Below are 114,162 nucleotides of genomic sequence, written 5' to 3'. Positions count from 1 at the left end.
ACGGCCAGGCGGGTGGCGCAGAGCCACGACCTGACCGAACGCATCGACTACACGGGCCCGCCCGATACCGTGCGCGAGCTCGCCGACATCTTCGACACGATGGTCGGGCGCCTGGCCCGTGCGTTCGACGGTCAGCGCCGCTTCGTCGCGAACGCCTCCCATGAACTGCGGACGCCCCTCGCCATCAACCGGACCCTGGTGGACGTGGCGGTCCGCCGCGCCGACGCGACCGAGGAGATGAAGCGGCTCGGCGAGTCACTGCTGGTGGTCAACACCCGGCACGAACGGCTGATCGACGGGCTGCTCGCCCTCGCCGAAGGCGAGCAGACGGTCCTCGACCGTCGTCCGCTCGACCTGACCGACGTGGTCGAACACGTCCTCGACCAGGTCGCCGACGAGGCCGAAGAGCAGACCGTGACGCTCCACCGGCTGATGGACACGGCGCCGACCGCGGGAGACGCGATACTGCTGGAACGGATCGCACAGAACCTCGTGGAGAACGCGATCCGGCACAACCACAGCGGCGGCGAGGTCTGGGTGACGACCCGGCAGCGCGGTGACCTGGCCGAGCTGGTGGTGGCCAACACCGGGCTGGCCGTGCCGCCGTACGAGATCGAGACGATCTTCGAACCGTTCCGGCGACTGCACGCGGACCGGCTGCGCTCCGATCGGGGCAGCGGCCTGGGCCTGTCGATCGTGCGGGCCATCGTGGACGCTCACAGCGGAACGATCATCGCCCGTCCACGTGAGGAGGGCGGACTGACGATCACCGTCGAACTCCCCGCGGCCTGAGCCACTCCCTATGATCACTGAAGTGGATTTCGACGGACTGATCAGCGACCTCGCGTCGCCGGACAAGGCGATCTGGAGACCGGCCCGGGACCGCTTCAAAGAGCTCGGTGACGCCGGGGTTCCCGCGCTGATGGCGGAGCTCCTCGATGAGGAGTCCCCGCTCGACTGGGCCCAGGCGGGCCTTCTGCTGAGAGAGCTGGGCGACGCGGCGTTCTGCGCGATCCGTGACGCGGTCGCCGCCGACCTGCCGCAAGAGCCGGCCCGGCGGGCTCGGTGGACGTTCGGCGGTTTCTTCGGCGAGCACTGGGACCGTCTCATCGAGTCGCTCGAGCATCCCTCGGCCGACGTGCGGGCGTGCGCGGCCCTCTGCCTGCAGAGAATGGAAGCGGAGGCGCTCCCGGCGACCGGCGCGCTGATCCGGCTGCTCGGCGACCCCGACCCGGACGTGCGGCAACGAGCGATCTGGGCACTGGAAGAGCTGGGCCCCGGGACGCTGGACGCGTTGCGGAAGGTGCGCGAGTCCGGACCGGGCGCCTGCCGCGCGAACGCCTTCAAAGCGATCATGAACATCGGCGGGCCCGAGGCCCTGTCCGAGAAGGACCGGGCACTGTGGCGACGCCACCTCGGGGCGAAGGCCGCCGCCGACCGTCCGCAGGAGATCTGGGAGAACAGCTGTATCGCGGTTCCGGGCGGTGACCAACAGGCCGTTCTGGAGCTCCTGGACTTCTCCGACCCGAGCCCGATGTACTTCGACCTGGGCCTGGCCGTCGCGAGTGGCTCGTGGTGGACGGTGCCGGAGGTCGAGCACGAGCAGCGGGCCGAGGCGTTCGTCACCCCGGAGGTCGACGGCTGGACTCTCATCGTCAGCGGCTGGTGCTACCCGGCGTGGGACGACGAGTGGTACGCCCGGACGCGCGACGTCATGCGACGGCTGAGCGAGCGGTTCGGCGTCGCGTGGGGGTTCGCCGGGCGCGGCTACGGCGGTACGGCGGCGTGGGCATGCGCGAAGAACGGCGACCTCATCTGGGAACGAGAGGTCACCGACGACGACGAATGGGGCGACGCCGACCCCACCGAGGGCATCGACACGGACGAGCCGCTCGGCATCGACCCGACCACACTGAGCGAGAAGACCCCCATGCGCGGCACGGGACTGCGCGCGCTCACCCCGTACGGCCGCGACGCCCCACGGAGCACCGATCAGTGTTGACGTACTACCGGTTCCCGTCCGCCGAGCGCCGCATCGATCCGCGGAGCAGCTTCTCGACGTGGCGGGGATCTGGACTCCGCCGACATCGAGGTCGAAGACGGAAAGGTCCGGCCCACCCAGGCGACGTTCTAGGGGTGACCGCCGAGGAGCCGCCACGGACCTCGCGAACAGCCGCTCAGCCCGTACACACGACGCAGCGGATCGGCCGTGCCGTCGCCGCACGCCGGGCCGCGTCAGGAGGACGGCCCCTCGGCGGACGGCTTTCCGGCGGACGAGCGGGAGGCGTCCGTGCTCTCCCCCGCCGCGCCGCCCGGCGCGGGCTCGCGGCGGCCGGTGACGGCGAGAGCCAGGCCGACGACGAGCAGGACGATGCCGAGGGCGCCGCCGCCGTACGGGAGCCAGGCCTTGACCAGCGCGACCTTGTACGCCTGGCCGCCGGAGACGTCGACGAGGTCCCGCTGGCTCTCCGGGACCATCTTCAGGTCCAGGTCCGCGACGGTGAGGCGGTCGACGCCGTCGCTGGTGCGCAGCGTCTGGGTGACCTTCTGTTCCTGGTTGACCGGGGCGCCCGTGCGCGGATCGACCCAGACCGTGGTGGTCGCCTGGTAGACGCGGTTCACCATGACCGCGTTGTTCTTCTTGTCATAGCCCGGCAGCCGCGCGACCTGCTTGGCCGGCAGGCCGAGCAGTGAGGCGGGCACGCCCGGCTTTATCGTGTCGGTGACGGTCGGCGGAATCTGCTGCACGAAGCGATACGTCGTGATGCCGTGGACCTTTTCCTCGCCCTCATAAGTCATCGGCCAGGTGCGCTTCGTGCTGATGTCGAAATACGGATAGGTTTTGCGCTTCACGCCAATCGGCCAGAAGAGGCCGACGCCCGACTGGCGCACGTTGGAGTCGCCGTTCACCGCGGCTCCCCGGCCGGTGCGCATCTCGGCGGTGCGGCGGTCGAACACGGCGCGCTGGGTCTGTGTCTCGATCTTCGCGTTGTTGGTCGGGTCCTCGATGGAGGTGAAGGAGTCCCAGACGGCGATCTTTCCGTCACCAGCGCGGACGTCGCCTCGCGTGGTGTTGGTCGCGGTGACGGTGGCGCCCTTCTGGACTCGCCATTTGGAGGTGTCCAGATACGTGGCGTTGTCGGCGCGGAGCGTGGTCTTCTCGTACACGTTCAGTGGCGCGGCGACGACCTGCCGCGCGACATAGAAGCGCACCAGCGGGGCGAGTGCGAGGAAGAACGCTCCGGCCCCGATCAAGATCAAGCCCACCTTGCGCCGCACCGCGCACCTCCCAAGGGGAAATGCCTGAATCATAGGGGAATGTGATATTTGTCGCCGGGTGGGGCGATCTTTGTGACGATCATGTTACCTATGCGTAGGCTTGCCTTTTCCCGGCCCGGAGGTGGTCCGTGACAGCTCCCGCACCGTCCGCGACCGGCGTGCGTGCGGCCGGCCGTCGCGGGCCGGAAGAGCACTACGACGCGCTGGACGGTGTACGCGCGGTCGCGGCGTTCGGGGTGCTCGTGCTGCACATCGGGGCCGACACCGGCGGCACGCTCAAGCACGACGCCAAGGCGTGGCTGCTGTCCGGCGGCGCGATCGCGGTCACGGTCTTCTTCACACTGTCCGGGCTGCTGCTCTACCGCCCGTGGGCGACGCGGACGCTGGCCGACGGCCGGGTCGACGTCGGCGGGTACTACCGGCGCCGGGCGCTGCGCATCCTGCCCGCGTACTGGGTGCTCGTGCTGTACGTGATGATCGTCTACCTGAGCGTCCACCTCGGCGACGCGTGGACCTGGCTGCGGCTGCTGACGCTCACCTATACCTACGACCCGCACCCGTGGTGGGGCAACAGCCTCGGGCCGGAGGGCCTGTGGCAGATCTGGAGCCTCACCGTCGAGGTCGCCTGGTACGTCCTGCTGCCGGTGACCGCCGCGATCCTCGGGTGGTACGCCCGGCTCCGCGAGCGCGGCGCGCCCGACACCGACCGGCGGGCCCGGCGCCTGCTCTGGGCGATCGCCGCGTACGCCGCGCTGTCGCTCGTCTATTCGATCTTCATGTTCCACCCGTCCTACCGGCCGCTGCTCGGTGCCTGGCTGCCGCGTTACTTCGCGTGGTTCGCGATCGGCATGGCCCTGTCGGTCGTGTCGGTCTGGGCCCGCACCGGCTCGGCGCGCGCGGCGCGGTTCGCCCGCACCGTCGCGCGGTCGTGGGGCACGTGCTGGCTCACCGCGGCGGTGCTGTACGGCATCGCCGCGTCACCGCTCTCCGGGCCGGCCGACCTCACCACCATCGACACCGTCTGGACGTCGGAGTTCCGGGTCGTCCTGTACGGGCTGGTCGCCGTCTTCGCCGTCGGCCCGGTCGCCCTCGCCCCCGCCGGCGAGCCCGTCATGCGCGCCGTTCTGGGCAACCGCGTCATGCGGTTCCTCGGCCGCGTCTCCTACGGCGTCTTCCTCTGGCAGGTGCCGGTCCTGATCGGCTGGAGCGAGCTCGTCGGGCACACGCCCTTCACCGGCCACTTCCTCACCGAGTTCCCGGTGGTCGCCCTGCTGACCGTCGGGATCGCGACGATCTCCTTCTACTACGTCGAGCGGCCGATCCTCCGGCTCGCCTCGCGGCGGTGGCGCGCCGACCGGCTCACCACTCCGGCCGGGCGAGCCGCTGAGCGCGACGGCCAGGCGGGCGAGGACGACCAGGCACAGTAGCCGGGGCACCAGCTCGGCGAACACCTGCGCGTGCGGGCCGTCCACGCGCGCCCCGGCCCGCGCGAACACACTAGCCGCGAGCAGCGCCCCGCCCGCCGTCCACGGCGACAGGAGCCAGGAGCGCTGCCGCCGGGGCGCCCAGGCGAACGCCGCCGCCGCGACCGCCGCCACGGCCACGCCCGCGATCCCGCCGGACCACAGGCCGACCGCTGCCGCGGCCGGCACCGCCGCCGCCTCGCCCGCGATCCCGGCCACCCGGCCGCGGCGCCGCCCCGCGACCGGTGCGGGCACCGTACGGGCCCGCAGAGGCGTGAGCCGGGCCGGCCACAGCGCGGCCGCGAGGAGCAGCGGCAACAGCCCGATCCCGGAGAACAGGGCGGCCCGGTAGACCCGGTCCGGCCCGTACGTCAGCCGGACGGTGCCGGTCGTGCCCGCGGGCACGATCCACCCCTGCCGCCAGCCGTCGAGCCGTACGGGGCGCAGCGTCCGCCCGCCGATCGTCGCCCGCCAGCCCGCGTTGTAGTTCTCCTCGACGGTCAGGTACGACTCCTGCTCGGCGTCGACCTCCACGCTCCGCGTCTGCGGCGTCCACCGCGTGACCCGCACGTACGACGGTCGCGCGGACGGCACGGACCCGATGCCGCCCGCCGGGTCCACGACCGCCGAGTCGACGCGGAAGGAGTCGAAGGCGACCGGGTCAAGAGTGTTCGCGCCCGCCCGGAGCCGTACGCTGCGGCAGGCGGTGAAGCGCAGGGGCCGCCCGGCGAGAACGTCGGCGAAGCTGCCGCTCGCCCGCGTCGGCACGGTCACCCCGTTCACCCGGAGCTTGGGTCCGAGCCCGCACCGCAGCGACAGGTTCGCCGCCGGGAGGCGCCGCAGGTTCGGCACGCGCCGGATGACGATGTCGGTGACCTGGGGCGTCTCCCCGGGGAACCGCAGGGTCAGCCGGGCCGTGCGCATCGGGGCGATGGTCAGCACGCCGTCGGCGCCGATCACGCCCTCGCGCCACCGGCCACGGTCGCCCTCGACGCGCACCCTCAGCAGGCCGCTCGCGCCCGGCGGTCGCTTGACGGTGATCTTCCGCACCACGGTCGCGCGCCGCCACCGCAGCGCCAGCGTCGGGTCGGTGTCGCCGTCGGCCGGGATCCAGGTCGTGGTCGCGTCTCCGTCGAACGCCGAGCGCGCCATGCCGGCCGGCTCGTTCGTCGACGCCGAACTCGCCGCGATGGAGACGCGGGGGTCGGTGCTCATGTACCGCTGGATCAGCGCGGTGTCGACGAGCGCCGCGGTGCCGGTCAGCCGCGCCCTGGTCGCCGCCGGTGCGGTGAAGACCCGGTCGAAGCCGTAGCCCTCCTCGTCCTGCCGCTGTAGCTGCGGCGAGCAGACCCACCGGATCGGGCCCGGCATGCAGGCGGGCAGCCGACCCGGGGCGCGGGTCATCACGGCCGTGCCGCCGCCGGACACCGCGGGCAGCCGATACTGCCGCAGCGCCTGGACGCCGTCGATGTGCAGCTCGGACAGGCCGACGCGCGCCCCGGACGGCACGAGTGGCTTCTCGGCGAGCGCGAGGACACGGACGCGCAGCCACCTCGTCGGGCCGGGCGCGACCGCCAGCGGCTGGGCGGCGGTGGTCCGCGCGACCTTCTGCTCGACCCGGCCGTTCTCGGTCAGGATCTCGATCCGGCTCGGCGGCGGCCCGAGCCAGGGGTCCTGGCTGAACGCCGCGGTGACGTTCCGCGGTGTCACCGGACGGCCGAAGTCGACCTTGAGCCACTGCCCGACCGGGCCGTGCCAGCCGCCGGTCTCCCACCGGGTCCAGGGGTTGCCGTCGATCGCGGCGTACGGAAGGGCGCCCGGGTCGTCGAGCTGGGCGATCGAGTCGATGTCGGAGGCGGAGGAGGACGCGGTGACGTCCTTGATGCCGGTGTAGCCGGCGACCGTCGAGTAGCGGTCCCAGGCGTTCTCCATGAAGTCGCGTTCGTCGCCCGGCCGGCCCGGTTTCTCGTCCGCGGTCATGGTCGGGGAGGTCTGCCCGCGCAGCTCCCCGAAGTTGCGCTGCACCCGGCGCAACGAGTCGGACACCGCCGCGCGGCCCGGCGCCTGCGGGTCGTCGTCGTCCAGCAGGACGGGCCGCCCGTCCAGCAGCCCGTTGTCGGCCAGGGTCAGCATGGCCTCCGGCGAGCCGTACAGCCGCAGCGCCTGGTCGGCGCCGGTCATGCTCACGACGCCGTCCGCACCCGCCACCTCGAAGACCTCCACGGCCGGGTACGGCTGGTCGACCGTGTTCACCGCGTCGCCGGGCAGGGTCGTGCCCACCGCGCCGCCGAACGACGCGACGCGGCTGATCCCCGGTGAGGAGTACAGCGCCTCGTGGACGCGGGCGGGCCAGGCCCCGCGCAGGTCGTCGCGCTTGAGGTCGTTGCGCACGAGGACGTACCGGACGCCCATCCGGCCGAGCACCTCGGTGAGCCCGGCCGACCCCTGGCCGCTGGTGAGCCGCTGGTCGATCGCGTCCATCAGGCGGGTCAGCCCGGCCGAGCCGGCCGGCACGATCTGCCGTTCGGCCCACCGCGCCGTCATCAGCGGCTCGGTGACCTCGTCGAGCGGGCGCCCCCACAGGTACTCGGCGAAGCGCGAGCCGGGGACCGTGATGACGCCCTGGTTCCCGGCGTGCGCGTTGAGCCAGGACGTGGCCTGGCGCCAGTACGGCGGTACGGACGTGAAGTCGCCGCTGACGGACAGGCCGGTGCCGAGGGTGGACAGGCCCACCCCGGCGAGGGCGGCAAGCGCCGCCGCCACCGGCCAGGTGCGGCGTCTTCGCGTGCCCGGCGGCGTCAGCAGGTGCATGAGGCCCAGGGCCAGCGGCAGCCGGACCAGGCCGTCGAACTTGTACAGGTTACGGAGCGGCGACAGCGGCCCGTCGATCCACTGCCGGACCTCGGTCGCGAACGGTCCGGCGTGGCCGGAGACGATGACGGTGACGCCGAGCAGCAGCGTGACCAGCAGGAACGCCCGCTCCGGCAGGCCGCGCCGCGCCAGGCCCGCGACGCCGAGCGCGGCCACCGCGGCGGTGGCGAGGACGGGCAGGGTGCGACTCAGGAACAGGTGGCCGAGCGGCAGCCACGGGCTCCCGTCGACCAGGAGGACGTTCGTCCAGCGTTCGGTGCCGCGCAGGATGTCGGCCAGGCTCGTGGAGGAGGTCGTCGTGACGGCCTTCTCGGTGTAGGTCAGCCAGGAGAAGGCGTACCGGCCGAGCAGGACCAGCGGCACGCTCCACCACGCCGTGGCGCACGCGACGGCGGCGGCCCACCAGGCGAGGAGCCGGATCCGCGCGGTGCCGCGCGGCCGGGTGAGCACGAACAGCGCGGGCACGACCACGACGGCGAGGACGGCCGTGGCGTTGATACCGCCGCAGCAGGCGACCGCCAGCCCCGACCGCGCCGCCGCCCTGATCCGCCCACTGCCGCGCCCGCCCGGGCGGTCGCGGCGGGTCACCGTGGCCAGCGGCAGGATGATCCACGGCAGCATCGCCAGGGGCAGGTACTCCGAGGAGTTGATGCCCATCACGGCCAGCGCGTGCGGGCTCAGCGCGTACGCCATCGCGCCCGCCAGGCGGGCGCCGGGCGAGCCGATGCCGAGCCGTTCGGCGAGCCGCCGCGTGCCGGCGAACGCCGCGCACAGCAACAGCGCCAGCCAGAACCGCTGGACGATCCAGGCGGGCAGCCCGATCAGGTGCCCGAGCACGTAGAACGGCCCCATCGGGAACAGGTAGCCGGCCGCCTGGTTCTGCAGCTGGCCGAACTGCTCGACGTCCCACAGGTGCAGCGCCCGGCCCAGGAACCGCGCCGGGGCGAGGGGCAGATCGATCTTGGTGTCCGGGATGATCCGGCCGGGCCGCGTGGCCGTGGCGAGGAGGCTCAGGCAGGCGCAGCACAGCAGGACGCGCAGCCGTTCCCGCAGCACCGGATCCGGCTCGCCGGCTACCTCCTCAGACGGCCGCTCCGCGACCGTCGGGGACGTCGTCACCGCGGCCATCCACCGGCCCGTCCGAGCAGGCGCTCCAGCTCCGTGGCCGTACGGACCGGCTCGGCCTCGCCCCGCTCCAGCAGCTCGTCGCGGACCGGGCCCTCCACGACCCGCTCTCCGTCCGCGCCGCGCACCACGACCGCCTCGGGCCGGGCGCTGTGCGCGGTACCCCGGCGGACGGCGGCGTCGACCAGCGCGGCCATGCGCGCGGCGCTGCGCGCCCAGTCGAACCGCCCGGCCCAGTCGCGGCAGGCGGCGGCCGTCTCCCGGCGCCGCCGCGGGTCGGCCAGCTCCTTCAGGGCGCGCTCGACCGTGTCCCCGGCGTCCTCCCCGGCGGGCACGAGCCAGCCGGTCACGCCGTCGCGGACCGCGTCGCGCAGGCCGTCCACGTCGTAGGCGACGGTCGGCACGCCGAGCGCCGCCGCCTCGGTGACGCTGAGGCCCCATCCCTCGCCGCGCGACGTGCTCAGGTGCAGACGGGAGCGGCCGACCAGCGCGTTCTTCGCGTCCTCCGGCAGGTAGCCGTGCAGGATCACCAGGTGATCCAGGCCGCGCGCGGTCACCTCCGCCCGCAGCCGGTCCTCGTCGGGGCCCCGGCCGACGAGGTGCACCGGCGTCTGGAGGCGTTCGGCCAGGTCGAGGAGGCGGTCGAGGCGCTTGTGCGGCACGAGCCGGCTGACGCACACCAGCCCGGCGCCGTCGCCGGGCGGCGACCCGGCCGGTGACACGGGTGGTGACACGGGCGGGACGACGCCGTTCGGCACGACGTACACCGGGCCGGTCCAGCCGAGGCGCTCGCGCATGGCCGCCACCGTGGACGGGGAGACGGCGACGCAGGCGTGACGCCGGTATGCGCGGCGGGCCACCGGCCCCTCCAGGAACCGCCCCACCCGGGCAAGCCAGGCGGGGAAGTGCATGCCGAACTGCTCGTCGTGCACGTGGTGGACCACGCAGAACACCGGAACGCCGCGCGGCAGCACCCACGGCGTGAAGAACGGGATCCCGTTCTGGCAGTCGAGCACGGCGTCCCAGGACCGGCGCCGGACCAACATCCAGGCGAGCACCAGCGGATAGATGGTGAACCGACCGCCAAGGCGTACGACCCGGACACCGTCGACCGTCTCCCGCCGACTCTGCCCGCGCGCCCGCCCCGTGACGTAGTCGACGCGCCTACCCTCCGCGACGAACCGGCGAGCGATCTCCCATGCGTACCGCTCAGCCCCGCCCGCCGCGGGATGAGAGAGATCCCGCCAGTTGACGACCGCAACCCGCGAGCCGCCCCGGGAGCCGACCCGGGTCCGGTGAGGGGTCCCCTCACCAGGCCCTGGCATGGTGAGGGGACCCCTCACAGCTCGCCTCGCAGCTCGCCTCGCAGCTCGCCTCACCTCGCGGGCTCGTCGGCGAGCGGCGCTCTCGCCGGGGGGGCCACCGGCTCTCTTGCCGCTGCGCGGATGCGGTACAGGTCGCGTACGCAGGCTGCTGCGTGGCGGGTGATTGAGAACGTCGAGCCGGGCATGTCGCGCCATGTCACCGGAACCTCGGTGATGGCGGCGCCGCGGCGGCGGCAGTGCACCAGCAGTTCCACGTCGAAGGCGAACCCGGCCGTGCGCAGGTCGGCGGCGGCGGCCCGGGCCAGCGGACCGGCGAAGAACTTGAAGCCGCACTGGGTGTCGGTGACGCCGCCGGTGATGTCGCGGCAGAGCCGGTTGAAGGCGAGGGCGCCGACGCGGCGGAATGGACGGCCGTAGACCTCCACGTCCGACTCCGGATGGCGGCGGGAGCCGATGATCACTTGGGCGCCGGTGCGGAGCATGGCGAGCACGTCCGGGAGGATATCCAGGCCGGTCGCCATGTCGGCGTCGCAGAAGCCGGCGTACGGTGCGGTGGTGGCGAGCAGCCCGGCCCGTACCGCCGCGCCCTTGCCGGGCCGGGGGCAGCGCAGGAGGCGCACCGGCACCGGGCCCGACCACCGGCGGGCGATCTCGGCGGTGGCATCGGTGCTGGCGCTGTCCACGACGGTGATGGTGGCGGACACGGGAAGTTCGGAGAGCCCGCCCGACAGGGTCGCCAGGCCGTGGGCGAGCCGCGCCGCCTCGTTCCTCGCCGGGATGACGACGTCCAGCGCTCCTTCAGTGAGCCGGCCGCGCGGACCCACCGGTCACCGCGTGCCGTAGTTGTACAGCGGCTTGGCGACCGGATCCTTCTCGGACGTCGTGACGACCCGTACGACGCCGAAAGAGGCCAGCAGGGCGAGGACGGCTCCGGCGAGCACGGCGGCGGCGATCCGCATCATGACTCCTTCGGAAGTGATCGTTTTTCGAGGTTACTAGTCGGTACTCGGCGGGACCAGATAAATGTCGCAAATGTAATAAACCACGCAATGTAGACCGGCAATCGCGGTATGTGCGGCGAATTCGCCGGAACGGCACCCGGGAGGCGGTACAGCGTGAGGTCCGGACCCGCGACGAGGCGTTCGGCACCGGCGAGCCGGCCGTCCGGCGCTCCGGCGTCGACGGCGACGTACTTCACGCCGCGCGCGGCGAGCGGCGCGGTCAGCGGGGCGCCGGAGCGTACGAGGGCGTCGAGCTCGCGGGCACGCGGCTCCTCGGCGGCCAGGCCGATGTCCCGCCCACCGGACACGGCGACGCGCACGCCGTCGTTGACGATCACCCGGGCGGGCAGGAACCGCGGCAGCGGGTCCAGCACGCGCCGCCCGCCGTTCCACGGATAACTCCGGTAGGCCGCCCAGGGCAGCACGAGCACGTCGCCGGGATCGGCGGCCACCGCCGTACGGGCCCGCGTCCAGTCCGCCGGGTAGTGCACCGCGCGCAGCCGCCCGCCCGCGCCCCAGGCCAGTCCGGGCAGCAGGAGCAGCGGGACCAGCAGCGCGGGCGCCGTCCAGCCGGGCAGGCGGTCGGCGGCCCGGCCCGCCCCGGCGGCGACCAGGACCGCCAGCGGCGCGACGAACTGCTGACCGTCCCGCAGGAACGCGAAGCCCGGCCACAGCCCGATCGCGCCGCGCAGCACGCCGGGCACGACCGCACCGAGTGCGGCGAGCGCGAACCCCACCACGGCGGCCACGGCGAGCCCGGGAACCCGCCCGCCGGGCGCGTACGAGATCGGCCCGGGGACTCCCTCGCCACGGGCGTGCGAGGTCAGCCCGAGGGCTCGCCCGCCACGGAGGTACGCGGTCAGCCCGGGGATCCTCCCGCCACCGGCGTACGCGGCGATCGAGGCGGCCACGACGAGGAGCCAGAGCGCGGCCGTGACGGGGCCGCCGTACCCGCCGGGCACGGTCTCGGCGTTCCAGGCGCCGCTGAGCAGCAGCAGGCTGCCGAGCGTGCCGAACGGGGTGTCGGCGCGTGCGGCGAACGCGGCCACCCCCGCCGGGTCGCCCGGCGCGCTCGCCGCGCGCAGCAGGCTCGGCACGAGCCAGGGCAGCGCGGCCAGCAGCAGGATCGCCGCCGTGACGAGCGCCGGCCGCAGGCCCCGGCGGCCCGCGACGACGAGCGCGGTAAGCCCCGACACGGCGAGCGCCGCGAAGCCGCCGACGGCGGCCGGGACCAGCACGAGCGCCAGCCGCCGGTGGTCCCCGCGCGCCGCCGCCGTCACGACGAGCGGCAGCGCCGCGTACCCGAGAAGCAGCGCCCACTGACCGAGCAGCAGGCGTTCGGCCACGTACGGGTTCCAGGCGTAGACGACGCCGGCGGCGAGCCGTGGCAGGAGCCGTTCGCCGGGCACCAGCGTGGACGCGGAGGCGCCGGCGAGCACGAAGATCGCGAGCAGGATCGCCTTCTGCACCAGCCCGGCCGGCGCCAGGTGGGACAGCGCGGCCACGACGGCGTCGCTGGGCACGTGCCGCGGCAACATGCCGGTCAGCCCGAACGTCGCCTCGGACAGGGCCGGATGCGGCACGAACACCATGTCGTACGCCAGCACGAACCCCGGGGCGAGCGCCGGCCCCAGCGCCAGCACGCCGAGCAGCAGCCCGACGCCGGCCGCGACCGCGGTGTGCCGGCCTCGCTTCGTGGCTCGCATAGGAGGACGAAACGCTACCTCACGGGTCGCGGGGCAGGCCGAGCAGGCGTTCGGCGATGACGTTGAGGTTGACCTCGGTGGTGCCGCCGCCGATGGTCATCGCGCGCGAGGCGAGCAGCAGGCGGGTCCAGTGCCGCCGCCGCCCGTCGGTGTCGCGGCCGGTGAGCGCGCCCTCCGCGCCGAGCAGCCCGAAGCCGTACTCCGTCACCCGCTGGCCGTGCTCCATGCCGACGAGCTTGCCGACGTTCGCGGTGGCCCCGGCGTCCACGCCGGAGAGTTGTTTCAGGATCGCCCGTTCGCCGAGCAGCGCGAACACGTGCGCGTCGGCGGCGAACCCGCCCAGGGCGTGGCGTACGACCGGGTCCTCCGCGAGGCCGAGCTCCCCGGCGAGCGCGAGCAGCCCCGGCACGTCGGCGCCGAGCTGCCAGCCGGTCGACAGGTTCACGCGCTCGGCGGTGAGGGTGCCGCGGGCGACCTGCCAGCCCGCGTTCACCTCGCCGACCACCATCGCGTCCGGCACGAACACCTCGTCGAGGAACACCTCGTTGAAGATCTGCTCGCCGGTCAGCTCCGCCAGCGGGCGTACCTCGATGCCGGGCGATGCCATGTCGACCAGGAAGTAGGTGATGCCCTGGTGCTTGGGCGCGTCCGGGTCGGTACGGGCGACGCAGATGCCCCACTGGGCGTACTGGGCGAGCGACGTCCAGATCTTCTGCCCGCTGATCCTCCACCCGCCCTCCACCCGTTCCGCGCGGGTGCGCAGCCCGGCCAGGTCCGAACCCGCGCCCGGCTCGCTGAACAGCTGGCACCAGATGATCTGGCCGCGCAGGGTCGGGGGCAGGAAGCGTTCCTGCTGCTCGGGCGTTCCGTGCGCGACGAGCGAGGGCACCACCCAGGCCCCGATCAGGAGTGCGGGCGGCTGTACTCCGGCGGCGCGCAGCTCCTGGTGGATGACGACCTGTTCGAGGGGCGAGGCCGCCCGGCCCCAGGGCCGGGACAGGTGCGGCTGGACCCAGCCGCCCGCGGCCAGCGCCTCGACCCGCTCGGCCTCGCCGAGCGCGGCCAGTGCGGCGACCTCCGTACGGATCTCGCGCCGCAGCGGCTCCGCCTCGGCGGGCAGGTCGAGCTCGCGCTCGCGGGTCACGCCGGACAGCGCGAGGGCGGCGACCGACGCCCGGTGCTCCGACGCGCGGCCGAGCAGCGCCCGCAGGGTCAGCGCCCGCCGGTAGTACAAATGCGCGTCGTGCTCGTAGGTGTAGCCGATGCCGCCGTGCACCTGGATGCAGTCCTGGGCGGTGGAGACGGCCGTGTCGGGGGACAGCGCGGCGGCGACCCCGGCCGCGTAGGCGACCTGGTCGCCGGAGTCGTGGGTCACCGCGTACGCGGCGTCCCAGACGGCGGCGCGGGCGCGTTCGAGCTCGACCAGCATGCGGGCGCACTTGTGCTTGATGCCCTGGAACTGCCCGATCGGGCGGCCGAACTGCTCCCGCGTCCGCGCGTACTCCGCCGCCATGTCGACCGCGCGACCGGCGACCCCGCAGGCCTCCGCACCGAGGACCACGGCGGCGGTAGCGAGCACGTCCGGCCGGGCGAGGCCGGTCAGCACCCGCGCGGACACGCCGTCCAACCGGACCCGCGCCACCCGGCGTACCGGGTCGAGGCTCTCCAGCGGCTCGGCCGTGACCTCGGCGGCGGGCACCACGACCCACTCCTCGCCGTCGCCGGTCGCGACCGGCAGCACGAACAGGTCGGCGGCCAGGCCGCCCAGCACCGGCTCGGTGACCCCGTGCACGACGAGCACCCCACCGTCGCGGCGCCCGGTCAGCCCGCCCGCCAGGGACACCGCTCCGCAGCGGGTGCCGTCGGCGAGGCCGGGCAGCAGATCCCCGGCGCCCGCCGCGAGCAGCACCGCGCTCGCCCACACGGTGGGGACGTACGGGCCGGGGGCGAGGGCACGGCCCATCTCCTCGACGGCGACCGCCAGCTCGACCAGGGAGAAGCCCTGCCCGCCGCGGTCCTCCGGCAGGTGCAGGCCGAGCAGGCCCTGGCCGGCGAGCGCGCCCCAGTGGTCCGGCCGATCGCCCGCGTCCGGGGCGAGGGCCGCGCGCACGGCCTCGCGCGGGATGTGACGCGCCGCGAAGGCGCGTACGGAGGCGGCGAGTTCCTCGTGCTCGGCGGTCAGTCCTATGCCCATGCGCCCACGATAGATCAAATCCGAACCCGATTCGGTAGGGCCGTCACCGCCGTGCCGGGCAGGTGCGGTACCAGCCGGGGGCGATCGAGGTGGGGCGCGCGGGCGGTGCGGAGTAGCCGCGGCGGAAGACGCCGAGCGGGGCGGAGACGAACCGCGGCCGGTAGACCGAGGCCTGCCGGAGGTTCTGCGGCACACACCGCCCGTCCACGAGCGAGCTGTTGACGTTGTAGGAGAACACGACGTGGCCACGGCCGCCCAGCTCGGGGTGCACGCGCGCCTGGTAGACGAACCAGCCCGAGGCGGCCTCCGGCGCCCGGTAGACGACCGCGCTGTCCGCGTCGCGGAACGGGCCCGCCGGCGAGCCGGCCAGGTAGGCGACCACAACGCCGTCGCCAAGGTCCGTTGACGGACGGCGCGTGACCAGCGCGTACCGGTCACCGACCCGGGCGATCCCGAACCCGCTGTCGACCCGCGTCGGCAGTTCGGCGGCGCGGGCCGGATCCGCGGTCCAGCCGGATCCGGTGTCGTACCGCCAGGAGGCCGGGTCGGCGAGCCGGCCGCGCGGGGCACGCGCGACGTACAGCCACTTGGGCCGGCCGGGCCGGTCGAGGTGCCCGCGGTAGCCGTACACGTAGGTCCACGGCCCGTCGTCGAACAGCGCGGCGCCCCACATGACCGGCGTACGCCCGGGCGGAGGCCAGGCGGCCGGCAGCTCGCGTACGCTCTCCAGCCGCAGGCCGGGCAGCGAGAACGTCGCGAGCGCCACGCCCTGTTCGGTGAAGTCCCAGGCCGCGCCGGAGCCGTTCAGCCGGTGGTAGAACTCCACGACCTTGCCGTTCTCCACGCGCCCGTCCCCGGCCCAGTACCAGCCCGGGACACCGGGCGGCGGGTTCACCGGGCTGTCTCCGGACACCGTGGTGAACCCGTCGCGGTCCTGCACGACGACGGAGTTGTGCACGAAGCGGGCGGCGGTCCGCGAGCCGTCGGGGTTCACCGGGCCGAGGTAGGTGTCGGAGAAGAACCAGGCGATCCGGCCGTCGGGGAGCCGTATCGAGCTGGTGCCGTCGGCGCCGCTCCACTGCCCCGGCCCCGCCGTGTCGCCGGCCCGCCGCCACTGGGCGTTCACCGCGGCGTCCGGCACCGCCGCGGGCGGCTCTCCGCGCGACGAGCACCCGGCCAGCACGACCGCGGCGCACACGAGGATCCAGGCGTCACGTGCTCGGGACATCGGCGACCGTCATCGAGAGAACGGCATGTACGAGGGAAATGCTATTCGATGAGGGTTTCGCCCTGTCCGGCCAGCCCGGCGGGGTCGCGCCCGAGGGTGGCCGCCGCCTCACCGCGTCCGGCTCGGGCGGTCAGCGTCGCATGGCGTTCGGCGCCGAGCTCCTCGGCCTCGCCGGCGAGGAGCACCGGGATGCCGTCCTCGACCCGGTAGCCGAGGCGCAGGCGCGGGTTGTAGAGCAGGCCGTCGCCGGCGAAGTACAGCAACGCCTCCTTGTCCACCGGGCACGCCAGCAGCGGGAGCAGCCGACCGTCGAGCGTGGCAGCCTCCTCGGGGCCGGGCTCGGCGATGGTCTCCTCGGGGCCGGGGCCGGTGGCCGTCATGACTCGCGCCGGAGGATGAGCAGGAGGTTCCACGTCAGCAGCTCGCGCAGTCCCGGCAGCCGGACGACGAAGCCGCACCAGCGCGGGTAGTAGCGGGGCCGCGCCTCCAGCACCGTGACGTCGTCGCGGGAGCGGACCAGGCGCAGCACCCGGCCCGCGCCGAGCGCGAACAGGCTCGTGCCGTACCGGTTCTTGGGCGGATGCCCGTGCCGCCGGGCGTAGCGGCGCGCCGCGTACGCCCCGCCGAGGAAGTGCCACGGTGAGGTCTCGTGGCCGCCCCAGGGAGAGAGCCAGAGCGTGTAGGCCAGGTAGACGATGCCGCCGGGCCGGGTGACGCGCACCAGCTCGTCGATGAAGGCGCCCGGATCCGGCACGTGCTCCAGCACGTTGGAGGAGAAGCTGACGTCGACGCCGGCATCGCGAAGCGGCAGCCGGCAGCCGTCGCCGACCAGGGACCCCGGCCGGGGGCCGCCCCGCCCGGACAGCTCGCCGAGGTCCGCCTCGACGAGGAGGCCGCGCGCGCCGCGGGCGTCGAAGGCGTCCGTGAAGTATCCGCTGCCGCCGCCGACGTCGAGGACCGTACGGCCCGCGAGGTCCACGTGCCGCTCGATCTGCCGTACCGCGTCACCGGCGAGCAGCGCGTAGAAGCCGTCCGGGTCGGACTGCTCGCCGAGGAAGCCGCGGAACAGCCGCAGCGAGCGGAAACGCCCTGGAACGGCGGGCTCCACCGGCCGGCGCGAAAGAGTCCGGGGTGCGGCCATGCGCTCTCTCCTGTCGGGGCCGGTGGGGGTGGAGGGACGGCGTTGACAGTGGATGATAACCGCCACAGAATGGCGCAAATCGGTCCACGGCTCGACCGATCCGCGCGGCGGCTGCGGCGACACCGCCGGGCTCGCGGAAGGGAGCGGTCAGAGTGACGACCGGAGGCGGCGCGCTCCAGCGGTTCTATGAGGACCCGAGCGTCCCGCTCAGCTCCGGCACCGGCCGGGCACGGCGGCAGCTCCGGATGGTCGAGGCCGTTCTCGCCGAGGCGGACCGGACCCAGGTGATCGTGGACGTCGGCTGCGGCGACGGCGCGGCGACCGGCCTCGTACAGCGGCTGGGGCACACGGTCGTCGGCGTCGACTGGTCGATGATGGCGCTGCGGAACGCCCGGCGCCACGACCTCCTCCTGATCCGCGGCGGGCTCGACGCGCCCGGCCTGCCTCTCGCGGACGGCAGCGTCGACCTGGTGATCTTCAGCGAGGTGATCGAGCACCTCGTCGACACCGACGCGGCCATCGACGAGCTCCACCGCGTGCTACGGCCCGGCGGCCGGCTTCTCGTGTCCACGCCGAACCTCGCCGCCTGGTACAACCGCGGCCTGCTCGCGCTCGGCATCCAGCCGATCTTCTCCGAGGTCAGCATGCGCGGCATCTACGGACGGCCGGGCCGCCAGGTGGCCGGTCACCTGCGGATGTTCACCAAGCGGGCGCTGACGGAGTTCCTCACCGCGCGGGGCTTCGTCTGCGAGCGCGTGGACGGCGCGCCGTCCCACGTCGTGCCCGGTGTCCTCCGGCCGCTGGACCTGCTGCTGTGCCGGTGGCCGTCGGCCGCGAGCATCCTGCTCGTCCAGGCGCGGCGGCCATGACGGCCGGGTCACGCCCGGGACGGCCGTGATCCTCGGTGTGGTGCTGGCGCTCGTCGCCACGCTCGCCTACAACGCCGGGTTCGTACTGGAGAAGGGCGCGCTGTCCGCGCTGCCGCCGCTGACCGTACGGCTGCCGCTGACCCTGGGTCCGGACGCTGGTGACCACCCCGCGCTGGCTGGCGGGGTTCGGGCTGATCCTCGCGGGGCTGGCCGGTCAGCTCGTGGTCCTGACGCGCATCCCGCTGACCGTGGCGCAGCCGGTGTTCGCCTCCGGGATCGTGTTCCTGCTCCTGCTGAGCATGACGGTGCTCGGCGAGCGGCTCACCGCACGCGAGTGGACCGGGCTGGCGGGGATCGCGGCCGGAGTCGTCTGCGTCCTCGCGTCGCTGGACCCGCGCACGGACGTCCCCGGCACGGGCGGCCACGCGGTGCGCGTGCTGCTGGTCGCCGCGCCGTCGACGCTGGCCGGGGTGGCGGTGTTCGTGACGGCCGCACGCGGACGGGTACGGCCCCGCCCGGCCGGCGACGTGCCGTACGGCCTGGCGGCCGGGATCGTGTACGGCGTCGCCGGCATGATCTCCAAGGGTCTGTCGGCGTCGATCGACTTTCACGGCCCGACGGCGATCGCCGCGTCGGTGCTGGCCTCGCCGTACCTGTATCTGCTGGTACCCGTGACCCTGACGGGCTTCGTGGTCTTCCAGACGGCGTTGCAGCGCGGACGCGCGTCGATCGTCGCCCCGGTGTCGACGGTGGTCTCCACGCTCTACACCGTGGTGGCGGGCACGCCGATGTTCGGCGAGCACCTCCCACCGGACGCGGCCGACCTGACCCTGCGCCTGACGGGCCTGGCGCTCATCGCGGCCGCCCTGTTCCGCCTCCCCCACGGCGACGACGCGTCGGGCTGATGAGGGCCGGGGACGCGGTCACGACCCGGTCCGGCGCTCAGTGCCGGCGAGCCTGGTGGAACGGGCCGGTGACGATCTGGCGGATGAAGGGGTGGTTGTAGCGGAGGGGCTCCGCGGAGACCTCGAAGGTGAAGTCCTGTCCGGGCTGCAACCATCGGCGGGCGATCACCACGGGGCGCTGGGCCCGGTAGATCGGCGCCCACGGCGGGGCGTAGTACATCGCGCCGGTGCGCGTGATGTCGTCGCGCCGGAGCGCGGTGTTGAGCTGCTCCTGGATCGCCAGGGTCGCCGCGGGGTCGGGATCGTTGCGCCACAGGTCATTGATCGCCTGGCGTGCCCGGGGATCACGTTGCCAGCGCCTGACGGCGTCGCGTTCGGTCAGGCACCACGGGTCGAAGTCGCCGCTTCCCGGCAGCGGCAGCCGGCCGGCCGTCGGCCCGGCCCCGCCGCGGCGGCCGTAGGTCTTCAGCAGGCTCGGCATCGCGATGAGCTGGCCGAGGTGGTAGTAGATCTCCAGCGCCCGCTGCAAACGTTTCTCGACGACTTCGTGCAACCGCCGGCCGGCGGCCGGGTCGAACGCCTGCATGGCGTAGTCGGACGACGTGCCCGCCTCCGCCGACAGCTGCCGAAGGCGGGCGATCTCGGCGTGACGGCCGTCGCGGGCGGCGGTGACCTCGAAGGTGCCGAGCGCGACTTCGGCGTGTTCCCGTACGGCGGAACAGGCGGCGATCATCGCCGCCAGGTGGGCGGCCGGACAGGGCTCGATCTCGATCCAGCCGGGCAGGTCGGCCGGCAGATACCTCGGGTCCTCCACCCGGTAGCCGGGGTTGGCCGCGGCCTGGCGGCTCAGCGACAGCCAGCGTTCGACCTGGCCGAAGAACGCCCACACCTGCTCGGCGGTGACCTTGGGCAGGTAGCCGACCGTACGGGAGTCGGAACGGTAGTCGGCGTCGATCATCTTGTCGCCCAGGGTCTGCAGGACGTAGGCGTTCCAGGCGTACAGCTGCTGGGCTGCCGCCGCGGCCGGCATGCGCCAGGCGCTGACCCCCTGGTCGGCCAGGTCACGGCGTACGGCCTCGGCGTCGTCGAGCGCGCGATAGACCCCGACGCCGGCCCGCTGGATCGACTCCAGTGTCCGGGCCGGCACCTCCTTGCGGAAGCCGGCGATCACACGCGTCAACATCCCCGGTCGACCGCCGTCCCTTCCCGCTCCACCGCCCTGCGCGACCGTTGATCCGACGCAGCCGGCCGACGTCCCGTTCCGGATCATGATACGAGCGACGGCCGGATTCCCCCGGCCTTCCCGTGTTACTTGCCGGGCTCGGGGTCGCGGGGCAGGCCGAGCATGCGCTCGGCGATGACGTTGAGCTGGACCTCCGTCGTTCCGCCGTAGATGGTCATCGAGCGGCTGAACAGCATGTAGCGCGCCCACAGGCCGGTCGGCCCGGTCATGTCCTCCAGGGCGGCGACGGCGCCCTGCGACTCCCAGATGAAGTCGGCGACCTGCTGGTTGAACTGCACGCCGAGCAGCTTGCGGACGCTCGCCTCCGCGCCCGGTTCGTGGCCGGAGATCTGCTTCAGCGTCAGGCGCAGGCCGAGCAGGTCGATCGCCTGGCCCTCGCAGAGGTACTCCCCCAGCTCAGCGCGCCTGACCGGGTCCAGGTCGCGGGCGCCGAAGAAGTTCAGCAGCTCCTTCACGCCGGCGCCGAGTCCCGAACCGCTGGACAGCTGCACCCGCTCGTTGCTCAGGGTGTTGCGGGCGACCTTCCAGCCCTGGCCGACCTCGCCCACCACCCGGTCGTCGGGGACGAACACGCCGTCGAGGAAGACCTCGTTGAACATCGCCTCGCCGGTCAGCTCCCGCAGCGGACGCACGTCGACGCCCTCGGACTTCATGTCGACGATGAAGTACGTGATGCCGTCGTGCTTCTTCGGCTCGTTCGAGCTGCGGGCGATGCAGATCGCCCACTCGGCCTGCCGGGCCACTGAGGTCCAGATCTTCTGGCCGGTCAGCTTCCAGCCGCCCTCGACCCGTTCGGCCTTCATCTGCAGGGACGCCAGGTCCGAGCCCGCGCCCGGCTCGCTGAACAGTTGGCACCACGCCATCTCGCCGCGCAGCGTCGGGGCCAGGAACCGCTCCTGCTGCTCGGGTGTGCCGTACGTGACCAGCGACGGGACCACCCACGCGCCGATCCCGAGCTGCGGGCCCTTGACCTTCGCGGCGCGCAGCTCCTGCAGGATCAGCACCTGCTCCATCGGCGAGGCGGCCTTGCCCCACGGCTTGGGCAGGTGCGGGAACACCCAGCCCTCGTCGCCCATCCGGGCGAAGCGCGTCTTGTTGTCCTCGATCGCGGCCAGCTCGGCGACCTCGGCGCGGATGCGGTTGCGCAGGGGCTCGGTGTCCTCGTCCAGCTCGACCTCGACCGCGCGGCGCACGCCGTCGAGGGCCAGCGTCGCGACGGAGCCGGCCCAGTCCTTCGCCGGGCCCAGCAGGACGCGCAGCGTCGAGGCGCGACGCAGGTAGAGACCGGATTCGTGCTCCCAGGTGAAGCCGATGCCGCCGAGTACCTGGATGCAGTCACGGGCGCAGCGCAGCGCGGCGTCCGGCGCGATCACCGCGGCGACGCCCGCCGCGAAGCCCGACTCGTCGGCGGGGTCGTCGGAGGCGCGGGCGGCGTCCCACACGACGGCGCGGGCCTTCTCCAGCTCGATCAGCATCCGCGCGCACTTGTGCTTGACGCCCTGGAACTGCCCGATCGGCCGGCCGAACTGCTCGCGCACCTTGGCGTACTCCGACGCGGTCTCGACGCACCACGCGGCGATGCCGGCCGCCTCGGCGCCGAGCAGCAGGGCGGCGAGGTCGAGCACCTCCTGGCCCTCCAGCCCGGTCAGGATCCGGTCGGCGGGTACGGCCACGTCGGCCGCCTCGACGCGGGCGACCCGGCGCGTACGGTCCAGGCTCGCCAGCGGGGTCACGGTCAGCGCGGAGGCGTCGATGGCGACCCAGCGTTCGCCGTCTTCGGTGCTCACCGGTGCCACGATCACGTCGGCCAGGGCGCCGCCGAGGACCGGCTCGGCCGTGCCGCTGACGGTCAGGCCAGCGTCGGTACGGTGGCCGGTCAGACCGGTGGCCAGGGTGAGGGCGCCGATCACGCTGCCGTCGGCGAGGCCGGGGAGCAGCTCGGCGCGGGCCTTGGCGGACTCGTCGGCCCGCAGGAGGGCCGCCCCGGCCAGCACGGTGGGCAGGAACGGTCCCGGCACCATCGCGCGCCCGAGGGTCTCCACGGCCACCGCGAGCTCCAGCAGCCCGGCGCCCTGCCCGCCGAACTCCTCCGGGACGTGCAGGCCGAGCAGGCCCTGTTCGGCGAGGCCGGCCCAGAAGCCGGGGCGGGTCTCCTCATCGGCGTCGAGCGTCGCCCGTACGACGCCGACGGGTGAGTAACGCTCCACCCAGCCACGCACCGCGTCGGCCAGCGCCTCGTGCTCCTCGGTCAGCCCGATCCCCATCTCAACACCCCATTCGCGACGTCCTCTCACGGCCTACCCTAGAGGCCGCCGAGCCGGTATTGGAATGGCATTCGGTATGATTCGAACCTGATTCGGGCGACAGGCCCCGTCGCCCACCGACGACCACGCACGCGAACGCCCCGGCGATCACACGCGTGACCGCCGGGGCGTCCCGGAGTTCAGAGGACCCGCAGCGAGCGGACCACGAAGTTGATGTCCGGCCAGAGCTTCTTGTTGGTGTTGGGCACCGTCATGAACACGATCCCGGGCGTCTTCTTGCCGGTGTCGACCAGGGCCACGGCGACGATGTCGCCGGTGGCCTTCACGCCCGGACGGCGGTACGTCAGGTAGTCGCTGACCAGCCATCCCTTGTGGCCGCCGATGGTCAGCGGCTGGTTGGCCAGGACGCGCTTCTTGTGCTGGAAGCCGAACATGCGCGCCTCGTACACCCGCGCGGCCTCCGCCGCGGCGGCGCGCTCGGTGCCGGGGCCGGTGTAGGCGTCCTTGGCCGTCCCGGAGAGCTCGGCGCTCATTAGCCGTGCCCAGTGCTTGGGCTGCCCGCCGGCCTTCTCCGTCACGGCGAACTGGCTCGTGCTGAAGCCCAGTTCGTTCATCGGGCTGTTCTTCGCCGCCGCCGCCCACGGCTTGGCGAACCGGGCGTACGACAGGCCGGACCGCCGGTCCGCGAGCCGGCCGAGGGCCTTGGTGTGCACGCCCTTGAACCTCGGGAGCGCCTTGCGTGCGGGCTCGTTCTGCTGAGCCGGCCGTGACGGGCTATGCGAGGGCGTGTTCGCCGTCGTGGGGGCCGCCGCGGGGGCGGCCTTGCTGTCTCCGTTGTTCTTGAGGAAGTAGACGCCCGCGACCGCGACGAGGCCGACCACCAGGATGCCGACGCCGATGAAGAGCGGGCGCCGGGAGCCGCCCTCCTCATCGTCGTAGGAGGCGATCGCGCCGCCCGCCTCTCCTCCACCGCCGGCGGCGCCCTCCTCCCGCATCCACTCCGGGAGCCGGAGGTTGCCGCTGCTCGGCTTGCCGGGCTTGGGCGGCGGGCCGGAGGGTGCGACCACCTTGTCCCACATGGGCGGGTGGTCGTCGGGGGCGAAGAAGTCGTTCTCGGCCGCCTCGTCCTCCGCGGTCGGGCGCTTCTCGGCCTGCGGAAGGGAGAAGGCGCCGGTGGTGGAGGAGACGCCCTCCGGCGGCGCTCCGGTGCCGGATGAGACGGCCGCGCCGGACTCGGCGGAGAAGGTCTCGCGCCCGTACGAGGACTCCGGCGCGGACTCGGTGGAAAAGGTCTCGCGGCCGTACGAGGACTCCGGCGCGGACTCTGCGGAGAAGGTCTCGCGCCCGTACGAGGACTCTGCGGAGAACGTCTCGCGGCCATATGAGGACCCGGGAGCGCCGGCCGGCTTGTCGTCGAAACCGTTCGAGCCGAACGGCTTGTCGTCGAAGCCCGTGGAGCCGAACGACCCGGACCCGAAGGAGCTCGGCGTCTCCGGCTCGGCCGGCTCGGGGGAGGAGTCGCCAAAGGACGACGTGCCGAAGGAGCCGCTGCCGGATGACGCGCCGCCGAAGGAGGCGTCACCGAACGAGGTGTTGCGGAAGGAAGAGTCCCCGAAAGACGTGTCGCTGAAGGAGGAGTCGTCGAACGACCCGAAGGACTGCTCGGCCGGGCGCGGGTTCTGCACCTCGGTGCCGAACTTCGGCGTCGCGCCGTTCGGCCCCGGATCCTCGACCTCGTCCGCGGGCTCGCGCGGGCTCTCCGACCGGTCGGCGGGCTCGAACGGCGAGCGCGACGAGGGCGACGCCGGAGCCTGCTGTTCCTCCGACGCGGAGACGGCCGGGAAGCCCCCGGTCGGCGCGTCGTCATCCGCCGGCCACGACGGGGCTGGGCCGTTGACGGACGACTGGCCCGTCACGGACGGGAAACCCTGGCCACCGGACTCTTCTTCGGAGATCTTCGGTAGCGGCCCGGTCGTGTCATCGGGTACGGAGTTCTGGTCGTTCTGGCTGGTGGCCGGGCGCCACGCCCCGGCGTCCCCCTGATCCGACATGCCGCACAGGGTACGTGAAGATCAACATTTCTCGCTTACGTCACTAATTACGCTCAGGCCACAGCTTCTTAGCCCAGGCGTGGCATCGAGGTTACAGCCACCTCACCCAAAGTCGACCGAAGAAGCGTCTTGACGTGCGGAAACATCCTGGCGAGCGAAGCGCTCACGGACGAGTAGCGTGCCCCCCGCCACGGCGCCCGGCATCGCCAGCACCGCACCCAGCGGAATGAGGAAGACCACAAAAACCGAGGCGCCGAAGCCGACGGACAGCGCGCGTTCGCGCCGCAGCAGCGCGAACTTCTCGCGTCGGCGCAGGCCACGGCGTTCGAGGGCGATCGAGGTCAGCTCCAGGGTGAGGAAGTAGCCCGACACCAGGGCCGCCACCACCGGCACGACCGTCTGCCCGACCACCGGCAGGAACCCCAGCGCGAAGAAGACCACCGCGAACAGGCCCGTGATCAGCCCGACGACGATCGCGTCCCCGATGCCGCGCAGGACCTGCCGCCACAGCGACACGCCCGCCTCGGGCGGCAGGCCGCCCGCCGACTCCTCGACCCGGCCGGAGATGCTCTCGTAGAACGGCTCGCCGACGACGAGCGTGAGTCCGGTGAACGTGACGATCGAGAGCATCACGGCGGCGGCGAAGATGAGGACGCCCATCAGCACGCGTACGGTGTCGCGCAGGCCGCTCGACCAGTGGTCGGCGAACGGGCTCGCCGCCTTCACCAGGTCGGAGAGGTAGATGCCGAGGAACGTCAGCGCGACGGCGTACAGCACCAGAACGACCAGCGCCGGAATCAGGCCGAACAGCCACTGCCCCGGTCGCCGCGCCACCCAGCCGAGACCGCGGGCGAAGTAGCGCACGCCGGCGAAGAAATCCCTCACGGCGCCAAGAGTAGGTGGAGATCGCCTACCGCGTCCGCCACGAACGCCACCATTCCCCTCGCCCGACGACGTTCTTAGGCGTGTTCGGCGGCGCGGCGGATGTTGCGCTGCATGCGCCCGAAGACGATCCCGTGGAATGGCCACACCGCCCACCAGTAGAGCTGGCCGGGCAGCCCGCGCGGGTGGAACAGCGCCCGCTGCCGGAACCACGTGCCGCCGTCCCGCTCGTCGATGGACAGGTCGAGCCAGGCGAGCCCGGGAAGCCGCATCTCCGCGCGCAGCCGCAGCAGCCGTCCCCGGTCGAGTTCCTCCACACGCCAGAAGTCCAGCGAGTCGCCGACGCGCAGACGGTACGGATCGCGCCGGCCGCGTCTCAGGCCGACGCCACCGGTCAGCCGGTCGAACAGGCCGCGCGCGGCCCAGGCGAGCGGCCAGGAGTACCAGCCGTTGTCCCCGCCGATGCCCTCGATCACCCGCCACAGCGCGTCGCGTGACGCGTCGACCGGCGACTCGCGGACGTCGGCGTACAACCTGCCGCCGGCCCAGTGCGGGTCGGTGGGCAGCGGGTCGCTCGGCGCGCCCGGCACGGACGCCGACGACCAGCGGGTGGCCACGTCGGACCTGCCGATGCGTTCGAGGGCGAGCCGGACCGCCCGGTCGAATCCGACCAGTCCCTCCGGCGGGTCCGGCACGTACGCGGCGATGTCGTGCTCGTGGCAGACGACCTCGTGGCGCAGCGACTCGGCGAGCGGCCGGGCGACGGTGCCGGGGATGGGCGTGACCAGGCCGATCCACAGGCTGGACAGCCACGGCGTGAGCGCCGCGACCGGGAGGATCCGGCGCGGGCGCAGGCCGGCGATGACGGCGTACCGCGCCATCATCTCCTCGTACGTGAGCACGTCCGGGCCGCCGATGTCGAACGACCGGCTGACCTCCGGCGGGAGCGCGGCGCACTCGGCGAGGTAGCGCAGCACGTCGCGGACCGCGATCGGCTGGATCCGGCACCGCACCCATCGCGGGGTGACCATGAGCGGCAGGCGTTCGGTGAGGTACCGCATCAGCTCGAAGGACAGCGAGCCGGACCCGATCACCACGGCGGCCCGCAGGACCGCGGTCGGTACGCCGGACGCGAGCAGGATCTCCCCCACCTCGCCGCGCGAGCGCAGGTGCTCCGACACGCGTTCGGGGCCGGACGGCGCGAGGCCGCCGAGGTAGACGACGCGGCCCACACCGGCCTCGCGGACGGCGGCGGCGAACGTACGGGCCATGCGGCGGTCGGTCGCGCCGAAGTCACGGCCGGTGCCGAGAGCGTGGATGAGGTAGTACGCGACGTCGACGCCGTCGAGCGCCCGGCGTACGGAGTCGGGGTCGGTCAGGTCGGCGCGGACGATCTCCACCCGCCCGCTCCACGGGTGGTCGCGCAGCCGTTCGGGCGACCGGACGGCGCAGCGCACCTCGTGACCGCGGGACAGCAGCTCGGGCACGAGACGGCCCCCGATGTAGCCGGTCGCCCCCGTGACGAGACACAGCGTCACGCGCCCCACCCCCTCGTCACGCGACCCGCCCCCTCGTCACTCCGCCCACCTCCTCGTCACGCCGCGCGGCCCGTACGGAAGCGGGCCAGCGCCTCGTCCAGGTCCACGATGGGATCCGGGTAGTCCAGGCGGCGGCGCAGGTCCCCGGGCAGCAGCCAGGGGCGGTGGACCGCCGATCCCTCGACCTCTCTCAGCTCGGGCACCCAGCGGCGCACGTAGTCACCCTTGGGATCGAAGCGTCTCGCCTGCAGCAGCGGGTTGAGGACGACGTTCGGGCGGGTGGCCGCACCGGTGCCGGCCACCCACTGCCAGTTGAGCTGGTTGTTGGCCACGTCACCGTCGACGAGCAGGTCGAGGAAGTGCCGTGCGCCCACACGCCAGTCGACGTACAGCGTCTTCGCGAGGAAGCTCGCGGTGATCAATCGGCCGCGATTGTGCATCCAGCCCTCCGTGACGAGCTGGCGCATCGCGGCGTCGACCAGGGGATAGCCGGTACGGCCCGCACGCCAGGCCTCGGCGTCCTCGCCGTCGGGCCGCCACCGGTCCTGCCGGCAGCGATAGTCGTCCCGCGCCGCGTCGGGGCGGTCGGCGAGCAGCTGCCGGTTGAAGTCGCGCCAGGCCAGCTGCCGGACGAACGCCTCCGCGCCGGCTCCGCCCCGCTGCCGCGCGCGGTGCACCACCTCGATCGGCGACAGGCAGCCGAAGTGAAGGTACGGCGACAGCCGGGAGGTGGCGTCGGCGGCCAGGTCGTCGTGCAGGTCCTCGTACCGGTCGACCGGGCCGCCCAGCCAGGCCTTCAGGCGCCGCCGCGCCTCGGTCTCCCCGCCCGGGGGCAGGCCGGACGACGGCCGGCCTCCGGCGAGCCCGACGGCCTCGGGCGGCGGTTCCGAATCGATATCGGGCACCGAGACCTTCCGCGGCGCCCCGAGCGGCCGGCGCGCTCCCGCGGCGCTCCACTTGCGGAAGAAGGGGGTGAAGACCGCCGAGTGCCCCTTGTCCGCAGGCGTGATCGCGCCGGGCGGGATCACCACGGCCGCGTCAGCGTGGACGCACAACTCGCGGCGCATCCCGGCCAGCGCGGCACGCAGGCGTTCCTCGCGGCGCTGGGCGAACGCACTGACGTCACCCGCCACGTGCACCTGGCCCGCGCCGGTCTCCTCGGCCACGCGGCAGACCTCACGTACGAGGTCGCCCGATCGGATCACGAGCCGCCCGCCGCGCTCCCGCAGCGCGGCGTCGAGGTCGGCGAGACAGCCGGCGAGGAACGCCCCGCGGTTGGGCGTGCGGAACCCGGCGGCGCGGATCCCCTCATCGAGCACGAACAGCGGAACGACCTGGTCGGCGGCGTCGAGCGCACCGCGCAGCACCGGGCTGTCGTGCGTCCGCAGATCGGCCGTGAACAGTGCGATCGCTACGGTCATCACCCAGGACCGTTTCCGTTCCGGGCCCAGATCACTCCGGTTCGCGGCTCGCCGGCGAGTAGGCCTTGCCGGGACCGCAGAGGTTGTCCCGCACGCGTTCGACCAACCCGATGCCGCTCTTGACGATCGTGTGCAGCAGGGGCGGCTGCGGTTCGCCGGACGTGCACCGGCTCGGCGCGCCCGCCTTGGCCTTCTTCGCCTTCTCCCCCAGCGAGACGAGCATCTCCCGGCTCAGGTGCGCGGCCAGCAGCGGAAAGATCCGCTCTTCCTCGTCGGCGATGTGCCGCCGCGCACTGATGATCGCCCAGGACAGGAGCAGAGAGAAGTGATCGTCGGGCAGGTCGGACCGTTCGAGCTGTTCGAGGATCTTCTCGACATGCTCGTGCTCGCCGCACGCGCCATCCGCGATCCGGTCCCCGTCGGGCAGGTACTCGCGGACGACCGGGTAGAAGTAGGCCTCCTCGGCCACGGAGTGCCGTACCGTCTCGATGATCATCTGGTCGGTCAGCGAGCGTTGCAGCGGTTCCCCGCCGGAGAGCACCTCCAGCTCGGTGAACAGCTGGTTCAGTTCTCGGTGATCTTCCGTCAGGACGGTGATCAGGTCCTCGGGCGGGTTCATGACGTGCGGTTCTCTCTGGCATGGCCGCTGACGGCGACCGGGTACGCGGCGGCCTGCGGTCGCGCGCTCGGTGCCGATTCGTCCCAGCCCTGCCCGCGTCGGCGTGCGACAAACGCCGCGGAGCACAAAACCGCAGGTGAGCCCCTGTCTTCGTCCAGATCGGACCCGGCGGCCGACCGGTGATCGATCACCGACCGTCCCTTGCGGTCGCCGACGATGTGGGCGATCCTCCGGATCGGGACACCATGCCGCGAGGAGTCAGATGACCATCTGGACGGATCGTCTCGACAGCATCCAGGCCGGTCAGGCCACCAAACCGACGGTCGTGGAGATTCTCCGGCTCCCCGACATCGTTTCGTGGGAGCCCGGCCAGGTCGTCACCAAGTGGGAGACCGACGAGGACTTCTTCACCACCGGCGGCCAGCTGTTCGGCGGATACCTCGGGGCCCTCGCCGACCAGGTCATGGGCCACACCGCGATGTCGGTGCTGGAGGATGAGAACGCGTTCCGCACCGCCCAGATGAACGTCACGTTCTACCGCCCGGTCCGTAAGGGCGTGCTGTGGATCACGGGCAAGGTGACCCACAAGACCCGGCAGGCCATTCACGTCCAGGTCGAGTTCACCGACGCCGACGGCACTCCGATGTGCTCGGTCTCGGGCATCCAGATCGTCTTCCCGAGGAGCCCCCGGTCGACCCCGCCGCGATGACCCGGCGCGGGCCCTGACGTCATGTCGTGGAACGGCCGCCCGCCCCGTCGGGGGTACGGTCCTCGCCCGCCGGTGACGTCGGCGCCCTGACGCTTCCCGGGGGCGGGATCGGCAGGGTGCGCATGCGCAGCAGCGGCGAGGGCAGCAGCCAGCCGGCTCCGGCGAGCGCGCCGGCGACGGCGATCACCAGGGTCGTACGCGGGCCGACCGCCGTGCCGAGGGCCCCGGCGGTCAGCGATCCGAGCGGACGCGCACCGTAGTTGACCGCGCGGTACGCGCCGGACACCCGCGCCCGCACCGGATCCGGGATGACCGCGGCGAAGATCGACCCAGCCGAGATGTCCAGCATCATGACGCCGATCCCGGAGCCGAACTCGGCGAGAAAGAGCAGCGTGAGCACGGTGTCCCGCCCGCCGCCCGCGGCCGGGACGAGGAACAGCGGGGCGGGGTACAGCACGCAGCCGGCGATGAACGCCGGTCCGATGCCGATCCGCGAGGCCACCCGGCCCGTGATCATCGATCCGAGCAGGCCCCCGGCCGCCCCGGCGCTGAGCACGGTCCCGAGCAGCCCCGGCGGCACGCGCAGCGTGGTGGTCGCGTACAGCACGAACAGCGCGGCGAACATGTAGGTGAAGAAGTTGATCGTCGCGGTCGCGCCGAGCGCGGCGCGGACCACCCGTGAGCCGGCGATGAACCGGAACCCGCCCGCCGGTGAGCTTCCCGGGGTCCGCGCGGTGGCCGGCTCCGGCGACCTGACGCGGAACAGGAAGAACGCCGACGCCAGGTACGACAGGCCGTCGGCCAGAAGCGCCGCGGGCGCGGACAGCGCCTGGACGAGGGCACCGCCGAGCCCGGGCCCGCCGGCGTCCGCCAGTGCGTAGCTGCTGTGCAGGAGGGAGTTGCCGGAGACGTAGCGCTCCGGCGGTACGAGCGAGACGAAGAGTGTGCTGTCGGCGACGGCGAACAGCACGCTGAGCGTGCCGACGGCGAACGCGACGGTGTACAGCTGGACGCTGGTCAGCACCCCGGCCGCGTACGCGATGGGGATGCTCGCCATCAGGGCGGCCCGGCCGAGATCCGCGGCGACCATGGCGCGACGGCGGTGACCGTACCGGTCGACGAGCACACCCGCCGGCACGGAGAACAGCAGGCTCGGCGCGAGCCAGGCCGTCATGAGGTACCCCATCTGCGCCGGCCCCGCGTGCACCACGAGTACGCCGGTCAGCGGCAGGGCGATCAGCGACACCTCGTCGCCGAGTAACGAGATCGTCTGGCCGGTCCAGTAACGCCGGAAGGGCGGCTCGGTGAGCAGTGGCGGGATCAGCCTCCCGACGCGCGATGCCAGGTTCGTGCGAAATCGTCGCCGTTGACCGGAATCGTGATGAAGGCCCCGTCTCGTCCCCATACCGACAACGTTCGTTCGCCGAAGACGCCTTTGTAAACGGGCGCGAGGCGAGGGCGCTCCCGTCCGGGTCAGCGTGCGAGGTCAAGACCGGAGTCCGACGGCGGGCCACCCACTCGGAAACAGCCCAGGTCAGGGTGTGGGGTGGCGGCAGGAGTTCGACGGCGGACCCATCCGGTCGGGAACGGGCCGGGTCAAGGTGTGGGGTCGAGACCGGAACTCGACGGCAGACCCACCCGGTCGGGGACGGCCCGGGTGAGGCCGCGGAGCCAGCCCTCCAGGTCCGACGGCCACCAGCGGCCGGACGAGAGCCGGCTCAACGCGTCCGTGACCGCGGCGGCCGAGGCGCGGGCCGGCACGACGCGCGACGGGGCGCTGCCCGCCAGGGCTCCGAGCCACCAGTGGCGTCGCGTGACCGGCATGTCGTCGGGGTCGAGCACGACGTAGTAGTCGGGCAGGGCCAGCCGGTCCGACCGCAGTCCGGCCAGGGCCGCCTCGATGGCGACCTCCAGGCCGCCGACCGGCGCCGCGCCGTCGAAGAGGCCGACCCACGCGTCGCCGACCGCCGCCAGCGGGTCCGCGTCGTGCACGACGTACGTCGCCGTGGACCGGTGCACCGCCTCCTCGATCTCGGCCGGCGAGCGCTCGCCACGGCTGATCGCCCGGACGTTGTGCAGCCCGTCCAGCCCGGAGACGACCTTCCCCGACTGCTCGCCCGCCACCACGACCACCGTGCTGCTGAGTCGCCTCATGTCTCGGAGTCTAGAAGCCGCCGTCGTCTCCCCGGCGGCCCGGATCAACCGATCGGTGGATCGGCTCGGCCGTCCGGCCGGTCCGCGGTTTCAGCCGCCGACCCGGGAGTACGGGCGATGTCCGCGCATGCCCGCTCTTGCGACGCTGACGGCACCTGACGAAGACAGGCAAGCCGGCAAGACAGAAAGGCATGACATGGACACCCGACCGGAGACCCGTACGGCCTTCCGCACCGTGAGGCTGCTCGTCGGCGGCTATCTCCTCCTCAGCGTGGTCACCTTCGCGGCCATCGTCCTGCTCCGCGGCCACCACTCCGTGGTGAACGACGCCGTCTGGGTACGGGGCACGATCGTCGCCCTCACCTCGCTGCTGATGTTCTCGTTCGCCGCCCGCGCGGCCCGCGGCTCCCGCGGCGCGTTCCTGCGGCTGCGGATCGCCTCGGCCGTCATGGTCGTGGCCATCATCGTGATCATCTCGCTGCCCGGGACGTTCCCGCTGTGGCTGCGGCTCGAACAGAGCGTCTGCGGGCTCCTCCTGCTCTGCGTGGTCGTGCTCGTCAACGGCCGGCACCTGCGATCGCTGTTCGCGGGCGCGTGACGAGCGCGAACAGCGATGGCGTACGGAACGGCCCCGGTTAGATTGTCCTGGGAACGGTGGCTGTCGCCAGGGAGGACGGACATGAGCGGTCCGGTGCCGCGGGCCCGGCTGGACACCCGGGAGCAGTGGCCGCCCGTGGTGTCCGTCGCGCCGTACCTCCTGCTGGCGATCCTGACCGCCATCACCGTGGCGGAGAAGCGCTCCTCGGGCGGCCTCACCGTCGACCTGGTCCTCTGCGGGCTCGCCGCCCTGTGGATGCTGTGCATGGTCACGCTGCGTCCCGCGTGGCGGGAGAGTCCCCCGGCCATGGCCGTGTTCTTCACCGTGCTCATGGCGATCATGACGGTCCTGGTGGTGCGCGACCCCTGGTGGGGGTTCTTCGCGCCCGCCGGATACCTGTACGCGTTCCGGCTCATCCTCTGGCCGTGGCGGCTGCTCGGCGTCGCCGTGGTGGCGGCGCTGGCGGGCACCGCGCAGGCCTCCGCGATCGGCAAGACGACGCTGCTCGGGTTCGTCGTCTACCTCGCCGTCGTGGCCGCGAACATCCTTCCGATGTGCGGGTTCGCCTGGTTCGCCCGGCGGAGCCGCGAGCGGAACGACCAGCGCGAGCAGGCCCTCCGCGAGGCGAGGGAGGCGAACCGCAGGCTCGAGGCGAGCCTGGCCGAGAACGCCGGCCTGCACGAGCGGCTCGTGGCCCAGGCGCGCGAGGCCGGGATCATGGACGAGCGCCAGCGGATGGCGCGGGAGATCCACGACACCCTCGCCCAGGGGCTGACCGGGATCATCACCCAGCTGCAGGCGGCCGAGCAGGCCGAGGATGACACCGCGGACTGGCGCCGCCACGTGACGGCGGCGACGCGGCTGGCCAGGGAGAGCCTGACCGAGGCGCGGCGGTCGGTGCACGCGTTGCGCCCCGAGCCCCTGGAGACGGCGCGGCTCAGCGAGGCGCTCACCGGCGTCGCCGGGCGCTGGTCGGCGCTGCACGGGCTCGCCGTCGAGGTCACCACGACCGGTACGGCACGGCCGATGGAGCGCGAGGTGGAGGTCGCACTGTTGCGCACCGCCCAGGAGGCGCTCGCCAACGTGGCCCGGCACGCGCGGGCGACCAGAGTCGGGGTGACCCTTTCCTACATGGAGAACGAGGTGGCGTTGGACGTGCGGGACGACGGGTGCGGGTTCGACCCGGCGAAGATGACCGGCGAGCGCACGGAGACGGGCGGCGGGTTCGGCCTCGTCGCGATGCGCCAGCGGATCGAGGGCCTGTCCGGGACGCTCCAGGTCGAGTCGGAACCGGGCGCGGGCACGGGCGTCTCCGCCTGCGTCCCGGCCGCGCCCGCGGAGGTGTCCGCGTGAGCCGCCCGGAAGGCCCGATCAGGCTGCTGATCGCCGACGATCACCCGGTGGTGAGAGACGGTCTGAGCAGCATGTTCGCGCGTGAGCCCGGGTTCGAGGTGGTCGGCGAGGCCGGCGACGGCGCCGAGGCCGTACGGCTCGCCGAGGAGCTGCGGCCCGACGTCATCCTGATGGACCTGCGGATGCCCGGAATGGACGGTGTGACGGCCATCGCCGAGCTGGCCCGCCAGGGCACGGCGGCGCGCGTCCTCGTGCTCACGACCTACGACACCGACAGCCACGTGCTACCGGCGATCGAGGCGGGCGCCACCGGCTACCTGCTCAAGGACGCCCCGCGTTCGGAACTGCTGCGGGCGGTGCGCGCCGCCGCCCACGGCGAGGCGGTCCTGTCCCCGTCGGTCGCGTCCCGGCTGATGAACCGGGTCCGTACTCCGGGCTCGGGGCCGCTCAGCCGGCGGGAGATCGAGGTGCTCGAACTCGTCGCGGCCGGATGCACCAACCGGCAGGCCGCGGCGCGGCTGTTCATCACCGAGGCCACGGTCAAGACGCACCTGCTGCACATCTACGACAAGCTGGACGTCGGCGACCGCGCCGCGGCCGTCGCCGAGGCGTACAACCGCGGCCTGCTCGTGCCCGGCGCGCCGGACCGGTGACGCCTAGAAAACGGGGGCGCCGTCGCGGACCAGCTTCCAGTTCTCCGCGTGGAAGGTGGCCGGGTCGATGGTCTTGGCCGCCGAGGCGTACGCGACGATCGCCTCGCGGATCGCGACCTGCGCGTTGTAGACGACCGGCGCGGTGGTGATGCCGGGGAAACCGCCGCCGCCGGACTGACGGTAGTTGTTGACCGCGACCACGAACTTCTGGTCGTCGGCCACCGGCGTGCCGTCGTAGGCGAGGCCGGTGATCCGCGAGCCCTCGGGCTTGGCGATGTCGACGTCGTACGTCACGCCGGACATCTGGTCGTAGTTGTAGTCGGGCAGGTCATGGGCGTTGGTCCACGACGCCGGGTCGACCGGGGCGTCCGCCGCGACCTGCTCGTAGTACCGCGCCGAGTACTCCAGGTAGGCCTTGATCTGAGCGCCGGTCAGGATGCTGGCCAGCAGCGTGTTGTCGTAGATGTAGAGCCCGGCGATGTCCTTGACCGTCACCTTCCCGGCCGGGAACGTCGCGGCGCGGTTGAACGGCGCGGCGATCGAGATCACCGGCAGCGATTCGTTGGCGGTGCCGGCGATGGCCTTCTTGACCGTCTCGGTCTGCACCAGGTTGACGTAGTCGAGGATCGCGGTGTCCTTCCAGCAGGACTCGGCCGCGGACATCGCCTCGGTGGAGGTCGCGACGTCCTGGTTGACGTACGCGACCACCGCGTCGTGCTGCTTCTTGACCAGCGCGACGAGCTTCGGGTCCTCCTGCACCGTGTTGGTGTTCACCGTGGTGGCGGACTTTCCGGCGACCTTCCAGCGGCCACGGTCGCGGGTCAGCGTGAGGTCGAAGACGGACAGTCGCTCACCCCAGCACATCGGCTCGCTCATCACGACGGTCTCGCCGGTGGCCTTGTTGGTGACGAACCGCTCGGAGACGTCGATGTGCGCGTGGCCGAAGAGGATGGCGTCGATGCCGGGCACCTCCTCGGCGACCATGGCCGCGGCGTTCTCCACCGGGATGTCGCCGGTGTAGGACGACAGGCCGCTGTCACCCGCGTGCGCGCTGACGACCATGACGTCGACGCCCTCGGCGCGGATCTTGGGAACCCACCGCTTGGCGGTCTCGACCAGGTCCAGGAAATCCAGCTTGCCGGAGACATTGGCCTTGTCCCAGATGGCGACGCCCGGGTTGGTCAGGCCGAGCAGCCCGACCCTGATCGGCGGATGCCCGTGGACGTGCATCTTCTTGATGATGTACGGGCGGTACGCCGGCCGGTCGGTGCCCGCGTGCACGGCGTTGGCCGCCAGCACCGGCGCGTGCATCTGCTCGATCCAGGCGTCCAGCAGCGGAAGGCCGTAGTTGAACTCGTGGTTGCCGAGCGCCACGGCGTCGAAGCCGATGGCGTTCATCTGCAGCGCCATCGGGTGGGTCTGGCCGGTCTCGGTGAACGGCTCCACCGTGGCGTAGTAGAAGCCTAGCGGCGTGCCCTGGATGGTGTCGCCCGCGTCGAACAGCAGGGTGTGGTCGCGCCCGCGGTCCTTGCGGATCTGGTTCACCAGGCTCGACACCCGGGCCAGGCCGACCACGTTGCCCGCGCTGTCGCTGTAGGCGGCGTCCTTGTAGTAGTCCCAGTCGACGGCGTGGCTGTGGATGTCGGAGGTGCCCATGATCGTGATGGTCACCGAGTCCTTGCCGCCCTTGCCGGCCGTGGCGGCCTCGGCCGCGCCGGGCCAGCCCGCGAGGGCGAGCGCGCTCGTCGCGGTCAGCCCGCCGAGCACCTGCCTGCGGCTGACTCCCCGCCGCTGCTCGGCGTCGTCCGGTATACGACAGGAACACCACCGAGGCGTGGGGCCGGGCCGACTTTTCTTCATGGCGGGCGCGTTTCCTTTCCGTGGGCAAGCGTCGCCACGATAGAGGTCGTACGCCGCTTTCGAACCGGTCAGATGTTCCCAGCCGCGCGCCCGAACGTTGGCACTCCCCGGCCTTGCCACCGTCCAGGCGAACGCCTTCGCGGTGCGAAGCGTCCTTTATTTCATGAATGTTGCCCGGAACGCCGGTCCTCTCGTCCTAGCCGCCGCCGTGGGGGCCTTACTCGGACTCGCGCAGGTCGCGGTGGCGGAGGCGGCCGGCATCCTCACGCTCGACGCGGACTTCGGAGCGGGTAACGACCGCGTCCAAGGCGTTCAGGTGACCCTGGTCGCCTGGTACTGCGCGATGGCGGTGCCGACGGCCGCCTGGCTCGCGGGCGCACGCCGCGACCGCGGAACCCGCGCGGCGGCCGTCCCCGCGGCGGCCGCCGGAGCGCTCGCGGCCCATCCGCTCGTCGCCCGGCTCGGCGGCGAGGCCGTCCGTGCCGACACCGGGACCGCCGTGCTGCTCGGCGTCCTGCTGGGCGTCGCGGGCGGGGCCGCCGTCGCGGCGGCCCCGGTCGTCGGCCGGGGCATCGCGGCGTACGCCGTGCTGCTGTGGGTGGCCGCGCTCGTGCTCACCGCGCTCGTCTCCCCGACGGTCGTGTACGCGGGCCTGGTGCAGCCGTTGGGCCTGGACCTCGCGAGGCCGTGGGGGTCGGCTCTGTCGAACCTGCCGTACAACCTGGGTTACCACCTGCCGACGATGCTTCCGGTCGCGGTGGTGACCCTCGTGCTGGCCTGCGTGGTGAGCGGCGTGACCGCCCGGCGTACGGGCGCCTGGGCGGCGGCGACGGCGGCGGGTGCGGCCGGCCCGGTGCTCGGCGCGGTCCTGTACCGGCTCCTGCCGGACCAGGTGTACCTGTGGAACGAGTCCGCGAGCGCGGTCGTGCTGCTCCTCGCCGGATGCTGCCTGCCGCTCGCCGCCGGCGCGGCGGCCGTCGGCCGGCGCCTCCACCGGCCGGACCCGGACGCGTGATCAGGGCTCGCGGATGACCGCGACGCAGTTCTGCCCGCCGAAGCCGAACGCGTTGACGAGCGCGGTGCGCACGCGCAGCGGACGTGCCGTGTTGGGCACGTAGTCCAGGTCGCATTCGGGGTCGGGCGTCTCCTGGTTGATCGTGGGCGGCACGACGCCGTCGCGGATCGCCAGCGCGCAGACCATCGCCGACAGCGACCCGGCCGCACCGATCATGTGGCCGACCATCGACTTCGGCGAGCTCACCGCGACGTGGTCGGCGTGCGTGCCGAGCGCGGCCCGGATCGCCTTGGTCTCGGTGACGTCGTTGGCCTTGGTCGAGGTGCCGTGCGCGCAGATGTAGTCGACGTCCGCGGGGGCGGTGCCGGTGCGCTCCAGGGCCTGGCGGATCGCCGCCGTGGCGTACGCGCCGTCCGGCTCCGGCGCGCTGACGTGGAACGCGTCGCTGGTCAGCGCCCCGCCCGCGACCTCGGCGTACGGCGTGGCGCCCCGGGCCCGCGCGTGGCGCTCGGACTCCAGGACCAGCAGCACCGCGCCCTCGCCGAACACGAACCCGTCGCGCTCGCCGTCGAACGGGCGGCTGGCGCGCTCCGGCTCGTCGTTGCGGCGCGACAGCGCGCCCATGTTGGTAAGGCCGGCGAATATCGCCGACGTGATGCCGGCGTCCGTACCGCCCGCGATCACGATGTCCGCCTCGCCCGCGAGGATCAGCCGCCGCGCGTCCAGCAGCGCGTACACGCCGCTGGCACAGGCGAGGGCACCCGCGGTGACCGGCCCGTGCACGCCGAGGTCCATGGCGACCTCGCACGCGGGCATGTTGGGGATGACGGAGGAGACGTAGTACGGGCTGACGCGCTGCTCCCCGCGCTCGTGCAGGGTCTCGACGCCGCTCTGGATCTCCGGGAAGCCGCTGACGGCGTTGTTGACGACCACGCCGACCCGCGAGGTGTCACCGTCCAGCACCAGCCCGGCGTCCTTCACGGCCTCCCGCGCCGCGGCGACCGCGAACTGGGAGAAGCGCGCCGAACGACGAAGCCGCTTGTGGTCGAGCACCTGCTGGGGGTCGAAGCCGGTGACCTCCCCCGCGATACGCACGCGGTCGTGGGACGCGTCGAACCGGGTGATCGGTTTGATGCCGGACCGGCCGTGCGTGAGCGCCTCCCACGTCGAGGCCACGTCGTTCCCCACCGGGGTCACCGCGCCGAGCCCGGTCACCAGCACCCGCTCTGCCACCTGCTGTCCATCTCCCTTACGCGACATGGCCACACCCGGCAGACACAGTACGCCTCTGTAAATCGGACACCGCACGCCGTACACCCACTAACAGGCACGAGCGAGGCGACTAACGTGACATGTCGTGCGACGGATAACGATCAACGGGCCGGGTTCGGTGCGTCTCGACACGACCGGTCCGCCGTCGCCGCCTCCGGGGTGGGCGCGCATCCGCGTCGTGGCGTGCGGGATCTGCGGCACCGACGCGCACTACCTGCGCGGCATGCCGTTGCCGCCGGGGGTCTCCTATCCGCTGGTGCCCGGCCACGAGGTCGCCGGAGTCGTCACGGAGCTGAACGAGCCGGCCGGCGACATCGCCGTCGGCGACCTCGTCCTGCCGCACCTGATCATCCCGTGCGGCGCCTGCGAGTCGTGCGCGTCCGGCCGGGAGCAGCGGTGCGCGACCGCACCGATCCTCGGCATCCACGAGCCGGGCGGGCTGGCCGACGAGCTGGTCTGGCCGGTGTCGCGGCTCGTGCGCGCGAACGGCCTGGATCCGGTGACGGCCGCGATCCTGCCCGACGCGGCGGCCACCGCGTACCACGCGCTGACCGTGGCCGGCGTGCCCGACGGCGGGGTGCTGTGCGTGTTCGGCGCGGGCGGTGTCGGCACCGCCCTCGTGCACCTCGCCCGCGTTCTGGTGCCGGAGGCGACGGTGGTCGCGGTCGTGCGCAGCGAGGCCACGCGGCGGCGCGTCGCCGAGCTGGGCGTCCCCGCGTTCACGGCCGGGCGGTTGAAGGAGCTGCGGCGCGAGGTCGGCCCGGCCGACGTGGCGATCGACTTCACCGGTTCGCCGGAGACGCCCGCACAGGCGGTACGGACGCTGCGCCCCGGCGGGCGGCTGGTGCTCGGTTCGGTCACCCCCGGCGACCTGAACCTCGGCTGGATCACCTCGTTCGTCACCCGCGAGATCAGCGTGTCCGGCACCTACACGTCCACCATCGACGACCTGCGGCAGGTGGTCGCACTGCTCCGCGACGGCCGCCTCGACCTGTCCGGCATGGTCAGCCACCGGCTGCCGCTGGACCGGGCGACCGAGGCGTTCGACCTGCTCGACCGGCGCCCCGACGGCCTGGTGCGGATCGTCGCCGAACCCTGAACCGGGCCCTGACCGAGGCCGAACCCGAGAAGAGAAGGCTCGAAAGAGAAGGAGAACTCCCCCGTGGCCGGCATCCCCGAGCTGAACGATTTCCGTGCCTTCTTCACCGGCGAGGTGGAGGCGGCGGCGCCGGAGATCGAGCGCACCGACCGGATCCCACCGACCGTCCTCGACGGGGCGGCCCGAATCGGTGCCTACCGGCTGACCCTGCCCGAGTCCCACGGCGGCTTCGGCCTGTCGACGGTGGAGCTGCTGCCCTACCTGGAGGCCGCGGCGATGGGACCGGGTGCCGGGCGCATGCTGGTGCACCTGTCCAACGGCATCTGGCGGCCGATCCTGCGGTACGGGAACGAGCGCCAGCGCGGCATCGTCTCGCGGATCGGCACCGGCGACGCCGTCGTGGCGTTCTGCCTGACCGAGGCCACCGCGGGGACCGGACGGGACCTGCGCTCACGTGCCGTGCGCGACGGCGACGGCTGGCTGCTGACCGGTGAGAAGCACCTCATCACGTTCGCCGACCGCGCCGACTGGTTCCTGCTCGTCGCCGCGTCCGACGAGCGGGCGGCGAAGGACTCGCTGACCGCGTTCCTGATCCCGCGGGACACTCCGGGGTTCGGCATCGACGCGACCCAGCGCACCATGGGCCTGCACGGCACCGGCCACGCCTGGCTGCGGTACGACGGCATGCGCCTGGATGACGCGCACCGGCTCGGCGCGGTGGGCGAGGGCCTGGACGTGGGCCTGTACTTCCTCGACTACAGCCGCATCTCGCTGTCCGCCTGCATGGTCGGGCTCGGGGAGCGCGCCCTCGACGAGGCCGCGCGGTTCGCGCTGCGGCGCGCCACCTTCGGCCGGCCGATCGCCGACCGCCAGGCGATCCAGGCGCACCTCGCCGACATGCGGGCCGACATCGACGCCGGGCGCGGTCTCGTACGGCGGGCCGCGGAGGCGTTCGACCGGGGCGAGGAGGTCACCGCCGCCGCGTCCACCGCCAAGCTGTTCTGCCTCAACATGATCGGCCGGGTGACCGACCTGGCGCTGCGAGTGCACGGCGGGTTCGGCTACAGCGTGGCCGCGCCGATCGAGCGCATCTACCGGGACGCCCGCGGCTTCTGGTTCGAGGAGGGCACGCAGGAGATCCAGCAGCTCGTCGTGGCCCGCAAGGTGCTGACGGACGCCGCGCAGAAGGAGGGCTCATGAAGGTCGTGCTGGTCACCGGCGCCGCGTCGGGCCTGGGTCGCGCGGTCGTACGCCTGATGGCCGCGCGGGGGTGGACGGTCGCGGCTCTGGACCGCGCCGAGGCGTCCGACGACGGAGCGGCGCTGACGGTCACCGCCGACGTCCGCGACGCGCGGGCGGTCGAGGACGCGGTGACGCGGACCGTGGACGAGCTGGGCGGCCTGCACGCGGTGGCGGGCTGCGCCGGGGTGTTCCACAACGACCTGACCCCGCTGCACCTGCTCACGGACGAGGCGTGGGCCACTCATCTGGACGTCAACCTGACCGGCGCCTTCCACGTCGTACGCGCCGCGCTGCCGCACCTGCTGGAGACGCAGGGCGCCGTCGCCCTCGTCGCGTCGGTCGCGAGCCGGTACCCACAGCCGGGCGGCGCCGCGTACGCCGTGTCCAAGGCGGGCGTGGCGTCGCTGGCCCGCGCGGTCGCCCTGGAGTACGGGCCGCGCGGCGTACGCGCGAACGCCGTCTCGCCCGGCTACATGGACACGCCGATGGCCGCGCCGCTGATGTCCCGCCCGCACCTGCGCACGGCCATCGAGCACGAGCTGCCGCTCCGCCGCGCCGCGCACCCGGACGAGATCGCCCCGGTCATCGAGTTCCTGCTGTCCGACGCGGGACGGTACGTCACCGGGGAGGAGGTCACCGTGGACGGGGCGGGGGCCCTCACCGCGTACACGAGCGGCGGCGACGTCGACCGCATGTGGCGCCGCAACGGCGTGACGGACGGCTGAGAGTCCCGTCGCGAGCGCTGCGCGGCGGGGCGGGGGAATCCGGGCCGCTCAGTCGAGCAGCTCGCGGACCTTCGCGTAGGCCTCGTACTGGGCAAGCGGGTCGGGGGCGGCCGGGTGCAGGGCGAACTCGGTGACCCCGGCCTCGCGGTAGGCCGCCAGACGCTCGGCGACCCGGACGGCCGGGCCGAACAGGGTGTAGCGCTCGACGGTGTCGAACCGCAGCCGGTACTGGCCCCAGAGCATGGCCGCGGCCTCCTCCCGTGCGGTGTCCTCCCGGTCGGCCACGTTGACGAAGACCAGCATCGTCGTGGACGGCTCCGGACGGCCCAGCTCCGCCGCGCGGGCGGCCAGCGCCCGGCGCCGCGCGGCGACCGTGTCCGGGCGGTGCCACATGGCCAGCCAGCCGTCCCCGTGGCGGGCGACGCGTTCCATCGCGGCGTCGCTGCGCCCGCCGACGTACAGGGGCGGCGGTGACGCGGGAGCGGGCTCCAGCCCCGGGCTGTGCACGGACAGCAGCGGGCCGCAGTGGTCGACCGGCTTGCCGGTGAGCAGGTCCGGCAGGATCTCCAGGGCCTCGTCGAGCCGGCGTCCGCGCTCACGGACCGGCACGCCGGCGGCGGCGAACTCCTCGGGGTTCTCCCCGCCGATGCCCACGCCCAGCGTGAGCCGGCCGGGCGCGAGCGCGTTCACCGTCGTGAGCTGCTTGGCCGCCCACACGACGTCGCGCAGCGGCAGCAGCAGCACGCCGACGCCGAGCCGGATGCGGGAGGTGACCGCCGCGGCGGCGGACAGCGCGCACATCGACTCCAGCAGCGGCGGGTGGAAGACGAGATGGTCGCCGGCCCAGGCGGTGTCGAAGTCCAGCTCCTCCGCCCGCCGCGCGGCCTCGACCAGTGGCGGCGTCCCCTGCCGGAACGCGTCCAGGGTCGGCAGGTACACGCCCCACCGCAGCCGCTCGTTCTCGGTTCCGGCCGGTGCGCGCATGTCCGCCTTCCTCCCGTTCTGTCCGACCCGCGTGACGGGCGGGGATTGATCGCGGTTTATCGTTTCACCCCGCAAGGAAGTCTCCACGCACCGGGTGTCCGCTCCCGGCGCCCGCGCGTGCCTGGAGTCGTTCCGGCCACGAAACGGATGACGACCGTCACGACACGGGAGGCCGACCCTCCGAGCCGACCGCCGGGCCGTGGGAAGGAGCCGCATGTCCACGCAAGCCGAGTACGACCCGTCCGCCTTCCGGGCGGTGCTCGAGCACGAGTTCACGTACCTGCACGGCTTCCAGCGCAACACCCACCGGTACGCGAACCGGGTGGCCCTGCACGACCCGGAGTCCGGCCGTTCGTGGACCTACGCCGAGCTGGGCTCGGACGTGGACCGGCTGGCGGCGGGCCTGGCCGCGGCGGGCGTGGGCCCGGGCGACGTGGTGGTCTACCAGCTCTACAACTGCCCCGAGTTCGCCATGGTGTACCTGGCCGCGCAGGCGTGCGGGGCGATCGGCGCGCCGATCAACTACCGGCTCGCCCCGGGCGAGACCGCCTACATCCTCGACGACAGCGCGCCGAAGGTCTTCGTTTACGACGCCGCGCTGGCCGGCCCGGCGCGCGACGCGCTCGCCCTGGCCGGGCACCGGCCGGACGTCGTCGCCGCACTCGGCGCGCCGGGGGACGGCGGGGCCGCACGCGAGGACGCGGTGGCGTTCGGCGACCTGTTCGCCCCGCCGGGCGCGGCCCGTCCGGAACCGGCGGCCACCGGATATGAGGAGACCACGCGGCTCTACACGTCCGGTACCACCGGCATGCCCAAGGGCGTCGCGCTGAACAGCCTCGTCGAGGTGCTCAGCGCGCACGACGTGATCATGCACTTCCCGCTCTCGCCGGAGGACATCACGCTGAACATGACGCCGTGGTTCCACCGTGGCGGCCTGTTCTCCGGCGGGCCGAACCCGGTGTTCTACGCGGGCGCGCAGGCGGTGCCGATGCGCGCCTTCGACCCCGACCTGGTGCTCGACCACGTCGAACGCCTCGGCGTCACGTTCCTGATCGGCGCGCCCACGAACCTGGAGATGCTCACGCGCGCCCAGCTCGAGCGCCGCCGCGACCTGTCCAGCCTGCGCGGCATCGTCACCATGGGGGCGCCGCTGACCCGGGACGCGTGCCTGCGCTACCAGGAGGTGCTGACGCCGCGGATCTTCAACGGGTACGGCACCACCGAGACGTTCTGGAACACCTTCCTACGCCCCTCCGACCTGCCCGAACACGCGGGCAGTGCCGGACGCGCCTGCACCGACGACGACGTCGCCGTGGTACGGCTGTTCGACGACCGGCGCGCCGAGCCGCACGAGACGGTCGCCCACGACGACGCGGAGATCGGCGAGGTCATCGTCCGCTCCCCCAAGTCCGGCTACCACTACACCAACTCCCCCGAGACGGACGCGAAGAAGTTCCACGACGGCTGGCTGTACACCGGCGACCTGGCGACGTGGGACGCGGACGAGTACATCACCATCGTGGGCCGGCGGGACGACATGATCGTGTCGGGTGGGGAGAACGTCCATCCCACCCAGGTGGAGGAGGCTCTGGGCGGCCACCCGGGCATCGCGGACTCCCTGGTCGTGGGCGTCCCGGACGAGCGCTGGGGCCAGCGGGTCGTCGCGTACGTGGTCCGCGCCGACGAGACGCTGACCGCCGCCGACTGCGAACGCCACTGCCGCACGCACCCGATGCTGAGCCCGTACAAGCGACCGCGCGCCTACCGTTTCGTCGACGCTCTCCCGATGAACGCGACCGGCAAGAAACTGCACTACAAGGCCACCGAACAGGCGGCCACCGAGTACACCGAAGGCCTCTTCGAGTCACCCTGAAGCGTGATGCCGCGTCTTGTTGAGCACGGCCTATCGCGGGAGTAGTCTGCGGTTTCGTCCGGCATTTCCTCGCACCGTGAATCTCCTCGGGAGTCGTCATGGCCGGCCGCGACGTGGGCGCGAATATGTTCTCGAAGCTGATGAAGGATTTCCTCAGAGGTCCCGGGACCAAGCCCGCAGGCGCGGATGCCGCGGATTTCGGCGCCACGGCGTTCTTGACGGCCGGCGGACGCGACGCGGAGCACTACACGCTGCAGCCGGAGGAAGTTGAGAACGCGCTATCCAATTTCAAGAGCGGCGACAACGAGGCCACGCTCGGCCGCTTCGGCGAGGGAGCGAGGTTCGCGGGCGTCTACAATCCCGCGAACGACCGTTTCCTCGCCTACCCGAGCGGCGACACGTTGCTGCTCGACGGAGGAGTTCCCGCCAACCGTGTTCCGCGCAACCTCGGGCATCTGAGGGTGAACAACGTGCTCTCGAAGACGCTGAACGTCGACCCAACGCGCAATTTGGGGTTCACCGCGACGTTGAAAGGCGACGGTTCCTTCGGAATGAAGTGGCTCTCTCGATCCGTCAACGAGCTCAATCCCACGTTCGAGGGGAACCAGGTCCCCTACCTGCCGATAGATCGGATTACGAACATTTTCGCCCAGGCGACCGGACGAGCGGTGAAGTCCGAGACATGAGCACCGCGGAGATCCGGACCGCCGTCTGCCGGTGCCGGGCGCGCGGCCATCGTCGTGGGCCCGCCGGACCGGTGCGGCCCGGGCAGGAGCAGGAATGACTCCATCAGACACGGAACCACCGGCCGCCGCGCGCCGGTCGCCGCGCGTTCTCGGCATCTCCTGGGGCCGCATGGAGGTCGAGGCCCTGGGTACCGGACGCGACTTCGTTCTCTATCCGGGCGGAGGACGCCGGTGGGACTGGAACGAGACGGGCACGCATCACGATCCCGGCATCCAGCCCGCCGACGTGACCGACCTCATCGAGCACGGAGCCGCGGTCGTCGTGCTGAGCCGCGGCATGGAGTGCCGGCTCGGCACGTGCCCGGAGACCCTCGACCTCCTCCGCGGCCGGAACATCGAGGTCCATGTCGAGGAGACCCGCAAGGCCGTCGAGCTCTACAACCACCTGGCCGCCTCCCGCCCGGTCGGCGGTCTCTTCCATTCGACCTGCTAGCTAGGCGGGGCGGTGGCGGTGGGCGCGGGACCACAGGGCCGGCCAGCCGCCCGTGCCGAGCCACGAGGCGGGCAGGCGCAGGCCGTGTTCGGCGATCGCGTCCCAGAGCCGGGTGGTGTCGGCGCCCATCTCGCGAGCGAGGGGGAACGCGCGCTGCCACGGGCCGCTCTCGTCCTCCAGGGATGTGGCCGGGTGGCCGGGAACGGCGACGGTGCGCGGCGGGGCGACGGGCGCGAGCTCGATCGCGGGAGCGCGGCAGGTGACCATGACCGTGAGCGCGCAGAGCAGCGGTTCGGACGGGCGGCCGGCGATGGCGCGGGCGACGACCGGGTCGTCGCGGTTCGCCAGCTCACCGATCGCCCGGCGCGTGCCGCGTGCGGCCAGGTCCAGCGCGTACGCGTCGGCCACGGCCGGCAGTTTGACCAGCTTGCGCAGTGACTTGGGCAGCGGAGACCCGTCCAGCAGCAGGGAGAGTGCCTCGAAGCGATCGCGTACGGCGGGGTCCAGGGCCTCGACCGCGGTCGTCAGCGGACGGATACCCCCGGCGGCCCACAGCTGGTCGAGGTCGACGGCGCCGGTGTCCAGCGCGCGCCGACAGGCGTCGGCGAAGCGCGCCGCGCCGAGGCGCCGCAGCCGGGTGAGGGCCGCCTCCGGCGGTGTGCCCGCGAGGCGGGCGAAGGTCCCGAGCACCTCCTCACCGGCCTCGTCCTTCCACGCGCGCCGCGCGAGAGCGTCCAGCGCCGGTCCGGCCTCCGCGGTCAGGCGGGACGCCGAATGCCTCCGGGCGGGCCGCACGGGCGGCGCCTCGTCCGGCGGAGCGGGTTCCGCCGCCGCGCTCGCGTCATCGGCGGTCGGGCCGGGGATCGTGTCGACCCAGTCCCAGATCCGCCTCTCCAGGACCGGGTCGGGCGTGTCGTTGAACCTCGCCGCGATCTCACCCACCCGCCAGCCCCGGCCGACGGGCCGGCGCGGAATCAGTTCGACGTTGAGGAGAAGGGTCCCCTCCTCGTCGTACAGCCCGGCGAGGCAGGACCGGCCAGCCCTGGCCTCCTCCAGGTAGTACGGCCCGGCGATGCAGTTGCCCATGTAGTCCGACCACTCGGCCAGCGTGCGGGCGCCCCGCGCCACCCGGAAGCGGACTCCCACGCCGGGCACCTCGGCACCGTCCAGCGCGGCCAGGGGCGCCGGTACGGGGAACTCTCCGGTGAGCGCCTCGGCGATCGCGGTGCCGGCCAGCAGACCCTCGGTGAGCCCCCGCCAGGTGCGGACGCCCTTGGGCGGAGTGCCGCCGAGCGCGACGAGTTGGGCGGCGCCCGAGACGGCCAGCGTGATGGAGTCCAGCCGCGGGGTCAGCGGCTCGTCCGGCGGCGGCGGGTCGTGGTCGAACCACGGGGCGCCGGTGCCCCGCGTCACCCCCGCGACGTCGTTTCCGTACAGCTCGGCCAGGGCATCGATGAGGTCGGCGTACCACAGCAGGTCGCCGACCATCTCCACCTCGGCGGGGGCGGCGTCCGGCGAGGCCGCGAGCCGCCGGGACAGCGGCTCCTCCTGCCCGAGGAGAGGGACGGTCCAGGGCGGGATGCCCTCCCACCCGGCGGGCGGCCGGGCGGGGCCGTACCCGGCTCCCGCGCGCCATTTCCGCAGGTCCGACCGGCCCCAGTTCCGCCGTACGTGCTCCGGGGCGCCCGGGTACGCGTAGAGGAGGGCCGCGGCCGTCTCCATGACGACCCGGGCGTAGTCGCGGGCGCACGCCAGCCGCTGCCGGATGTAGGCCGCGAACTTCGCGTCGTGGGGCGTGCCGCTGGTCAGTTTGCGGTGGATGTCGCGGACGTACGCGATGGGATGGGACGGCAGGCCGGTGAGACCCGGCACCGGGCGGGAGGAGCGCGTCGCGACCCAGGCGGTCTCGGCGTCGGCGGCGCGGATGAGCGCGGCGGAGCGCGCGAGGCCGTCCTCCAGACCGTGGTCGGCGACCGCGACCGCCGTACGGAGCAGGGCGGTCGTGGCGAGCGCGTCCTGCAGGAGCCCGGCCAGCGCCTGCGACCAGTACCCGTCGGGCGGGACCCACCGCGCGGCGTCGGCCAGCGACGGCTCCCGGCCCTCGTACGCCCTGAGCCAGCCCAGGATCACCTCGTCATCGTCGTGCCGGCGGCGCAGGCGCAGGTCGCCGATCCGGTCGCGGCGGCTCTGCGTCGCGAGCCGCCGCTCGCGACGCGCGAGGCCGGCGTGATGCTCCAGCACCTGGGCCCACAGGTCGAGGACCAGCTCCAGCCGGCGCGGCCGAGGCACGGGTTCGAGAACCTGCCGTAGGTGGTGGGCGAGGGCGGAGGGCGGGCCGTCCGGGGTGAGGTCGGCGCCTTCCGGCGCCCGCAGGGCGAGGACCTGCTCCACCTGTTCCGGCCCGAGTGTGTCGCTGGCCGCGACGGCGAGGTGCAGCGCCGCCCACCGGCCCTCGCCGATCGCGCGTGCCGCCGCTGCCCCGACCCGCCTGGTCACCGCGGGCCCGAACAACGCCACGAGGAACCCGGCGCGGTCACCCAGACGATGGGCGTCCTCCACCCCGAGGACCCGGAGGGCGGCCAGGACGGCGTCGCGCTGATCCCCGCGCGCCCCGGCCAGCCGCGCGGACCGGAAGCCCGCGCCGAGATCGACGTTGGCGCCCGCCGCGGCGACGCCGCCGGCCGCCACCAGCCGGCCGAGCTCGTCGACCGCGCCGCGGACCTGATCGTCAGTGGCCTCGGCCGGCCCGAGAGCGACGGCCGCTCCCGCGGGCGCGTCGGACCCGTCCACCGGGGCCGGCGACCCCGGAACCCAGGCGCACCGGCCGTCGGCCACCACGCCACCCGCGAGCCGGATCTTCATCCGGTCCATCATCGCGGACACCACCGGTCCCGCGAACGCGATTTTCCCGATAAGCCCTCTTCCCGGCGTTCCGCTTGGCCGTCATCGACCTCGTCGAGACGGCACTGGGCCACCACCGGCTCCTGGTCCGTCGCAACCGCACCACCGGTGAACTCGCCGAAAGCCGAGGGTTCATCGGTCGCTGGGAGTAGGCCCTGCGCCTGAGGCGCGCTTCGCGCCTGCTTGGCTAACGTCGGCCCTCATGGAGACCACGGGAATCGTTCGTCGCCGGACGGCGGAGCGGAGGCGCGACACTCTGGAGCGGCTCGTTACCGAGCGGGATGTATGGGTGTCGACGGCCCACCCTGATCATGGGCCGCACCAGGTGCCGCTGTGGTTCTTGTGGGACGGGCGAGCAGCGTGGATGTGCACCAGCGCCACTTCGGTGACCGCGCGGAACGTCCGCGAAGAGCCGCGCGTGCGCCTGTCGCTACCGGACACCTTCGACGTGGTGCTCCTCCAGGGTGAGGCGGAGTGCTTCCCGGACCAGGAGGTGCCCGGAGGCGCAGCGGAGGCGTTCGCCGGCAAGTTCGGGTGGGATCCACGCGTGGAAGAGGGGTCCTTTCTCTATGTACGCGTGGTCCCGAGGACCGTGCGCGCTTGGCGCGGCGAGCCGGAGCTACGCGGGAGAGTCATCATGCGCGACGGGAAGTGGCTGGAATAACGGCCGTCCCTCGCCGACGCGCCTCTCTCGGAACAGGATCTATGGAGAACCAGGCAACGAACGTGGGCCGGCATCATCCGCCGGTGGGGCTCGCCCACCGGCGGATGGCCAGGCGTTGGCCGTCGCGCCGGACCTCGGCCGCGCCGGCGCCGGCGAAGTGCGCGGGTACGACGAGCTCACGCGTGTCGGCGGCCCGCTCGAGGACGGCACGCCGGGTGGACGCCGCCTGCACGGGGTCCTCGCAGAAGCAGCTGCTGTACGCGGGCTCGAGGATCTGCACGGGGCTGTGCAGCAGGTCGCCGACGAACACGGCGCGGTCCGAGCCGGAGGACAGCCGGACGATCGAGGAGCCGGGCGTGTGGCCGGGCGCGGGCTCCAGCGAGAGGTTCCGGTCGATCCGGTACTCCCCCTCCCACAGCACGGCCCGGCCGAGCACGGGCGCGACGCTGTCGGCGTACACGATGAGGCTCCCCTCCCGGCGAAGCCGGTCGTGATCGTCGCGCACGGCGGGACGGCGGTGGGCGTTGCGAGGGTCGAAGTACTCCTGGTCGGCCTTGGGGATCAGGTACGTGGCGTTCGGGAACGCCGGAACCCACTCGTCGCCCTCCCGCCGGGTGTTCCAGCCGACGTGGTCGTAGTGGATGTGCGTGTTGACGACGACGTCCACGTCCTCCGGCCGGACTCCGGCCTCGGCGAGCCGGTCCAGGAAGGGGGTCCGCAGATGGTCGAAGAGCGGGATCTGCGGCCGGTGCCGGTCGTTGCCCACCCCGGTGTCGACGAGGACGACCTTGCCCTCGCTGCGCAGCAGCCAGGTCTGCACGGCGCCGCGGTACTCATCGGTCTCGGGGTTCCAGTGGTCCGGCGCGAGCCAGGACCGGTTGTCCTGCCAGATCGCCGGTGTGCTGTCCGGGACGATGAAGCGGGCGGGGGCGATCTCGCCCTGCCACTCGACGACCTTCGTGATCTCGACGTCGCCGAGCTGGAAACTCATGGAACCACTCATAAGCGCCACGCTAGGTTCCGCCGATGAGCATCTCAATGCTTGAGATGCGCTCACCGATGTTCGATCGTCTCATCGGTGACTAGGATGCGGGCTCATGGACGTGCTGAGCGACGTGATCACGGTCATGCGCACCGGGCGGCCGTCGTCCGACCGGCTGCGCCTGGGCTCCCGGTGGTGTTACCGCTTCGCGCCCTACGACGGGGCGGGTTTCCACGTGTTCCTGCGCGGCACCGGTTGGCTGATCACCGACCACGGCGACCCCACTCCGCTCGGCCCCGGTGACGTCGTGCTGGTGCCGCACGGCGGCGCGCACGTCCTCTCCGACTCGCCGCACGCCGAGCACGCCGTCGCGTTCGAGAACGCGGTCGGCGAGCCGGACGGGCCGACCGACGTGCTGTGCGGCAAGTACCGCCTCGACCGGACGCGGACGCACCCGGTGCTGGCGCGGCTGCCCGAGGTCGTGCACCTCTCCGCCCGGGCCGGGCGGCACGCCGGGCTCCGCGCGGCCATCGACCTGCTCGGCGGCGAGGTGGTCGATCGACGGCCCGGGCGCGACGCGGCGGTGTCCGGCCTGCTCGACCTCCTGTTCGTCTACATGGTGCGCGCCTGGCTCGAGGACAACGCCGCGACCGGCTGGCCCCAGGCGTTGCGCGACCCCCCGCTCGCCGCCGCGCTGGAGGCCCTCCACGCCGATCCGGCCCGGCCGTGGCGGCTCCAGGACCTGGCCGCCGCCGCCGGCCTGTCACGCGCGACCCTGGCCCGGCGGTTCACGTCGCTGACCGGGCAGTCGCCGATGGCGTACGTGGCGTGGTGGCGCATGGCCGTCGCGGCGCGCCTGCTGCGCGACTCCGACCTGTCGCTTCCGGAGATCGCCCGGCGGGTCGGCTACGGCTCGCCGTACGCCTTCGCCCACGCGTTCAAACGGCATTTCGGCGTCGCGCCGGGGCGCTACCGCGCGGCGGACCAGACCGCCGCCACCGCCTGACCGCCTCGTACGGACGGGACGCGCACCCGTCGCCCGCCCGCCCGCCGAGGCCCGCGCCCCCGTCGTTCACCGGGTGACCGGCCGGGGCCGGGCCGCGGTGAAGTCGCGCAGGGTCCGTGGCGGGCGGCCGCCGACCCGCTCGATGGCCTCGGTGACCTGGTAGAGCGCGTGGCCGCCGCCGATGGCCCGGAAGAGCTCCCACAGATGGGACAGGTGCTCCACCGTGACGGCGTCCCCGTACAACGCCGTCGCACGGTGCCGCCACCGCCGCGGGTCCTGGTCGGCGTACACCAGCCCGAAGGCCCGCGCCGCCTCGCCGATGGTCATGACCTCGCCGGTCAGCCGGCAGACCGGGTCCACCTCACCGTCCGGCCCGGTGAGCAGGCCCGTGGCCACGCGAGCGACGTCGGCCCCCGCGACCAACGGCAGCACGGTCTCGGCGGACCCGAGGGGCATCTCGAGCGTGCGCCCGTCGCCCGCGTCCGCGAGCACGGCCAGGTTCTCGAAGAAGACGGCCGCCCGCAGGTGGACGGCGCCGACGCCGGCCCGGTCGAAGACCTGCTCCGACACCCAGTGCCGGCGCATGTGGGGCGTGCCGGCGGCCGGGTCGGCGGCGAGCTGTGACACGTCGACGACGCGCTCCAGCCCCTCCTGCCTCGCCGCCGCGGCGAAGACGGCCGTGGCGTCGAGCATTCCGTCAGTCACCGGGTAGGTGAAGAACGCCCGGCGCACACCCCGTACGGCCGGGATCACCGAAGCGATCTCCCGGAGGTCGCCGACGACCACCTCCGCACCCATCGCGCGCAGCTCGGCGGCTCGCGCGTCATCGGTCCGCACGAACGCGCGTACGGCCTGGCCGCGTTCGAGCAACATCCGCGTGACGTGCCGTCCGGTGGAGCCCTGCCGGCCACCCGCGGCTCCCGTGACGAGAATCGGCCGCATCGCCTGGTCCTTTCTCACAGCGTGACGGTGAAGGCGCCGAGCCGTTCGAGCGACGCGAGGAACGGTGCCGCGGGAAACGCCTCGCCGGGGCTGAGGACCCCGCTCTTGGCGGGCGCCTCTCCGCCGGTCAGCCGCAGGGCGCCGGTCACCGACGCCAGCGCGGCGGCCCGCCACAGGTCGTGTCCGCTCAGGTGGCCGGCCCGGTCGCCGTGCTCGCCGAACGCCTGTACGGCGACGGTGAACTCGGTCCGCGCCCGGATCTGCGCGTCGGCGTCCTCGCTGGTGAACACCGGCTCCTCCTCGAACGTCCGCGCGGTCAGCATCGCCTCGACCTCGCGGGCGGGCACGTGCCGGGGCACGGTCACGGCCTCCGGGAAGGGAACGGGAGCGATCATCGACCGGGGGCCGACCGGCGGCGGGAACGGGAACACCACGTTGCGCGGCTCCACGTAGCCCACCTGCCGGGCACCGTCGGAGAAGCCGATCCGCACGGTCTCCGCGAAGAGTTGCCGGGCGGTCTCCAGCGCCCCGGTGGTCATCCGCCAGCCGGTCACCGCGTACGCGACGGTCACCCGGGCGACGTCGGCCATCCCCTCGGTGACGGCGCCCGCGAGCAGGTCACCCAGGCCGCCGTAGAAGCTCAGCGAGGGGATCATGATCGCCCCGGTGCGCTGGGCCGTCGCCTGATACGTGTCGAACAGGTGCTTGACATGGTGCGGCTCGACGGCGTGGTCGATGTAGTGGCAGCCCGCCTCGGCCGCGGCCGAGGCGACCGGGTCGCCCGTCACCGAGAACGGCCCGGCGCAGTGGATCAGCACGTCGGCGCTCTCGGCGAGCCCGCGGATCGCCGCCCGGTCGTCCAGCGGCGCGGTCACGGTGCGGCAGCCGAGCTCACCGGCCATCGCCTCGAGGGCCGCGCCGTCGCGTCCGGCCAGCACGATCTCCTGGCCCCGGTCGATCAGCTCGGCGGCCACCAGCCGTCCGGTATGCCCGGTCGCGCCGTAGATTGCGATGAGTGGTGCGGTCATGACCATCCCACTTCCGTACCGAGGGTATGTAACTTCCGGCGTCGAACGTACGTTCGGGCCGATCGCGCTGTCAAGGGGGTTCGCCGTTGCCTCGCCCGCCTCGCCGTACGCAGGCCGAACGCTCGGACGCGACGACGTCCATGCTCGTCACGGCGGCCCGGGAGCTGTTCGGCCGGGACGGCTACGCCGCCACCTCGATCGAGGCGGTCGCCGCCGCCGCCGGCGTGACCAAGGGCGCCGCGTACCACCATTTCCGCAACAAGGCCGCCCTGTTCCGCAGCGTGTTCGTCGAGGAGCAGCGGCGGATCGCCGACGCGTTGCGGGAGGCCGCCGCGCGGGAGCCCGACTCGTGGTCCGCACTGCTCCGGGGATGCCGCACCTTCCTCGAACACTGTCTGAACCCGGTCTTCCGCCGGATCGTGCTGCTGGACGGCCCGGCGGTCCTCGGCTGGGAGCAGGTCCGCGAGATCGAGTACGCCCACACGCTCCGCGTCCTCACCGAAGGCATGAGCGCCGCCGCCGCGGACGGGGTGATGGCCGACGGTGACCTGCCGGCCCGCTGCCAGCTGATCTTCGGTGCGCTGTGCGAGGCGGGGATGCTGCTCGCCCGCTCCGACGAGCCGGCGAAGGCGCTGCCCGTCGTCGCGGCCGAGGCCGAGCGCCTTCTCGGCGCCCTCGCCCGCTAATCTCTCTGTGCTTCCGCAAACGCGACCGGCACGGACCGCCGCCGGCGGCCCAGCCGGAGGCGACGGCGCGCGCTGCCGCCGAATAGCCTGGCATGGTGGGAGAATGTCGTGTGCAGATGCACATCGAGCGACGCGGACCCAGCGTCGGAAAGGCACGGTCGTGACGGACGACATTGTCATCCGCAACCGAGCTCGGCAGATCGAGTGGTACGGCGAGCCGCTGCACGACCGCTTCCGGCGGCTCCTCGACCGGCTCCGGCTGCCCCAGTCCGCCCTGGCGGAGGTGCTCGGGCTGTCCGCCCCGATGCTGTCCCAGCTCATGTCCGGGCAACGCGCCAAGATCAGTAACCCGGCCGTGGTGTCCCGCCTGATGGCCGTCGAGTCGATGGTCGCCGAGCCCGGCTTCGCCGCCCTGTCGGCCGACGAGGTGCGCGAGCGGCTCGACCAGGTGCGTTCCCAGAACACCACGCCGTCGTACCTGAGCGTCCCGACGGCACAGCGCTTCTCCCCGGCCGCGCGATCGGCCGATCCGGTCGCCGGAATCCAGGCGCTGCTGCGCGGGCTCGCGTCGGCGGCGGAGATCGAGGACGCCGCGCGGCTCATCGAGGCGCACCATCCCGACCTGGCCACGATGCTGCGCGTCTACGGCAACGGGCGCACCGCGGACGCGCGGGCGCACTTCGCCCGCGTCATGGAGGATTCCTGACCCACGCCGAGGCGACGCCCCGGACACACCGCGTCTCGCGTCCGGGGCATCACCGGCTCATCGGCTCACCGGCCCGGCCCGCTCAGGGGAAGACGATGGTGGAGATGAGCGGCCGATGGTCGGAGATGCTCACGTGGTCGGCGGTGACCGATCCGTCGGCCAGGGCGTTCTTGCCGGTGAAGACGTAGTCCAGCTTGCTCAGCCGGTCGGCGCCGGGCGTCCCCTTGCGCTGGAAGGTGCCATGGTTCGCCGTGTCGCACTCCTGGTAGTGGGAGTACAGCGGCTTGAGCTCGGCGTCCTTGGGGTGGGCGTTGAAGTCGCCGCCGACGATGACGCGGGCGCCCGTACCGGCCCGCTGCACCAGCCCCTTCGCCTGGGCGAGCCGGACGCTCGCGTGCCCCGTCCCCGGCGTCAGGTGGGCGCCGCAGAACCGCACGGTCGCGTACGGCCAGGAACCGGAACGTCCAGTGGTTCTGCTTGATGTTCTGGTAGGTCTTGAGCCGCTTGACATCGGCCCAGCAGACCTCCTGCAGGAAGAGCACATGGGGGGTCGAGGCGTTGTTGAGCATGCCGCCCGCCTTCATGTACCCGTCGATCCCGTGGGCCATCTCGGCGGTGTTCCCGGTGCTGGAGCACACGACCTTCTTGCTGTGGTCGCCGTAGGTCCACGTGGTCTTGCTCGCGTGGTCTCCGCAGGCGTTGAAGGTCATCACCTTGACGCGCAGCGCCGTGGCCGCCGCCCGCGCCGCCGTCGCCGGGTGGAGAGCGGTCGCCGCTCGCGGCACGGCCGCGCCGACCCTCGCCGCCGGGGCCGCGCTCGGGGCGGCGGCGACCAGGAAGGCACCCCCGATCGCCCCGGCAGCGCCCAGGACCAGGGCGCCGGCGCGCTCTCGTGCCTGTCGGGCGTCATGTCGTCCCTCCGCTTTCCGGCTCCAGGGCCGCGGGCCCGATCCACCGGACCCGCTGTATGCTTTTGCAAAGCTACCGTCGCATTAGCAAATGCCTACCCGGCGCGGCCCATGCGGTGCAGCAGCCGCTCCTGCCGGGAGGCGCCCGGCGCGAGCGCGCCGCCGGGCGCGGCGAAGAACCGGTGCGTCGTCTCGGCGGCGGTGGGCGTCTCCGCCAGCCCGGCGTAGATCTCCTCGAGGAAGTCATCGATCCAGGCGACCAGTTCGCCGTCGAGTGTCTCGTCCGCGCCGACGGCGCGCGCCAGGTCCCAGGTGTGAACGACGGTGTCGGTCGTCCGCACCGCGAGGGCCTGGCGGCCGCTCACCTTCCCCAGCGGGTAGTCGAGGACGCGCTCGAAGGCCCCGGGAGCGGCGAACGCCTCGGCGCACTCCTGGACGGACCGGAGGTAGGCGCCCACCGGATCCGCATCCAGGGCGTCGGCGTCCCGCAGCCGCAGGAACTCCGCACCGCTCCCGCCCCGCAGCAGCCCCACGTAGCCGAGGTTTCCTCGCGTCATGTGGTTGACCAGCTGACGTACGTTCCACGCGGAACAGGGAGTCGGCCCGGCCCAGTGTTCGGGCCGGACCGCCCCCAGCCTTTGCTCGAACCCGGCACTGGCCCGGAGGAACCGATCGACCAGCCCTTCAGAGAAATCGACCATGGGCCGCAGTGTGGTCACCGGCCGGCGCCACGGCTGGCAGGTATCCGACGTCACGCCTCAGGTCTCATGGTCGTGGGCGATCAGTTGCCGGTAGCCGGAGTAGTCGCGGCCGGAGGTCAGGCGCCGGGCGGCGACGGCGAAGTAGGCGTCGTCGGGCGCCTTGACACCCAGGCCCTCCACGAGGCGGTTCATGAAGTTGAACAGCGCGCACACCGACACCGCGTCGAAGAGGGCCTTCTCCTCCCACCCGGCCGCGAAGACCGCGTCGGCGTCGGCCGGGGCCATCCGGCTCGGCGTCAGGGTGAGCTTTCGCACGTAGGCGAACAACGGCTTCAGTTCGTCGCGTACGGGCGCGGACTCCACGTCGGCCAGCAGCGCGGTCAGCACGCCCTCCTCCACGCCGAACGCCTCGGCGACCGCCCCATGAACACCGCGGCAGTAGTGGCAGGCGTTCAGCCCCGAGACGTACGCGGCGATCAGTTCCCGCTCGCCGACCGTCAGCGCGGACGGGCCGCGGAGCACCACCTCGTGGTAGTCGACCAAGGGCGCGGAGGCCTCGGGAAAGGCCTTCATGACGTCCAGGACGCCGGCGGCGTCGGGAAGCGAGGACAGAAAGGGCATCGCGGTTCCACCTCCACGGGAGTACGGGGACGTGCGATCGACGTCCGGGCGCGACCCTAACGACGGCGTCTCAGAGAATTCTCAGCAAACGGGCACCAGCCCCGATCTGACGCCGAATGACGCACATTCGCCGTTATTTACCGCCGATCTACCAAATGATGACTTTGCCCACGGTTGAAGGATATACCTCGTTTATCGATCGCAGCGATGGGGATGTCTGTCGTCAGTAATCGCCCGTTCTGGGCTTCCTAAAGGGATCCAGGAGGCTGTCATGAATGGATACCTGCCGTATAAGGAGACCAGTCCGGCTCCTCGCTTCGGGGGCGGACGCGGCTGGCAGGAGGACATTCTCCGTGGCGAGTCGTAGCTGAATACGTCGGGGTATCGCGGGGTTTCACCGGCCGCGGTACCCCGGCTCATGATGGGACGGGGGTCGTTGGTGGCACGGCTTTCTTATCCCGCCGCCCGGCGCGGCGATGTGGTGGAGAACCTTTTCGGCTTGTCGGTCGCCGATCCCTACCGGTGGCTCGAAGACGGCCACGACGGGAGCGTACGGGACTGGACGAGCGCTCAGGATCGGCTGTTCCACGCGTATCGCGCCCGGTGGCCCGAGGCGCGATCGTGGGCGTCCCTGGTGGATGAGGTGTCGTCCTTCGGCGTGTCGGAGCCTCCCACGGCGCGCGGTCCGGTCAGGTTCCTGGCCGAGCAGCGGCGGGAGGACGAGCAGCGGCGGCTTCTCGTCGTCGACGCCGACGGGAGCCGGCGGGTGCTCGTCGATCCGGCGAAGATCGATCCGTCCGGCCATACCGGCCTGTACGCCTGGTGGCCGTCGCGGGAGGGCGAACGCGTGGCCGTCCAGCTGGAGGTCGCCGAGCAGCCCGGCAGCGACATCATCGTGCTGGACGCCCGTACCGGCGAGACGGTGGACGGGCCGCTGCCCCGCGCCCGCAACACCTCACTCGCCTGGCTTCCGGGCGGAGAGGCGTTCTACTACGTCAGCCGCGTTCCCGCCGAGCAACTGGCCCCCGGTGACACGCGCCTGCACCGGCGCGTGCGGTGGCACCGGATCGGTACGCCCTGGGAGGCCGACACGGTGGTGTTCGGCGACGAGGACGCCCCGGACCACTACTACGGGCTCACGGTCAGCGCCGACGGCCGTAGCCTGGCGATCACCGCGATGGCCGGACCCGCCGCGCCCAACCACGTGTACGTGGCCGAGCTCATCGACCCGCGGGCCCCACGGTTCGTCCGGGTCGTGGACGGGCGCACGACGCGGGCCCGCGTGCTCCCCCGCTTCCTCGCGAACGGCGACCTGCTGCTGGTCACCGACTACCAGGCCCCGTGCGGCCGGATCTGCGTGACCGACCGGCACGACACCTACCCGGCGGCCTGGCGCACGCTCGTCCCCGAGGATCCCGAAGCGCCCCTGGACGAGTGCGTGGTCCTGGACGACCCGGCGCTCGCGCGCCCCGTCCTGCTGGTGGCCCGCGCCCGGCACGGCATCTCCACCGTCACCCCGTACGACCTCGCCGACGGCCGACCGCTCGGCCGGCTGCCGCTGCCCGGGGCGGGCGTCGTGTCGTCGCTGCGCACGAACCTCCCGCACGGCCGTCAGGCCTGGTTCGGCTACTGCGACCTGACCACGCCGCCCGTCATCTACCGCTACGACGCCGCCGACGGGACGCTGGAACGGGAGACCGGCGCCGCGATCTCCGGGCACGCGCCGAGGATCCACAGCCGCGGCGTTCGCTACCGCGCGAGCGACGGCACGGAGATCCCCCTGTTCCTGTTCACCCCGGAGGAGGAGCCCCCGGGCCCCCGCCCGACCCTGCTGTACGGCTACGGCAGCTTCGGCATGCCGATGCGGCCGTGGTTCTTCCCGCTGGCGGCCGCCTGGGTGAGCGCCGGCGGCACGTTCGCGGTCGCCTGCGTGCGCGGGGGCGGCGAAGCGGGTGAGCACTGGCACGAGGCCGGTCGCGGCCCGCGCAAACACCGGTCGATCAGCGACTTCAACGACGCCGCGGCCTGGCTCGTCGAGACGGGCCGGACCACGCCGGCCCGGCTGGCGAGCTACGGGGTGTCCGGCGGCGGGCTGCTGGTCACCGCCGCCGCCACACAGCGACCGGACCTGTACGCCGCGGTCGTCGCCGCCGGTCCGCTCTGTGACATGGTGCGCTACGAGCGCTTCGGCCTGGGCCACACCTGGACCGAGGAGTTCGGCACCGCCTCCCACCCCGAACAGCTCCGCTGGCTGCTCCGGTACTCCCCGTACCACAACATCACGCCCGGAACGCCCTACCCGGCGTTCCTCCTCGCCGGCGCGGTGACCGATCTGCAGACCGGCGAGGCCCACGTCAGCAAGATGTGCGCGGCCCTCCAGCACGCGACGAGCAGCGACCGGCCGATCCTCATGCGCCGCGAGCCCGGCACCGCCCACGCGGCCTCCCCCGCGAGCAAGGAACGCGCCCTGACCGCGGACATCCTGGCGTTCGCCGGGAAACACACCGGTCTCTCGCCGGGCGGACCCGCATCGCGGCGGACGGCCGTCACACCCAACGGCCGGGGACCTCGACGGCTCCGGCGAGTTGCTCGGGGGCGTCGTCGGTCTGGCTGAGGGCCAGCACCGCGTCGAACTGTTCGCACGCCTCGTCGAGGTCGCCGGTCGCGAGAAGGCTGCCGCCCAGCCGGTTGCGGATCTCCACCTCGAGCCCGACGTCGGCCTGCTCGCGGATCGCGGCCAGGGCCCGGCGATGGAGTTCGAGGGCCGCGCCGGTGTTCCGCAGCCCCTCTTCCGTCGTGCCCAGCCGGGTCAGGAGCGCGGCCTGCTGTGGGAGGTCGCCGACCTGCTCGGCCAGGTCGGCGGCCCGGTACAGCGGCCCGATGGCGTCGGCCGGCCGGCCGCGGTCCATGTGAAGGCTGCCGATGTGGCTCAGCGTCTTGCCGATGACCCTCGGGCTGCCGAGCTTCTCGGCGATCCGGAGGGAGCGCAGGTAGTGATCCAGCGCCTCGTCGTACCGGCCGAGCTGCTGGTAGACGGCGCCGAGGTTGCAGGTGGCCATGCCGACGAGCCAGTCGTCGCCGAGCGGCCCGGCCAGCTTCAGCACCTCGGTCAGCCGGGCGAGCGCCTCGGAGGTGCGCCCCGCCCATCGGGTGACCGTCCCCAGCACTCCCAGCGCTCGCGCCTGTTCGCGCAGATCACCCGTGCGGCGGCTGATGGCCAGGGCGTCGGTCGGCCAGGTGTGCGCCTGCTCGTACTCGCCCTGCAGACCGTACGCGATGCCGAGACAGACCCGCAGTGACGACGCCAGCCGGTCGTCGGACGCCTCGACCAGCGGCAGCGCCGTCTCGGCGACCACCCGGCACTCGTGGTACCGCCCCTGCCGGACGAGGTAGTCGACCACATGGAATGCACTTGTCGCCTTCCTCGCTGTTGGGGGACTTTCCGGCGCGCCCCGGGGAGGGTCTGGCGGGTGCGCCGGAGGGTGGCAAAGGAGGAGAGCCGCCGACCGCGGGTCGATGGCTTGCCGGTTCGCGGTGAACCGGAGTGGAGAACGCGGGCATCGGGCCCGGCGAGGACGCCGCCGGCACTCCGCTAACCCCCGTGAGGCTCCGTAAGTAGGCCTTTCGCTGTTTACGCTGCGAAGCCAGTCAGGCCCGTTGAAATCTCGATGACACAACAATTACCCGCGGACGAGATCCATTAATTCCCATAGCATGGCGGCATGGGCGTATTCGGCGGTGACCCGATATCGGTCCTGCCCTCGACGGTCGAGGAGTTCTGTATCGCGGATGAGGTCCATCGGTTCGACGGTGACGCCGAGCGTCACGGGCGTTCCCGCGCCGTCATCGACGACGACGCCGAACGCGCCCGGATCGCCCGCTACCTTCGGGGAGCCGAGGTGCTCGAACAGAGCCATGCATGGCTGTTCACGCTGTTCGACGATCCGGCCGCCTCGGCCGAAGGGGTCCCGCTGTCCTATTACACCGACGGCACATGGATCTGGTCGGACGGCTGCGCCTACCACCTGATCGCCCACCACCACGCGCCGCAGCCCGAATTCCTCAGGCACATCGCCGCCGCCGAATACCGGTGCGCGCCCGTCTCACCGGCCGTGGTCGCGAAGGCGCGGTCCGCCCTTCGCACCCATCGCGCGATCGCGGCGGAACTGCACCTCCGATCCGTCGACCAGTGCTCGATCGACCGGTCGGGCTGGGCGAACGACCCGCCCACCGTTCCGTACGACCCGGACCGGATGGAGGAGTTGCTGAGCGACGACTCCCCCTTCACCGTCGATGTCGAGATCTCCCTGATGAGCGCGGGCTGGCAGCCGGGGCGGGACGCCGGCGCTCGCGTGACACCCTGGCTCACCGAATTCTGTGCCCGGGAGGGAATTCAGGGCCGCCGTCATCAAACCTTTCCCGCGGCCGTCGAGCTCCTGACCGAGTTCGGCCTGCTCGACATGGCCGAGGTCGGGTACCACATCCATTTCTTCCCGCTGGACGCGTGGATCGATCCGGTGGAATACGCGTGGTACGCCGAAGAGATCGGGACCCGGCTCTTTCCGATCGCCCTGATCGAGGATTGCGGCGGCGTCCTCGGCCCGGGATACATCAATGGCCGCGGCCGGCTTTTCGTCGACGAGACCGGGCGGATCCTCGCTCGGTACGACAACGCCTGGTATCTCCTCGGCGAGGATCTCGGCTCGGCACTCGACCTCGTCCTGAACGGAGGGCCGACCGCCGAGACCGACCGCGGACACCGGTCACCCGGTCCCTGGCCCGGCGGCCTCCCGGCCGTTGCCCGCCATGGGGAGTGGACCCGCTTGAACCCTCGGTGGTACCCCTTCAACTCCAGCACCTCCTTCAGGCTCGCCGGCGACTCCTTCCGCCTCGACGCGGGCGATCCCGAGTGGCATCTGGAAGACGTCTTTCCGCGGAACGAGGGCGCGATCGCGGAGGTCGAGGCCCCACTGGCACGTGAACTGGGCTGGCGCAGGGCGGCGGTGTACGGCGTCGGCGTCACGCCATGGCTCGCCGAACGAGCGGTCGAGATCGCCGGAGTACATCCCGGTGCGTTCCGCCGGCTGAGCTCGCTCGGCCGCGAACTCGGCCCGCCGAGCCCCGACGACATCCGCGCGTGGTTCTCCCGGAACGGCCACTCGCCGTTCAAGGTCGGTTCGACCAAGACCCTGGTGTTCGACGACGGACGGCGCGGCTACCTCGTCGCCGGCGCGGACACCTCCGTACGGGACGAACTGATCGACTGGCTCGCGAAGGCCGTCCGGCGACTCGACCGGGCACTTCGCAGCCGTGGGCTGCGGGTGCTCGAACGCGAGGACGTCGACCGGGACGACCCTCGCGGCCGGTTGGTGGTGAGCGCGGGTGGCGCGGCCCCCGCCCTGCGGATCGCCCTGGCCGAGGACGGCTGGATCGCGACCCCTGACGCCCCGGGCGCCGACAGCCGGCTCCTCCGCAGGCCCGACCAGACCAGCGACGTGCGCGTGCACGGTCGCAACGGATTCGACGACCTGGCCCACGACGTCCACGCGATCCTGCTCGCCGACGCGCTCCGCGACTGAGGTCAGGACGGCGGACGTGTGCGATCCGCGGCGAGGGAGAGCATGGCGTGCGCCCGGCGCGCCGGGTCGGCCACCGGCTCCAGACCGAGCTTCTCGAAGACCTCACCGACGACCCTGACCACCGTCGCCTCGGAGAACCACAGCTGCGCGGCGATCACCTCGTTGGACCATCCCCCGGCGACCAGATCCACTACTTCGCGTTCCACCCTGTTCAGGCCGCGCAGCTCCGGCACCCGGGTCGAGCCGACGAGATTGCGGATCACCGCTCGGTCCAGGCCGAACTCCCCCGCGACGACGCGCAGGAGCGCGAGGACGACGTCGGCGGGCCGGTCGAAACTGCTCCCCGACACATATCCGACGCCGCCGCCGGCGGCCACGAGCTCCCTTGTGTAGCTCACTTCGGCGCTCGATGAGACGAGCACGACTCCGGTCGCCGGGTGCCGGCGCCGCAGGTCCAGCGCCGTCCGTACCTTGTCGTGGTCCGCGTACGACGGACCCACCGTCATCATGGTCACGTCCGGCCGCTCTCGCTCGGCCATCTCGACCAGCGCCGGGAATCCGTCACCTGTGATCATCACCTCCGCGCCGTACGCCCGGCTCAGCTTCGCCATGCGCTCGGCGAGAGGGAGATCGTCGCCACCGACCACGATCCGCACGCGGCCAGTCTGCCCCACGGACCTCGCGACGTCCTTCGCCTGAGACCGGGTCGTCTCGGCGCCCTGTACGTGCGTCTACCCGGACGTCCGTACGAGGTGGGCGGCGGCCTGGATCTCCGCCTCCTCGCCGGGGAAGTACTCCGACAGGAACGTCGTCAGGTCGTAGCCGGTGAACTCGCCGTCCTCCAGCTCGAGTTCGTCCCGGGCCAGGGGCAGCGCCTGCTCGTACCACCGGTCCCAGTCGTCATGACCGATCCCCACGACCAGGAGTACGGCCGTGTCCGGCGACACGACCGCGAACAGGAGACGCAGCTCGGAGGTCTCGAGCCGCAGCTCACTGATCTCGGGCGCGGTGTCACCGCCGAGCCACTGCTCCAGCTCGGCGGCGCCGCGCAGCATGTCGGCGGCGGCGGCCCTGGCCGGTGCCACGTCGTCGACGGGCCGGCCCGGCACGTACGACTCGTCGAAGGCGGCGAACGCCTCGTCGATCGTCCGGTTGGCCAGCGCGGCGGTGTACCCCGCCTTCACGGCCTCCTTGCGCGCGGCGAACACGTTCAGTCCGGCCTGGATCCGCCGCGAGAACAGGGCGACCCTGGCTTCTTCCGCCACCACTTCCTCGTACTGCCGACGCGTCCCGGCCAGGGTGTCCGGATCAAGGCCGCCCGCACCGATCCGCAGCTCCAGGCGTCTGCGTGCGGTCGCCAGGTCGGCGACGCTCCGGCGGACCCGCTGGGAGAGGTGGAGCTGGCGCTGGTAGGAGTGATCCAGCGCGATCCCGGGATGCTGAGCCCGAAGCGCGGACTCCAAGGGGATGACGAACGGCGCCCCGGGCTCGAATCCGCCCTGGAACAGCACCGTCACGGCCTCACCGACCACCCGGCCCATCTGGTGGTCTTCGGCCAGCAGCGCCGCCAGCCAGGCGCGAACCTCACGCGACATGCGAACCCGCGTGCGCTCCCCTGTCATGTCCTCACGGTGGCAGGAACGGGCCGCCCCGACAAGCTCCCCATCGGCCCCGGAGATGGGAGCGTGCGGGCTCAGCCCGGCCTGCCGCCGGTGTCGCCGGACGGGAGGCCGATCCGGAGGAGGACGGCTGCGACGGCGGACGCCAGGATCACGGCGGCCGCCACGGTGAGGGCGCCCTGGTATCCGTGGTGGAGTAGCGGAGTCACCGCCAGCGGCCCGGCGATCTGGCCGGCGGAGTACCCCGCGGTCAGCAGCGCGACGGAGCGCGGGAACCCCAGGTCGGTGCCGGTGGCGAGCGCGAGGGTGCTGACCCCGACGAACGTGCCGCCGAACAGGGCCGCCGAGACCAGTGCCGCCGCCACGCCGCCGACCAGGGCGGGTGAGGCGACACCGACCGCCTGCACGATGAGCGCGGTGAGCAGGAGACCAGGGCGGGACCAGCGCCGGTGCAGCCATGCCCACAGGGCGGACGAGGGGATGGCCGCCAGGCCGACGAGGGCCCAGGCCGCGCTGCCGATCCAGGCGGGGGCTCTCTGTTCGATCGCGGCGACCAGGAAGGTGCCCGCGATGATGTAGCCGACGCCCTCCAGCGTGTAGGAGACGAACAGGGCGGCGAAGCGGCGGTGGACGCGCCGGCCGCCCGTTCGCTCCCGGTCGGCGGCGTTCACCGGCCGGGGCGCCGGTTCCGTCCTCAGGTTCCACGAGGGGACGGTGAGCAGGACGACCAGCCCGGCGGCGGCCCACCACGCGACGCGCCAGTCCGCGACGGAACGCAGAATCAGCACCAGCAGCCCGGACAGGACGATGCCCGCACCGATACCGCCGAAGGCCCAGCCCGGCAGGTGGACCGGGTGACCGCGCAGGTGGTCCAGGACGGAGCTGACGGCGATGACGAAGATCAAGGCGCTGGTCACGCCGGCGACCGACCGCAGCGCCAGCCACAGCGCGGTCGCGTGCGTCAGCGGCATCGCGGCGAGGGACACGCCGAGGACCACCAGCGAGCAGCGCAGCACGGTCGAGGAGCGCACCAGCCGCGGCAGCAGGATGCCGCCGAGCGCGCCGGCCAGGTAACCGGCGTAATTCGCGGTCGCCAAGCTCGCGCCGGTCCCGGCCGACATTCCGGCCTGGGCGTTCATCAGGGGAAGGATCGGGGTGTAGACGAACCGGCCCACCCCCATGCCCGCCGCCAGCGCGGCGGCGCTGGGAATGATGTGGGCCCGGGGCGAGCGGGCCGCGCCGGCGTCGGTGACGCCGCGCTCTTGCAGCGGTGCGGAGCACATGGGAGTTCCTCGGCGAGGCGGGACGGTGGGCGGGATGGCTCCCGCCGCAGCCCGGAGTACTGCGGCGGGAGCCGTGGGGGGGACGGCTCCCGATCGGCGCGGGGGCGGCAGCGGGAAGCCGTTGGGGGCGGGCGGAGTCGTCCGTCAGCTCGCGGCCGTGGGGCGTGGCGCGGCGCGCCCGGACGCGGTTCTCCCCGGGCCCGGTGAGGACCGGCGGTGGCGTGCCGTCGCGTTTCCCATGCCTCCACGATGCAAGGTCCGCCGGGGATGACGCCAGGACCGGATTCCTCCCTGCTGGTAGGCGCAGCCTCCCAGCGCCGTACCATGACGGAAATGGAGCTTCGTCAGCTGCGATACTTCGTCGCGGTCGCCGAAGAACTCAACTTCGGCCGCGCTGCCGAGCGGCTGCTGATCGCCGGCCCGTCGCTCTCCCAGCAGATCAAGGCGCTCGAACGCGACCTCGGCGTACGGCTGTTCGACCGCGACCGCCGCTCGGTCAGCCTCACTCCGGCCGGTTCGGCGCTGCTCCCGCACATTCGCGCCGTACTGGAACGGGCCGACGACGTCCGCAACCGCGCGGCACGGCTGTCCGGCTCCGAGGCGGTACGGCTCGGGTACGTCAGCTGGCTCCCCCCGGACCTGGTCTCCCGCGTCTCCACGGTGGCTCAGCTGCACATCGACGCCTGGGTCGCCCCCTCGCACACGCAGGCGGCCCGGGTCTCCGCCGGCGGCCTGGACCTCGCGGTGTGCTGGGTGTGCACGGACGACCTCGAGCGGCGCGGGCTGAACGCCCGGCTCCTCGGCGCCGACCGGCTCTACGCGGTCGCGACCGGCACCGACCCCGGCGACGTCCGCGCCCAGGACACCTCCGTCCTCGTCTCCGACGACACCGCGTCGTGGCTGTCGTGGAACGTCTACGCCGAACGGCTCGCCCACGAGACCGGCGCCCGCGCGGTGCGCATCCCCGACTCCGGCATCACCGGATCCGGTTTCTTCGACCACGTACGCCGCAGCCCGCGCCCGATCGTCGACTCGCCCAAGGGCCGGAACGTCTCGCTGCCGCCCGACCTGGTCAAACGTCCGCTGATCACACCGCGGGTCTACTGGACCTGGTCCCTGGTCTGGCGGCGCGACGAGGACCGGTCCGCCGTTCTGGCCGCCGTCGACGCACTCACCGACGGCGTCGGCGACCTGGGGATCCACGACCCCGAGGCCTGGCTACCCGAGGACGATCCCCACCGGCGGTAGGCCTCGCCCCGCTCACTCATCGGCCGTGAACGGTCTCGACGGACTCATCGATGAGGTGCGCGTTCCACACGGCCGCCGCCTGCTCGTGGGAATCGACCCCGGCGAAGAAGGCGTCGGCCAGTGCCGCGTAGTCGGGCTCGTCGAAGCCCGTGTCCCCGATGAACCGGGGCCGGTACACGGCGAAACCCTGGGGCGCCGACCGCGGCCGGTAGGGGACGGCGATCCTCAGCGACCGCCGGACCGGGAGGTACTCGACGGCATCGACCATCAACGCGTCGACCCGGCCCGCGTCGAGGTGAAGGTAGGCGTCGGCGACGAGCACCGCGCGAAGCCGGCCGTCGCGCCCCGCCTCCAGCGCCTCCTGGCCGGCTCTCGCGGCGTCGGCGATGTCGTCGAACACGAGGCGGTCCATGCCGCGCTCACCGTCCACCTGCTCGTAGCCGAGCAGGGGAATCAGCGTCGCCCCGTCGGAGACACTCCAGACACCGTGCGCGGCAAAAAACCCGGCCATTCCGGCGATCTCGTCCATGGCCGACCAGCGTAGTGAGCCGTAACGATCATCGCCCCGGATCTAGGGCGCGTCGTCCGCGGCGATGCGGTCGAGCCACTCGGACAGCAGGCTCCGCTCGCCCGGCGTCAGGGCGGTCGTCTCCGGCAGGACGGCACGGAGGGCGACGGCGGCGCCGACCGGCCCCGTCGCGGCCGGAACGGGCACGTCGGTGATGATCGCGGCGATGACCGCCTCCCGGGCCAGAGAGGACAGCCGCAGATCGCGGGCCTCTTCCGGCAGGGCGATGAGGACGAGCGTCGTGCCGCTCCCGGCGGCGTGGACGAGCTGTGCCGCGCGTTCCTCACCGACTCTCAGGCGGCCCGCCCGGGCGATCCTGCCGATGTGCCCGGCGAGGATGTCGAACGCCGCGGCGGCCGCCGGAGAGGTGGAACCGTGGTGCGGGTCGCCGTACATCAGTGCGTAGAGCTCGGGATTGGCCAGGCCGAAGCCGACGTGCAGGTCCCATCCGGCGCGCAGGTCCTCCACCGGGTCGTCGCCGGGTTCGTGTTCGGTCTTGCGGCTCAGGTACCTGGTGATGCCGTAGGTCGCCAGCGCGTCGAGGAGCCCGCGTTTGTCGCCGAAGAGGCGGTAGATGGTCGGGGCCTGGACCCCGGCGGCGGCGCCGACGGCCCGGGTCGAGACGGCCTCCCGGCCGCCCTCCGCGAGAAGGTCCGCCGCCGCGGCGAGGATCCGCGTCCGCGTGTCCTCGCGGGTGCCGGCCGAGGAGGCCGAACCGACGTCGTCCATGAATCGATGTTAACAGCCTGCCGTTAGCGGTTCTTTGGTATCGGTGCTAACGTCACAGCGTTATCGACGGAAACGCCGTCGCGGGCCGGGTTCCGGCCCACTCCTTCATGACTGGAGACCAGCGTGATCATCGTTACCGGTGCCAGCGGTCAGCTGGGCGGGGCGACCGTCGAGCGGCTGCTCGAACGCCTCCCCGCCGAACAGGTCGGCGTGAGCGTCCGTGACCCGGAGAAGGTGCCGGAGTTCGCGGCGCGCGGCGTCCGCGTACGCCGGGGTGACTTCGAGGACCCCGCGAGCCTGGTGCACGCGTTCGAGGGGGCGTCGCGTGTCCTCATCGTGTCCACCGCCACCACGGGCGAGGTCGCGGTGCGCCACCACCGCACGGCGATCGACGCCGCCAAGGAGGCCGGGGCGGGCCGCATCCTCTACACCAGCCACATGGGCTCGAATCCGGCCTCGCCCTTCGCGCCGATGGTCGACCACGCCGCCACCGAGGTCGCGCTGCGGGACTCCGGCGTGCCCTTCACCTCCCTGCGCAACGGCTTCTACGCGGCAAGCGGCGCCATGTTGCTCGACAACGCGCTCAGAACAGGCGAGCTGGCCGTGCCGGAGGACGGTCCGGTGTCCTGGACCGCCCACGCCGACCTGGCCGAGGCCGCCGCACTCGCCCTGACCGGCGGCGGCGAACCCGACGGCTCGACCGGCGGCGAGCTCGACGGCCTGACCCCCGCCCTCACCGGCTCCGAGGTGATCGACATGGCCGGGATGGCGGAGATCGCCTCGGAGCTGACCGGCCGGACGATCCGCCGGACCGTCGTGGCCGACGAGGCGTACCGCGCCGGGCTGGTCGCCCACGGCGTTCCCGAGCCGGCGGCCGACCTGCTGCTGGGCATCTTCGTCGCGAGCCGGCAGGGCGAGTTCGCCGAGGTGGACCCGGCCCTCGCCCGCCTCCTCGGCCGGCCGCCCGTGCCGTTCCGGGAGTTCCTCGCCACGACCGTGTCACCGGCGAGGTAGGGCGTACGTCCCGCGGACGGTGAGCGCGCCGATGCCACGTCACTCCTGCCGGCCGTAGCGAGGGTTGGTGGCGTGCCACTCGAAGCCGCCGCCCATCCAGGCGCGCAGCCCGCGCAGGTAACGCTGGAGTTCGGCGGACGGGACGGCCGCGAGTTCTCGGTGGCCGGCCTCGAAGTCGCGTACGAGGTCGTTGTGGAGCGTCACGGTGATCTCGGTCGCCTCGTCGACGGTGCAGTCCCGGTCGGCCGCGATGAGAAGGACGAGGTTGCAGACGGGGTTCTCGTCGGCGGCGTCCTTGGCCACCGAGTGCAGGTCGTTGACCAGCACGCTCGCGGTGCCGGCCCGCATGGAGGCGCGGCGGACGCGCGGCTCGTAGAAGAGCTCGGCCGGCACCTCGTAGCCGCCGACGACGTCGATGAGCGTCATGGAGGTGTAGAAGCTGTCGTGCTGGCGCGCCGCGAGGTACTCCCACGCGGGTGGGTCCTCGCCGGTCTCCCGCCAGGCCGCGTACGCGGTCCAGCTCACGAACATCGCGAAGGTCGAGTAACAGATGCGCTGGACCTGGGCCGAGGTCGCGTGGCGGTTCAGGTGGGCGACCGCCGACTCGAGCATCCGCAGGACCAGGTCGTCTCCGTGGGCCTCGCGCAGCGGAGGCGTGAGGTCTCCCACGGGCGGGACCGGGTCCATGGCCGACATCGCCAGGGTGAGGCGTTGCGGAAGGCGTGCGGGCACGGCACCCAGTGCGGTGTCGTCGGCGTAGTAGTCGTCGGCCGCCCACCAGGCGGCGTTGAGCTGCGCGGCGACGAGGAGTGCGTCGGCATCGTCGGTGTCGGGATGGGCGAGCGTGACGAGCTTCCCGAACGCGGCCTTGCCCAGCGCGTCGAGTTCGTCGTCGCTGAAGCCGCGGTCGCGCGCCCAGTCTCCGAGCCTGGCGTCCACCTCGTCGGCGAGCCTCTGGTCGACGCGTTCGGGCAGCGGGCAGTAGAGCGGTGAGTGCGTACCGTCGCCCCACGGCCGTTCGGCATAGGCCGGACCACCGCGCGCCGGGCCCGGGACCGCGTCCGGGAGGGTGCCGTACGGCGGCCGGCGGCTGGGGCCCGCGGCGGCGAGCAGCGAGGGCAGGAGCGCCGCGTCGGTCCCCAGGCCGGTCGGTCTGCCCAGCCGCACCTCGGCGGCCGGCGGGATGGGCCGGCCTCCGGTGCCGCACGGCCCGTGCGTCGGGTTCATGCCTGCTCACCTGCCTTCGTCGAACACGGTCGTTGCGAGGAGGGACTCAGATCCGGTCGGCGGCGATCAGCAGGTACTGGAAGCCGCCCGTGCGGTAGGCCTCCAGGAACGCGTCCTCGATGCCGGTGGCGACCGATGACTTCTGCCGGAGCTCCCAGTACGGGATGGTGTCCGCGGTCAGGTCGATGACGCTGACGGGCACGAGCCGGTTCGCCGCCATCGCGCGGAAATAGTCCCTGCGGGGATGGATGTCGCACACGTAGTGGGCGTTGATCGTGGAGACCGCCTTGCACGGCAGCCCGTACACGTCGTTGTAGCAGCCGGTGATCGTGACGTATCGGCCGCCGCGCGTCAGCAGCCGGGAGTGCGCCGCGAAGAGGTCGTCGAGGACGACGTACATCGTCGACTCGTTGTTCCAGATCGCCTGGAAGCCGCCGGCCTCGAACCCGGTGTCGAGCATGTTCTTGAGGTGGAACCGCACCTTGTCGGCGACGCCGTGCTCGGCCGCCTGGTCGTTGGCGAAGTCCACCTGGGCCTGGGAGATGGAGACGCCGTCGACCCGGCAGCCGAAGGCGGAGTTCGCCATGATGCTGGTGCCGCCCCGGCCGGAGCCGGCGTCGAGCAGGCGGTGCTCGGGCCGGATCTCGCCCAGGTGGCTGAGCAGGAGCCGGGCCTGGGCGTTCTCCAGCCGGTGCAGTTCGGTGATGACCGCCTCGTCCCGTGCGTGGTCGTCGGCGACGTCGAGGACGGACCAGTCGACCTCGCCGACGCCGTAGTGGTGGTGGTAGATCCCCGACACATCGCCCAGCCGCAGGTTGACGGGGTTGCGCTCGGCGTTCCAGTAGTTGGCCACGTCGTTCTGGTACACGCTGGCGATGGTCATGCCTGATTCCTTTCGGTGGGGGGTGCTGCTCAGTCGCGTGCGCCGGCGATGTCGACGTTCTCCAGCAGACCGATCGCGTCGGGCACCAGGACCGCGACCGACGCGTAGGCGGAGACCAGGTAATGGGTCAGAGCGCGTTCGTCGATGCCCATGAAGCGGACGTTGAGCCCCGGCGCGTACTCGTGGGGAAGCCCGGTCTGGCGCAGTCCGACGACGCCTTGGTCGTCCTCGCCGAGACGCATCGCCGCGATCGTGGTCGTCTGCCCCGCGCTGACGGGCAGCTTGTCGCACGGGAAGATGGGCACGCCCCGCCAGGCGGTGACGGCCTGCCCGTCCTCGACGACCGTCGTGGGGTACACACCGCGCCGGCTGCATTCGCGCATGAACGCGGCGATGGCCTTCGGGTGGGCCAGGAACAGCCTGGTGCCACGGCGGCGGGTGAGCAGTTCGTCCATGTCGTCGGGGGTCGGCGGCCCGTGCCGGGTGCTGATGCGCTGGTCGTACTCGGCGTTGTGCAGCAGCCCGAACTCGCGGTTGTTCAGGAGCTCTCGCTCCTGGCCTTCGCGGATCTCCTCCACGACCAGCCGCAACTGCTGTTCAAGCTGGTCCATGGGGTCGCTGTAGAGGTCGTGAACGCGCGAGTGGACCCGCAGGACGGTCTGCACGACCCCCAGCTCGTATTCGCGGGGCGCCGGATCGTAGTCGACGAACGCGCCCGGCAGCGTGGGCTCGCCGTGGTGACCCGAGGCCACCGCGACCTCGGCCTCGCCCTTGCGGTTGACGGGCCGGCCGGTGACGGCGAGGCGTTCGGCGATGTGCGACCGGAGGCGCGACGAGCCGTCGAGGACCTCCTGAAGGCTTCGTCGGCTGAGGGTCATGAGGGTTCCCGCCGTGATGGCCTTGTAGGTGTGCCGCCATACCGGTTCGGACCGGTGAAGCGCCTCGTCGCCCAGGTGCGTGCCGTCGATGAGCACGCCCCGGTGCTGGACGTCGCCGTACGCGCCGGTGCCGCGTTGTTCGACCTTGCCGTGCGCGATGATGAACACGTCCGTCACCGGCGCGCCGGACTCGGCGATGACCTCGCCGGGCTCGAAGTGGCGGAGCACGAACCGGCGGGCCAGGTCGGCGAGCACCGCCGTGTCGTCGAACCCCCGCAGGAGCGGCAGCTCGGCCAGGGTCTCCGGAACGATCCGCACGTCGTCGGCGCCCGTCTGGACGAACCCGACCCGGCCGCGGCCGACGGCGAGCTTGAGCCGCCGGTTCACCCGATAGGTTCCGCCGGAGACCTCGACCCACGGCAGTTCGCGCAGCAGCCACCGCGAGGTGATGCCCTGCATCTGCGGCACGGTCTTGGTGGTGGTGGCGAGATTACGGGCCGCCTGCGTGCCGAGGCTCAGCCTGTCGTGTTCGGCCGCCTGCTCGGCGATGGCGTCACTCGTCATGACAGGCTCCCATCTGGAGACGACCTTGGGGGACACAGCGCGTTGCCTGTCGAACACTAGGTGTGATGGTCTGAGGTCGTTAAGGGGACGAGTGTGCACAGAAGACTGCGCGGAAGGTAATAGGACCGTCACAGTGAGGGTGGTTGGAGCCCAAGCCGCCGACCGGAGGTTCAACCGGTAACACCTGCAAAACGGCGCCGCCCCCAGCCCGGCAGGGGGCGTGGGGACGGCACCCGTGCGGGTCGGCGGCGGGTCACCAGGGAATCGGCCCGCTCTCGTCGACGAAGGTGCCCGTCGGGCCGTCCGGGCCGAGCGTCGCCATGCGCACCGCGATCGCGGCGCCCTGCTCGGCGGTGCGGTCACCGGTGAACCCGTTGCCCTCGGTCGCGGTCTTGCCCGGGCAGACGGCGTTGACCAGGATCCCGTTCCTGCGCAGGTGCTTGGCGTACTGCGTCGTGACCGCGTTGACCGCGGCCTTGCTCGCCGGGTAGCCCAGCAACGGTGGCAGGTCGGCGAGATCTCCGTCCGGCGTGGCCATCGCGGTCAGCGAGCCGCCACGCCCGGACACGTTCACCACGCGTCCGGCCGGCGAGTTCAGGAGCAGCGGCAGCATCGCCTCGGTCACCGCGACCAGGCCGAAGACGTTCGTCTCGAACACCCTGCGGACCTCGGCCAGCACCTCCGTGCCCGCGCCGGGAATCTGCCGTTCGTCGCCGGTGATCCCGGCGTTGTTGACCAGGACGTCCAGCCGGCCGTACCGGGTCGCGATCTCCTCGGCGGCCATGGCGACGGTGTCGGCGGCGGTCACGTCCAGGGTCATCCCGTGCACGTCGCCGCCGGCGGCGCGCAGCCGTTCCACCGCGGCGTCCCGTCGCCCGGTGTCGCGGGCTCCGATGAGTACTGTCATCTTCCGGTCGGCGAGCCCGGCCGCGATGGCGTAGCCGATGCCCTTGTTGGCCCCGGTGACCAGGGCGATCGTTGTCGTGTCCGTCATGACGCCAGCTCACCAGCCGCCGGCGAACGACACCAAGACCGATGGGGATGCGCACCTATACCCTGAAGGTATGGATTCCCGGGAGCTGGCCTACTTCGTCGTGGTCGCGGAGGAGCGCAACTTCAGCCGGGCGGCCGAGCGGCTCGGCATCGCCCAGCCGCCGCTGTCCCGGGCGATCCAGCGCCTGGAGCGGCGGCTCGGCGTACGGCTTCTGGAGCGCACCAGCCGCCACGTGTCGCTGACCACCGCCGGCGAGGTTCTGCTGAACGAGGGTCGCAAGGCCCTCACCAACCTGGCCACGGCCGAGCGGCTGACCCGCCGCGCCGGGCGCGAGCCGCGGTTGGTGGTGGTGACGAAACCGGCCGGTGACGCCGGCCTCCTCGAACCGATCCTGGCCCGCTTCGCCGCGCACCCCGACACGGTCGAGGTCGAGGTGCTGATCTGCGGCATCGGCGAGCAGAAGAGCCTGCTGCGCGACGGAACCGCCGACGTCGCGCTGCTGCGCACGCCGCAGAACGACCTGTCCGGGCTGGCCACCGAGGAGCTGCTGACCGAGCGCGAGCTGGTGGTGCTGCCGCCCACGCATCGGCTGGCCGGCCGCGCGTCGGTACGCACGGTCGACCTGGCCGGCGAGGTCCTCCCGCGCTGGACCGACGAGTCACCGGGCGACGGGCCGGTCATCACCGACACCGGGCAGGTGGCCGAACTGGTCGCGCTCGGGCGTATCGCCGCCGTACTGCCCGAGTCGGTCGCCTGCCGGCTCGGCCGCGGCCTGGTCGCCGTTCCGGTCGACGATCGCCGGACGACCCTGCTGGCGGCCTGGCCCGAGGAGCGGCGCGACCGCGCGCTCGCGGCGTTCGTCCGTACGGCCGTCGAGGTCGCCGCGGCGCGCTCCACCGACGCCCCCGGCACCCCGAGGCGTTCCGGCTCACTCACGGGAGCCTGATCACGCGGCGGGTGCCGCGGCCTCGTCCAGCTCGCGCAGCTCCGCCTCACCGACCAGCCGCCGGTTCAGCGCCTCCAGGCTCTCGCCCTTGGTCTCGGGGGCGAGCCGTACGCAGATCAGCACGCCGAGCACGCCGGCCGCGACGAAGAGCCACAGCGCGTTGGAGATGCCCCAGGCCGCGACCATGTCGGGGAAGGCCAGGGTGCCGATGATGCCGCCGACCCGGCTCGTTGCCGCGGCCAGGCCGGTGCCGCTCGCGCGCAGCGAGGTCGGGAAGAGCTCGGTCGGGTAGACGAAGTCGAGGATGCCCGGCCCGGCGTTCGCGCACAGCACGGCGAGGGCGAAGAGCAGCACCACGACGGTCAGCGGAGGCGACGGGATCAGCGCGAGCACGGCGAGTGCGACGACCAGCCCCGCGAAGGAGACGATGATCAGCGGCCGCCGGCCGACGCGATCGACCACGGCCACGCCGATGGACGCACCGGCGACGCCGAGCAGGCCGACCACGCACGAGCCGATGCGGGCCTCGGTCGGCGTCGAGGCGAGATGTCCGAGGATGGTCGGCGTGTAGATCGTGATGCCGTAGTAGGTGAGCGTGTACATGAACCAGAACCCGCAGCAGAACAGCGTCAGCCGCAGCATCCGCCCGGTCAGCAGCCGGCTGAACGGCGCCCGCGCGGGCCGCGCCTCCACCTCCGCGACGGGACGGCCCGACAGGTCGGAGAGCACGGCGGCCGCCTCGGCGGTGCGGCCCTTGGACTGCAGCCACCGCGGCGACTCGGGGACCTTGCTGCGCAGGTAGATGACGACCGCCGCGAAGACCCCGCCCAGCAGGAGCATCCAGCGCCACGAGCTCGCGCCGAGCGGCGAGAACGCCAGCCCGGCGAGGTACGCGGTCGCCGAACCGGCGAACCAGGTGGCCCCCAGCCCGCACATCAGCATGCCGCGCCGGCGGGCGGGCGCGAACTCGGCCAGCAGCGTGGAGGAGATCGAGTAGTCGGCGCCGAGCCCGAGGCCGAGCAGGAACCGGAAGACGAAGAGCTCCCAGTAATTCTGGCTGACCGCGGTGAGAACCGCGAAGACGAAGAAGCACAGGAGGTCGACCAGGTACATCTTCTTGCGGCCGAGCCGGTCGGTGAGGCGGCCGAGCACGAGCGCGCCGACCAGCATGCCGAACACGGCGGACGCCGCGAGCGGCCCGGTCATCGACGAGGGGATCGACCACTGCTTGGTGAGGACGGGTAGCGCGACCGCGATCACCGCGAGGTCGTACCCGTCGAGGAACATGCCCGCGACGGACAGAGCCGTCACCTTGCGGTGGAAACCGCGCAGTTCCTCGGAGTCCAGGACGGAGAAGTCGGTCGTGGTCACGAGAACTCCCGGTCAGCGGCGAGCGGGGCGGGGGTGCTGCTGGTACTCAAACGTTCTAGCAGCTCGGTCCGCCACCGTCCAGACACCGGTTACTGTTGTGCCCGTGGCAGGACCCGGCGGCAACGCACCCACACAGCACGACGTTGCACGCGCCCTCGGCATCTCGGTGTCGGCGGTGAGCCTGGCCCTGAACGACCGGTCCGGAGTGAGCGAGGACCTGCGCGCCCGGGTGCGGCAGACCGCCGCCGACCTCGGCTATCGGCCCAACACCTCGGCCGTCGCCCTGCGCACCCGCCGGTCGCGGACGATCGGCCTGCTCATCCGTAACCTGTCCAACCCGTTCTTCCTCGACGTCATCGAGGGCTTCGAGACGGTGTGCGCGGGGAGCGGGTACGCGTTGATCACCGCGTCCTCGCACTACGACCTGCGGCGCGAGACCGAGCTGATGCGGACCTTCATCGCCCGGGGCGTCGACGCGCTGGCGCTGGCGCCGGTCGGCGGTTCGCGTGCGGCCGGCGAGTGGCACCGGACGACCGGCCGTCCGACGGTGCTGCTCAACGCGGCGCGGCTCGGACGCGCGCTCCCCGTCATGCGCACCCACGTCGACGGTGTCGCGGCCGTCGAGCAGGCCGTGGGCCACCTCGCCGACCTGGGCCACCGCCGGCTGGCCCTGCTCTCCGCGCCCCGGCGGCGCAGCCCCGACCCCGAGCGGGCCGACACGTTCCTGCGCGTCGTGGCCGAGCGCCGGCTGTCCGGCCGGATCCTGGAGACCGAGCTGACCGCCGCCGCGGCGGGCCCCACCCTGGACGCCGAACTGGCCCGTCCGCGGCGCTCCCGCGCCACCGCGGTGATCACCAACAGCGACCACCTGGCCCACGTCGTCTACGCGGCGGCGGCCGGACAGGGCCTGCGCATCCCCGACGACCTCTCCGTGGTCGGCCACGACGACCTGCCCACCTCGGCTCTGCTCGCTCCTCCGCTCACGACCCTGGCCGTCGACCGCCGCACCATCGGCGTCACCGCGGCCGGCCTGCTCCTCGACGCGCTCGCCGACCGGCCGACCGCGACGCGCGACGTCAGCCTGCCCGCCACCCTGCTCGTCCGCGGCTCGACCGCCCCGCCCCCGCGCTGACCCGCGGACACCAGACCGCGCCGCTTCCGGGCTCAAACGTTAAAGTGATGCCTGTCGACCGGACGTGAGGAGCCGCCCGTGGAGCCGCCCGTGGAACCGCCCCCGTACGCCCCGGGAACGACCACCAGGACGATCAGGCGGGCCGCGACGGCACGGACCGGGACCGTGGCGCCGTACCGCGTGCTGGCCGACGGGCCGGGCGAGCCGCATACCGTCCGTACGGACCTGGTGCCGGAACGGGCGCCGGAGCCGGGCGGTTCAGTGGTGCTGCGGGCGGTGCACCTCACCGACCTCCAGATCGCCGACCTGACCTCGCCGGCACGGGTGGAGTTCCTGCAGGAGCTGGAGGGCACGCCCGGCTTGCGGCTGATGCTGCCGGCCTACCGGCCGCAGGAGTTCCTCGCCCTGCACGGCGCCGAGGCCATGATCAGGACACTGCGCGACCCGGTGGCGGCCGGCGGGCCGATCGACCTCGTGCTGACCACCGGCGACAACACCGACAGCGCGCAGGCCAACGAGCTGCGCACCTGGCTCGACCTGCTCACCGGGGCCGCGCCGATCGACCCGGCGCGCGGCGCGGGCGGGCTGGACGCGACGCCGTCGGCCGTCCGCGGCGGCGCGTACTGGAACCCCGAGCCCGGCCCGGCCGACGTCTGGAAACGCGAGCGCGGTTTCCCCGACGTGCCGGGCCTGCTGGCCGAGGCGGCGCGGCCGTTCCGGCCGGCCGGGCTCGCGGTGCCCTGGCTGGCCTGCTTCGGCAACCACGACACGCTCGTCCAGGGCCGGGCGCCGACGACGCCGGCGCTCGAACGGCTCGTCCGCGGGGCGGCGAAGCCGGTCGCGTCGCCGCTCGGCCTCCCGGGCGGCGACCTCATCGACGCGTACCGGCTCGACCCGACCGTCGTGAGCGGCGGCGCCTCGCGGCCGGTGCGCCCGGATCCCGGACGCCGCCACGTCGGGGTGGCCGAGTACGTCCGGGCCCACCTCGAGGCGGGCGGCGACCCGGCCGGACACGGCTTCACCGCCGCGAACGCGGCCGACGGCACGGGGTACTACGTCTACGACGCCGTCCCGGGTGTCCGCCTGATCTGCCTCGACACGACCAACCCGGGCGGGTACGCCGATGGCAGCCTGGGCGCCCGGCAGGCGGCCTGGCTGACCGACCGGCTCGCCGAGGTGCACGGCCCGGGCGCCGACCGGGCCGTCGTCCTCTTCTCCCACCACGGGCTGTCGACCCTCACCAACGGGGTGCCGCCCGCCGACCCGGCGGAGCGGACCGCCGCCGACCTGCCCCGGCTGCTCGCGCCGGACGTCGAGCGCCTGCTGCACCGGTTCCCGAACGTGGTCGCGTGGGTGTCCGGGCACACCCACGTCAACCGGGTCACCCCACGGCCGGGCCCCGGTGGCGGCTTCTGGGAGATCTCGACGTCGTCGCTGGCCGAGTGGCCGGTGCAGGGCCGGCGCCTGGAGCTGGGCACGGCCGGGCCCGGCATCGTCGTGCTGCGCAGCACCAGCCTGGACTCGGCGGCGCCGGCCGACCCGGCCGACGGCCACGGGCTGTGGCGGCTGGCCGCTCTGCACCGCGAGGCCGCGGCCAACGAGCCCGGCAGCGTCGGCGGCCCCGCGGCGCACGGGACCCCGGCCGACCGCAACGTCGACCTGCTCGTCGGCGTCCCGGTCGCACTGACCGACGCGCTCACCGGCGCCGGGCGCCCGTGGAACGGGCCTTACGGCGCGACCACCGCCCGCTGAGCGCCGTACTCAGGAGTTCTGCGGCTGGTCGCGAAGGTGCGGGGAGTCGGCGGCCTCGGGTCGCGGACCCCGCCTGAGCCGCCGCCGGCCGTGTTGGGGGCGGGTCACCAGGCGCGTCAGACCACGGACGAGGAGGCCGAGGGCGAAGCCGTACGCCGCCACCAGCCCGTGCCCGTTCCCCTGGGCGAACCACAGCGCCAGGCCGAACACGGGCACGCCGACGGCGAGCAGCCGCTCCTTGACGGCGTGGCCGCGCAGGAGAAGGGCGCCGGCCAGGGTCGCGCCGAGGAAGTAGGTGGCTCCGGAACTGCCGGCGAAGTTGCGGGGATCAGTGCTGCCGCTCGTCGCGCCGAACAGCGCGTCGACGTACCGTGGGAGGAGCGCGCCGGCGGCGAACAGCACCACCGTCAGCGGCCCGTTCCAGACGCGCTCGGCCAGGGCGGCGATGACGGCCAGGGTGACGATGTTCCACGACGCCCCGACGACGCCTCCGTTCTGCATGAAGACCGAGGTGACCGCGCGCCACCACCCCGTCTTGCCCGGGTCCGCGTCGAGGGCCGCCATCGCTCCGTGCCAGCAGAGCTGGGTCACCACGCCTGCCAGTGCCACCGCGGTCAGCCCGGCCGCGGCCCAGGGGAGGCGGCGCCACCCGATCGCGGCCCGCTCCACCAGGACCTGACCGGCCTTGAACATCAGCACCATCAGCGCCGCCGTGGTCACGTTGAACAGCAGTGCGCCCATCTCGGCCCGCCTTTTTGAACATCGTTTGAATCCGTCTGACGCCGACTGTAACGCCGACGGAGGGACAATTCAAACAGCGTTCAAAAGTGCGCTACGGTGATGCCGTGAAGCTGAGCACGGACCGGATCATCGACGCGGGCATGGCCACGTTCGCCGAGGTGGGCTACCAGGGACTGTCCATGCGGCGCGTGGCCGAACGTCTCGACGTGCACGCCGGGAGCCTCTACTACCACGTGCGGAACAAGGACGCCCTGCTGAGACTGATGGCGGATCGGATCGCCCAGCAGGCGTACGACGCCGGCAGCGCGGCCCTGGCGGCCCTGCCGGAGGAGGCGGGCTGGCGGGCGCGGATCGAGGCGCAGGTCCTCACGCTGCGAGAGAGCATCAGGCGGCATCCGGGCGGGCCCCTCCTGCTCGCCGACAGCCCGAGCATGCTGAGCCCCGGCGCACTGTCCCTGATGGAACGACTGCTAGAGACCCTGCGGGACGCGGGCGTGCCCGGGGAGCATCGCGTCATCGTCGCGGACACGTTGCTCAGCCACGTCACCGGATTCGTGCTCCAGGAGCAGAGCCGGTCCCCCGGCCCCGCCGTCGACCGGCAGGACGTCACCGACCTCCACGAGCGCTTCCCGATGACCACGGCCGAAGCATCGCGCCACGACCAGGACGAGAAGTTCATCCGCAGCGTGCGCCTGCTCTGCTCCGCCGCCCAGACGACGATCGCGCCCGGCTCCCCGCGACCCTGACTGTCGGTGCCGCGTGTGATGCTTCACCCATGGTGGTCGTCTTCGAAGCCGAGCTGTGGATCTGGGATGCGCGACGCTCCGACACCTGGACCTTCGTCAGCCTGCCCGCCGATGAGTCGGAAGAGATCCGTGACCTGGCCGGCGGGCTGCGTCGCGGCTTCGGTTCACTGCGGGTACGCGTCGTGGTCGGCACCAGCACGTGGACGACCTCGATCTTCCCCGACAGCGCGCGCGGTCGTTACGTGCTGCCCATCAAGCGCGCCGTCCGCACGGCCGAATCCCTCGACGCGGGCGACGTCGCAACCGTGAAGGTCGAGCTCATCGACTTCTGACCTCCCCCGACGCGCCGACGGAGTCGCTTTCCGTGGCGTAGAGCAGGGCGGGGTCGAAGCCCATGCCGGTGAAGTGGCCGGCGACCTCGAGACTGATGACGCCGTGCAGCCGGGTCCAGAAGGTGAGCGCGCGACGTAGGGCGGACGCCGGAGCGGGGTGGTCGGCCGCCCACCGCCGATGCGCGGCCAGGTGGTCGTCGAGGGCCGTGGCGGCATCGGAGGCGGGGCCGCCTCCTGCCGCCGTTCCTGCCTCCGCGTCGGCCTCGGCATAGGCGTCGAGCAGGAGGGTCATGATGCCGGCGGCGAGCGTGGTCGCCTCCGGCGGGGCGGCGTAGCCGGGCACCGGTGTGCCGTAGATGAGCAGGTAGCGGTGTGGAGCGGCCAGCGCCCACCGGCGCAGGGCGGACGCCATCGCGGCCAGCCTCGTCTCGGGCGGATCGCCGGGCGTCGCGGCGGCCCGGCAGGTGTCGGACAGGTCGCGGTAGGCGTCCAGGACGAGTTCGGTGATCAGCTCGTCACGGTTGCGGAAGTAGCGGTAGAGAGCGGGACCGCTGATGCCCATCTGCTTGGCGATCGCGTTGAGGGACAGCGCCGACGCGCCGGTGGCGGCGACCTGCGCCCAGGCGTGCGCCTTGATCTCTTCGCGCACCTGCTCGCGGTAACGCACCCGCGGACTCTTGATCGCATCGCCCATGTCCGTGCCCCTCGCTTGACTTCACTTCAGTAAGCACATAATACTCTTGTTAGAGCTTCTAACTAACACGAGAAGCAGTAACGAACTGGAGAGTGATGGACATGGGCACGGAACAGCGCACCGAGATCGTGCTCCCGGGAGTGGTGTCCCCCGACGGCCTGCGGCTGAGCACGTCGCCGATCCCGGTGCCCGGCGCCGGGCAGGTGGTGATCCGCATGGAGGCGACAGGCGTGTCCTTCGCCGAGCAGCAGATGCGCCGGGGCCGGTACTACGACCAGCCGCCGTTTCCGTTCGTACCCGGCTACGACCTGGTCGGGATCGTCGAGGCCGTCGGCCCCGGCGCGGACTCCACCGTCCTCGGGCGGCGCGTCGCGGCGCTGACCAAGGTGGGCGGCTGGGCCAGCCACGTGGTCGTCGACGCCGCCGACGTGGTGCCGGTGCCCGACGGCCTGGACCCGGCCGAGGCGGAGACCGTCGTGGTGAACGGCATCACCGCGTGGCAGATGCTGCACCGCAAGGCGCGCGTCAAGGCCGGCCGGACGATCCTGGTGCACGGCGCCAACGGCGGCGTCGGCTCCACGCTCGTGCAGTTGGCCCGCCTCGCCGGGATCCGGGTGATCGGCACCGCCTCGCCGCGCAACCACGACCGGCTGCGCGACCTCGGCGTCATCCCGATCGACTACCGCGCCGACGTGCCCACCGCCGTGCGCGAGATCGCCTCCGGCGGCGTCGACGCGGTCTTCGACCACCTCGGCGTCCCCAGCGTGCTCGACTCATGGCGGCTGCTCGCCCCGGGCGGCACCCTGGTCGCCTACGGAAGCGCGGCCACCCTCGACGACACCGGCTCCAAACAGCTCCCGGTGCTCAAGATCCTGGGCCGGGTCTGGGCCTGGAACGCGCTGCCCAACGGGCGGCACGCCTACTTCTACAACATCTGGGCCGGCCGCGGTCTGGCCAAGCAGCGGTTCCGCACCCGGCTGCGGCACGACCTCACCCAGGTCCTGCAGGCGATGGCCGAGGGGCACATCACCGCGCAGATCGCGGCCCGGTTCTCCCTCGCGGACGCCGCCGACGCCCTGCGCCTGGCCGAGTCCAAGACCGTCACCGGCAAGGTCATCCTCACCCCCTGATCACGAGCCGCGAACTCACGGACGACCCTCACCGTTCAGGCCGGCTCCCGTACCAGGTGGACAGCGAGGTCAGAATGGCCTGCAGAGTGCCCTGCTCCACCGCGTCGCCGATGGTCCCCTCGCCGAAACGCTCGCCTCGTAGCGTTGCGGTGGCGAGACGGACGGCATCGGCCGGGGACAACACGCCATCGGCGGGCACGGTGGGCGGGCGTCGCTGCATCCAGTGGTAGGCCGGGGTCACCGCGCCTACTCCGGCCAGCGCGTCACAGGCGCGGTCGACGCGTTCGCCGTAGACCGGATAGCCCATCCTGATGACGCCGTCCGGCCGTTTCTCCGCCCGCACCCACCGGCAGTCGTCTTCAGCGTGCGGCAGGGCCGCGAACTCTTTGGCGACGGCCACCAGCCGGTGCCAGGCGTCGGCCCGCTCGGCGCTGGTGTCCAGCTGTGCCAGCAGCGTGGTGTCGTCGGGATCGGACGGGGACACCCGGGCGAGTTCGGCGGTCAGGAGGTCGCGGGTCGCCGCGTCGAAGGCGACGAGCCTGACCCGCCGCACGGCGGTCGAGGTGGAGGCGAGGGTGGTGACCGCGATCCGGGCCGCTTCTTCGGCCGGGAACCCGTACGCACCGGTCGCGATGGCGGGAAACGCGATGCTGCGCACGCCCAGTTCGTCGGCGGCCCGGAGGCAGCGGCGGTAGCAGGAGGCAAGGACACCGGCCTCGCCCCGGCAGCCGCCCTCCCAGACCGGCCCGACCGTGTGGATCACGTACCTGACCGGCGGATACAGGCCAAACGCCGGTGTCGCCATCGCGTCGCCCGGAGCGCAGGGACCGATCGCCGCTCCCGCTTCGGCCAGGCGCGGACCGGCCGCGCGATGGATCGCGCCGTCCACCCCGCCGCCGCCCATCAGCGACGCGTTCGCCGCGGTGACGACGGCGTCGGTCTGTTCGCGCGTGATGTCGCCGAGGACCACCTCTATCTCTGCCATGACTCCGATAATGAGGGCATGCGGGCCGTGTCTCGAGTCGCCGTGATGACCGTTCTGTGCTTAGGGGCCGCGTGTACGGGAGACCCCGCGGCATCGCCCCGTGGACGTACGCCGGTCCCGTCGGACGGTGGGGCCACGTCACCGGGGCAGGTCGACCTCGACTGCTCCGATCCGATCGACACGGTGCCGGCGCCGACCGGGCCGCGGCGTGGCGTTCTCGGCATCGTGGGCCTGGACACCACCTCGACGGTGCAGGCCGCGAGGGCGGAGGGAGCCGGGCCCCATCGCCTCTTCGCCAAGACCGGGCTTCTCGTCCATGCGGGGCGTGAGGGAAGCCTGACCGTACCGGCGAGCTGGGCCTCCCGCCTCTCCATCGCCTGGGGCAACCACGCACCCGCGTGGACCACCGTTCTGCACATCCCCGCCTGCCCGGCACCGCCCGCCGCTACGGGTCGGTGGCTGGTCTTCCCCGGCGGGTTCTCCCTCGACGAGGCCGCCTGCGTGCCCTTGCGGGTTCGGGCGGGGCGGGAGACGGCCACCGTTCAGGTGTCGGTCGGCGCTCCCTGCCGAGGTTGACGCCCGCTCGGCCGGGTCTTCGTACGGCAGCGGTAGGTGTTCTTCCCGGCCGAGGGCCGGTCCGGCGTCGGGAAGTACTCTTGGCTCGTGTTCTCGCCTCAAGGCCCGTCTCTGCGTGAGCTGGCGATGCAGGCGCTGTCCTCGGTCGAGCGCGGCTACGACCTGCTCGCTCCGAAGTTCGACCACACGCCCTTCCGCACGCCCGACGGCATTCTCGACGCGACCGCCGAGGCGCTGCGTCCGCTCGGGCCGTTCGGCCGGGGACTGGACGTGTGCTGCGGCACCGGTGCGGGCCTGCGGGTCCTCCGGCCCCTGTGCGGGGAAGGCGTCACGGGCGTCGACTTCAGCGGCGGCATGCTCGCGCAGGCGCGCCGGGCGCATCCGGACGCCGAGTGGGTACGCGCCGACGTCCGGGCCCTGCCCTTCACCGAGGCCTTCGACCTGGCGGTCAGCTTCGGAGCGCTCGGGCACTTCCTGCCCGCCGAACGCCCGGCGCTGTTCGCCGGGGTGCACCGCGCGCTGCGGCCCGGCGGGCTCTTCGCCTTCCCCATCAGCGGACCACAGCCCGTCACCTCGGCCGGGTACTGGGCGCTGCTCGGGTTCGACCTGGCCATGCGGGTCCGCAACGCCGTGTGGCGTCCCCCGTTCGTCATGTACTACCGCACCTGCGGGCTGCCGGCGCTCCGCGACGACCTGACGGCGTCCGGATTCACCGTGACGACGGTCCCCCTGACGGCTCTCGGCCGACATCAGGACGGCGGTCCGCGGTGCCGGCTCGTCCTCGCACGCAAGGCCGGCGCCCCCTGACGCAGATGATTGGCTGGCTAACAGTCAAACGGTGTTCGTCGGGCTCAACGAGGAGCTGTTGAGCCGTGGCGTCGTCCTGACCGCGCTGCGCGGGCTCGGCCCGTACGCCTGCGCGTGCTGGGTCGCGGTGCTGTTCGGGCTGCAGCATCTGATCAACCTGTGGTGGGGACAGCCGCTCGACGACACCCTGGTCCAGATCGTCGACGCCGGGGCGTTCGGGTTCGTGCTCGCCTCGCTGCGGCTCCGCGGCGTCTCGCTGTGGTGGCTCGTGCCGACCCACGCGTTCGTCGACTATGTGTCGATCATGAGCCCGGGGGCGCCGCCCGGCTGGCAGCAGGTCGCGGTGGTCCTCGCCGAGGTCGGTTACGGCGTGTGGAACCTGTCCCGGCTCAGCCGGACGGCGCCGCGTACGGTGACGCCCTGACCGGACCGCCCGGCGGTCGCCGTCACGACCGGCCTCGTACGAGCCCCGACCACGAGCATCGGCTCGGCGATCCCGGGAAACTCGACGGTCCGCACCGTACATCCGAGCACGGCCTCGAAGCACCGAACCAACGCCTCGCGACGATGGGGCCGGGCGAAGATGTGCACGTTGTCACCGAGTGCCGTCATGAGCGCTCCCCGCTCGAGGCTTCCGCGATGACTGCGAACATAGCGCGGCTCGCGTTCGGAGTCTCCACCCGATCCTCAGGTGCGCCGGCCGTCCGGGCGGAGCACGATCGCCTGCAGTGACCTCCGCAGCCGTTCGGCGGCCTGCGCACCGAGCGGCGCGAGGAATTCGCGTTCGGCGTCATCGTTCGCCTCGATGGCCGACCGGAGGGTCTCCTTTCCGGTGTCGGTCAGTTCGACGACGTTGCGGCGGCGGTCTTCCGCGTGCGGGCGACGCGCCACCAGGCCTTTGCGTTCGAGTGCGTCCAGCAGCGCGACCATCGTCGTACGGTCGATGCCGAGCCGCTGCGCCGCCTGCTGCTGAGAGGCCGGCTCACGGTCGGCGAGGGCGAGCAGCACCCCCATTTCGCGCCCGTCGATGCCGTACGGCGTCAACGCGTTCGTGCCCAGCTCGGCCATCCGGAGCTGTGCATGTTTGAGCAGGTAGACCAGGTTCCTGCTCAGCTCGGGACCCGGTCCGTCGCCATCGGTGCTCGACATGCCCCCAACCTATCGCTAACCTGATCGTCAGTAGTACTGACAATCAGGAGAACGACAGAAGGGCGAACAATGATCCTCGTCACCGGAGGTCTGGGTTTCATCGGCTCCCACACCGTGCGGGCACTGCTCGACCTGGGCCAGGGCTGTGTGCTGGTCCAGCGCCGGCCCGCCGAGGTACCGGCCGACCTCGCCGGCGAGCAGGTCGCGGTCGAGCAGGCCGACATCACCGATCTGGGTGCGCTGCTGCGCGTCGGCGAGCGTCACGAGATCACCGGCATCGTGCACCTCGCGGGCTCCATGCCGTGGCCCCCCAGCTCCGAGCAGCCCGTTGAGCAGGCACGAAGGGCCGTGGGCGGCCTGTTCAACATCGTCCAGGCCGCCCAGGACTGGGGTGTGGACCGAGTGGGCGTCGCCAGCACGATCGGCGTCTACGCCGGCATCGCCGGCACCGGCCCGCTTGGGGCCGGCGAAGGCCCGCTCAGGGAGGACATGCCGGTGCGAATGACCGCGCCCCACCTGATCCCGACCTTCAAGAAGATCGGTGAGATGCTCAACGACCACCTGGCCGGCGCCACCGGCATCGAGGTCGTCAACTACCGCATCTCGGGCACGTGGGGCCCGCGGGGCCACGCCGATCCGTTCTTCCCCGCCCCCGCGTTCGTCCATGCCGCCGTCCGCGGAACCAGGCCCGACCTGTCCGCGCTCGTCCTGCCCGCGCACCTGGAGGACTCCATCGACCTGTGCTACGTGAAGGACACCGCGCGGGCCATCGCACTCCTCCAGCTGACGGACCGGCTCAACCACCGCACGTACAACGTCGCGTCCGGCCGCGCGACGACCAACGCGGAGGTCATCGCCGCGATCAAGCAGGTCGTCCCCGACGCCCGGATCGAGCTCCCCACCGGAGGGACCACCGAGCAGAACCACCTCGACATCACCCGGCTCCACCAGGACACCGGCTACAAGCCCGAATACGACACCGAACGCGCAGCCGCCGACTACATCGCATGGCTGCGCGCGGGCCACCAGTACTGAGCGCCTCTCCCGGCGACCGCGCATCTCCGTACTCGCGTCGTGAGATTGACCCTGACACCGTGTGAGGCCATAGACCGGGAGACGCCATGTTCAGCATCGGAGATTTCGCACGTATCGGCCGGGTGTCCGTACGCATGTTGCGGCATTACGACACGCTCGGGCTGCTCCGGCCCGCCCGCGTCGACCAGGCCACCGGCTACCGCTACTACGAGGCGACACAGCTGACCCGGCTCAACCGGCTGATCGCGCTCAAGGACCTCGGCCTCAGCCTCCAGCAGGTGGGACGGATCCTCGACGAGAAGGTGGGCCCGGAGGAGCTGTACGGCATGCTGCGGCTTCGCCGCGCGGAGCTGGAGGCTCAGGTGGCCGACGAAACGGCACGGCTGACCCGGGTCGAGGCGAGGCTCCGAGTGATCGAAACGGAGGGTGCCATGCCGGCAGATGTCGTGATCAAGAGTGTCCCCGCAGTCCGCGTCGCCGAGTTGAGCGACGTCGCGGAAAGCTACGAGTCCGACAAGATCAGCCCGGTCATCCAGCCCCTGTACGCGGAACTTTCCAAACGGCTCCACGAGGCCGGACTCGCGATCACCGGCCCGGCGATCGCGTACTACGAACAGGTCCCCGAGGGCGTACGGGTGCACGCCGGAGCCCCGGTGAACGCCGAGATGGGCAAGCCCTACGACTTCGACGTCGTCGACCTACCCGCGCTCGAACAGGCGGCGACGGTCATCCACCACGGGTCGATGGACAACGTGGACGCGACGTTCCAGCAACTCGGCCGATGGATCGAGGAGAACGGCTACCGCAGCACCGGCCTCGCGCGCGAGGTCTACCTCAAGTACGGCGACGGCGACCCCGAGACCTGGGTAACCGAACTCCAGGAGACCATCACACGTCCCGCATAGTTCAGGAGGCCGGCCGTCGCCGTCCGCGGCGCGCCTCACACCGCCGACCGTGGCCGGGCGACGCCCGCACATCGTCGAATGGCCACGGCGGCGGCCTCCGGGTTCGTGGCGTGGGAAGCCCGCCGCTTCGCCGTGCTCAGAAGACCGGGACGTTCTGGACTTTGCCGAACGGGCCACCGTCGAAGGTGACGGTCTTGCGGAATTGACCGGTGCCGCTTTTCTGCAAAAAGAACGCGTCGGTCGGAAGCCTTGGTCAGTGGCGTTGGCCGGCTTTATTGGACGGCTCGGGCCAGCCGGACTCGAGAAGGGCGAAGATGGCGTTCAGCGCCGCCAGGGGGTCGGACTCCGCACCCGCGAGTTCGGGAATTTCCAGGACGTAGCGGGCGAGAGCACGGACGGTCATGTCGGAGGAGTCCCGGCCGCTCTCGGCGGCGATCGCCTCGGCCAGGACTCGCTCACCGGCTATCCAGAGCTTGCGTGAGTATTCCCGCAGGGCGGGCGTGCCGACGATCAGGTCGCGCTTGCGCCGCAGCTCGGGCGAGAGGTCGTCGGTGAAGGGTCCCCGGGCCGCCATGCAGCGGCGCAGGGCTTCCAGCACCGACCGACCAGGGGGACGATCACGGACCGCGGCGACCAGCCACGTGTGTCGTTCGGCACCGTCGTCGAAGATCAGCGCTTCTTTGCCGTCCGGCACGTGCGCGAAGAGCGTGGCGACGGAGACGTCCGCCTCATCGGCGATCTGCGCGACGGTGACGCCGTCGTACCCGTGCTCGCAGAACAGCCGCAACGCGGCCTCCGACAACGCCCGGCGCGTCTGCGCCTTCTTGCGCTCACGGCGTCCCGTCGTCGGCATGTCCTCATCGTACCGTGACCTAGACCAACTCTGAATTCATAGCGACTATACTTTTAGAGTGAGTCTAGATTCATGCTGACGGCGAGGGCCTGATCAAGTGACTCGGAGCCGGCCCCTGTGTCCCGCCATGGGCGCCGACGGCGCCGGCTCGGACCGACCAGCCATCAAAGAGTGAGGAGCCGGAGAATGCCCCTTCTCCACCGCCCAGCATCCTGGGACGTACGACACCTGCCGCGCGCCGAGGGCAAGAACTTCCTCGTGACCGGCGGCAACGCGGGCATCGGATACTTCGTCGCCGAGCAGCTCGCCGCCACCGGCGCCACCGTCATCATCGCCGGCCGTGACCCCGCCAGGGCCGAGTCCGCACAGGCCTCGATCCAGACCCGCGTCCACGGAGCGCGCGTTCGTCACGTCCGCCTGGACCTCGCCGACCTCCCCTCGGTCAAAGCCTGCGCGGACGCACTGGAGCTGGAAAGGCTGGACGCAGTCGTCTGCAACGCCGGCGTGCTGCTCGACCAGCCGCCACGTCGCGAAACCAGAGACGGCAACGAGCTGATGTTCGCCACCAACCACCTGGGACACTTCGCACTGATCGCGTGGCTCGCACCCCTGCTGACGGCGACACCCGCGAGCCGGGTCGTCACCACCGGCAGCTTCACGGCGAAGTCGGAGACCCTGGACCTTGACGATCTGCAGAGCACGCGCGACTACCGGCCGAAGCGCACCTACGTACGATCCAAACTCGCGCAGATGCTCTTCGGCTTCGAACTCGACCGCCGCCTGCGCGCGGCCGGCGGCGCGACGCTGAGTGTGGTCACCCACCCCGGCGGCGCACTCGACTCCCTCACCCCTTCACGCCCGCCGATCCACGTCCGAACCACCGGCGAACGCCTACGCGCCCTGCCCGCCGGCCTTCTGTTGCAGGGCAAGCAGGCCGCCGCCTGGCCCGCCGTCCGAGCCGCCCTCGACCCGTCCGTACGCGGTGGCCAGCTGTGGGGTCCTCGGGTGTTCGGAATCCGCGGCCGACCCGTTCTCGAACCCGTCCGGGGCCACTTGGCCGACCCCGTACTCGCGGCGCGCCTGTGGGCCGCGACCGCCGACCTGACCGGCCTCGAGCCAAGTATTTGAAAGCCGCCGAACGAATAGATATTTCACCCTTAAAAACGCATGGAACTCCCCCGTTTTCAACACCGCCGCGGACCATAAAAACGTTACCCAGAAACGACGAGTGGCATGAACCGGCCACCCGCGATGCTCTGATCAGCCGATCCACCGCACGTTCACCTCGCACACCACACAGACGCGAATAACGACCCACATTTTCTCTTGGCAGCGAACGAAGAAATAGGTAGCGTGCCGCTGCCCCACTTCTTGGGTTCACCAAACCCACTTGGATCGGTATGGAGGTCAGATGCGCTTTCTGACCACGCGGCGTAACAGTGCCGTATTCATTTCGCTGGCGGGCATGGCTGCGGCACTCCTGTGGTCGAGTCCCCCGGTCGGCGCCGAGCCGTCCCCGGGTTCCTCCCACGTCAAGGAGGCCGGCGACGAGTCGGCCGAGCTCATGGAGGCCCTGGAGTCGTACGGCGAGCCTCGTCTGTCGCCGAACGGCACCGTCCAACCCGGTGCCTATGGCGCGGCCTGGCAGCACATCAAGGGCATGCCGGTGCGCTCGGCGTCCTACAAGGAGGTCACCACCCAGCCGTTCAACTCCGACGCCCTGCACTTCAGGGACCGCAGCGCCGCCAACTCCGGTGGCGGCGCCGGCCACTCGTCCGGCCGCGTCGCAGCGATGGCGGTCGACCCCGGCCATCCCGGCGTGGTCTACGTGGGCGGCGCCGACGGCGGCGTTTTCCGCTCCAGCGACGACGGCAAGACCTGGACGCCCATCGCGGACCACCTCCCGGCCCTGTCCGTCGGCTCGCTGGCGGTCATGCCCGACGGGTCGCTCTGGCTCGGCACCGGTGAGGCCACGACCGCGTACGAGAACTACGTCGGCTCGGGTGTGTACCGGCTCGCCGACCCGTCGAGGGGAACGTTCACCGAGGCCGACCAGGTGGGTGGCGACGAGCTGCAGAGTTCGTCCATTCACGAACTGCGCCTGGACGCGGAGGCGGGCTATGTCTTCGCGGTGACGTCCCGCGGCGTCTTCCGGCGTCCGCTGAACGCCGGCCAGACGAGCGCCTGGCAGAAGGTGCTCGCACCGTGCGCCGGCGTCGGCATCACTGGGATCTCCTGCGGCACCACCGAGTTCTACGCCGACATCGCAGGCGACCTCGTCGTCCAGCCGGGCAGCGGCGGAAGGTCGCTGGTCGCGAACGTGGCCTGGCGCAGCGGCGCGTCGTACAACGGCTTCTACTACTCCAACGACGCCGGCCTCACGTGGAAGCTCGCGAACCCGACCGGCGCGATCAACCCCAAGGAGATCGGCAACGCGACGTTCGCGTACGCCGGTGACGGCAGCAAGCTGTACGTCGTCATGGAGTCGCCCGCCCTGCTCAACAAGGGCGCGAGCACCGCGCTGGCCGGGGTCTACGTGTCTCCGAACGGCGACATCGCCGGCCCGTACCACCAGATCGCGACGTCCAGCGTCCTGGCCAACAGCGGCTCGGCGATGAAGCGCACCGAGATCGGCCCGGGCTACCAGCCGGGCGTTCAGGCCTGGTACGACCAGTCGCTCGGTGTCGACCCGTCCAACCCCGACCACCTTTACCTGGGGCTGGAAGAGGTCTATGAGACCTGGGACGGCGGCGCCACCTGGCAGACGGTCGGCCGGTACTGGAACTTCGGGATGTCGTGCTTCAGCTACACGCCGGCGCAGAACACCTGTGACGGCAACGTCATGCACTCCGACCAGCACGCGCTGGCGTTCAGCGACTGGAGCGGCAGGGCGCCCGAGGTGTACGTCGGCAATGACGGCGGCGCGTACGCCAGGCCCATCGCCCAGAAGACGCCGGGCTGGCGCAATCTGAACGCGAGCGGCACCCTGCGTACGCTGCAGTACTACTCGGTCGGGGCCGGCTCCCTGCCCAGCGGCGGGGACGCCGTCTGGGGCGGTCTGCAGGACAACGGTGTGGCGATGGCGAGCCCCACCGGCTCGACGTACACCTACACCTACCCGGGAACGACCACCCCGGTCACCGAGAACCTCAACCCGAACGGTGAGATGACCGAGCCGTTCGGCGGCGACGGCGGCGACCAGCTGGTCAACCCGAAGAACGGCTGCCAGACCGTCGGCGAGTACACCGACCTGACGCTGCAGATGACCAACAACTGCGGCTACACGGCGAACGACGACGGTACGCCGTCGGCGATCGTCAACATCGCCCCCAGTGACCCCACCCCACGGTTCATCGCCCCGTTCGCGGCCGACTCGGCCGACACGGGCTACTGGGTGGCCGGCGGCGAGTACGTCTGGGCCAACACCAAGACCTGGGCGAGCACGTCGGGCGCCGACTGGCAGAAGCTGTACGACACGGGCGCCGGCCGGTCGATCACGGCCATCGCCAGCCAGAAGCGTGTGGCCTGGGCCGCCTGGTGCGGTTCCTGTGACGCCGGCAGTTCCTTCGGCCGCGGCATCGCCACCGACTACGGCGGCGACTGGCATCAGCTGAGCCTGCCGGGCGACTTCCCGAACCGCTACATTCAGGGCCTGACGATCGACCCGTCCGACCCGACGGGAGCGACCGTCTACGTCACCCTCTCGGGTTTCTCCCGGCACTGGAACGAAGGCCCGGGCGCCGGCTACGGCCACATCTGGCGCACGACCGACGGCGGCAAGACCTGGACCGACGTCAGCGGCAGCGACACGGCCGCCGACTCGTTCCCCGACGCTCCCGCCAACCGGCTGTTCGTCGCCCGAGACGGCTCTCTGACGGTCGCCAGCGACCTCGGCGTGTTCGTCGACGACGTCAAGGCCGACGGCCTGGGCCACTGGAAGCGACTCGGCCCGGCGGACATCACCTCCTCGGCCAACCTGCCCACGTCCGCCGCCGTCTACCTCAGCCCGAGCCCGGACGGCGGCACGCTCTACATCGCCACCCACGGACGCGGTATCTGGTCGACGCCGACGCCCTGACCACCGCTCAACGGCGGACGGCTCCGCCCCCGAAGTGCCGGGGGCGGAGCCGTCGTCATACCGCGGTTCACGCCGAGAGCAGACCCCGGCGGCTGACCCTGGTGGACCGAGTGCCGGACGCACCGATGAATTGAGGACGCGAGGGAAGTCACTACTGACGACCGGTCCGAGACGAACCAAAGGAGGACCCGCGATGGCGAAATTCGTGACCATCGGATATGGCGACCAGGAAGGTTACGACCGAACCGACGCGGCGGTCCGCGACCGGGCCCACGCGCACGACTCTCGCCTGCGTGCGGCAGGAGCCGATATGGGGATCGCCGGCTCGCCCGTACAGGTGCGAAACCATGATGGTGCCGGCATGAGCGTGGAGAGCGGATCGTTCATGTCGTCGGCTCTTCCAGTCGCCGGGTTCATGATCATTGAAGCGGAAACGCTGGAGGAGGCCGTCCAGCTCGTATCAATGACCCCCTGCGCCGTCGCACACGGTGTTGTCGAGGTCTGGCCGTTGCGGGAAACGCCGGAGGCCGACGGATAGACGCCGCAAGAGGGCGATCACGGACGACATGCCTCCCGACCGACCACGCGAGCCGTACGGCCGGCCGCACTGGGGGTCGTCTCCCGGGCCGCCTGAGGGCTTTACCGCGGAAACTTCCGGAAACGGCCAAATTAGCCCGATTTCAGGGCTATCTGACCTGACAACGTTGTCATACGATCCGCGCATGGCGCCCTCCGATCAGAGTCAAGGAACTTCCCGACGCGCGTTCCTCTCCGCGAACGGAACGCTCGCAGCGGCCACCGTGCTGGTCCCCCAGAGCCGCGCCGCCGCAGCCGAACCACCCCCGACCGGCCGGGCACGCAGGGTGGAGTTCAGCATGCCCTCGCTGTCCTTCCGGGACGCCGGCCGGCAGAACTCCCTGGGCAGGCTCTACGAAGCGGCGCTGACGGGGCTGATCGGCATCAACACCGTCTACGCGACCCCGGCGGTCTACGACCGCGCCGGACTCGTCGACTATCCCCCGGGGGCGTTCGTACGCGCAGGAGGCGGCTATCCGTCGCCGCAGCGGTGGACGCGCGACGCCGCCGTCAACGCCTGGAACGCGGCCAGCCTGCTGGGCCCGATGGTGGGGGCCAACACGCTCTGGGCGGTGATCGACCGTCAGGAGCACGACGGTCTCATCGTCCAGCAGGACAACCAGTGGTGGGACCAGGTCGTCTGGGTGGTCGCCGCCTGGAACCACTACGCGATCACCGGCGACCGGCACTTTCTCGCGAATGCCTACCAGGCGTCGGCGAACACGCTGGCGGCCCGCAAGGCGCGGAACTTCAACACCGACTTCGGGCTGTTCGCCGGACCGTCGTTCATGAACGACGGTATCGCCGGATACCCCAGCCCGCCCTGGGCGGACGGCGTCGGCTCGTCGTTCGTGCTCGACTACCCGCACGCGGACGAACTGATGTGCCTGTCCACGAACTGCCTCTACTACGGCGCGCTCACCGCGTTGGCGGGAATGGCCGACCAGGTGGGCCGGTCCGGCGAGGCCGGCGGGTATCGGAACGACGCGCGGGCGCTGCGACAGGCGATCAACCGTCACCTCTGGCGGGAGAATCCCGGCAGCTACGGTTATCTCATCCATGGCGGCGACACCCACGCCGGCGAACTCGACCCGTCCCAGGAAGGCGCCGGCCTCGCCTTCGCGGTGCTGTGCGGCGTCGCCGACGCGCGGCGGACCAGGCTGCTGCTGAACAACGCGCACTGGCAGCCACGGGGCATCGTGAACGTCTGGCCGCACTTCCCGAGGTTCAGCGACGACCGGCCCGGACGGCACAACGTCATGGTGTGGCCGATGGTGCACAGCATGTTCGGGCACGCCGCGGCCGCCGGCGGACGGACCGACCTGTTCGAGCGCGCTGTCACCGACCTGGCGAGCCTCGTCGGTGACAGCGACGACAACTTCTACGAGCTGTACAACTCGCTGACCGGGGCGGTGGACGGCGGCTGGCAGACGGGGAACGACTCGCGGTGGACGTCCCAGCCCGACCAGGCCTGGTCGGCCTCCGGATACCTGCGGCTGATCTACTCCGGCCTGTTCGGCCTGACGTTCGGGCCGGACCAGCTGAGCATCTCCCCGACCCTGCCTCCGGCCTGGGGCGACGTCGGTCTGTACGGCGTGCCCTATCGCGACGCGACGCTCGACATCACCCTGACCGGCGCCGGCAACCGGGTGCGCTCGTGCACCGTCGACGGCCGCTCGAGCCGACCGGTGATCCCCGCGTCCGTAACCGGCCATCACACCGTGCACATCGTGCTGGAGACCTGAGGCTCCGTCCCGGCGTACACCAGCGCGCGAGCACGGCTCACCCACCACGGACCGTTGGCCCGCACGCCCACCCGGTCCAGCACCGGCCGGGCGATCAGCAGCAGACCACACCGCGGCGTACTGTCTGAAGATGCCTCTGCGGACCGACAGGCAGATCGAGGACGCGGCGGTCGGCTTGGGTCATCGAGGTCGGGAAGCGGACGGGGTGCATGGACCAACTCGCTGAGTTCGCGGAGAACCGGCCGCGGCTGCTCGGTCTGGCGTACCGGATGCTCGGGGAGGCCTCCGAGGCCGAGGACGTTCTGCAGGACGCCTACCTGCGCTGGGCGAGAACCGGGCCGGTCGAGGTCCCGGCGGCATGGCTGACCAAGGTCGTGACGAACCTGTGCCTGAGCCGCCTCGGCTCGGCCCGCGTCCGCAGAGAGACGTACGTGGGGCCATGGCTACCCGAGCCGGTGTTCACCACCGGCGGCCAGTTCGGCCCGCTGGAACAGGTCGAGCAACGGGAATCACTGTCGTTGGGCGTCCTCGTCCTGCTGGAGCGGCTGACACCTCCCGAGCGCGCGGCGTTCGTGCTCCGGGAGGCGTTCGGCTACCGGCACCGGGAGGTCGCCGACGTGCTGGACATGGACGAGGCGCATGCGCGGCAGCTCTACCGGCGTGCCCGTGAGCACGTGGGCGAGCCCCGGCGGCGGTTCACCGCCAGCCCCGGACACCGCGAGGAGCTCGTGCGCCGCTTCCTGGCCGCGGCGCTGGAGGGTGACGTAGCCGGCCTGGAGGGGCTGCTCGCCGAGGACGTCGTCGCCTGGTCGGACGGCGGCGGCAAGGTCTCGGCCGCGCGACGACCGGTCGAGGGGCGGCCCGCGGTGGCGCGCCTGTTCATCGGGCTGGCCGCCCACCCGCGCGCGACCCGCATGGACGTTTCGATCCGGACGGTCAATGGCGAGCCGGCGATCGTGGTGCACGAGGCCGGCGACCTGTACATGATCGTGTGCCTCGAGGCCAACGACGGCCGGGTGACCGGTCTGCGCAGCGTTCTCAACCCCGACAAGCTCGCCTTCGCGGCGGCGCAGCAGGTGTGAGCACCGTCACTGGGCGCGGTCGTCACGAATCGGCGGGCCTGTCGAGTCACTCCCTCGACAGGACATCGTCGGCGAAGGGATCAGTGAGATGGCGGCGCGCATTCTGGTTCTCGGTGCGGGCTATGCGGGATTGGTCGCGGCCGGGCTGACCGCGCGACTCCGGAACGCCCGGGTGACGCTGGTCAACGCGAGCGATCGGTTCGTGGAACGGGTGCGGCTGCACCAGGTCGCGACGGGGCAGTGGGTACGGATGCGGCCGATCGCGGAGCTGCTCGGCGACGCGCCCGTGGATTTCGTCGTCGGCCGGGTCACCGCGATCGACGCCGCGCGGCGCGAGGCTGAGCTGGCCGATGGGCGGCGGCTCGGCTACGACATCTTGATCTATGCGTTGGGCAGCATGTCCGACGGTGGCGGCGTGCCCGGGGCGGCGGAGCATGCCTACCCGGTCGCCGTCGCGGAGGACGCCGCGCGGCTGCGGGAGCGGCTCACCGCCGGCGGCACGGTCGCGGTGGTCGGCGGCGGGTTGACGGGGATCGAGGCGGCGGCCGAGCTGGCGGAGACGCCCCCAAAGCGGACGGTGCGGTTGCTGACCGCCGATCAGCTGGGCGCGGCGCTGTCCGAACGGGGCCGCAGACACGTGCGGCGCGTGTTCACCCGGCTCGGCGTAGAGATCCGAGATGGCGTGCGGGTCGCCGAGGTGCGCGCGGACGGTCTGGTTCTGGACGGGGGTGAGCACGTGCCCGCGGACACCGTCGTGTGGGCCACGGGTTTCCGGGTGCCGGACCTGGCCCGCGACGCGGGATTCGCGGTGGACGGGCACGGGCGAATGCTCGTGGATCGGGCATTGCGCTCGGTATCGAATCCGGAGGTGTACGCGATCGGCGACGCGGCCGTGATGCAGCGGCCGGACAGGCAGGAGCTTCGCATGGCGTGTGCCACCGCGTTGCCGTCCGCGCGGCATGTGGCGCGCGCGGTGGGCGACGAGCTGGCCGGACGCGAGCCGGGTGCCTTCCGGTTCCGGTACGTCAACCAGTGCATCAGCCTGGGACGGCGGAACGCGCTGGTGCAGTACGTGCGGGCGGATGACAGTCCAGTGGAGTTCGTCCTCACCGGCCGGATCGCCGCGCTGTACAAGGAGGTGATCGTGCGCGGCGCTCTCGCCGCGCAACGCCACCCCACCCTCGTCGCGCTCACCCCCGGCGGTGGACCGTCGTCCCGCCGCCGGACCGAGGGCTCCCGCACCGACGGCGCGGCCGATCCGGCGCCGGGTCATTCGCAGGAAGCGCACAGTTAATACGGCGGCGGGCCTGGCCAATCAGTCTGTGGCCGATCTCTCAGCCGCTCACTTCAGGGCGTTCGCGGCCAGGCGCAGATCGGTGAAGGCCCGGTCGAGATGGGTGTGCAGGTCGTCCGTACGATCGGCCCTCCACCGGCGGATGGCGATCGAGTAGGCGTCCATGCCCACTTGGGCGCACAGGGCCGCGAGCGGCTCGGCGACGCCGCGGGCCCGCAGGGCGTCGGTGAGCGCGGCGACCAGGGCCGCGCTCTTGGCCAGCGCCCGTTCCTGCAGAGCCGGCGTGGCGACGATGACCGGCGCCCGCCGCTCGGTGACCGGGAGGTTGCGTTCGATCAGCGGCACGACCTGGTGGAACGCGGCCCGCAGAGTGGGCAGCGGTTTGGTGCCGGCCGGCACCATCGCGACCGCGCCGGTCAGCAGGTCCCGTAGCTCCGCCTCGCCGTCGAAGAAGACCTCACGCTTGTCGGCGAAGTGGCGGAAGAAGGTCCGCTCGGTGACACCGGCGCGGGCGGCGATGTCCCCGGTCGTGGTCTTGTCGTAGCCACGCTCCAGATACAGGTCGAGCGCGGCCTCCTGCAGCCGCAGCCGCACTGCATCCCCGTTCCGTGGCACGGCTCCGACTCTACCACGAGTCGTCAGTTACTGACGCTACTTGCGTCAGTAACTGACTCAAAGTACCGTCAGTCTCTGACATAGTTGGTGTCAGGAACTGACGAAAAGAAGGCCTTCATGGAACAGCGTTTCACCGGCAGGACGGTCGTCGTCACCGGCGCCAGCTCCGGCATCGGCGACGGCATCGCCCGGCGGTTCGCCGCCGAAGGGGCCAACCTCGTCCTCGCCGCGCGGCGCAAGGACCGGCTGGAGGCCCTCGCGGCCGAGATCGGCACCCACCGCGCGCTCCCGGTCGCCACCGACGTCACCAGCCAGGACGACGTACAGGCGATGATCGACGCCGGCGCGGCCCGGTTCGGCGGCATCGACGTCCTGGTCTCCAACGCCGGCGTCGGCCTCGGCAAGGAGTTCGCGGAGACGACGCCGGCGGACTGGCGGCTGGTCATGAGCACCGACGTCGACAGCTGCTTCTTCGGCGCGCAGGCGGCGCTGCCGTACCTGAAGGAGAGTCGCGGCAGCATCGTCCAGATCGCCTCCGCCTCCGGCCTCGGCGGCGACCGCCGGCTCACCGCCTACAACGCGGCCAAGGGCGCGGTCGTGAACTTCACCCGCGGGCTCGCCTTCGATCTCGGCCAGTTCGGCATCCGGGTGAACACCGTCGCCCCGTCACTGACCGGACCGGAGGAGCTGGCGACGACGCACGCCGACATGATCGAACGCTTCAACCAGCGCCGGGCGCTCGCCGGCTTCAGCACCCCAGCCGACGTCGCCGCTGCGGTCAGCTTCCTGGCCTCGGACGACGCCCGTTTCATCACCGGCACGATCCTGCCCGTCGACGGCGGCATCACCGCCGGCAGCGGCCAGCCCTCCCTTTTCTGAAAGGACCTCCCATGCCTGGAACCAACGACGCGCTCGACCCTGAACTCGCCGCCGCGTTCGCCGAAATGCCCAAGGCCGCGAACGGCACCCTGCTCGAACTCTCCGACATCCCGGGCCTGCGCGCGCAATACCGCGCGGCACGCGCGCACCTGCCCGCGACCCCGCCGGACCCCCGGGTCACGATCGAGACCCTGCGCATCCCCCGGGACGACCGGACCGAACTCGAGGTGGTCCTGTACCGCCCGGCCGACGCCGAGCACACCCTCCCGGCGCTGGTCTGGTTCCACGCCGGCGCCCAGGTCCTCGGCGACGACGCCCGCGACGACGACGCGTACCACACCGCCCTGGCCCTGGACCTCGACTGCGTCCTGGCCGCCGTCGTCTACCGGCTCGCCCCGGAGACCCCGGCTCCCGGCGCCGCCGAGGACGGCTACCTGGCCTACACCCACCTCGCCGAGCACGCCGCCGAGCACCGGATCGACCCGCACCGGATCGGTCTCGCCGGCGCCAGCGGCGGCGGAGCGCCCGCCGCGGCCACCGCACTCATGGTGCGCGACCGGCAAGCTCCGCGGCCGTGCTCGCTGTCCCTGCTCTACCCGATGCTCGACGACCGCCTCGAGACACCGTCGATCTCCGAGACCATCTCCGAGGTCGTCTTCGCCCACCCGGACATCCGGCTCGCCTGGGCCGCGGTCCTGGGTGACCGGTTCGGCACGGACGACGTGCACCCGTACTCCGCACCCGGCCGGGCCACCGACCTCACCGACCTGCCGGACACCTTCGTCGCCGTCGCCCAGTTCGACCTGCTGCGGGACGAGGGCATCGGCTTCGCCCGCCGGCTGATCGCCGCCGGCGTGCCGGTCGACCTGCACCTCTACGCCCGCGCGTTCCACGCCTGGGACCGCTTCGCTGCCGCGTCGACCCTGACCCGCTCGTTCGAGCAGACCTGGCACACCTTCCTCCGCCGCCACCTACACGGCTGAGTTGCCAGGGGCTGAGCTCTGCCCTCAATGGTGCGGCGGGTGATGTAGCACGGATTCGGGGGCAGGAGGCCACACGGACGAGGGCGACGAGGGAGAAGCGTGGCCGGCTTGGCGATCGCCGCCGCGAGCAACGCCGCTGCTGGTCCTCGCGTCGCGGCGGATCGCGGCATACAGGTCGACTCGGAGGGTCATCCCGAGTCCTTCACGCCCGCCCGCCTTGTCCATCGCTACTCCGAGGGGTCAGCCGCTTATTGGCCGGGGTATGTCTGCGTGGCTCGCGCGTTCGCGAGTGCGGTGGCCCACCACGTCATTTCGGCGAGGAGGCGGTCGGCCGCGTCGCTGGCCGCTGCCGGGTCGGGTGGCTTTCCCGTCTCATTGAACGCGCCGTGGGGGTTGTGGAAGCTGAGCGTCTCCCTCAGGGTCGCGGCACGAAGTTCGGCAAAGACCAGGCGTAGGTGTTCGATGGAACGCAGGCCCCCGGATACGCCGCCGTAGCCGATGAACGAGATGGGCCGACCGGCCCACTCGGTGTGAAAGTGGTCGATGAAGTTCTTCAGTGTGCCGGGGTAGCTGTGGTTGTACTCAGGGGTCACGATCACGATCCCGTCGGCGGCTTCGATCTCGGTGCCGGCATGCTTGCGGAGTCGCTGTTGCGCTGAGGTGCTGGTTCCGATGTGGGCGGGGATGTCCAGGTCGGTCAGGTCGATGTGACTGGTCTTGAACGCCGGGTGTCCATCGACGTGGTCGAGGAACCAGGAGGCAACCTGGTGGCCGAATCGCTGGGGTCGCGTGCTCGCGGTGATCACGAGCATCCGCAGCTCGGATGCCGTCTGGGTCGACGCGCCGGGGGCCATGGTCTTTGGTGGCGTGGTCATGGCAGGAGAAGTGTCTTTCCGATGGTGGCGCGGGATTCGATGGCGGCGTGGGCGTCGGCAGCCTGGTCGAGTGAGAAGGTCTGTCCGACGGTGGGTCGGATGGTGCCCTGGGCGGCGAGCTCGAGAGCCCGTTCAGTCAGGTCGAACATGCCTGTCGCGCCGATGGCCGAGAGACCGACCAGCGTGACACCGCGTTCGGCTGCTGCGGTCTCGTCGATCGTTCCCCAGCTTCCGCCGGCCGCACCGTGGGACAGGTAGCGGCCGCCTCGTCGGACGAGGGGGAACAGGGCGCTGGTGGTGTCGGCGCCGACACCGTCGAAGACGACGTCGACCCCGTCGTCGGCCACGGCGTGGATGCGGGAGGGCCAGTCGTGGTCGCGGTAGTTAATGATCGAATCGGCGCCGAGGTCGCTGGCGTGGTCGAGTTTGGTACGGCTTCCTGCGAGGGCGATCACTCGTGCGCCGGATGCCTTGGCGAGTTGGACGAGGATGCTCCCGACACCGCCGGCGGCGGCGGTGACGATCACTGTCTCGTTTGAGGAGATTCCTGCGGCCTGGTGCAGGCCGACGGCGGTTCGACCGTCTGCCAGCAGTGCGGTCGCGTCACGGAGACTGAGCCGGTCGGGAATACGGTGTAGATCTTCGGTGGCCGCGGTGGCGAGGCTGGCGTAGCCACCGCGACCCCCGGTCGTGGTGACGACACGGGTGCCGATCCAGGCTGGGTCCACACCTGGCCCGACCCGGTCGATGGTGCCACCGACGCCATTGCCGAGGATGACCGGAAACGTCGCAGGCGACGCAACAGAACTGCCGGCACGGATGAGGGTGTCGATGAAGGTGATCGCTGCGACCTCGACGGCAACACGTACCTGCCCCGAGTTGGGCTCGGGGTCGGGCAGAGTGACCGGGTGCAGTACCTCCGGGGTTCCGGGATGGTTGGCGATTACGGCTCGCATGCGGCGGTCCTCGATTCGGGTTTTGGGCGGTCGATGGGTGGCGGCATCGGTGGCGTGGCAGGCAGGAAGAACACGACGACGAGGACGAGGGCGAGGAAGCCGAGCACGCATGTGAAGGTGTACACGAACGCTCGGTTGACGGCGCCCTGCCCGGCAGTTGCGTCGATGGCGGCGAGCTGCTGGTGGAGGATGCTTGCGATAACAACGGTGCCGAGTGAGGCGCCGACGCGCTGGACGATGTTCAGCAGGCTCGTAGCCCGGGGGATCGCCTTGGGCTGGACATCGCGGTAGCTCGTGGCCGAGACGGCAACCCCGATTGCGCCAATCCCGGCCCCCAACGCCACCAGTCCAGCGGACAGGACGAACAGGGATGCGTCGCCCGCGACGACGAACACCGAGACGCCAATTGCGGCCGGCATCGCCCCGGCGATCGCGACGATTCGTGGGCCGAGGCGATCGGCCCACCGTCCCGCGACCCAGAGTCCGGCCATCAGCCCCAGGCCTTGGGGAGCCAACAGCAGACCGACCTGGGAGATGGGAACGCCGCGGGCCTGCTGGTAGAACAGCGGCAGGAGCAGCATCGGGCCGTACAGGCACGCTCCTGACAGGAGCATCAGCACAGTCGCGATGCAGAACGACCGAAGGCGCAACAGCCTCAGGTCGATGATCGCGCGGTCGCCGCGGCTCCTGGAGTGCAGGACGAATCCGACGAGCAGCCCCATCCCGACGGCCAGCAGTCCGATCGGCCCTGCAGATCCACTCGACAACCCATCGATTGCCGACAAGCTAGCCAGGACCGCGACGATCGCCGGAATCATCAGCAACGCACCGGCCCAGTCCAGCCCTGCCGAGCCGCGATGGGCGGTCACGTCCAGGTGACGGCGGGCCAGCGCGATCGCGAGCAGGCAGAGAGGGATGTTGACCAGGAAGATCCACCGCCAGCCGAGGGACCCGAGGATCAACCCACCCAGCACCGGGCCGAGGATCGGCGCGAGCTGCCCGGGGATGCCGATCATCCCCATGACCCGGCCCATCCGCTGCGGCCCGGCGGCACCGGCCAGGATCGCCTGGACCAGGGGAAGGATGAGTCCGCCCCCGAGCCCCTGGATGACCCGAGCGACGATCAGGCTCTCGATGGACCAGGCGAGCCCACACAGCACCGAGCCGAGCAGGAACAGCGACAGCGTCGCCAGCCAGACCCGCCGGGCACCCCAGCGGTCGGTCAGCCAGCCCATCATCGGGATCGCTGCCGCCATCGCAAGCAGGTAGCCGGTCGTAACCCACTGCGCTGTTGAGACCGTCGTGCCGAACGCACGGGTCAGGTCATCGATCGCGACGGCCACGATCGTCGTGTCCAGCAACGCGACCGACGCCCCGACCAGCAGCACGCCCATCAGACGCAGCAGGCCCCGGTCGAGGCGCACGGCGGCCACGGCAGTTGTTGGCATGCCAACAGAGTAGGGGCCTCATTGCTGGTATGCCAACAATCTCGCTATCCTGTGACTTGTGACTGGTTCGCCGGATGACCCCAAGGCCGCACCGGCGGCGAGGCCGCACGTCGGCACCAGCATCGAAGGCGCCCCTATCGGGTCGCTGCTGCTTCAGGTCCTCCGCGCCCACGCGCGAGTGGGAACCGAGCTCCTGAAGAAGGCAGGAGTCGCGCCGCCACACGAGATCGTGCTGCTCTACCTCGACACCCACGGCCCTGTGCAGCAAACCGACCTCGTCCACTACATGGGCCGCGACCGCTCAACCGTCACTGCCACACTCCAGGCGATGGAGCGAGCTGGGCTCGTCGCTCGCACCTCGTCCCCGTCTGACAAGCGCGCCATGATCGTTCAGCTCTCCCGCAAGGGCCGCTCCGCCGTCCCACGCGCCCGGGCGGCATGGCACGAACTCGAACGCCGCACCGCAAGTGCCCTCACGCCGAAGCAGCAGGCCGACTTGATAGACGCGCTATCCACCATCCGCGACGCGCTCAACGACCCCACGGGCTAGTACGACACGGCACGAGCGACCTGAGCGTCGGCGTAGCACTCGCGATCATCGAGGAACGGTCAGGCCAGTCGGCCAGGTCGATTCGTCGACACCGGTAATAGCCGCAGCCTGACGGCGGACATCCGCCCCACCACGATCGACGCTCCCTCGGGCGTGGTGTCGGCTCACCTGCCGAAAAGGAATCCGGGTTATGATCGGCGGCCGATCCGGCACCTGCAGTTCACTTCTCACCGCGCTCGAACCATCAGACCGCAGGTCGGCGACGCTGACCCAGTTTTTAGTCTCGTAGGCTGCATCTGGGCTCTCCGGCGATGCGTGCCTATTCGATGCATCTATGATCGATGGTGAACGCCGCCGGCTGCCGGTCTTTTTCCCCATGAGAGCGGTAATGGCTATGTTGCTACCACGCTCAGCGAGGACCCGGCACAAGAAGCCGCGCAGATAGGCACGCCTAGCCAGACCCCCGGTTTCTTGTAGATCCAGTTCGAGACTCCGCTCCCGACAACCCGAGTTCGTCCCTACCAGCCCATTAGGCTGCCACCGGCAAGGACGGGCATCATGCCGTCCGGTTCGCAAGCGTCCCCTCCCCGGGGCACGATCAACACCAGCCGCTCCACTCACCGGGCCGGATAAAGTTTCGAGTTGCAGACCTCAATCCAGCATTATGTAAATCTCCCCTGTCGGGTAGTGTTTTCCTGAGATTTTCGGAGTACTGTTTTACGCACTCGGGAACGACGATATGTTCGTTCTCAAGAGTGACTCCGAAGGCGACTACACGCTGGCCCCCGGAAGCACTCGAAGCGACCCGTCCATGGGTGGAGCCTGATGCGCAGCACACGCGCCGCGGTACGACGAGGCAGCCGTACAGCTCTTCCCATCCCAGGGGTCCGCGGCCGCGCGTCCACACAGTCGGCGATCATGCATGTAACTGACCCCACCGACCGGCGCCCCAGTCCGACCTGCATGGATCTGACACATACAGCTTGCCCGTGCCGGATGGCGGTGATCGGCAATACAGGGCCACGGCTCGTTTTGCTCAGCGACCGTCCGCCGTCGTCGGCTAGGCGACAACATCGCGATAGCTGATCGACCACTCACGCCGGTCGCTTATGGGCGAGCCATTCGGCATCTCCACACGACCACGAGGTCAACGTGGATTCCAGTCTGCTGCCGCTCGACGCTGACCGGACCTCCACGAGGTGATGGGCACCCCGGCCGAGGCTGACCGACATCGGCCGGGGATCTCGCACGCATCTCGGGGGCTTCCCGTCTCTCGCGATTCCAGTACCCCGTTCACAACCCGGGATCGCGGATGCCAACCGCGACGAAAGGAGGTTAACCATGCACTACGACTGGCAGAAGAGCAGCCGGAGCGGCAACGGCGGCAACTGCGTCGAGGTCGCCGCCGTACGTGCCTGACACCCGCCGTGTGGGGAGAGCCCCGTCTCTTATCAGACGGGGTTCTCTTCAAAGGTGGCCGTTCAGTCAGCTGCGGGCACCGGAACCCCAGCGGCCAGTCGTTACAGGGTCCCATTGCCGTCCCGTGCGTCCGGACCTGGGACCGGGGCGGCGTGCCGACGAACGATCAGGTCGCGGTGCCGGCACAGCACCGCGTAGGGTGCTGCTTCGCCCGTCGGACCGGATACTCCAGCGGCATGGTGTTCGCGCCGGCAAGGGACGATGGAGGTGGCGCAGAGGCGATCGTGGCCGATTCTTCGCGGACTGCGAGTCCCAGAAGAGTTTGTGCATGGCGTGCGCCACGTCGCTGCCGGTCGATGGAGCGGGTTTGTCGCCGATGATGCATGATCAGATACGCGTGTGCTGCTCGGCATCCCAGCGACGACCCGGGCCCGCAAGGGCACAGGTCGCCAGAGTCGGGTGGGCCTGATGACCCGTCCGGCGCTCGTGCTCGCCGTCCTGAGGTTGGCCCTGACACAGGGGGAGCCATACGCCGGGGGTGTCATGGTCCTGTCCCTCCTCGCAAGTGCGCCTCCTTTTCCGACAGCACCGCGGGGGGCCGTGAGGGGGCGGAGGTGACTAGCAGGCCAGCCGGCGCAGTCGCCGGTTGAGATAGCGCTGCTCCGGCAGGCTCGTCGTCAGCTGCGCGGCCCGCCGGTAATTCTCGGCCGCGGCCGCCACATCGCCGTTCAGCTCCAGCAGATGGGCACGTACGGCGTACAGCCGGTGATGCCGCTGCATCGCGGGATCGGTCAGCAGCGGATCGAGCAGGGCCAAGCCGACCGTCGGGCCGTGGGCCATCGCCACGGCGACGGCATGGTTGAGCGTCACGGTCGCGGCAGGAGCGACTCGGCTCAGCATGTCGTAGAGGACGCTGATCTGCATCCAGTCGGTGGCCTGATAGGTCGGTGCCTCCGCGTGGACTGCGGCGATCGCCGCCTGGATCTGGTACCGGCCGACGTGCCCCCGCGGCAGCGTCTCCTCCAACAGCGCGACGCCCTCGGCGATCAGACCGCGCCGCCAGCGGGAGCGGTCCTGCTCGGCCAGCGGCACCAGATCACCGGCAGAGTCGGTCCGCGCCGGCAGCCGCGCGTGCGTCAGCAGCATCAGCGCCAGTGCGCCGGTCACCTCGTCATGGTCGGGCAGTGCGACGTGCACCTGACGGGTGAGCCGGATCGCCTCCTCGGCGAGCTCGACGTCGACCAGTGTCTCGCCGGAGGTGCGCGTGTAGCCCTCCGTGAACACCAGGTGGCAGACGTCGAGCACGGCTGCGACCCGGGCCGGCAGTTCCTCGTCCGACGGCATCGCGAACCGTGCGCCTGCGCCACGCAGCGTCGCGCGGGCGCGGCTGATGCGCTGGGTCATCGTACGGGCCGGCACCAGATACGCGGCCGCGATCTGCTCCACGCTCAACCCGGCCACCGCTCGCAGGCTGAGCGCCACCTGCGACGGCCGGCTCAGCGCAGGATGACAGCACAGGAAGAGCAGGCGGGTCGTGTCGTCGACCTCGCTTCCGGGAACTTCGTCCGCTCCAGGCGCCACGCCGTCGTCATCCGGCCGTCGTGCCAGGTCCAGTGCCTCGCGGCGGGCGCGGGCCGACTCGGCCCGCGCCCGGTCGATCAGGCGCCGCGAGGCGACCCGGATCAGCCACGCCCTCGGATTGTCCGGAACCCCGTCGACGGGCCACTGGGAAGCAGCGGCCTCCGCGGCTTCCTGGGCCGCGTCCTCGCAGTCGCCGAGGTCGCCGTACCTCCGCAGAAGCGCGCCGAGAACGTGTGGCGCCTCCCGACGCCACACGTCCGCGAGTATCCGCTGCACCATACGATCCGCCTGAGACCGCTACTGGTCGTCGCCGCCCGGCCACATCCCCGGCCGCAGTTCCACCGTCTCTCCGGGGCCGGCGAACTTCGCGGCGACCGCTTCTGCGCGAGCCCGGTCCTCAACGTCGATGAGGAAGAACCCGGCCAGATGCTCCTTGGCCTCCGAGTACGGGCCGTCGCTCGCCAGTGGGGAGCCGTCCTGCCACCGGTACAGCCGTGCCGCCGCGGGGTCGCCGAGCGCCTCGCCGCCGATCAGTTCGCCATTGGCCTGCAGCTCGGACATCACCTGCTCGAATTCGGCGTTCAGCCGCTTGCGCACATCGTCGGGCAGTCCCTGGTGAGCAGCGAGGTAGTCGCTGGTGGGGTGCCCCCACGGCTGCGGATTGGAGTGGATGAGGATCACGTACTTCATGGCTGTCAGCTCTCGTCTCGTACGACGGCCGCTCCGTCGCTCGACTGGGACGTCGGTGCGGACTCGCCGATGTCGACACTATCCAGGACTTCGACGACGCAGCGGGGTCGCCTGCGCTGCTCGGGCACGGGGCTGGTGGGCCAGGCGCCATGATGGCGCGACACACCTGCCGGGCTTGGAGCATCGGCTCGATGCGATGTAGGCCCACGGCGCGTGAGGATGACTTCCCCATCGTTCAATTGCGCAGCGGCGACGGACGCAATCTTCACAGAATCCCCACAGATCGTCCGCGTGATCTCCGCGACGGGCTTCTAGTGTCGCGGTCATGCAACGGATCCTTGTGGTCGAGGACGAGCCCACGATCGCCCAGGCGGTCGCCGCCCGCCTGGGCGCCGAAGGCTTTGAGGTGCGGGTGGTGGCCGACGGCCCGGCCGCGGTCGAGGAGTTTCGGGCGTATGGCCCCGATCTGGTGCTTCTCGATCTCATGCTGCCAGGCTTGGACGGGCTAGAAGTCTGCCGTCGCATCCAGGCCGAGCGGCCGGTCCCGGTCCTGATGCTGACCGCGCGGGATGATGAGACCGATCTGCTCGTCGGGCTGGCGGTGGGAGCCGACGATTATCTGACCAAGCCCTTCAGCATGCGTGAGTTGACGGCTCGGATCCGGACGCTGCTGCGCCGGGTGGAACACGCCGCCGCGCTGGCGGCAGCGGCGCCCGTCCGGGATGTCGTACGGCTCGGTCCGCTGGAGATCGACCGGGCCGCCCGCAAGGTCGCGGTGGACGGGGAACCCGTGCACCTCACGCCCACCGAGTACGCACTGCTCGACAGCCTGGCCCGTGCGCCGGGGACCGTGCTGACCCGGGCGGTCCTGCTCGAACAGGTGTGGGACTGGGCCGACGGCGCCGGAACCCGGGTGGTCGACAGCCACATCAAGGCGCTGCGCCGCAAGCTCGGCGCGGACCTCATCCGTACCGTCCACAGCGTCGGCTACGCCTTGGAGACCACTCCATGAACCTCCTCCGGCGGTTGTGGACGGCGTTGCCCCGGCCCCTGGACCCAATGCGGTCCATCAAGATCAAGCTCGGTCTCCTGGCCGTCTGCAACGCCTGCGTCGGTGGGCTGATGATCGTGTGGGGGTACGGCCTGGGCTTCCGGGGCCGAATCACGCTGCCCGTCGCGCTGCTGATCTCCGTCTTGGTGACCCAGATCCTGGCACACGGTATGACCTCGCCGTTGCGCGAGATGACGGCCGCGGCCCGGGCGATGGCGCGCGGCGACTACCGCCGCCGGGTGCGGGCGACCTCTCGGGACGAGGTCGGCGAGCTGGGCCGGGCCTTCAACCGGATGGCCGCCGATCTCGCCGAGGTGGAACAACACCGCCGGGAATTCGTTGCGAACGTGTCCCATGAGCTCCGCACTCCCATCACCGCCCTGCGGGCGGTCCTGGAGAACGTCGCGGACGGCATCACCCCCGCCACCTCGGAGGTGATCGAAGGAGCCCTGGCGCAGACCGAACGCCTTGGCCGTCTGGTCACCCAGCTACTGGACCTGTCCCGCGTCGAGGCCGGCGCGGTCTCTCTGGACCTGGCGTGCTTCGAGATCGGCCCGTTCCTCGAGGCCGCCGTCGCGGACGCCAAGGCCGCCCACCCCGATCCGGTCTTCACGGTACGGGCCGAATCCGGTCTCACCGTTCACGCGGACCGCGACCGCCTGCACCAGGTCGTCGCCAACCTGCTCGACAACGCGGCCCGGCACAGCCCGCCCGGCGGCGCGGTCACGGTGACCGCCAAGCCGCAGGCCGACACGCTTCTCCTGCAAGTACGGGACGAGGGCCCCGGTATCCCGGCCGAAGAACGGGGACAGGTCTTCGAACGCTTCTCCCGAGGCTCCGCCTCACAGGTCGGTTCCCCTGGCGGCGGAACCGGCCTGGGACTCGCCATCGCCCGCTGGGCGGTGGACCTGCACGGCGGACAGATCGCCGTGGCCGACTCCCCGACCGGCTGCTTCATCCGCGTCGTACTTCCGCAACCTCCCGGAGGATCGTCATGACCGATCTCCCGCAGCCTCCTGGGCCGGATTCCTCCTCCACACCACCCCCGTGGAAACAGCCCGGCCAGGCCCACGCCGACCCGGTTCCGCCCATGCCGTCCAGGGTGGCCTGGTCCGAGCCGGCCGCGGTGGCCGGGGCACCGCGGAACCGGCCACCGGTCCGGCCGCTGCTGGTGGAGTGGCCCAGGGCACCGCGGCCGGTCTCTCCGGCGACGGCGGCCGGGGCGGCGGTGGCGGGGACGCTGGCCGCGACGTGTTTCCCCGGACGACCGGGCCTGAACGTGCTGATCGTAGGGGTGGCCATGCTGGCCACGCTGTTCCCGGTGGCTCGCCGCAGCCGTACGTCGCTGGTGTTCGGTGCGCTCGCGGTCGCGCTGCTGGCGCTGCCCGCCCTGGTGGACGCCGGCTGGGTGACCGCCCTGGCGATCGCGCTGGCCGTGCCGCTCGGCTCGTACGCCCTCACCGGCGGTCGCTCCTGGATCGACCTGCTCGGTGGGGGGTGCGCGCTCCTGCTGGCCGTCCCGCACTCGGTGCCCTGGGCGGGTCGCGGCCTGGCCGGGCTCGCGGGAGGCGGGAGGCGGCCGACCCGGCGAATGGTCGGCTCCCTCCTCATCGCCGGCACGCTGCTCGGGGTGTTCGGTGCGCTGTTCGCCGCTGCGGACGTCGCGTTCAGCCGGGCCATCAGCGGGCTGATTCCCGATCTTTCGGTGGGGCCGCTGCTCCTGCGCGTCCTCATCTTCGGCTGTATCACCGCCGTCGTCCTGACCGGAGCATTCCTCGCCGTCGCCCCGCCACGGTTCAACCGGCTGCCCGCGGCCTCCCATGTCGGCCGTGCTCCGTGGGTCGTCCCGATCGCCGCGCTCGACCTGCTGTTCCTCGGCTTCGTCGCGGTCCAGGCCGACGTGCTGCTGGCCTCCGACAAGGACCGCCTGCTGCGATCCACCGGCCTGTCGTACGCGGAGTACGCGAGGCAGGGCTTCTGGCAGCTTCTGATCGTCACCGGCCTGGTCCTGATGGTCGTGGCCGTCGCCGTCAGATACGCCCCGATGAAGAACCGGGCGGACCGCACCACCGTCCGCACACTCCTCGGCCTGCTGTGCATGCTGACCCTGGTAATCGTCGCGGTGGCACTGCGCCGGCTGTACCTCTACGAGGAGGCGTACGGCTGGACCAGGCTGCGGCTGTGGGTGCACGCCTTCGAGCTCTGGATGGGCCTGGTCATCGTGCTCATCGCCATCGCCGGCATCTACCTCAGGGCGGCCTGGCTGCCCCGCGCGATCGCCACGAGTGGAGCGATCGGCCTGCTGGCCCTGGGCCTGCTCAACCCGGACGCTTTCATCGCCGCCCGCGACGTGCACCATTTCCGACACACCGGCAATGCCGACCTCTCCTACCTGTCCGGCCTGTCCGCCGACGCGGCCCCCGCCCTTGACCGCCTGCCCGAACCACAGCGCTCCTGCGCCTTGCACCACGTCGCCGACGCCCTCCAGCACGGCGACTCATGGACCGGCCTCAACCTGTCCCGTGCACAGGCCCGCGCCCTGCTCCGGCGCCACCCGATCCAGCGGTCACTCACGTGCTGACAGGCGACCGGCCCGCAAGGGCACAGGTCGCCGGAGTCGAGTGGACATAACGACCGTCGCCCTCTGCCGCGCCGGTAGTCATATCACCCGACGGCGTAGGAGCAGGACTTCGGCCCGCGCGCCTGGATGCCGATTGTCGTGTCCTAACAGGTCACACTGCGGAGTCCAGGCGTTCGCGCTGTTCGGCGGTCAACTCCAGTGACACACCCGCGACCGCCTCGTTCAGCTGTTCGACCGTGCTGACGCCGACGATCGGCGTGGCGGCCGGGTTTCCTCCGGTCAGCCACGCCAGCACTACTTGGTTGCGGTTCGTGCCGGTCTCGGTGGCGATCTCGTCGAGCACCGTGAGGCGGCGTGCGGTGCCGGGGTGGTCGTACTCCGCTGGGAGCGGCTTGTCCGCACGGGTGTAGCTGCCGCTCAGCAGCGGGGTGTACGCCCACAGCGCCATATCCGTGTGGTGTTCCAGGTAGTGGAGCACCTCGTCGGTGACCGCACCGAACCGGTGCACCACGGTGGGCTGGGTGCCTGGGCGCGGTTGCAGGTACGTGTGGTGCTGCTGCACCGCGGTGAAGCCCGCACTGCCGTTGGCCTGCGCGATCTGCCGTGCCCGCTCGACCTGCCAGACGGGGTAGTTGGAACAGCCGAGGCGGCTGACTGTACCTGCGGACACGAGCTCGTCGAAGGCGGCAACCGTCTCTTCCAGCGGTGTGGCCGGATCGGGCTTGTGGGCCCAGTACAGCTCGATGTGGTCAGTACCGAGCCGTCGGAGACTGCCCTCGATCCCGCTCTTGACGGCCCCGCCGGAGAGTCCCTCGGCCCTCTCCGGGAACCCCCCGGCCACGGTCGGCTCGCAGCCCACCTTCGTGCTGATCTTGACGCGGTCGCGGACGCCTGGGCGGCGTGTTAGCCAGCGCCCGAGCAAGGCCTCGCTCTGCCCGCCGAAGCCGCTCGGGTCCGCCCAGAAGGCATAGCAGTTGGCGGTGTCGATCCAGACGCCTCCGGCGTCCACGAAGCGGTCCAGGAGCTCGAACGACCGGCGCTCGTCCTGGACCGTGCCGAAGAACATGGAACCAAGAGTCAAATTGTCGATCACGTCCATCAAGGTAGGCGGATTCGGATCGGCGGTACGCTCCAATCTTGTGTCTGTTTCCCAGACCAATTTCGCATGGGCGACGCTGCTGGACGTCCGCCCTCCAGAGCGCGGCCGACGCCGCCTGCACGATCGCCTGGCTCACGCGCTCCGCACCGCGATCCGGGACGGCCGGCTGGTCGAGGGCGCTGCCGTGCCACCGAGCCGAGCGCTCGCTGAAGAACTCGGCTGCTCCCGGTGGGTCGTGACAGAGGCGTACGCGCAACTCATCGCGGAGGGTTACCTCTCCGCCCAGGTGGGTTCCGCCACCCGTGTCTCGTGGACACCGGACACCGCGCCGCCACAGCCGCACGCGCGACACGCACCGGCGCGGCCACCGACCCGGTACGACCTCGCGCCCGGCCTGCCCGATCTCCGGGCGTTTCCGCGCCGGCGCTGGGCGGACGCCGTCCGCGCGGTCACCGGCTCGGCACTCCACGATGACCTCGGCCTGCCCGACCCCGCCGGGCACGCGGTACTGCGTACCACCATCGCGCAGTACCTGCGGCGCTCGCGTGGCGCGGACGCACACGTCGCGTCCGTGGCCGTGTGCGCGGGCATCACCGACGGTCTGGTCCGCGCGTGCCGGGCGCTGCGCGCCGAGGGGATCACCGACCTGGCCGTGGAAGATCCGGGTTGGGGACGGCTGCGAGACGCCGCGACGAGCGCCGGCCTGCGCGCGCACCCGGTGCCCGTGGACCATGACGGCCTTCGCGTCGACGACCTCGTGCATACCCCGGCCCGGGCCGTCATCGTCGGCGCAGCGCACCAGTTTCCCACGTGCACGGTGCTATCCCCGGCACGCCGGGCCCGTCTGGTGCGCTGGGCCCGCGAGGTCGACGGCTTCCTCATCGAGGACGACTACGATGCCGAGTTCCGCTACGACCGCCACCCGATCGCCGTCATGCAGGGCATGGATCCGAGCCGGGTCTTTCTCCTCGGCTCGGTCAGCAAGACGCTGTCGCCGGCCCTCGGCCTGGGCTGGCTGGTCGCGCCTGCAGCGATGACCTCGGCACTCCGCGCAGCGAACCTCGTCGCCGTCGCACCTCCGGTGCTGGACCAACTCGCGCTCGCCACGTTCATCGACCGTGGGTGGTACGACGCCCACCTCCGAGCGGCGCGGCGGCGGTTCCGCGCCCGCCGCGACCTGCTCGTCCGGACACTTGGCGCCCAGGTGCCGGAAGGCCGGGTCGCCGGCACCGCCGCCGGGCTGCACATCCTGCTACACCTACCGGACGGCACCGACACCCGCGCGGCGGTCCAGGCCGCTGCCGCCACCGGGCTCCGCTTGGCGGACCTCGACGACTACCGCGCGAAGCGATCGACGGAGAACGCGCTCGTCCTCGGGTACGGCAACATCAGCGACACGGAAATCCCCCCGGCCGTCACGCTCCTCCGCGAAGCGCTGCGTCCAGCCATCCCGCGGTCACGGCCAGACGCACACTGACAGACCTCGGACGGCGCGCCGAACAACCGAATTTCCTGATCAGTGACCGGTCCTCCTCCGAACCTGAGCGGAAGGGGCCAGAGACCGACACGAACTTGCGTCAACGTCCCGGCCCTCCTCCGACAACAACCCGCGGGGGGCTGTGGGGGGCGGAGCCCCTCACATCGGGGGTTCCAGGGGGTCGCCCCCCTGGGCAGAAACGACGAAGGACCAGCGGGAAAGGCGACAAAGTCGCCGACCACACCGGTCCCAGGTCCGCAGTGGACCTAACGGCCGCTTACTCGAACACGAAGGACCAGGTCACAATAGTGCGGCGAAAGCTTGGCAGGCTGCGCGGAAGGGAGCAAGTCATCAGCAGCCCACACCACATGGCTCTGTAACGGCATCACAAGCTACTCTCTGATGTTGCCCCGGTCTTGTGGACACCTGATCGCTTGGGACGATGGGTCCCGGGAGG

Annotated in this window: 101 protein-coding genes and 1 pseudogene (1 of these 102 only partly in view); 49 read left to right on the top strand and 53 right to left on the bottom strand. The window is 71.8% G+C overall.

Annotation, left to right across the window (positions count from 1 at the left end; genetic code table 11):
• Positions 1-792 carry the 3' portion of a sensor histidine kinase gene (locus ABEA10_RS07830; RefSeq protein WP_345459347.1) on the top strand. 327 nt of this gene lie to the left of the window's left edge, so only the last 792 of its 1,119 coding nucleotides appear in the window; its start codon lies beyond the left edge, outside the window; the stop codon is at positions 790-792.
• Between the two features lie 22 nt (positions 793-814).
• Positions 815-2,002 carry a HEAT repeat domain-containing protein gene (locus ABEA10_RS07825; protein ID WP_345459344.1) on the top strand — a complete coding sequence of 396 codons (1,188 nt, stop codon included), beginning with the start codon at positions 815-817 and terminating at the stop codon, positions 2,000-2,002.
• Between the two features lie 233 nt (positions 2,003-2,235).
• Here the strand turns inward: ABEA10_RS07825 and pgfA are convergent, their stop codons facing one another.
• Positions 2,236-3,261, bottom strand: coding sequence for a cell envelope lipid trafficking protein PgfA (pgfA, locus tag ABEA10_RS07820; RefSeq protein ID WP_345459341.1), 1,026 nt, complete (start codon positions 3,259-3,261; stop codon positions 2,236-2,238).
• A 146-nt stretch (positions 3,262-3,407) separates the two neighbouring features.
• Between pgfA and ABEA10_RS07815 the strand changes: the two genes are divergently transcribed.
• Positions 3,408-4,706 (top strand): acyltransferase family protein, encoded by a 1,299-nt coding sequence (locus ABEA10_RS07815; protein WP_345459338.1) that lies wholly within the window; start codon positions 3,408-3,410, stop codon positions 4,704-4,706.
• A 2,010-nt stretch (positions 4,707-6,716) separates the two neighbouring features.
• On the opposite strand, the pseudogene ABEA10_RS07810 reads toward ABEA10_RS07815, so the two are convergent.
• From ABEA10_RS07810 to ABEA10_RS07770, 9 genes and pseudogenes are all read right to left on the bottom strand, one after another.
• Positions 6,717-8,741, bottom strand: a pseudogene (locus ABEA10_RS07810) (alpha-(1->3)-arabinofuranosyltransferase domain-containing protein); the annotation flags it as partial.
• Complete coding sequence (locus ABEA10_RS07805) at positions 8,729-10,063, bottom strand: glycosyltransferase family 4 protein (protein WP_345459335.1); 1,335 nt, start codon at positions 10,061-10,063, stop codon at positions 8,729-8,731. The gene ABEA10_RS07805 and the pseudogene ABEA10_RS07810, both read right to left, overlap by 13 nt.
• Positions 10,064-10,113: 50 nt before the next feature.
• Entirely contained in the window at positions 10,114-10,887 is a 774-nt protein-coding gene (locus tag ABEA10_RS07800) for a glycosyltransferase (protein ID WP_345459332.1), read from the bottom strand.
• 3 nt (positions 10,888-10,890) lie between these two features.
• Complete coding sequence (locus ABEA10_RS07795; RefSeq protein WP_345459329.1) at positions 10,891-11,022, bottom strand: hypothetical protein; 132 nt, start codon at positions 11,020-11,022, stop codon at positions 10,891-10,893.
• Complete coding sequence (locus ABEA10_RS07790; protein WP_345459326.1) at positions 11,022-12,770, bottom strand: MmpA family trehalose lipid delivery protein; 1,749 nt, start codon at positions 12,768-12,770, stop codon at positions 11,022-11,024. The genes ABEA10_RS07795 and ABEA10_RS07790 overlap by 1 nt, the downstream gene beginning before the upstream one ends.
• 19 nt (positions 12,771-12,789) lie before the next feature.
• Positions 12,790-14,964 carry an acyl-CoA dehydrogenase family protein gene (locus tag ABEA10_RS07785; RefSeq protein WP_345459323.1) on the bottom strand — a complete coding sequence of 725 codons (2,175 nt, stop codon included), beginning with the start codon at positions 14,962-14,964 and terminating at the stop codon, positions 12,790-12,792.
• Positions 14,965-15,007: 43 nt separating this feature from the next.
• Entirely contained in the window at positions 15,008-16,192 is a 1,185-nt protein-coding gene (locus ABEA10_RS07780; RefSeq protein ID WP_345459320.1) for a glycoside hydrolase family 183 protein, read from the bottom strand.
• Between the two features lie 41 nt (positions 16,193-16,233).
• Positions 16,234-16,572: a Trm112 family protein gene (locus tag ABEA10_RS07775; protein ID WP_345459317.1), complete on the bottom strand. Its 339-nt coding sequence runs from the start codon at positions 16,570-16,572 to the stop codon at positions 16,234-16,236.
• Positions 16,569-17,333, bottom strand: a complete 765-nt coding sequence (locus tag ABEA10_RS07770; protein ID WP_345459314.1) for a class I SAM-dependent methyltransferase — start codon at positions 17,331-17,333, stop codon at positions 16,569-16,571. The genes ABEA10_RS07775 and ABEA10_RS07770 overlap by 4 nt, the downstream gene beginning before the upstream one ends.
• 152 nt (positions 17,334-17,485) lie before the next feature.
• Here ABEA10_RS07770 and ABEA10_RS07765 point away from each other — a divergent pair, with 152 nt between their 5' ends.
• Together ABEA10_RS07765 and ABEA10_RS07760 are read left to right on the top strand one after the other, a co-directional pair.
• Complete coding sequence (locus ABEA10_RS07765; protein ID WP_345459311.1) at positions 17,486-18,202, top strand: class I SAM-dependent methyltransferase; 717 nt, start codon at positions 17,486-17,488, stop codon at positions 18,200-18,202.
• Positions 18,203-18,360: 158 nt separating this feature from the next.
• Positions 18,361-19,107, top strand: coding sequence for a DMT family protein (locus tag ABEA10_RS07760; protein WP_345459308.1), 747 nt, complete (start codon positions 18,361-18,363; stop codon positions 19,105-19,107).
• Between the two features lie 37 nt (positions 19,108-19,144).
• Here ABEA10_RS07760 and ABEA10_RS07755 read toward each other — a convergent pair whose 3' ends face one another.
• From ABEA10_RS07755 to ABEA10_RS07725, 7 genes are all read right to left on the bottom strand, one after another.
• Positions 19,145-20,290: a P-loop NTPase family protein gene (locus ABEA10_RS07755; RefSeq protein WP_345459305.1), complete on the bottom strand. Its 1,146-nt coding sequence runs from the start codon at positions 20,288-20,290 to the stop codon at positions 19,145-19,147.
• Positions 20,291-20,415: 125 nt separating this feature from the next.
• Positions 20,416-22,614, bottom strand: a complete 2,199-nt coding sequence (locus ABEA10_RS07750) for an acyl-CoA dehydrogenase family protein (protein WP_345459302.1) — start codon at positions 22,612-22,614, stop codon at positions 20,416-20,418.
• A gap of 179 nt (positions 22,615-22,793) precedes the next feature.
• Positions 22,794-24,665: a hypothetical protein gene (locus tag ABEA10_RS07745; protein WP_345459299.1), complete on the bottom strand. Its 1,872-nt coding sequence runs from the start codon at positions 24,663-24,665 to the stop codon at positions 22,794-22,796.
• A gap of 102 nt (positions 24,666-24,767) precedes the next feature.
• Positions 24,768-25,550, bottom strand: a complete 783-nt coding sequence (locus ABEA10_RS07740) for an EI24 domain-containing protein (protein WP_345459296.1) — start codon at positions 25,548-25,550, stop codon at positions 24,768-24,770.
• A gap of 74 nt (positions 25,551-25,624) precedes the next feature.
• A complete protein-coding gene (locus ABEA10_RS07735) occupies positions 25,625-27,085 on the bottom strand; it encodes an SDR family oxidoreductase (RefSeq protein ID WP_345459293.1) in 1,461 nt (486 codons plus the stop codon).
• A gap of 56 nt (positions 27,086-27,141) precedes the next feature.
• Positions 27,142-28,506: a cryptochrome/photolyase family protein gene (locus tag ABEA10_RS07730; RefSeq protein WP_345459290.1), complete on the bottom strand. Its 1,365-nt coding sequence runs from the start codon at positions 28,504-28,506 to the stop codon at positions 27,142-27,144.
• A gap of 31 nt (positions 28,507-28,537) precedes the next feature.
• Positions 28,538-29,125 (bottom strand): hemerythrin domain-containing protein, encoded by a 588-nt coding sequence (locus ABEA10_RS07725; protein ID WP_345459287.1) that lies wholly within the window; start codon positions 29,123-29,125, stop codon positions 28,538-28,540.
• A 262-nt stretch (positions 29,126-29,387) separates the two neighbouring features.
• Here ABEA10_RS07725 and ABEA10_RS07720 point away from each other — a divergent pair, with 262 nt between their 5' ends.
• On the top strand, positions 29,388-29,834 hold the full coding sequence (locus ABEA10_RS07720; protein ID WP_345459284.1) for a PaaI family thioesterase: 447 nt from the start codon (positions 29,388-29,390) through the stop codon (positions 29,832-29,834).
• Positions 29,835-29,853: 19 nt separating this feature from the next.
• On the opposite strand, the gene ABEA10_RS07715 is transcribed toward ABEA10_RS07720, so the two are convergent.
• Positions 29,854-31,239, bottom strand: a complete 1,386-nt coding sequence (locus ABEA10_RS07715; RefSeq protein ID WP_345459281.1) for an MFS transporter — start codon at positions 31,237-31,239, stop codon at positions 29,854-29,856.
• A gap of 191 nt (positions 31,240-31,430) precedes the next feature.
• Positions 31,431-31,988 (bottom strand): hypothetical protein, encoded by a 558-nt coding sequence (locus ABEA10_RS07710; protein WP_345459278.1) that lies wholly within the window; start codon positions 31,986-31,988, stop codon positions 31,431-31,433.
• A gap of 196 nt (positions 31,989-32,184) precedes the next feature.
• Here ABEA10_RS07710 and ABEA10_RS07705 point away from each other — a divergent pair, with 196 nt between their 5' ends.
• The 3 genes from ABEA10_RS07705 (at position 32,185) to ABEA10_RS07695 (ending at position 34,592) form a co-directional block, all read left to right on the top strand.
• Positions 32,185-32,586 (top strand): hypothetical protein, encoded by a 402-nt coding sequence (locus ABEA10_RS07705; RefSeq protein WP_345459275.1) that lies wholly within the window; start codon positions 32,185-32,187, stop codon positions 32,584-32,586.
• Positions 32,587-32,667: 81 nt separating this feature from the next.
• Positions 32,668-33,939: a sensor histidine kinase gene (locus ABEA10_RS07700; RefSeq protein ID WP_345459272.1), complete on the top strand. Its 1,272-nt coding sequence runs from the start codon at positions 32,668-32,670 to the stop codon at positions 33,937-33,939.
• On the top strand, positions 33,936-34,592 hold the full coding sequence (locus ABEA10_RS07695; RefSeq protein ID WP_345459269.1) for a response regulator: 657 nt from the start codon (positions 33,936-33,938) through the stop codon (positions 34,590-34,592). Before ABEA10_RS07700 ends, ABEA10_RS07695 begins: the two co-directional genes overlap by 4 nt.
• A 3-nt stretch (positions 34,593-34,595) precedes the next feature.
• Here the strand turns inward: ABEA10_RS07695 and ABEA10_RS07690 are convergent, their stop codons facing one another.
• Positions 34,596-36,452: a bifunctional metallophosphatase/5'-nucleotidase gene (locus ABEA10_RS07690; RefSeq protein ID WP_345459266.1), complete on the bottom strand. Its 1,857-nt coding sequence runs from the start codon at positions 36,450-36,452 to the stop codon at positions 34,596-34,598.
• 163 nt (positions 36,453-36,615) lie between these two features.
• On the opposite strand from ABEA10_RS07690, the gene ABEA10_RS07685 reads away from it, so the two are divergent.
• Positions 36,616-37,467 carry a hypothetical protein gene (locus ABEA10_RS07685; RefSeq protein WP_345459263.1) on the top strand — a complete coding sequence of 284 codons (852 nt, stop codon included), beginning with the start codon at positions 36,616-36,618 and terminating at the stop codon, positions 37,465-37,467.
• Here the strand turns inward: ABEA10_RS07685 and fabF are convergent, their stop codons facing one another.
• On the bottom strand, positions 37,468-38,700 hold the full coding sequence (fabF, locus tag ABEA10_RS07680) for a beta-ketoacyl-ACP synthase II (protein ID WP_345459260.1): 1,233 nt from the start codon (positions 38,698-38,700) through the stop codon (positions 37,468-37,470).
• A 124-nt stretch (positions 38,701-38,824) separates the two neighbouring features.
• Here fabF and ABEA10_RS07675 point away from each other — a divergent pair, with 124 nt between their 5' ends.
• From ABEA10_RS07675 to ABEA10_RS07665, 3 genes are all read left to right on the top strand, one after another.
• Entirely contained in the window at positions 38,825-39,838 is a 1,014-nt protein-coding gene (locus ABEA10_RS07675) for a zinc-dependent alcohol dehydrogenase (RefSeq protein WP_345459257.1), read from the top strand.
• Positions 39,839-39,901: 63 nt separating this feature from the next.
• Positions 39,902-41,038: an acyl-CoA dehydrogenase family protein gene (locus ABEA10_RS07670; RefSeq protein ID WP_345459254.1), complete on the top strand. Its 1,137-nt coding sequence runs from the start codon at positions 39,902-39,904 to the stop codon at positions 41,036-41,038.
• Complete coding sequence (locus tag ABEA10_RS07665; protein WP_345459251.1) at positions 41,035-41,805, top strand: SDR family NAD(P)-dependent oxidoreductase; 771 nt, start codon at positions 41,035-41,037, stop codon at positions 41,803-41,805. The genes ABEA10_RS07670 and ABEA10_RS07665 overlap by 4 nt, the downstream gene beginning before the upstream one ends.
• Positions 41,806-41,853: 48 nt before the next feature.
• On the opposite strand, the gene ABEA10_RS07660 is transcribed toward ABEA10_RS07665, so the two are convergent.
• On the bottom strand, positions 41,854-42,789 hold the full coding sequence (locus ABEA10_RS07660) for an LLM class flavin-dependent oxidoreductase (protein ID WP_345459248.1): 936 nt from the start codon (positions 42,787-42,789) through the stop codon (positions 41,854-41,856).
• A gap of 214 nt (positions 42,790-43,003) precedes the next feature.
• Between ABEA10_RS07660 and ABEA10_RS07655 the strand changes: the two genes are divergently transcribed.
• The 3 genes from ABEA10_RS07655 (at position 43,004) to ABEA10_RS07645 (ending at position 45,841) form a co-directional block, all read left to right on the top strand.
• Positions 43,004-44,662 (top strand): class I adenylate-forming enzyme family protein, encoded by a 1,659-nt coding sequence (locus ABEA10_RS07655; protein ID WP_345459245.1) that lies wholly within the window; start codon positions 43,004-43,006, stop codon positions 44,660-44,662.
• A gap of 98 nt (positions 44,663-44,760) precedes the next feature.
• Positions 44,761-45,348: a hypothetical protein gene (locus ABEA10_RS07650; protein ID WP_345459242.1), complete on the top strand. Its 588-nt coding sequence runs from the start codon at positions 44,761-44,763 to the stop codon at positions 45,346-45,348.
• Between the two features lie 94 nt (positions 45,349-45,442).
• On the top strand, positions 45,443-45,841 hold the full coding sequence (locus tag ABEA10_RS07645; protein ID WP_345459239.1) for an Mth938-like domain-containing protein: 399 nt from the start codon (positions 45,443-45,445) through the stop codon (positions 45,839-45,841).
• On the opposite strand, the gene ABEA10_RS07640 is transcribed toward ABEA10_RS07645, so the two are convergent.
• A complete protein-coding gene (locus ABEA10_RS07640) occupies positions 45,842-48,703 on the bottom strand; it encodes a hypothetical protein (RefSeq protein ID WP_345459236.1) in 2,862 nt (953 codons plus the stop codon).
• Positions 48,704-48,944: 241 nt separating this feature from the next.
• On the opposite strand from ABEA10_RS07640, the gene ABEA10_RS07635 reads away from it, so the two are divergent.
• Positions 48,945-49,406 carry a pyridoxamine 5'-phosphate oxidase family protein gene (locus tag ABEA10_RS07635; protein WP_345459233.1) on the top strand — a complete coding sequence of 154 codons (462 nt, stop codon included), beginning with the start codon at positions 48,945-48,947 and terminating at the stop codon, positions 49,404-49,406.
• Between the two features lie 73 nt (positions 49,407-49,479).
• Here ABEA10_RS07635 and ABEA10_RS07630 read toward each other — a convergent pair whose 3' ends face one another.
• The gene (locus tag ABEA10_RS07630; RefSeq protein ID WP_345459230.1) at positions 49,480-50,409 is read right to left on the bottom strand and encodes an MBL fold metallo-hydrolase; all 930 of its coding nucleotides are present in this window, start codon (positions 50,407-50,409) and stop codon (positions 49,480-49,482) included.
• A 94-nt stretch (positions 50,410-50,503) separates the two neighbouring features.
• Here ABEA10_RS07630 and ABEA10_RS07625 point away from each other — a divergent pair, with 94 nt between their 5' ends.
• The gene (locus ABEA10_RS07625; RefSeq protein WP_345459226.1) at positions 50,504-51,394 is read left to right on the top strand and encodes an AraC family transcriptional regulator; all 891 of its coding nucleotides are present in this window, start codon (positions 50,504-50,506) and stop codon (positions 51,392-51,394) included.
• Between the two features lie 66 nt (positions 51,395-51,460).
• Here the strand turns inward: ABEA10_RS07625 and ABEA10_RS07620 are convergent, their stop codons facing one another.
• Positions 51,461-52,354 (bottom strand): NmrA family NAD(P)-binding protein, encoded by an 894-nt coding sequence (locus ABEA10_RS07620; RefSeq protein ID WP_345459223.1) that lies wholly within the window; start codon positions 52,352-52,354, stop codon positions 51,461-51,463.
• Positions 52,351-53,364: a saccharopine dehydrogenase NADP-binding domain-containing protein gene (locus ABEA10_RS07615; RefSeq protein ID WP_345459220.1), complete on the bottom strand. Its 1,014-nt coding sequence runs from the start codon at positions 53,362-53,364 to the stop codon at positions 52,351-52,353. Before ABEA10_RS07615 ends, ABEA10_RS07620 begins: the two co-directional genes overlap by 4 nt.
• Before the next feature lie 86 nt (positions 53,365-53,450).
• Here ABEA10_RS07615 and ABEA10_RS07610 point away from each other — a divergent pair, with 86 nt between their 5' ends.
• Both ABEA10_RS07610 and ABEA10_RS07605 read left to right on the top strand, forming a co-directional pair.
• Positions 53,451-54,050: a TetR/AcrR family transcriptional regulator gene (locus ABEA10_RS07610; protein WP_345459217.1), complete on the top strand. Its 600-nt coding sequence runs from the start codon at positions 53,451-53,453 to the stop codon at positions 54,048-54,050.
• A 160-nt stretch (positions 54,051-54,210) separates the two neighbouring features.
• Positions 54,211-54,756: a DNA-binding protein gene (locus tag ABEA10_RS07605; RefSeq protein ID WP_345459214.1), complete on the top strand. Its 546-nt coding sequence runs from the start codon at positions 54,211-54,213 to the stop codon at positions 54,754-54,756.
• Between the two features lie 82 nt (positions 54,757-54,838).
• On the opposite strand, the gene ABEA10_RS07600 is transcribed toward ABEA10_RS07605, so the two are convergent.
• From ABEA10_RS07600 to ABEA10_RS07590, 3 genes are all read right to left on the bottom strand, one after another.
• Positions 54,839-55,192: an endonuclease/exonuclease/phosphatase family protein gene (locus ABEA10_RS07600; protein ID WP_345459211.1), complete on the bottom strand. Its 354-nt coding sequence runs from the start codon at positions 55,190-55,192 to the stop codon at positions 54,839-54,841.
• A gap of 567 nt (positions 55,193-55,759) precedes the next feature.
• Positions 55,760-56,365: a TIGR03086 family metal-binding protein gene (locus tag ABEA10_RS07595; RefSeq protein ID WP_345459208.1), complete on the bottom strand. Its 606-nt coding sequence runs from the start codon at positions 56,363-56,365 to the stop codon at positions 55,760-55,762.
• A 57-nt stretch (positions 56,366-56,422) separates the two neighbouring features.
• Entirely contained in the window at positions 56,423-56,986 is a 564-nt protein-coding gene (locus tag ABEA10_RS07590) for a carboxymuconolactone decarboxylase family protein (protein ID WP_345459203.1), read from the bottom strand.
• Positions 56,987-57,425: 439 nt separating this feature from the next.
• Between ABEA10_RS07590 and ABEA10_RS07585 the strand changes: the two genes are divergently transcribed.
• A complete protein-coding gene (locus ABEA10_RS07585; protein WP_345459200.1) occupies positions 57,426-59,600 on the top strand; it encodes a prolyl oligopeptidase family serine peptidase in 2,175 nt (724 codons plus the stop codon).
• On the opposite strand, the gene ABEA10_RS07580 is transcribed toward ABEA10_RS07585, so the two are convergent.
• Entirely contained in the window at positions 59,533-60,387 is an 855-nt protein-coding gene (locus tag ABEA10_RS07580; protein WP_345459197.1) for a tetratricopeptide repeat protein, read from the bottom strand. The two genes, ABEA10_RS07585 and ABEA10_RS07580, sit on opposite strands and share 68 nt — an antisense overlap.
• A gap of 321 nt (positions 60,388-60,708) precedes the next feature.
• On the opposite strand from ABEA10_RS07580, the gene ABEA10_RS07575 reads away from it, so the two are divergent.
• Entirely contained in the window at positions 60,709-62,565 is a 1,857-nt protein-coding gene (locus ABEA10_RS07575) for an SUKH-3 domain-containing protein (protein WP_345459194.1), read from the top strand.
• Positions 62,566-62,567: 2 nt separating this feature from the next.
• Here ABEA10_RS07575 and ABEA10_RS07570 read toward each other — a convergent pair whose 3' ends face one another.
• The 3 genes from ABEA10_RS07570 to ABEA10_RS07560 all read right to left on the bottom strand — a co-directional run bounded on the left by ABEA10_RS07570 (position 62,568) and on the right by ABEA10_RS07560 (position 65,467).
• Complete coding sequence (locus tag ABEA10_RS07570) at positions 62,568-63,221, bottom strand: response regulator transcription factor (protein ID WP_345459191.1); 654 nt, start codon at positions 63,219-63,221, stop codon at positions 62,568-62,570.
• A gap of 75 nt (positions 63,222-63,296) precedes the next feature.
• Complete coding sequence (locus ABEA10_RS07565; protein ID WP_345459188.1) at positions 63,297-64,187, bottom strand: hypothetical protein; 891 nt, start codon at positions 64,185-64,187, stop codon at positions 63,297-63,299.
• A gap of 71 nt (positions 64,188-64,258) precedes the next feature.
• Positions 64,259-65,467, bottom strand: coding sequence for a YbfB/YjiJ family MFS transporter (locus ABEA10_RS07560; RefSeq protein ID WP_345459185.1), 1,209 nt, complete (start codon positions 65,465-65,467; stop codon positions 64,259-64,261).
• A 333-nt stretch (positions 65,468-65,800) separates the two neighbouring features.
• On the opposite strand from ABEA10_RS07560, the gene ABEA10_RS07555 reads away from it, so the two are divergent.
• Positions 65,801-66,715 (top strand): LysR family transcriptional regulator, encoded by a 915-nt coding sequence (locus tag ABEA10_RS07555; protein WP_345459182.1) that lies wholly within the window; start codon positions 65,801-65,803, stop codon positions 66,713-66,715.
• A gap of 16 nt (positions 66,716-66,731) precedes the next feature.
• Here ABEA10_RS07555 and ABEA10_RS07550 read toward each other — a convergent pair whose 3' ends face one another.
• A complete protein-coding gene (locus tag ABEA10_RS07550) occupies positions 66,732-67,244 on the bottom strand; it encodes a hypothetical protein (protein ID WP_345459179.1) in 513 nt (170 codons plus the stop codon).
• 42 nt (positions 67,245-67,286) lie between these two features.
• On the bottom strand, positions 67,287-68,012 hold the full coding sequence (locus ABEA10_RS07545; RefSeq protein WP_345459176.1) for a TetR/AcrR family transcriptional regulator: 726 nt from the start codon (positions 68,010-68,012) through the stop codon (positions 67,287-67,289).
• Between the two features lie 123 nt (positions 68,013-68,135).
• Here ABEA10_RS07545 and ABEA10_RS07540 point away from each other — a divergent pair, with 123 nt between their 5' ends.
• Entirely contained in the window at positions 68,136-69,026 is an 891-nt protein-coding gene (locus ABEA10_RS07540; RefSeq protein ID WP_345459173.1) for an NAD(P)H-binding protein, read from the top strand.
• A 39-nt stretch (positions 69,027-69,065) separates the two neighbouring features.
• Here the strand turns inward: ABEA10_RS07540 and ABEA10_RS07535 are convergent, their stop codons facing one another.
• The 4 genes from ABEA10_RS07535 to ABEA10_RS07520 form a co-directional block, all read right to left on the bottom strand.
• Positions 69,066-70,253, bottom strand: coding sequence for a family 2 encapsulin nanocompartment cargo protein terpene cyclase (locus tag ABEA10_RS07535; protein WP_345459170.1), 1,188 nt, complete (start codon positions 70,251-70,253; stop codon positions 69,066-69,068).
• A gap of 46 nt (positions 70,254-70,299) precedes the next feature.
• Complete coding sequence (locus tag ABEA10_RS07530) at positions 70,300-71,136, bottom strand: geranyl diphosphate 2-C-methyltransferase (RefSeq protein ID WP_345459167.1); 837 nt, start codon at positions 71,134-71,136, stop codon at positions 70,300-70,302.
• A 29-nt stretch (positions 71,137-71,165) separates the two neighbouring features.
• A complete protein-coding gene (locus ABEA10_RS07525; RefSeq protein ID WP_345459164.1) occupies positions 71,166-72,578 on the bottom strand; it encodes a family 2B encapsulin nanocompartment shell protein in 1,413 nt (470 codons plus the stop codon).
• A 253-nt stretch (positions 72,579-72,831) separates the two neighbouring features.
• Positions 72,832-73,572: an SDR family NAD(P)-dependent oxidoreductase gene (locus ABEA10_RS07520; protein ID WP_345459161.1), complete on the bottom strand. Its 741-nt coding sequence runs from the start codon at positions 73,570-73,572 to the stop codon at positions 72,832-72,834.
• Positions 73,573-73,642: 70 nt separating this feature from the next.
• On the opposite strand from ABEA10_RS07520, the gene ABEA10_RS07515 reads away from it, so the two are divergent.
• Positions 73,643-74,518: a LysR family transcriptional regulator gene (locus tag ABEA10_RS07515; protein WP_345459158.1), complete on the top strand. Its 876-nt coding sequence runs from the start codon at positions 73,643-73,645 to the stop codon at positions 74,516-74,518.
• Here ABEA10_RS07515 and ABEA10_RS07510 read toward each other — a convergent pair whose 3' ends face one another.
• Positions 74,519-75,889 (bottom strand): MFS transporter, encoded by a 1,371-nt coding sequence (locus ABEA10_RS07510; RefSeq protein ID WP_345459155.1) that lies wholly within the window; start codon positions 75,887-75,889, stop codon positions 74,519-74,521.
• A 103-nt stretch (positions 75,890-75,992) separates the two neighbouring features.
• On the opposite strand from ABEA10_RS07510, the gene ABEA10_RS07505 reads away from it, so the two are divergent.
• Complete coding sequence (locus ABEA10_RS07505) at positions 75,993-77,021, top strand: LacI family DNA-binding transcriptional regulator (RefSeq protein ID WP_345459152.1); 1,029 nt, start codon at positions 75,993-75,995, stop codon at positions 77,019-77,021.
• Positions 77,022-77,099: 78 nt separating this feature from the next.
• Entirely contained in the window at positions 77,100-78,773 is a 1,674-nt protein-coding gene (locus ABEA10_RS07500) for a TIGR03767 family metallophosphoesterase (RefSeq protein ID WP_345459149.1), read from the top strand.
• Between the two features lie 9 nt (positions 78,774-78,782).
• Here ABEA10_RS07500 and ABEA10_RS07495 read toward each other — a convergent pair whose 3' ends face one another.
• A complete protein-coding gene (locus tag ABEA10_RS07495) occupies positions 78,783-79,514 on the bottom strand; it encodes a hypothetical protein (protein ID WP_345459146.1) in 732 nt (243 codons plus the stop codon).
• Between the two features lie 104 nt (positions 79,515-79,618).
• On the opposite strand from ABEA10_RS07495, the gene ABEA10_RS07490 reads away from it, so the two are divergent.
• Together ABEA10_RS07490 and ABEA10_RS07485 are read left to right on the top strand one after the other, a co-directional pair.
• Entirely contained in the window at positions 79,619-80,260 is a 642-nt protein-coding gene (locus tag ABEA10_RS07490; protein ID WP_345459143.1) for a TetR/AcrR family transcriptional regulator, read from the top strand.
• Between the two features lie 29 nt (positions 80,261-80,289).
• Positions 80,290-80,592: a DUF1905 domain-containing protein gene (locus ABEA10_RS07485; RefSeq protein ID WP_345459140.1), complete on the top strand. Its 303-nt coding sequence runs from the start codon at positions 80,290-80,292 to the stop codon at positions 80,590-80,592.
• Here the strand turns inward: ABEA10_RS07485 and ABEA10_RS07480 are convergent.
• Positions 80,579-81,286, bottom strand: coding sequence for a TetR/AcrR family transcriptional regulator (locus ABEA10_RS07480; RefSeq protein ID WP_345459137.1), 708 nt, complete (start codon positions 81,284-81,286; stop codon positions 80,579-80,581). The two genes, ABEA10_RS07485 and ABEA10_RS07480, sit on opposite strands and share 14 nt — an antisense overlap.
• 101 nt (positions 81,287-81,387) lie before the next feature.
• On the opposite strand from ABEA10_RS07480, the gene ABEA10_RS07475 reads away from it, so the two are divergent.
• On the top strand, positions 81,388-82,416 hold the full coding sequence (locus ABEA10_RS07475; protein ID WP_345459134.1) for a medium chain dehydrogenase/reductase family protein: 1,029 nt from the start codon (positions 81,388-81,390) through the stop codon (positions 82,414-82,416).
• Between the two features lie 28 nt (positions 82,417-82,444).
• Here the strand turns inward: ABEA10_RS07475 and ABEA10_RS07470 are convergent, their stop codons facing one another.
• Positions 82,445-83,401: a macro domain-containing protein gene (locus ABEA10_RS07470; protein WP_345459131.1), complete on the bottom strand. Its 957-nt coding sequence runs from the start codon at positions 83,399-83,401 to the stop codon at positions 82,445-82,447.
• 183 nt (positions 83,402-83,584) lie between these two features.
• On the opposite strand from ABEA10_RS07470, the gene ABEA10_RS07465 reads away from it, so the two are divergent.
• The 3 genes from ABEA10_RS07465 (at position 83,585) to ABEA10_RS07455 (ending at position 85,208) form a co-directional block, all read left to right on the top strand.
• Positions 83,585-83,977 (top strand): hypothetical protein, encoded by a 393-nt coding sequence (locus ABEA10_RS07465; RefSeq protein ID WP_345459128.1) that lies wholly within the window; start codon positions 83,585-83,587, stop codon positions 83,975-83,977.
• 87 nt (positions 83,978-84,064) lie between these two features.
• Positions 84,065-84,784, top strand: a complete 720-nt coding sequence (locus ABEA10_RS07460) for a class I SAM-dependent DNA methyltransferase (RefSeq protein ID WP_345459125.1) — start codon at positions 84,065-84,067, stop codon at positions 84,782-84,784.
• Between the two features lie 31 nt (positions 84,785-84,815).
• Complete coding sequence (locus ABEA10_RS07455) at positions 84,816-85,208, top strand: CPBP family intramembrane glutamic endopeptidase (protein ID WP_345459122.1); 393 nt, start codon at positions 84,816-84,818, stop codon at positions 85,206-85,208.
• Here the strand turns inward: ABEA10_RS07455 and ABEA10_RS07450 are convergent.
• Together ABEA10_RS07450 and ABEA10_RS07445 are read right to left on the bottom strand one after the other, a co-directional pair.
• The gene (locus ABEA10_RS07450; protein ID WP_345459119.1) at positions 85,148-85,396 is read right to left on the bottom strand and encodes a hypothetical protein; all 249 of its coding nucleotides are present in this window, start codon (positions 85,394-85,396) and stop codon (positions 85,148-85,150) included. The genes ABEA10_RS07455 and ABEA10_RS07450 overlap by 61 nt on opposite strands.
• A gap of 75 nt (positions 85,397-85,471) precedes the next feature.
• Entirely contained in the window at positions 85,472-85,933 is a 462-nt protein-coding gene (locus ABEA10_RS07445) for a MarR family winged helix-turn-helix transcriptional regulator (RefSeq protein ID WP_345459116.1), read from the bottom strand.
• Between the two features lie 69 nt (positions 85,934-86,002).
• Between ABEA10_RS07445 and ABEA10_RS07440 the strand changes: the two genes are divergently transcribed.
• Together ABEA10_RS07440 and ABEA10_RS07435 are read left to right on the top strand one after the other, a co-directional pair.
• Positions 86,003-86,968 (top strand): NAD-dependent epimerase/dehydratase family protein, encoded by a 966-nt coding sequence (locus ABEA10_RS07440; RefSeq protein WP_345459113.1) that lies wholly within the window; start codon positions 86,003-86,005, stop codon positions 86,966-86,968.
• 86 nt (positions 86,969-87,054) lie between these two features.
• Positions 87,055-87,873 (top strand): MerR family transcriptional regulator, encoded by an 819-nt coding sequence (locus ABEA10_RS07435; protein ID WP_345459110.1) that lies wholly within the window; start codon positions 87,055-87,057, stop codon positions 87,871-87,873.
• 253 nt (positions 87,874-88,126) lie between these two features.
• On the opposite strand, the gene ABEA10_RS07430 is transcribed toward ABEA10_RS07435, so the two are convergent.
• Positions 88,127-88,726: a TetR/AcrR family transcriptional regulator gene (locus tag ABEA10_RS07430; RefSeq protein WP_345459107.1), complete on the bottom strand. Its 600-nt coding sequence runs from the start codon at positions 88,724-88,726 to the stop codon at positions 88,127-88,129.
• Positions 88,727-88,912: 186 nt separating this feature from the next.
• Here ABEA10_RS07430 and ABEA10_RS07425 point away from each other — a divergent pair, with 186 nt between their 5' ends.
• The 6 genes from ABEA10_RS07425 (at position 88,913) to ABEA10_RS07400 (ending at position 97,501) form a co-directional block, all read left to right on the top strand.
• Positions 88,913-89,854 carry an SDR family NAD(P)-dependent oxidoreductase gene (locus tag ABEA10_RS07425; protein ID WP_345459104.1) on the top strand — a complete coding sequence of 314 codons (942 nt, stop codon included), beginning with the start codon at positions 88,913-88,915 and terminating at the stop codon, positions 89,852-89,854.
• Positions 89,855-90,191: 337 nt separating this feature from the next.
• A complete protein-coding gene (locus ABEA10_RS07420; RefSeq protein WP_345459101.1) occupies positions 90,192-92,804 on the top strand; it encodes a beta propeller repeat protein in 2,613 nt (870 codons plus the stop codon).
• A 193-nt stretch (positions 92,805-92,997) separates the two neighbouring features.
• Positions 92,998-93,342: a YciI family protein gene (locus ABEA10_RS07415; protein ID WP_345459098.1), complete on the top strand. Its 345-nt coding sequence runs from the start codon at positions 92,998-93,000 to the stop codon at positions 93,340-93,342.
• Positions 93,343-93,526: 184 nt separating this feature from the next.
• A complete protein-coding gene (locus ABEA10_RS07410; RefSeq protein ID WP_345459095.1) occupies positions 93,527-95,125 on the top strand; it encodes an MGH1-like glycoside hydrolase domain-containing protein in 1,599 nt (532 codons plus the stop codon).
• Between the two features lie 209 nt (positions 95,126-95,334).
• Complete coding sequence (locus ABEA10_RS07405; RefSeq protein ID WP_345459092.1) at positions 95,335-96,207, top strand: RNA polymerase sigma-70 factor; 873 nt, start codon at positions 95,335-95,337, stop codon at positions 96,205-96,207.
• 88 nt (positions 96,208-96,295) lie between these two features.
• Entirely contained in the window at positions 96,296-97,501 is a 1,206-nt protein-coding gene (locus ABEA10_RS07400) for an NAD(P)/FAD-dependent oxidoreductase (RefSeq protein ID WP_345459089.1), read from the top strand.
• Between the two features lie 48 nt (positions 97,502-97,549).
• Here ABEA10_RS07400 and ABEA10_RS07395 read toward each other — a convergent pair whose 3' ends face one another.
• Positions 97,550-98,116, bottom strand: a complete 567-nt coding sequence (locus tag ABEA10_RS07395; RefSeq protein ID WP_345459085.1) for a TetR/AcrR family transcriptional regulator — start codon at positions 98,114-98,116, stop codon at positions 97,550-97,552.
• A gap of 117 nt (positions 98,117-98,233) precedes the next feature.
• On the opposite strand from ABEA10_RS07395, the gene budC reads away from it, so the two are divergent.
• Entirely contained in the window at positions 98,234-98,995 is a 762-nt protein-coding gene (gene budC / locus ABEA10_RS07390) for a meso-2,3-butanediol dehydrogenase (protein ID WP_345459082.1), read from the top strand.
• 11 nt (positions 98,996-99,006) lie between these two features.
• Positions 99,007-99,978, top strand: coding sequence for an alpha/beta hydrolase fold domain-containing protein (locus tag ABEA10_RS07385; RefSeq protein WP_345459079.1), 972 nt, complete (start codon positions 99,007-99,009; stop codon positions 99,976-99,978).
• Positions 99,979-100,226: 248 nt separating this feature from the next.
• Here the strand turns inward: ABEA10_RS07385 and ABEA10_RS07380 are convergent, their stop codons facing one another.
• Genes ABEA10_RS07380 through ABEA10_RS07370 form a run of 3 tightly spaced genes read right to left on the bottom strand, consistent with a single transcriptional unit; the run spans position 100,227 to position 103,257 of the window.
• The gene (locus tag ABEA10_RS07380; protein ID WP_345459076.1) at positions 100,227-100,853 is read right to left on the bottom strand and encodes an NADPH-dependent FMN reductase; all 627 of its coding nucleotides are present in this window, start codon (positions 100,851-100,853) and stop codon (positions 100,227-100,229) included.
• A complete protein-coding gene (locus ABEA10_RS07375) occupies positions 100,850-101,809 on the bottom strand; it encodes a zinc-binding dehydrogenase (protein WP_345459073.1) in 960 nt (319 codons plus the stop codon). Before ABEA10_RS07375 ends, ABEA10_RS07380 begins: the two co-directional genes overlap by 4 nt.
• Complete coding sequence (locus ABEA10_RS07370; protein WP_345459070.1) at positions 101,797-103,257, bottom strand: DHA2 family efflux MFS transporter permease subunit; 1,461 nt, start codon at positions 103,255-103,257, stop codon at positions 101,797-101,799. The genes ABEA10_RS07375 and ABEA10_RS07370 overlap by 13 nt, the downstream gene beginning before the upstream one ends.
• A gap of 58 nt (positions 103,258-103,315) precedes the next feature.
• Here ABEA10_RS07370 and ABEA10_RS07365 point away from each other — a divergent pair, with 58 nt between their 5' ends.
• Positions 103,316-103,807 carry a MarR family winged helix-turn-helix transcriptional regulator gene (locus tag ABEA10_RS07365; protein ID WP_345459067.1) on the top strand — a complete coding sequence of 164 codons (492 nt, stop codon included), beginning with the start codon at positions 103,316-103,318 and terminating at the stop codon, positions 103,805-103,807.
• A 1,341-nt stretch (positions 103,808-105,148) separates the two neighbouring features.
• Complete coding sequence (locus ABEA10_RS51030) at positions 105,149-105,226, top strand: DUF397 domain-containing protein (protein ID WP_425550885.1); 78 nt, start codon at positions 105,149-105,151, stop codon at positions 105,224-105,226.
• Between the two features lie 618 nt (positions 105,227-105,844).
• Here the strand turns inward: ABEA10_RS51030 and ABEA10_RS07360 are convergent.
• Together ABEA10_RS07360 and ABEA10_RS07355 are read right to left on the bottom strand one after the other, a co-directional pair.
• Complete coding sequence (locus tag ABEA10_RS07360) at positions 105,845-107,062, bottom strand: RNA polymerase sigma factor (RefSeq protein ID WP_345459064.1); 1,218 nt, start codon at positions 107,060-107,062, stop codon at positions 105,845-105,847.
• A gap of 42 nt (positions 107,063-107,104) precedes the next feature.
• Positions 107,105-107,497 (bottom strand): YciI family protein, encoded by a 393-nt coding sequence (locus ABEA10_RS07355; RefSeq protein ID WP_345459061.1) that lies wholly within the window; start codon positions 107,495-107,497, stop codon positions 107,105-107,107.
• Between the two features lie 325 nt (positions 107,498-107,822).
• Here ABEA10_RS07355 and ABEA10_RS07350 point away from each other — a divergent pair, with 325 nt between their 5' ends.
• The 3 genes from ABEA10_RS07350 to ABEA10_RS07340 are packed head-to-tail and all read left to right on the top strand — an operon-like array spanning position 107,823 to position 111,129.
• A complete protein-coding gene (locus ABEA10_RS07350; protein ID WP_345459058.1) occupies positions 107,823-108,509 on the top strand; it encodes a response regulator transcription factor in 687 nt (228 codons plus the stop codon).
• A gap of 47 nt (positions 108,510-108,556) precedes the next feature.
• Positions 108,557-109,546, top strand: a complete 990-nt coding sequence (locus ABEA10_RS07345) for a HAMP domain-containing sensor histidine kinase (RefSeq protein ID WP_345459055.1) — start codon at positions 108,557-108,559, stop codon at positions 109,544-109,546.
• Entirely contained in the window at positions 109,543-111,129 is a 1,587-nt protein-coding gene (locus ABEA10_RS07340) for a DUF4153 domain-containing protein (RefSeq protein ID WP_345459052.1), read from the top strand. Before ABEA10_RS07345 ends, ABEA10_RS07340 begins: the two co-directional genes overlap by 4 nt.
• Before the next feature lie 151 nt (positions 111,130-111,280).
• Here the strand turns inward: ABEA10_RS07340 and ABEA10_RS07335 are convergent, their stop codons facing one another.
• The gene (locus ABEA10_RS07335; protein WP_425550882.1) at positions 111,281-112,222 is read right to left on the bottom strand and encodes an aldo/keto reductase; all 942 of its coding nucleotides are present in this window, start codon (positions 112,220-112,222) and stop codon (positions 111,281-111,283) included.
• Between the two features lie 46 nt (positions 112,223-112,268).
• Here ABEA10_RS07335 and pdxR point away from each other — a divergent pair, with 46 nt between their 5' ends.
• A complete protein-coding gene (pdxR, locus tag ABEA10_RS07330; protein ID WP_345459043.1) occupies positions 112,269-113,705 on the top strand; it encodes a MocR-like pyridoxine biosynthesis transcription factor PdxR in 1,437 nt (478 codons plus the stop codon).
• The last annotated feature ends 457 nt before the right edge of the window (positions 113,706-114,162 follow it).

Origin of the sequence: Actinoallomurus oryzae, assembly GCF_039541955.1 — a bacterium.
GTDB classification, from domain to species: domain Bacteria; phylum Actinomycetota; class Actinomycetes; order Streptosporangiales; family Streptosporangiaceae; genus Actinoallomurus; species Actinoallomurus oryzae.
This window is presented reverse-complemented; position numbering and strand designations above follow the sequence as displayed.

Bases quoted from the DNA above. Each gene is read 5' to 3' on its own strand.
- ABEA10_RS07805 (WP_345459335.1), bottom strand. From the start codon at position 10,063: ATGCCAGGGCCTGGTGAGGGGACCCCTCACCGGACCCGGGTCGGCTCC.
- ABEA10_RS07795 (WP_345459329.1), bottom strand. From the start codon at position 11,022: ATGCGGATCGCCGCCGCCGTGCTCGCCGGAGCCGTCCTCGCCCTGCTG.
- ABEA10_RS07790 (WP_345459326.1), bottom strand. From the start codon at position 12,770: ATGCGAGCCACGAAGCGAGGCCGGCACACCGCGGTCGCGGCCGGCGTC.
- ABEA10_RS07785 (WP_345459323.1), bottom strand. From the start codon at position 14,964: ATGGGCATAGGACTGACCGCCGAGCACGAGGAACTCGCCGCCTCCGTA.
- ABEA10_RS07780 (WP_345459320.1), bottom strand. From the start codon at position 16,192: ATGTCCCGAGCACGTGACGCCTGGATCCTCGTGTGCGCCGCGGTCGTG.
- ABEA10_RS07775 (WP_345459317.1), bottom strand. From the start codon at position 16,572: ATGACGGCCACCGGCCCCGGCCCCGAGGAGACCATCGCCGAGCCCGGC.
- ABEA10_RS07770 (WP_345459314.1), bottom strand. From the start codon at position 17,333: ATGGCCGCACCCCGGACTCTTTCGCGCCGGCCGGTGGAGCCCGCCGTT.
- ABEA10_RS07755 (WP_345459305.1), bottom strand. From the start codon at position 20,290: ATGTTGACGCGTGTGATCGCCGGCTTCCGCAAGGAGGTGCCGGCCCGG.
- ABEA10_RS07750 (WP_345459302.1), bottom strand. From the start codon at position 22,614: ATGGGGATCGGGCTGACCGAGGAGCACGAGGCGCTGGCCGACGCGGTG.
- ABEA10_RS07745 (WP_345459299.1), bottom strand. From the start codon at position 24,665: ATGTCGGATCAGGGGGACGCCGGGGCGTGGCGCCCGGCCACCAGCCAG.
- ABEA10_RS07730 (WP_345459290.1), bottom strand. From the start codon at position 28,506: ATGACCGTAGCGATCGCACTGTTCACGGCCGATCTGCGGACGCACGAC.
- ABEA10_RS07725 (WP_345459287.1), bottom strand. From the start codon at position 29,125: ATGAACCCGCCCGAGGACCTGATCACCGTCCTGACGGAAGATCACCGA.
- ABEA10_RS07720 (WP_345459284.1), top strand. From the start codon at position 29,388: ATGACCATCTGGACGGATCGTCTCGACAGCATCCAGGCCGGTCAGGCC.
- ABEA10_RS07715 (WP_345459281.1), bottom strand. From the start codon at position 31,239: ATGGGGACGAGACGGGGCCTTCATCACGATTCCGGTCAACGGCGACGA.
- ABEA10_RS07710 (WP_345459278.1), bottom strand. From the start codon at position 31,988: ATGAGGCGACTCAGCAGCACGGTGGTCGTGGTGGCGGGCGAGCAGTCG.
- ABEA10_RS07705 (WP_345459275.1), top strand. From the start codon at position 32,185: ATGGACACCCGACCGGAGACCCGTACGGCCTTCCGCACCGTGAGGCTG.
- ABEA10_RS07700 (WP_345459272.1), top strand. From the start codon at position 32,668: ATGAGCGGTCCGGTGCCGCGGGCCCGGCTGGACACCCGGGAGCAGTGG.
- ABEA10_RS07690 (WP_345459266.1), bottom strand. From the start codon at position 36,452: ATGAAGAAAAGTCGGCCCGGCCCCACGCCTCGGTGGTGTTCCTGTCGT.
- ABEA10_RS07685 (WP_345459263.1), top strand. From the start codon at position 36,616: ATGAATGTTGCCCGGAACGCCGGTCCTCTCGTCCTAGCCGCCGCCGTG.
- ABEA10_RS07665 (WP_345459251.1), top strand. From the start codon at position 41,035: ATGAAGGTCGTGCTGGTCACCGGCGCCGCGTCGGGCCTGGGTCGCGCG.
- ABEA10_RS07660 (WP_345459248.1), bottom strand. From the start codon at position 42,789: ATGCGCGCACCGGCCGGAACCGAGAACGAGCGGCTGCGGTGGGGCGTG.
- ABEA10_RS07655 (WP_345459245.1), top strand. From the start codon at position 43,004: ATGTCCACGCAAGCCGAGTACGACCCGTCCGCCTTCCGGGCGGTGCTC.
- ABEA10_RS07650 (WP_345459242.1), top strand. From the start codon at position 44,761: ATGGCCGGCCGCGACGTGGGCGCGAATATGTTCTCGAAGCTGATGAAG.
- ABEA10_RS07645 (WP_345459239.1), top strand. From the start codon at position 45,443: ATGACTCCATCAGACACGGAACCACCGGCCGCCGCGCGCCGGTCGCCG.
- ABEA10_RS07640 (WP_345459236.1), bottom strand. From the start codon at position 48,703: ATGAAGATCCGGCTCGCGGGTGGCGTGGTGGCCGACGGCCGGTGCGCC.
- ABEA10_RS07635 (WP_345459233.1), top strand. From the start codon at position 48,945: ATGGAGACCACGGGAATCGTTCGTCGCCGGACGGCGGAGCGGAGGCGC.
- ABEA10_RS07630 (WP_345459230.1), bottom strand. From the start codon at position 50,409: ATGAGTGGTTCCATGAGTTTCCAGCTCGGCGACGTCGAGATCACGAAG.
- ABEA10_RS07625 (WP_345459226.1), top strand. From the start codon at position 50,504: ATGGACGTGCTGAGCGACGTGATCACGGTCATGCGCACCGGGCGGCCG.
- ABEA10_RS07615 (WP_345459220.1), bottom strand. From the start codon at position 53,364: ATGACCGCACCACTCATCGCAATCTACGGCGCGACCGGGCATACCGGA.
- ABEA10_RS07595 (WP_345459208.1), bottom strand. From the start codon at position 56,365: ATGGTCGATTTCTCTGAAGGGCTGGTCGATCGGTTCCTCCGGGCCAGT.
- ABEA10_RS07590 (WP_345459203.1), bottom strand. From the start codon at position 56,986: ATGCCCTTTCTGTCCTCGCTTCCCGACGCCGCCGGCGTCCTGGACGTC.
- ABEA10_RS07575 (WP_345459194.1), top strand. From the start codon at position 60,709: ATGGGCGTATTCGGCGGTGACCCGATATCGGTCCTGCCCTCGACGGTC.
- ABEA10_RS07565 (WP_345459188.1), bottom strand. From the start codon at position 64,187: ATGACAGGGGAGCGCACGCGGGTTCGCATGTCGCGTGAGGTTCGCGCC.
- ABEA10_RS07560 (WP_345459185.1), bottom strand. From the start codon at position 65,467: ATGTGCTCCGCACCGCTGCAAGAGCGCGGCGTCACCGACGCCGGCGCG.
- ABEA10_RS07555 (WP_345459182.1), top strand. From the start codon at position 65,801: ATGGAGCTTCGTCAGCTGCGATACTTCGTCGCGGTCGCCGAAGAACTC.
- ABEA10_RS07550 (WP_345459179.1), bottom strand. From the start codon at position 67,244: ATGGACGAGATCGCCGGAATGGCCGGGTTTTTTGCCGCGCACGGTGTC.
- ABEA10_RS07545 (WP_345459176.1), bottom strand. From the start codon at position 68,012: ATGGACGACGTCGGTTCGGCCTCCTCGGCCGGCACCCGCGAGGACACG.
- ABEA10_RS07535 (WP_345459170.1), bottom strand. From the start codon at position 70,253: ATGAACCCGACGCACGGGCCGTGCGGCACCGGAGGCCGGCCCATCCCG.
- ABEA10_RS07530 (WP_345459167.1), bottom strand. From the start codon at position 71,136: ATGACCATCGCCAGCGTGTACCAGAACGACGTGGCCAACTACTGGAAC.
- ABEA10_RS07525 (WP_345459164.1), bottom strand. From the start codon at position 72,578: ATGACGAGTGACGCCATCGCCGAGCAGGCGGCCGAACACGACAGGCTG.
- ABEA10_RS07520 (WP_345459161.1), bottom strand. From the start codon at position 73,572: ATGACGGACACGACAACGATCGCCCTGGTCACCGGGGCCAACAAGGGC.
- ABEA10_RS07515 (WP_345459158.1), top strand. From the start codon at position 73,643: ATGGATTCCCGGGAGCTGGCCTACTTCGTCGTGGTCGCGGAGGAGCGC.
- ABEA10_RS07495 (WP_345459146.1), bottom strand. From the start codon at position 79,514: ATGGGCGCACTGCTGTTCAACGTGACCACGGCGGCGCTGATGGTGCTG.
- ABEA10_RS07485 (WP_345459140.1), top strand. From the start codon at position 80,290: ATGGTGGTCGTCTTCGAAGCCGAGCTGTGGATCTGGGATGCGCGACGC.
- ABEA10_RS07480 (WP_345459137.1), bottom strand. From the start codon at position 81,286: ATGGGCGATGCGATCAAGAGTCCGCGGGTGCGTTACCGCGAGCAGGTG.
- ABEA10_RS07475 (WP_345459134.1), top strand. From the start codon at position 81,388: ATGGGCACGGAACAGCGCACCGAGATCGTGCTCCCGGGAGTGGTGTCC.
- ABEA10_RS07470 (WP_345459131.1), bottom strand. From the start codon at position 83,401: ATGGCAGAGATAGAGGTGGTCCTCGGCGACATCACGCGCGAACAGACC.
- ABEA10_RS07450 (WP_345459119.1), bottom strand. From the start codon at position 85,396: ATGACGGCACTCGGTGACAACGTGCACATCTTCGCCCGGCCCCATCGT.
- ABEA10_RS07445 (WP_345459116.1), bottom strand. From the start codon at position 85,933: ATGTCGAGCACCGATGGCGACGGACCGGGTCCCGAGCTGAGCAGGAAC.
- ABEA10_RS07440 (WP_345459113.1), top strand. From the start codon at position 86,003: ATGATCCTCGTCACCGGAGGTCTGGGTTTCATCGGCTCCCACACCGTG.
- ABEA10_RS07435 (WP_345459110.1), top strand. From the start codon at position 87,055: ATGTTCAGCATCGGAGATTTCGCACGTATCGGCCGGGTGTCCGTACGC.
- ABEA10_RS07430 (WP_345459107.1), bottom strand. From the start codon at position 88,726: ATGCCGACGACGGGACGCCGTGAGCGCAAGAAGGCGCAGACGCGCCGG.
- ABEA10_RS07425 (WP_345459104.1), top strand. From the start codon at position 88,913: ATGCCCCTTCTCCACCGCCCAGCATCCTGGGACGTACGACACCTGCCG.
- ABEA10_RS07420 (WP_345459101.1), top strand. From the start codon at position 90,192: ATGGCTGCGGCACTCCTGTGGTCGAGTCCCCCGGTCGGCGCCGAGCCG.
- ABEA10_RS07415 (WP_345459098.1), top strand. From the start codon at position 92,998: ATGGCGAAATTCGTGACCATCGGATATGGCGACCAGGAAGGTTACGAC.
- ABEA10_RS07410 (WP_345459095.1), top strand. From the start codon at position 93,527: ATGGCGCCCTCCGATCAGAGTCAAGGAACTTCCCGACGCGCGTTCCTC.
- ABEA10_RS07405 (WP_345459092.1), top strand. From the start codon at position 95,335: ATGGACCAACTCGCTGAGTTCGCGGAGAACCGGCCGCGGCTGCTCGGT.
- ABEA10_RS07400 (WP_345459089.1), top strand. From the start codon at position 96,296: ATGGCGGCGCGCATTCTGGTTCTCGGTGCGGGCTATGCGGGATTGGTC.
- budC (WP_345459082.1), top strand. From the start codon at position 98,234: ATGGAACAGCGTTTCACCGGCAGGACGGTCGTCGTCACCGGCGCCAGC.
- ABEA10_RS07385 (WP_345459079.1), top strand. From the start codon at position 99,007: ATGCCTGGAACCAACGACGCGCTCGACCCTGAACTCGCCGCCGCGTTC.
- ABEA10_RS07380 (WP_345459076.1), bottom strand. From the start codon at position 100,853: ATGACCACGCCACCAAAGACCATGGCCCCCGGCGCGTCGACCCAGACG.
- ABEA10_RS07375 (WP_345459073.1), bottom strand. From the start codon at position 101,809: ATGCGAGCCGTAATCGCCAACCATCCCGGAACCCCGGAGGTACTGCAC.
- ABEA10_RS07370 (WP_345459070.1), bottom strand. From the start codon at position 103,257: ATGCCAACAACTGCCGTGGCCGCCGTGCGCCTCGACCGGGGCCTGCTG.
- ABEA10_RS51030 (WP_425550885.1), top strand. From the start codon at position 105,149: ATGCACTACGACTGGCAGAAGAGCAGCCGGAGCGGCAACGGCGGCAAC.
- ABEA10_RS07355 (WP_345459061.1), bottom strand. From the start codon at position 107,497: ATGAAGTACGTGATCCTCATCCACTCCAATCCGCAGCCGTGGGGGCAC.
- ABEA10_RS07350 (WP_345459058.1), top strand. From the start codon at position 107,823: ATGCAACGGATCCTTGTGGTCGAGGACGAGCCCACGATCGCCCAGGCG.
- ABEA10_RS07345 (WP_345459055.1), top strand. From the start codon at position 108,557: ATGCGGTCCATCAAGATCAAGCTCGGTCTCCTGGCCGTCTGCAACGCC.
- ABEA10_RS07340 (WP_345459052.1), top strand. From the start codon at position 109,543: ATGACCGATCTCCCGCAGCCTCCTGGGCCGGATTCCTCCTCCACACCA.